Raw genomic sequence first — 113,219 nt, forward strand, 5'->3', positions numbered from 1 at the left:
GGCGGGCCGCGGACGATCGTGGGCGACTGCGTGTACTCGGCGGGGCGCGGGGAGGTACGGGAGACGTCGTGCGACGGCAAGGGCGAGGAGGCACCCGAATACCGGGTGACGAAGGCGGTCACATCCCGCCCCAAGTGCCCACCGTCGACGTCCCTCTACGTCGACCTGGGCGGGCCCAAGCCGGTGGGCTGCGCGAAGCGCGTCTGACGCACCGCTGCGCTGTGGGCAGTCGTTCCTCCCCCAGTGCCTTAAGGGCCTGGGAGGTGCCCCCAGCGGAACGACTGCCCACAAACCGGGCGGCCTACGGCCGCAGTGCCGGCTCTCGCCGGAGCTGCTGCCGGTCCAGCTTCGCGTCGTACGCGGCCAGCGGCTTCGCCTCGGCCGCCGTCGCGGCCGGAACCCCCGCCCACGCAAGGATCCGCGACGTCGCAACGTCGCGATCGGCCTCGCTCAGCCCCGCGACCCGCGCCCCGTGGTTGGCACCCGGCGCCGTGAAGACGTACGAGTCACGCGCCCCCTCCCCGAGCCGGAAGGGCTCGGCACCCCACGGGTCGTTCTCCCCGTACACGTACAGCATCCGCTGTGCGTTGTGCCGCACCCAGCTGTCCACGTCCCGCATCACCCACGGCTGGAACGTCATCGGAATGGACCGCGGAACGAAGTTCCGCGGCGGCTGGTACCCGTAGCGGGAGAGGTCCCCCAGCCAGGGCTGCTGGATCGTGGGCGCGCCGAGCTGGGTGCCCGCCTGGTAGTAGTACGGCGTGTACGGCTCGAGGCCCTGGTCGGTGTAGAACGACCAGCCTGAGATGGCGTCGACGTAGTCGAAGAGCTCCTGGTCCGTCGCGGTCGACGCGTCCGGCACGTCGGTGCACTCGGCCTCGAGGTGGTACTGCCAGAAGCCCCACACCAGGTCGAGGACGACGGCCTCGTACGCCTTGTCGAGGGAGCCGACGGTCGTGAACGTGAAGCCGTTCTCCTCGGCGTACGCGGCGTACTTCTCCTCCAGCGGCTCACGCCGGACGAGCGCCTCGCGCTGCACCGCGTTGAGCTTGTCGCGGCACTCCTCGGTGCCGACCGTCTCGAAGAACTCGTCGTATGCCGAGTCCTCCTTGTTCACCACGTCGTTGGGCGCGACGTACGCGACGACGCCGTCCATGTCGCGCGGATAGAACCGCTCGTAGTACGTGGCGGTCATGCCGCCCTTCGAGCCGCCGGTGGCCAGCCACTTCTGACCGTAGATCGGCTTCAGCGCCTTGAAGATGCGGTGCTGGTCGCTCGCGGCCTGCCAGATGTCGAGCGTGGACCAGTCGGCCGGGTCGGGACGGGACGGCGTGAAGAAGCGGTACTCCATCGACACCTGGTTGCCGTCGACGATGCGTGTCGGCTCGGAACGGCTGGGCGTGGTCGAGACGTGGTAGCCGGAGGTCGAGAAGACGGTCGGGCGGCTGGTGTCCTTGTGGAGCACCGTGATGCGCTGCTCGAAGGTGCCCTTGGACGGATGCCGGTGGTCGACCGGCTGGGTGTAGTCGAGGACGAAGTAGCGGTAGCCGGCGTACGGCTTCTCCTCTATCAGGCTTATGCCGGGAACGGCGAGAAGCCGGTCCTTGATGTCGGTGTCGGCGGCCGCCGGTTCTGCGGCGGTGGCCGCACCGGCCGTGCTCAGGGTGCCGATCAGCACCACGAGCGACAGCAGCCATCTGACTGCCTTGCGCATGCACCCTCCCCTGGTGGAACACAGATGTGCGCCGGAACTTAGCGGAGCAACTGCCCTTACACCAGGGGAGGTTGTGAACAGTGGGGAGAAAGAGGGATCGCGAAGGCCTCAGCAGAGGATCCAGCCCGAGCTCACCGAGCCCGAGCCGACTGCGCCCTTGATCCATACGCAACGGTGGCCGGCATGAACAGTGACCGGGCCCGCGTGATGGATGTAGCGCCCTTTGTCCCGCACCGGGCGGCTGCCGCGCGCCTGCACGCTGACGGACATCGACGTGCGCGTACCGGACCGCTCGGCGAAGGTCACGGCGCAGACGTAGCCGCGGCTCTTGTAGACGCGTACCTCACCGGTGGAGAACGGGAGAGTGCGGACCTTGCGGCCAGGACAGAAGGAGGCGGCTTCGGCGGTGCCGCTGCCCGGGCCCGCGAGGAGCAGCAGCGCCGCCGTCGTCAGTACGGCCGTACCGAGCATGCTGCGGCGCCGGAAACCCCGGCTTATGCCACCACTGTCCACTGCAGCCCCTCTCGTCACATCCGCACCACCGTACTGGTGAACGGACGCGCCGAGCGGGGCCCGTGGTTGCATTCACTCCGCCGTACGGACGCGCCGGAGGCCAGATGGCGAGCCGGAGGACGCGGCGAACCGGAAGACACGCGGCGAACCGGACACCAGGCGGCGAATCGGAGGCCACGCGGTGAACCGGAAGCCACGCGGCCTTACGTCGCCGTACCGACCTCCACGGTCTTCTCCGGCTCCCCGATGAAGGTCCGCCACAACTCCGCGTACCGCCCGCCCCGCGCGAGCAGTTCGTCGTGGGTACCGTCCTCGGCGACCCGGCCGTCGGCCATCACCACGACGCGGTCCGCGCGGGCGGCCGTGGTGAGCCGGTGGGCGACGACGAGCGTGGTGCGCTTGCCTGCCAGGCGATCGGTGGCCTGGTTGACCTGGGCCTCGGTGGCCAGGTCCAGGGAGGCCGTCGCCTCGTCGAGGAGCAGGATGTCCGGGTCGACGAGTTCGGCGCGGGCCAGCGCGATCAACTGGCGCTGTCCGGCGGAGAGATTGCGGCCGCGCTCGGAGACCTCGTGCAGATAGCCGCCGTCGAGCGTGGCGATCATGTCGTGCGCGCCGACAGCGCGGCCCGCCGCCTCCACCTCGGCGTCCGTGGCGTCCGGGCGGCCGTAGGCGATGGCGTCGCGGACGGTGCCGGAGAAGAGGTACGCCTCCTGCGGGACGACTCCGAGCCGGTGGCGGTAGCTGGTCAGATCGAGGGCGCGCAGGTCGGTGCCGTCCACCGTCACACGGCCGTCCGTCGGGTCGTAGAAGCGCGCGACGAGCTTGACGAGCGTCGACTTGCCCGCGCCGGTCTCGCCGACGAACGCGACGGTCTGTCCGGCCGGGATGTGCAGCGTGACGCCGCTGAGGGCGTCTTCGGCCTCCCCGTTTCCGTCGGCGGCCCCGTAGGCGAAGGTCACGTCCTGAAAGGCGATCTCGCCGCGCAGCGACAGCACTTCGAGCGGCTCGTCGGCGGCCTTCGTGGAGGTCGGCTCCTGCAGCAGCTCCTGGATGCGGCCGAGTGAGACGGTCGCCTGCTGGTAGCCGTCGAAGACCTGCGAGAGCTGTTGCACGGGCGCGAAGAACAGGTCGATGTAGAGGAGATACGCGACCAGGGCGCCGGTGGTGAGGGTGCCGGCGTCGACCCGCCCCGCGCCGACGATCAGCACTGCGGCCGCGGCGACGGACGACAGCATCTGCACGAAGGGGAAGTACACGGAGATCAGCCACTGGCCGCGGATCCGGGCCTGGCGGTAGCTGTCGCTGCGTTCCGCGAACCGCCGCCCGCCGGACCGCTCGCGCTGGAACGCCTGCACGATCCGCAGCCCGGCCACCGTCTCCTGGAGGTCGGCGTTGACCACCGAAACCCGCTCGCGCGCGAGTTCGTACGCCTTCACGCTCCGCCTGCGGAAGAAGTACGTGCCGACGATCAGCGGCGGCAGCGTCGCGAACACGACGAGCGCCAGCTCCAGGTCGATCACCAGGAGCGCGGCCATGATGCCGAAGAAGGTGACGACGGAGACGAAGGCGGTGACCAGGCCCGTCTGCAGGAACGTGGACAGCGCGTCCACGTCCGTGGTCATGCGGGTCATGATGCGGCCCGTCAGCTCGCGCTCGTAGTAGTCGAGTCCGAGCCGCTGCAGCTGAGCGAAGATCTTCAGGCGGAGGGCGTACAGGACGCGTTCGCCGGTGCGTCCGGTCATACGCGTCTCGCCGATCTGCGCCGCCCACTGGACGATCACGGTCACGAGGCCGAGACCGGCCGCCGCCCACACCGCGCCGAGCGCCATCCGTGTGACGCCCTCGTCGATGCCGTGCCGGATCAGCACCGGCAGCAGCAGACCCATGCCCGCGTCGACGGCGACCAGGAGCAGCGCGAACAGCAGCGGCCTGCCGAAGCCGCGCAGCAGCCTGCGCAGTCCGTACGACTTCTCGGGGGTGACCGCGCGGGCCTCGTCGATGTCGGGGGTTTCGGTGGCCGGGGGCAGCGCCTCGACCTGAGCGAGGAGTTCGGGGGTGGCGGGTGTACCGGACAGCGCGGTGTCCTGGGGCTCGCGGTCGCCGGTCCACAGCCTGGGGGTGATGCCGCGTTCCGCGTCGAACTCCGCGTCCAGTTCATCCCGGACCGTCGTGTCCTCGGGCTGCTCCGCGGGCAGGGCGTGGCCGGGCGAGACGCCGCCCAGCTCGTCCGGGTCTGTCAGCAGCCGCCGGTAGAGGGCCGAGCGCTCCTGCAGCTCCTCGTGCGTGCCGATGTCGGCGAGCCGGCCGCCGTCGAGCACGGCGATGCGGTCGGCGAGGCCGAGGGTTGAGCGGCGGTGGGCGATGAGCAGGGTGGTCCGGCCCTCCATCACGTGCGCCAGCGCCTCGTGGATCTCGTGCTCCACGCGCGCGTCGACCGCGGAGGTGGCGTCGTCGAGGACGAGGAGGCGCGGGTCGGTGAGGATGGCGCGGGCGAGCGCGATGCGCTGCCGCTGGCCGCCGGAGAGGGTGAGCCCCTGCTCCCCCACCTTCGTGTCGTAGGCGTCGGGGAGCTCGGAGACGAACCGGTCGGCCTGGGCGGCGCGGGCGGCGGCCTCGATCTCCTCCTGGGTCGCGTCGGGACGGCCGTACGCGATGTTGGCGCGCACCGTGTCGGAGAACAGGAAGCTGTCCTCCGGTACGAGGCCGATGGCGGCGCGCAGGGAGTCGAGGGTCAGTTCGCGTACGTCGCGGCCGCCGACAAGGACGGCGCCGTGCGTCACGTCGTAGAAGCGCGGCAGCAGCAGTGAGACGGTGGACTTGCCGGAGCCGGACGCGCCGACGACGGCGACGGTCTCGCCGGGCCTGATCTCGAACGACAACCCGTCGAGGACGGGCTTGCCGTCCGCGTACGCGAAGGACACGTCGTCGAACTCGACGGTCGCGGGTGCGTCGGCGGGCAGTTCCCTGGTGCCGTCCTCGAGGCTCGGCTCGGTGTCGATGAGTTCGAGGACGCGCTCCACGCCCGCCCGTGCCTGCTGGCCGACGGTGAGCACCATGGCGAGCATGCGGACGGGCCCGACGAGCTGGGCGAGATAGCTGGAGAAGGCCACGAACGTGCCGAGCGTGATCTGGCCGCGCACCGCCAGCCAGCCGCCGAGCGCCAGCATCGCGACCTGCCCGAGGGCCGGGACGGCCTGCAGGGCCGGGGTGTACTTGGAGTTGAGCCGGATGGTGCGCAGACGCCCCGCGAACAGCCGCCGGCTCACCTCGCGCAGCTTCCCGGTCTCCTGGTCCTCCTGTCCGAAGCCCTTGACGACCCGCACGCCGGAGACGGCCCCGTCGACGACGCCCGCGACGGCCCCGGCCTGCGCCTGCGCGTACCAGGTGGCGGGGTGCAGCCGGGAGCGGCTGCGCCTGGCGATGTACCAGAGGGCGGGGGCGACGGCGAGCGCGACGAGGGTGAGCGGCAGGGACAGCCACGCCATGATCCCCAGGGAGATCAGGAAGAGCAGGATGTTGCCGATCGTCATCGGCAGCATGAAGAGCAGGCTCTGGATGAGCTGGAGATCGCTGGTGGCCCGCCCGACGACCTGCCCGGTGGAGAGCTCGTCCTGCCGCCGCCCGTCGAGCCTGGTGATCGTCCCGTACATCTCGGTACGCAGGTCGTGCTGCACGTCGAGCGCAAGACGGCCGCCGTAGTAGCGGCGGATGTAGGTGAGGACGTAGACGAGGACGGCGGCCCCGACCAGCGCACCGGCCCAGACGCCCATGGACCGCGTCTTGTCCTCGATGACGTCGTCAATGATCACCTTGATGATCAGCGGTACGAGTGCCAGGACGGCCATACCGGCGAGCGACGAGCCGAGCGCCAGCACGACGTCCTTCGGGTACCGCCACGCATACCCGGCAAGCCGACGCGCCCAGCCGGGCTCCTGCCCCTGCCCGACCGCACCCTTGTCCGCTGCCACGCCGGCGCCTCCCGTTCGTCCTGTCCCGCCGGAAAGCCCCAACGCGTCTGACTGCGGATTTCATCCCGCCGCAACAATTCCGGCGCGGGATCGGGACCAAAGTCCTGGGCCGCCCCGGGCTGTGGTCCTACGCCTGCCTCGGTGCGAGTGCGCGGCGCCGTCCCCAGTGTTTCTGATGTCGCCCTTGGTACGCGCTTTCACCGGATCAGATGACTTCCAGTGGAAGCTCAGCAGGGACAAGAAGATCGCCCAAGGCATCGCCGAGAGCCCCGAGACCGAGCGCATGCGCGAGGAGATCCGGCTCGCGTTCGACCTCGGCCAAGCCGTCTACGACCGCCGCACCGCGCTCGGGATCTCCCAGACCGAGCTCGCGCGGCGCGCCGGTATGACCCAGCCGCAGGTCTCCAAGCTGGAGCTGGGCGGGACCGTGCCGACGCTGCCGCTGCTGGCCCGGCTCGCCAGGGCGCTGGATGCGGCGCTCTGCCTTGAACTCGACGGGGAGACCTCCGTCGTCGAGTTCAAAGCACACTCCGCTGCGTGACCCTCGGGGCGCAGTCCGCCCCGGGGGACCGTCCCGGCCTCGTCACAGATGCGTCGGCGCGAACATCCTCAGGAGCGCCGGGAGCACCACCACCGAAGGGCCGGGGGTCGACAAGGCCTTCGCCAAGTCGTCCGCGAGAGTGGCCGGTGTCGTGCGTATGCCCGGGACGCCGAACGACTCCGCCAGGGCCGCGTAGTCCGGGCGCGTCAGTTCGGTCCCCGTGGCCTCGCCGAAGGCGTCCGTCATGTACTCGCGCAGGATGCCGTAGCCGCCGTCGTCGATGATCAGCCACGTGACGTTCAGGTCGTACTGCCTGGCCGTGGCCAGTTCGGCGATGGAGTACAGCGCGCCGCCGTCGCCCGAGACTGCCAAGACCGGGCGCATGGGGTCGGCCACCGCGGCTCCGAGCGCCGCCGGGAAGGCGTAGCCCAGGCCGCCCGCGCCCTGCGCCGAGTGCATGGTGTTCGGCCGGCGGGCGTCGAACGCGGACCAGGCCCAGTACGACAGGATCGTCATGTCCCAGAAGGAGGGCGCCCCATCGGGCAGGGCGGCGCGCACCGCGGCGAGCGTCTGCTGCTCCAGGGTGAGGTCCTGGGACGCGATCCGGTCCCGGACCTTCGCCAGCACTGTGGCCACGCGCTCCGGCGCGGACGGGTCGTGGCGCTCCTCCACCGTCTCGAGGAGTGCCGACAGCGCCAGTCGCGCGTCGGCGTGGATGCCAAGGGCCGGGTGGTTGGACTCGAGCTTGCCGAGGTCGGCCTCAATCTGGATGACGCGGCCGCGGGGCTTGAACGTGTGGTAGTTCGAGGAGAGTTCACCCAGGCCCGAGCCCACCACCAGCAGGACGTCAGCGTCCTCCAGGATGTCGGTCGTGTGCCGGTCCTCCAGCCAGGACTGGAGCGAGAGCGGGTGTTCCCAGGGGAAGGCGCCCTTGCCGCCGAAGGTCGTCACCACCGGGGCCTGGATCTTCTCCGCGAGGGCGCGCAGCTTCCCGGACGCGTCGGCCCGTACGACACCGCCGCCCGCGATGATCACGGGACGCTCGGCGCTCGACAGCAGGTCGGCCGCCACCGCGGTCAGCTCGGGACGCGGCACCAGGTCGTGCGGCGTCGCGTCGACCGCCGTGACGACGGGCAGAGCCGTCTCGGCGAGCAGCACGTCCTGCGGGATCTCCACCCAGACGGGCCCGTGCGGGGCGGTCAGCGCGGACTCCCAGGCCTCGGCGATCGCCGAGGGGATCTGGGACTGCGTACGCACCGTGTGCACCGACTTCACGATCCCGCGGAACGACGCCTGCTGGTCGGGCAGCTCGTGCAGATAGCCGTGGCGGCCGCCGCCGAGCCCGGCGACCGGGATCTGGCTGCTGATCGCCAGCACGGGGGCGCTCGCCGAAGCCGCCTCCTGGAGCGCGGCCAGGGACGTCAGCGCGCCCGGACCCGTCGACAGCAGCAGCGGCGCCGCCTCGCCCGTGATCCGGCCGTACGCGTCGGCGGCGAAGCCCGCGTTGTTCTCGACGCGCAGCCCCACGTACTTCAGGGCGGAGCGGCGCAGCGCGTCGAACATGCCCAGCGCGTGCTGGCCGGGCAGCCCGAAGACGGTGGTGGCGCCGAGGCCCTGCAGGGTCTCGATGACGAGGTCACCGCCGTTGCGGCCCGCCGGAGGGTTGAGCGCGGCCTCGGTCTGGGCGGCCGTGGGCCGCAGCTCCAGGTCGTGGTCGTGGGTCACTTGGCCCCACCCTCCTGGCGGGCCTCCGCGATCTGCCGGGACATGATCGTCGTCAGCTCGTACGCGGTGTGCGACGCGGCGACGGCGGTGATCTCGGCGTGGTCGTAGGCGGGGGCGACCTCCACGACGTCCGCCGAGACCAGGTTGCAGGAGGCCAGCCCCCGCAGGATCTCCAGCAGCTCGCGCGAGGTCATGCCGCCGGCCTCGGGGGTGCCGGTGCCGGGGGCGTGCGCCGGGTCGAGGCAGTCGATGTCGATGGAGATGTAGAGCGGGCGGTCGCCTATGCGCTGGCGCAGCTGGTCGGCGACCTCGTCCGCGCCGCGCCGGTAGATGTCGGCGGACGTGACGATGCCGAAGCCCATCTTCTCGTCGTCGGTCAGGTCCTGCTTGCCGTACAGCGGACCGCGCGTGCCCACGTGCGAGAGCGCGGAGGTGTCGAGGATGCCCTCCTCCACGGCCCGGCGGAACGGCGTGCCGTGCGTGTACTCCGCGCCGAAGTACGTGTCCCACGTGTCGAGGTGGGCGTCGAAGTGCAGCAGCGCCACCGGGCCGTGCTTCTTCGCGACCGAGCGCAGCAGCGGCAGCGCGATGGTGTGGTCGCCGCCGAGCGTCATCATCCGCGCCCCGGTGCCGAGGATCTCGTCGGCCGCGGCCTCGATCGTCTCCACGGCCTCGTTGATGTTGAAGGGGTTGGCCGCGATGTCACCGGCGTCGGCGACCTGCGCGAGCGCGAAGGGCGACGCGTCCTGCGCCGGGTTGTACGGCCTCAGCAGGCGCGAGGCCTCCCGGATCGCGTTGCCGCCGAAGCGGGCGCCCGGCCGGTAGGAGACACCCGTGTCGAACGGCACGCCCACGACGGCCACATCGGCGGCCTCGACCTGGTCGATGCGCGGCAGCCGCGCGAAGGTCGCGGGCCCGGCGTACCGCGGCACACGGGAGGAGTCGACGGGGCCGCGGGGCTGGCCGTCGCCGCCGATTACCGGGTAGTCGGTGCTGTTCATCGGTCGAACTCCTCCAAGTGGTACGGACCCAGGGGTACGGATCCAGGTCGTGCGGATCCGGGTTTACGGATCTGCTTGGTCAAGTGTTGCGCGGCCCACTGACAGTCCCGGTCACGGGGACAGTCCCAACGGACAGTCCTGGTGAGGGGATGTACTGGTCAGGCTGCCGCGGCGCTCGGCGCGGCCGCCTCGGCCGCCTCCGACGCCTCGCCGCCCCGCCCCGCCAGCCGCTCGCGCCAGTGCGCAAGGACCGCCGCGTCCGTCGGCTTCGTGGCCAGGGACACCACGACGTACGCGGCGAGCGAGGACAGCAGGCCGTAGTACACGGGCTCGTTGGCGAGGATGCCGTACCCCCACATCAGCCCGATCACCGCGAGGCCGCCGACCACGACGGCCGCGAGCGCGCCCTGCACCGTGCCGCGCCGCCACAGCAGCCCGCCGAGGATCGGCACGAGCAGCCCGCCGACGAGCAGGTTGTACGCGACGGTGAGCGCCTCGACGACGTCGTTGAGGGCGATCGCGATGCAGACCACGGCGACACCCATGATCAGGATGAAGACGCGGTTGCCCTTCACCTCGTCGTGCTCCTCGCCCTTACGGGACACCGCGCCCCGCAGCCGCGACCAGATGTCGTTGTTGGCCACGGTCGCACAGGCGATCAGCGCACCGGAGGACGTGGACATCACGGCGGCGAGGGCGGCGGCCAGCACAAGGCCGCGCACACCCATGGGCAGCTCGTCCTTGACGATGGTCGCGAAGGCGTCGTCCGCGCTCTCCAGCTTGGGGTAGAGCACCTTGGCCGCCGTACCGATGACGGCACCGGCGAGCGCGTACGCGAGGCAGTACGTGCCCGCGACCGTGCCGCCCCACTTGGCGGTCTTGTCGCTGCGCGCGGTGAACACGCGCTGCCAGATGTCCTGCCCGATCAGCATGCCGAAGGTGTAGATCAGGACATACGTGAAGATCGTCTCGCCGCCGATGCCCAGCGGGTCGAAGTACTCGGTGGGCAGCTGGGCCTTCATCTCGCTGAAGCCACCGGCCTTGACGACCGCGATGGGCAGCAGCAGAAGCAGCACGCCGATGGTCTTCACGACGAACTGGACCATGTCCGTGAGCGTGATGGACCACATGCCGCCGAGCGTCGAGTACGCGACGACGATCGAGCCGCCGAGGATGATCGCAAGCGTCCGGTTCATGTCGAAGAGGACATCGAAGATCGTCGCGTAGGCGATCGTGGACGTCACCGCGAGCATGAGCGTGTACGCCCACATGACGACGCCGGAGATGACACCGGCCCGGCCGCCGTAGCGCAGGTCGAGCATCTCGGAGACGGTGTAGACCTTCAGCCGCGCGATACGGGCGGAGAAGAAGATCGAGAGGGCGAGCAGGCCGAGCCCGATGGTGAACACCATCCAGGCGCCGGAAAGACCGTACTGGTAGCCGAGACCGACGCCGCCGATGGTGGACGCGCCGCCGAGAACGATCGCGGCCATGGTGCCGGAGTACATGGTCGGGCCGAGCCGGCGGCCCGCCACCAGGAACTCGCTCTTGGACTTGGCGCGGCGCATGCCCCACCAGCCCATGGCCAGCATCCCGGCCAGATAGACCACGATCACTGTGTAGTCGACGGCCATGCGGCCCTCCTTCGCGCACCTCGGTGGCGTGTCGTGCAGATGGGGATGTGGTGGGCGGCGAGCGCACTCGGCTCGCGAACCCTGTGGCCGGCGACTGGTCGCGGGGACATCCGCCCGTACCCGCGGACGCCGACGGCACGACACTAGGTGGCCGGAATGCGACGCTGAAGTGTACGTTTCATCCATTCCTCCGGAACGAAATGGAGGGAACGTCCATCGTGCCGGACCCCGCCGCCCCACCGACCCCGCCCGTCCCGCTCGCCGCCCTGCTGGCCCGCGAGGACCTCGGGCTGCGCCAGATCGCCGGTCCCGCGCCCGCTGACGAGCCGACGATGATCCTCTGGGCCCACACCTCCGAGATGGCCGACCCCTATCCGTATCTGCTCGGCGGCGAGCTGCTGCTCACGGCGGGCGTGCACGCCACGGAGGCCGCGGGCACGGGGTCGTACTTCGACGACTACGTGTCGCGGATCGTCGAGGCGGGCGGCGCGGCGCTCGGCTTCGGTGTGGCGCCGGTGCACGACACCGTGCCGCGCGCCCTGATCGCGGCCTGCGACCGGTACGGGCTGCCGCTGATCGAGGTGCCTCCGCGGACGACGTTCAGTGCGGTCGCCCGCGCCGTGTGGGGCCTGATGGCCCAGGTGCGGCACGCGGAACTGCGCCGGGTGACCGAGGCCCAGCAGGGCCTCGCGGTCGCGGCGGCCCGACCCGACCCGGTACCGGCGGTTCTGCGCCAGTTGGCGCAGCGCCTCGGAGGCTGGGCCGTGCTGTTCGCCCCGGACGGCACGGAGGCGGCGACGGCGGGACGCCCGCCCGCCGGTGAGGCGCTGCACGCCCTGTCCAAGCTGGCTGGAGTGGTACGGCCGGCAGTCGATACCGGCACCGGCAAGGAGGCGTCGGGTCCCGGGGAGTCTCCCGGGAGACGAAGCCCCGGTGCGCGCCCGTCCTCGGCCGCCGACACCGCGTCCGGCACGCACCTCACCGCGTACGCGCTCGGCGGCGGCCAGGGCTTCACGCTCGGCATCGCCACGGACCGCCGCGAACCCGGCGACCACACGATCGCGGGCGTCGCCGTGGTCCTGCTCTCCCTGCTCACCGGGGAACACGAGAGCACCACGGGGGCCGCCCGCTCGACGGCGCTGGTCCGACTGCTGCTGGGCGCCGCAGCGGAGGAAGTGGCGCCGCTGCTCGGTGGCGAACGGTGGGTGGTGGTGCACGCACGACCGGACAGCGGCAGCAGTACGAACGGCCAAGGCGGCGGTACGAGCGGCCGACGCGGCGGTACGGAAGTCCCGTGCGGCGCTACCGAATGCGAACCCGGCGGCCGCGCAGCAGACACGGCAGCCGCGATCAGCACGATCGGCGCAGCGGGCGCGATGGCCGCACCGGGCGCGATCGGCACAGCCACAACGGGCACAGCCACAGCGGGCACAGCCACCGACCGCGCAGCCACCGACCCCGTCAGCACCGCAGCGCTGGGTGCCGCGCTCGGCACCGCACTCGTGGACGCCCACGACGACGTCGTACGGCTCCTCGTCCCCGCCGACCACCAGGTCACCGCGCAACCCGGCTGGACGCTCGGGGTGAGCGCGCCGTCCGGCGCACACGAACTCGCCGTCGCCGACGCGCAGGCAGCCAGGGCGCTGATCCGTGCCCTGGCCACCCGTACCGCGCTCGTGCCGCACAGCGACCGCTCAGGGCTCGCCGCGCTCGTCCCTCAGGACGAAGCCGACGCCCACGCGCGCGTGCTGCTCGCCCCGCTCACCGGCACCCCCCAGGGCCCCGCACTGACCGAGACGCTGCGCACCTGGCTCTCCCTGCACGGAAGCTGGGACCGCACAGCGGTCGCCCTCTCGGTCCACCGCAACACGGTCCGCCAGCGCATCGCCCGCTGCGCGGCACTGCTGGACAGGGACCTGGACGACCCGGACGTACGCATGGAGCTGTGGTTCGCGCTGCGGCAGACGGGCCAGAGCTGAGCTGGGCGCGGCCCGGACGTGAGGCGCGTCCCAGCGCTCGGGACATCGCCGCCGATCCGGCCCCTCGACGGCACAATGGGCCCCATGCCGATACCCGGGACACCCAGCCGCGCCGACCTCGTCGGCCACCTCGTCCGCACCCGTATAGCGGGCGACGTCGCCACTCCCCGCGAGAACAACCTCTCCCACTACCGCAAGCTCGCGAACGGCGACCGCCACTACTGGCTCGGCCTGGAGCTCGGCGACCGCTGGACCGACGAGCAGGACGTGCTCGCGGTGATGGCCGAGCGGTGCGGCGTCATCGACGACCCGCATCACCGGCACGGGCAGGACACCATCGACCCGGAGCTCACGGTCGACGCCCTGGAGCGCATGGCGGCGCGGCTGCGCAAGGCCGCCGTGGGCAAGCAGCGCGTACTGTTCGCGACCGGTCACCCTGGCGGCCTGCTCGACGTGCACCGCGCGACGGCCGACGCCCTGCGCGCCGCCGGGTGCGAGATCGTGGTGATCCCGGAGGGGCTGCAGGCGGACGGGGGCTATGTCTGGCAGTTCGCGGACGTCGCGGTGCTGGAGCGGGGTGCGACCCTCTGGCACACGCACTCCCCCGAACCGATGGCGGCGATCCTCGACGGCCTGGAGCAGGAGGGCCGCCCGCTGCCCGACCTGGTGGTCGCCGACCACGGCTGGGCGGGCTGCGCGGGCCAGCGCGGCCTCGACTCCGTCGGCTACGCGGACTGCAACGACCCGGCCCTGTTCATCGGCGAGGCCGAGGGCACCGTCCAGGTCACGGTCCCCTTGGACGACCATGTCACGAGCCCCCGCCACTACGACCCGATGACGGCGTACCTGCTGGCACAGGCGGGCCTGACCGAGACGACGTGAGCGACGCCGCGGAGCGGGGCACAGCCCCGCCCCCGCCGGGTCAGCTCGGCCTCGGCACCCGCATGACCCCTTCCTGAATCACCGAGATGGCCAGCCGCCCCTCCTGCGTGTAGATCCGGGCCTGCCCGAGCCCCCGCCCGCCGGACGACGACGGCGATTCCTGGTCGTACAGGAGCCATTCGTCGGCCCGGAACGGCCGGTGGAACCACATCGCGTGGTCGAGCGATGCTCCCACCACGTCGCCGACGGCCCACCCGCCACGCCCGTGCGCCAGCAGCACGGAGTCGAGCAGCGTCATGTCGGAGACATACGTGGCGAGGCAGATGTGCAACAGGGGATCGTCGTCGAGCTTGCCGTTGGTGCGGAACCAGACCTGGGAGCGCGGTGCACGCGGCTCGCCGTACCTGCCGTACGGCGGATCGTCGACGTAGCGCAGATCGACCGCGGCCCGGGCTTCCAGGAGCCTCTCCACGACCTTGGGGTCGAGGTTCCCGTACACGGGCAGCCGCTCCTCGGCCGTGGGCAGCGTGGCCGGGTCGGGCGCGGGCGGCATCGGCTCCTGGTGGTCGAGGCCGTCCTCGTACGTCTGGAAGGACGCGGACAGGCCGAAGATCGGCTGCCCGTGCTGGACCGCTACGACCCGTCGGGTGGTGAAGGAGCGGCCGTCGCGGAGGCGGTCGACGGTGTAGACGATGGGCGCGCCGGGGTCGCCGATGCGCAGGAAGTACGCGTGGAGGGAATGGGGGAGCCGGTCCTCGGGGACCGTCCGCCCTGCGGCGACGAGCGCCTGTGCCGCGACCTGTCCGCCGAAGACACGTGGGACGACGGCGGACCGGGACTGGCCGCGGAAGATGTTCTCTTCGATCCGCTCGAGGTCGAGCAGATCGAGGAGAGACTGAAGTGCCTGACTCATGCTGTGAGTCTCCCAGCCTCTTGTTACGCCGGGCCGCCGAATGTTACTCGCGAGTAGATATTGGGGTGAAGATCACCCGACGATCGCGTGTCATCCGTCACGCGGCGGTGACCTGGCCCTTCTACCGCCGTGAGAGACAGCTACGGGCGCCCATGCATGCCTTCATGCATGGGCGCCCGTCCCCGCGGTCGTTACAGACCCATGTCCTTCGCGATGATCGTCTTCATGATCTCGCTGGTGCCGCCGTAGATGCGGTTGACGCGGTTGTCCGCGTACAGGCGGGCGATCGGGTACTCGTTCATGTAGCCGTAGCCACCGTGCAGCTGAAGGCACTTGTCGATGACGCGGTGCGCGACCTCGGTGCAGAACAGCTTGGCGCTGGCGGCCTCGGCTGCGGTCAGCTCGCCCGCGTCGAGAGCCTCCAGGGCGCGGTCGGCGACGGCCTCGGCGGCGTCCACCTCGGCCTGGCAGGCGGCCAGCTCGAACTTGGTGTTCTGGAAGTGGGCGACCGGCTTGCCGAAGACGGTGCGCTCCTGCACGTACTGCTTCGCGAACCGGACGGCGGCCTTGGCCTGCGCGTACGCACCGAAGGCGATGCCCCAGCGCTCGGAGGGCAGGTTGGCGCCGAGGTAGTAGAAGCCCTTGTTCTCCTCGCCGAGCAGGTCCTCGACCGGCACCTTCACATCGACGAACGCCAGCTCGGCGGTGTCGGAGGTCTTCAGGCCGAGCTTGTCGAGCTTGCGGCCGACGGAGTAGCCCTCGGACTTGGTGTCCACGGCGAACAGGGATATGCCGTGGCGGCGGTCCTCGGCGGTCGGGGCGGCGGTGCGGGCGCAGACGATGACCTTGTCGGCGTGGACACCGCCGGTGATGAAGGTCTTGGCGCCGTTGAGGACGTAGTGCGTGCCGTCCTCGGAGAGCTTGGCGGTGGTCTTCATGCCCGCAAGGTCGGAGCCGGTGCCCGGCTCGGTCATCGCGATGGCCCACATCTCCTCGCCGGAGACGAACTTCGGCAGGAAGCGCTTCTTCTGCTCGTCGGTGGCGAGCATCTTGATGTACGGCAGGGCGAGCAGCACGTGCACGCCGGAGCCACCGAAGGAGACGCCCGCGCGCGCGGTCTCCTCGTACTGGATGGCCTCGAACTTGTGCGACTCCATGCCGGCGCCGCCGAACTCCTCCGGAACGTTGATGCCGAAGAGGCCCAGCTCGCCGAGCTTGTAGTAGAACTCGCGCGGCGCCTGGCCGGCGGCGAACCACTCGTCGTGGACCGGCACGACCTCGGCCTCGATGAAGGCACGCAGGGTCTCCCGGAACGCCTCGTGGTCCTCATTGAAAACGGTACGGCGCACGGACATGCTCCTTCGTTACGGCTCGCGACCATCGGTACCAGTGGACTGGCAAGCGGACACCACAACGGACTAAGCGCTTGCTCAGACAAAGGTTACCGGCCAGTCACCGCAGCCGTCCAGAGACCCACGTCACGTCAGGACAGGCCCTCCGCCCCTTCCCTGGCCGCCGCGAACGCCCCCCGCGCGAGCCGGTGCAGCAGATCCGCCGTGGCCGCGCGCCCGGGCAGCGCACCCGGACGGCTCAGATGCGGAGTCGAGTTCAGCAGCCCGAACACCGCGTGCACGGAGGCCCGCGCCGCCGGCTCGGCCAGGCCCGGATAGACCTTGCGGACGACCTCCACCCACAGCTCGACGTACTGCCGCTGCAGCTGCCGCACCAGCTTGCGGTCGCTCTCCCGGAGGCGGTCCAGCTCACGGTCGTGCAGGGTGATCAGAGGGCGGTCGTCGAGCGCGAAGTCGATGTGCCCCTCGATGAGGGAGTCGAGCAGCGCCTCGGGATCCCCGTCGGTCTCGGCGACCCGCCGCTTGCCGCCCGTCAGCAGTTGCCCGCTGATGCCCACGAGCAGCTCGGCGAGCATCGCGTCCTTGCCGGCGAAGTGGCGGTAGAGGCCGGGGCCGCTGATGCCGACGGCGGCCCCTATCTCGTCGACGCCGACACCGTGGAAGCCGCGCTCGGCGAAGAGCCGGGCGGCTTCCTTGAGGATCTGCTCACGCCGGGTGGGGGCGTCTGTTCTGGCGACCATGCATTAATTCTAGACAGGGAGGTTAGCGCTCGTTAACCTGAGGGAAGTGGGTTAACGGTCATTAACTTCGGCCATGCGGCCCCAGCAGCTTCACAGGCTGGGCTGCCGCTACGGCTGAGGGGCTTCATCGGTACGGGCAAGGGGGCTCGACGCGATGTACGAGGCACCGGAGCTGACGAGCGCGGCAGATCCCGCGTCGGAGGCCTGGCGGGTCAACGAGGCGGCGCACCGCGCCCTCGGCGAGGAGCTGCGCGCGCGGCTGGCAGAGGCGCGGCTCGGCGGGGGCGAGCGGGCCCGCGCCCGCCATGTGCAGCGCGGCAAGCTGCTGCCGCGCGACCGCGTGGACACGCTCCTCGACCCGGGTTCGCCGTTCCTGGAGCTGGCGCCGCTCGCGGCGTACGGGATGTACGGCGGGGACGCCCCCGCGGCAGGCGTCATCGCGGGGATCGGCAGGGTCTCGGGCCGCGAGTGCGTGATCGTCGCCAATGACGCAACGGTCAAGGGCGGCACGTACTACCCGATGACGGTGAAGAAGCACCTGCGCGCCCAGGAGGTGGCGCTGGAGAACCGCCTTCCGTGCGTCTATCTGGTCGACTCGGGCGGCGCCTTCCTGCCCATGCAGGACGAGGTCTTCCCGGACCGGGAGCACTTCGGGCGGATCTTCTACAACCAGGCGCGGATGTCGGGCGCCGGGATCCCGCAGGTCGCGGCCGTGCTCGGTTCGTGCACCGCGGGCGGCGCGTACGTACCCGCGATGAGCGACGAGGCCGTGATCGTCCGCAACCAGGGCACGATCTTCCTGGGTGGCCCGCCGCTGGTGAAGGCGGCGACGGGCGAGGTGGTCACCGCCGAGGAGCTGGGCGGCGGCGAGGTCCACTCGCGCGTGTCCGGTGTGACGGACCATCTGGCGGAGGACGACGCGCACGCGCTGCGGATCGTGCGGACCATCGTCTCGACCCTCCCCGCGCGCGGGGAGCTCCCCTGGCCGGTCGAGTCCGCCGTGGAGCCGAAGGTGGACCCGGCCGGGCTGTACGGGGCGGTGCCGGTGGACTCCCGCACTCCTTATGAAGTGCGCGAGGTCATCGCGCGCATGGTCGACGGCTCCCGCTTCGCCGAGTTCAAGGCGGAGTTCGGGCAGACGCTGGTGACGGGCTTCGCGCGGATCCACGGCCATCCGGTCGGGATCGTCGCCAACAACGGCATCCTGTTCTCCGAGTCCGCCCAGAAGGGCGCCCACTTCATCGAGCTGTGCGACCAGCGCGGCATCCCGCTGGTCTTCCTGCAGAACATCTCGGGCTTCATGGTCGGCCGGGACTACGAGGCGGGCGGCATCGCCAAGCACGGCGCCAAGATGGTCACGGCCGTGGCCTGTACGCGCGTCCCGAAGCTGACCGTGGTGATCGGCGGGTCGTACGGCGCGGGCAACTACTCGATGTGCGGGCGGGCGTATTCACCGCGCTTCCTGTGGATGTGGCCGGGCGCCAAGATCTCGGTGATGGGCGGCGAGCAGGCGGCCTCCGTGCTCGCGACCGTCAAGCGCGACCAGTTGGAGGCGCGCGGCGAGGAGTGGCCGGCCGGGGACGAGGAGTCCTTCAAGGCCCCGATCCGTGCGCAGTACGAGTCGCAGGGGAATGCCTACTACGCGACGGCGCGGCTGTGGGACGACGGCGTGATCGACCCGCTGGAGACCCGGCAGGTGCTGGGGCTCGCCCTGACCGCCTGCGCCAACGCCCCGCTTCCCGAGAGGGACTCGACCGCCGCCGGCTTCGGCGTCTTCCGGATGTGAGGGTGGGAATGTTCGACACGGTTCTTGTGGCCAACCGGGGCGAGATCGCCGTCCGCGTCATCCGCACGCTCCGGGCCCTCGGGGTGCGCTCGGTGGCCGTCTTCAGCGACGCGGACGCGGGCGCCCGGCATGTACGGGAGGCGGACACGGCGGTACGGATCGGTCCGCCGCCGTCGGCCGAGAGCTATCTGTCGGTCGAACGGCTGCTGGAAGCGGCGCACCGGACGGGGGCCCAGGCGGTGCACCCGGGATACGGGTTCCTCGCCGAGAACGCCGGCTTCGCGCGGGCCTGCGCGGACGCGGGTCTCGTCTTCATCGGGCCGCCCGCCTCCGCGATCGAGCTGATGGGCGACAAGATCCGCGCCAAGGAGACCGTGCGGGCCGCCGGGGTGCCGGTCGTGCCGGGCTCGTCCGGCAGCGGCCTCACCGACGCCCAGCTGGCCGAGGCCGCACGCGAGATCGGCATGCCGGTGCTGCTCAAGCCGTCGGCGGGCGGCGGCGGCAAGGGCATGCGGCTCACCCGTGTCGAATCCGCGCTGCTCGACGAGATCGCGGCCGCCCGCCGCGAGGCCCGCGCCTCCTTCGGTGACGACACGCTGCTCGTGGAGCGCTGGATCGACCGGCCCCGGCACATCGAGATCCAGGTCCTGGCGGACGGGCACGGCCATGTGATCCACCTCGGCGAGCGCGAGTGCTCCCTGCAGCGCCGCCACCAGAAGATCATCGAGGAGGCGCCCTCCGTCCTCCTGGACGAGAAGACCCGCGCGGCGATGGGCGAGGCGGCCGTCCAGGCGGCCCGCTCCTGCGGTTACCGGGGCGCGGGGACGGTCGAGTTCATCGTCCCGGGCGGGGATCCGTCGTCGTACTTCTTCATGGAGATGAACACGCGCCTCCAGGTCGAGCACCCGGTGACGGAGCTGACTGTGTCCCTTGGTCCGGCTGACGCCGGGGGCGGCCTGGACCTGGTCGAGTGGCAGCTGCGGATCGCGGCCGGCGAGCATCTGCCGTACGCACAGGAGGACATCAGGCTCGACGGTCACGCGGTTGAGGCCCGTATCTGCGCCGAGGACCCTTCGCGCGGTTTCCTGCCCTCCGGCGGCACGGTGCTCGCTCTGCACGAGCCCCAGGGCGATGGGGTGCGCACCGACTCCGGGCTCAGCGAGGGCGCGGAGGTCGGCAGCCTGTACGACCCGATGCTGTCGAAGGTCATCGCGCACGGACCCGACCGGGCGACGGCACTGCGCAGACTGCGGGCGGCCCTGGCCGGGACGGTCACCCTGGGCGTGCAGACGAACGCCGGGTTCCTGCGCCGGCTGCTGGCCCATCCGGCCGTCGTCGCGGGCGACCTGGACACCGGCCTGGTGGAGCGCGAGACGGACGCGCTCGTGGACCAGGCGGTGCCCGACGAGGTGTACGAGGCCGCGGCAGCCGGGCGCCAAGCTGCCCTGGAGCCGCAGGGCGAGGGCTGGACCGACCCGTTCTCGGTGCCGAACGGCTGGCGGCTCGGGGGCGAACCGGCCCCGGTCAGGCACTGGTTGCAGATCCCGGGCCTGGACCCCGTCGAGTACGTCGCCCGGGGCACCCACACCGTCGAGCCCGACCGCGTCACGGTCACCCTCGACGGCATCCGGCACACTTTCCACCGGGCGGGCGACTGGCTGGGCCGCGACGGGGACGCCTGGCACGTGCGCGACCACGACCCGGTGGCCGCCGCACTGACGGGCGCCGCCCTCTCGGGGGCCGACTCGCTCACTGCGCCCATGCCGGGGACGGTCACCGTGGTGAAGGTCGCCGTGGGCGACGAGGTGACCGCAGGTCAGAGCCTGCTGGTGGTCGAGGCGATGAAGATGGAGCACGTCATCTCCGCCCCGCACGCCGGAACGGTCAGGGAGCTGGACGTGGCGCCCGGCTCGACCGTCGCGATGGACCAGGTGCTGGCCGTGGTCGACCCGCACGAGCCGCCTGATCACGGCCCGTCGGCCGAGGGGGCGCCCTCAGCCGACCCGTCAGCCAGGGAGTCGTCCTCAGCCGGGCCCTCCGCCGAGGAGTCGTCCTCACCCGCGATTCCGCCCACAGCCAACGAGCCGTCGGCACCCGAGGCGTCATCGACACCCGGGCGGTCATCGACATCCGAGGAGGTGGCCTCATGACCGCAGCCGGACTGCCCATGGCCGTCCCGGCCCAGGACCTGCCCGCGCGGGTGCGGATCCACGAGGTCGGCGCGCGCGACGGGCTGCAGAACGAGAAGTCCGCCGTGCCCACCGAGATCAAGGCGGACTTCATCCGCCGCCTCGCGGACTCCGGCCTCACCACCATCGAGGCGACCAGCTTCGTGCACCCCACATGGGTGCCCCAACTGGCGGACGCCGAGCAGCTGTTCCCGCTCGTACGGGACCTGGAAGGCGTCGCCCTGCCCGTGCTCGTACCGAACGAGCGCGGCCTCGACCGGGCCCTCGCGCTCGGCGCCCGCCGTATCGCCGTCTTCGCCAGCGCCACCGAGTCCTTCGCCAAGGCCAATCTGAACCGGACGGTGGACGAGGCCCTCGCCATGTTCGAGCCGGTCGTGGCCCGCGCGAAGGAGCAGAAGATCCACGTCCGGGGCTACCTGTCGATGTGCTTCGGCGACCCGTGGGAGGGCCCGGTGCCCATCGCCCAAGTGGTCCGGGTCTGCCGCGCGCTGCTCGACATGGGCTGTGACGAACTGAGCCTCGGCGACACCATCGGCGTGGCCACCCCGGGACATGTACAGGCGCTGCTCGCCGCACTGAACGAGGCCGGCGTGCCCACGGACACGCTCGGCGTGCACTTCCACGACACCTACGGCCAGGCGCTCGCCAACACGCTGGCCTCGCTGCAGCACGGCGTCACCACCGTCGACGCCTCCGCGGGCGGCCTCGGCGGCTGCCCGTACGCGAAGAGCGCCACCGGGAACCTCGCCACCGAGGACCTCGTGTGGATGCTTCACGGCCTCGGCATCGAGACCGGGGTCGACCTCGGCCGTCTCACCGCCACCAGCGTGTGGATGGCCGCCCACCTCAGTCGGCCCAGCCCGTCCCGCACGGTCCGTGCCCTCTCCCACAAGGAGTCCTAGCCATGCTCAAGGAGTCCCAGCCATGACGATCGACCACCGGCTGTCGCCGGAACACGAGGAACTCCGCCGCACCGTCGAGGAGTTCGCGCACGACGTCGTCGCTCCGAAGATCGGCGACTTCTACGAGCGGCATGAGTTCCCGTACGAGATCGTGCGGGAGATGGGCCGCATGGGGCTCTTCGGTCTGCCGTTCCCCGAGGAGTACGGCGGGATGGGCGGCGATTATCTGGCGCTCGGGATCGCGCTCGAGGAGCTCGCCCGCGTCGATTCATCCATCGCCATCACCCTGGAGGCGGGCGTCTCGCTCGGCGCCATGCCCATCCACCGCTACGGCACCGAGGCCCAGAAACAGGAGTGGCTCCCCCGCCTCTGCTCAGGCGAGGTCCTGGGCGCCTTCGGCCTCACGGAACCGGACGGGGGATCGGACGCGGGAGCGACCCGCACGACGGCCCGCCTGGACAAGGCGACGGACGAATGGGTGATCAACGGCACCAAGTGCTTCATCACCAACTCGGGGACGGACATCACCGGCCTGGTCACGGTCACGGCCGTCACCGGCCACTCGGACGACGGCAAGCCGCTGATCTCGTCGATCATCGTGCCGTCGGGCACCCCGGGCTTCACGGTGGCGCCGCCGTACTCGAAGGTCGGCTGGAACGCATCGGACACCCGGGAGCTGGCGTTCGACGACGTACGCGTGCCTGCCGCGAATCTGCTGGGCGAACTCGGCCGCGGGTACGCCCAGTTCCTGCGGATCCTCGACGAGGGCCGCATCGCCATCTCGGCACTGGCGACGGGCCTGGCGCAGGGCTGCGTGGACGAGTCGATCAAGTACGCGAAGGAGCGCCACGCCTTCGGCCGCCCGATCGGCGACAACCAGGCCATCCAGTTCAAGATCGCCGACATGGAGATGAAGGCGCACACGGCCCGGCTCGCCTGGCGGGACGCGGCATCGCGCCTGATCAGCGGCGAACCGTTCAAGAAGGAGGCCGCGCTGGCCAAGCTCTACTCGTCGACGATCGCCGTGGACAACGCGCGCGAGGCGACCCAGATCCATGGTGGCTACGGCTTCATGAACGAGTATCCGGTGGCACGTATGTGGCGCGACTCCAAGATCCTGGAGATCGGCGAGGGGACGAGCGAGGTCCAGCGCATGCTGATCGCGCGGGAGCTGGGGCTGGCGGGCTGAGGTCAGCCCTCCGGCCCGATCCCCAGTTCGTACAGGAGCCGGAAGAACAGCTCCTCCGCGAAGTCGGCGTCCTCCACGGCGAAGACCTCGAGGAGGCCGGGCGGGTGGGGCGTGAGGCCCGCGTCCCTCGCCCAGGCGGCCGCAGCGCGCGCGGCCGCCTCCGGGCGCGGGAACTCGGCGTCGATCCTCGTCGTCGTCCTCGCAGTAGGCCTCGGCGGCCTCCCGCACGAGACAGGCCCGCCAGTGGCCGGCCCGCGCTGAGAAGCCCTCGACGAAGACGGTGTCGCTGTCCAGCACGAAGCCGGTCAGCGCCGGCGCCCCGGTCTCCTCGGCCAGTTCGGTGAGCAGGGCCGGGCCGTGGTCGGCGAGCTCGGGGCCGGGGTACTGGCCGACCTGCCAGCCGTCCGCCCGGTGCCAGTGCTCCTCGATGCCGTCGTGGCGTTCGGTCATCGCGCGCAGGCTGTCGAGCGGAGTGTCGCTGCGGGCCACGACGAAGGATCTCCAGAACCCCATGAGTCCTCCTTCGCCTACGCCCCGGCCGCGCGCCGGGCGAGCCGTTCGCGCGCCCAGGTGACCAACGGCGGCCAGTCGTCTTCGGCCTCGGCCTTGTCGATCAGGGCCGCGACCTCCGCGACCGGGTCGTCGTCGATGCGCAGCAGGATCTCGCTCATGCGCGCGTCCCCCAGCCGTACGAGCCCGTCGTTCGGGTTGGTGCGCGTCTCGTCCAGCAGCGCCCTGCGGTCCAGAAGCCGTACCATCCGCGGAACGGCCTCCTCCCTCAGGACACGGGCCAGTTCCCGCCCGCAGAGGTCACGCGTGTCCGGCTCGGCGAAGGCCCACCGACTGCGGTAGTGCCCCTCCTCGTCGGGCTGGTGGGCGACCTCGGGCGGCGGCATCACCGGGCAGGTCGCCAGGGTGCTGGCGGCAACCGCCGCGCTCACCGACACGGCGGCTCCCGCAGCGCCCGCCTCGACGGGTCCGACCGAACGGCCCCCCACCCCCTGGACATTCACTGAGGTTAGGCTAACCTACCCACGAACTTGTCCAGGCGGGCGACCGCCCCCGTCACGAAAGCAGCCCACCCATGCCCAACGCCCGTGCCTCCCACCTCTCCCGCCGCGGCATCCTCGCCGCGGGCGGCGCTCTCGGTCTCGGCGCCCTGCTGACCGCCTGCGGCGACACCGATGCGAAGAGCGGCGGCTCGGACGCTTCAGCGGAGGCCACGAAGTCCGGCCCCTGGACCTTCAAGGACGACCGCGGCGAGACCGTGAAGCTGGACAAGACCCCGGCGAACATCGTCGCCTTCACCGGTGTCGCCGCCGCCCTGTTCGACTACGGCATCGAGGTCAAGGGCGTCTTCGGCCCGACCAAGACCCAGGACGGCAAGGCCGATGTCCAGGCCGGCGACATGGACATCAGCAAGGTCACGGTTCTCGGCAACACCTGGGGCGAGTTCAACATCGAGAAGTACGCGGGTCTCTCCCCCGACGTGCTGATCTCCACGATGTTCGACGACGCGGGCACCCTCTGGTACGTCCCCGAGGAGTCCGCGTCCAAGATCCTCAAGCTCGCCCCGAGCGTCGGCATCTCCGTCTTCGACCGCCAGATGGACAAGCCGCTGCAGCGCATGTACGAGCTGGCCGAGTCGCTCGGCGCCGACGTGAAGTCCGACAAGGTCACCGCGGCGAAGAAGCGCTTCGAGGAGGCGGCCGCCCGGCTCCGCAAGGCCGCCAAGGCCCACCCCGACATCAAGGTGCTGGCCGGTTCCGCTAGCCAGGACATCTTCTATGTCTCCGGTTCGAACCTCTCCATCGACCTGGAGTACTTCAAGGCCCTCGGCGTGAACATCGTCGAGCCGTCAGCGAAGGCCCTGAAGGCCAGCGGCGGCTGGTTCGAGAACCTGAGCTGGGAGAACGTCGACAAGTACAAGGCCGACATCATCATCATGGACGACCGCTCGTCGGCCATCCAGCCGGCCGACATCACCGAGGCGACCTGGAAGAAGCTGCCCGCCGTCAAGGCCGGCCAGGTCATCGCCCGCACGCCCGAGCCGATCCTGTCCTACGACAAGTGCGCACCGATCCTCGAGAACCTCGCCGAGGCCATCGAGACGGCGAAGAAGGTCAGCTGACCCCGTCGCGACAGGCCGGCTGATCTGCCCGACAGGTTCAGCCGGCCCCGCCCGAAGGGTCGGCTGACGCGTTCGACCCGAGCAGCCCGACATACCTCAACAGCCCTCATCGACGCTCCAGGAGCCCGAGATGACGACAGCCGTGGCCGCCCCGTTCCGTTTCTTCGCACTTCACGTCGTACGGACGAGGCGGCTCGGCCCGTCCATGGTCCGTGTCACGTTCACCGGGCCCGAGGCACACGCCTTCGCCTCGGGCGGCCGCGACCAGAGCCTCTCGCTCTTCCTGCCGCACCCGGGCCAGGACGCGCCCGTCGTGCCGCTCGAGGCGGGCGACAACTGGTGGCACGCCTGGCGTGAACTCCCCGACGACGTACGGGCGGTGATGCGGTCGTACACGGTGCGCGCCCAGCGGCGCACCCCGGACGGCATCGACGAGATCGACATCGACTTCGCGCTGCACGGCGTGGAGCCGGGGGCCGCCACCCCGGCCGGTCCTGCCTCGCGCTGGGCTGCCGGCGCCCGGCCCGGTGACCGCGTCCTGGTACTCGGCCCGGCGATCGCCGACAACACGGCGGTACGTTTCCGCCCGCCCGCCGACACCGACCTCGTCGTGATGTGGGCGGACGAAACTGCCCTGCCCGCCGCCTCGGCCATCCTGGAGTCGCTGCCGCCCGGCACTCGGGCCCGCGTCTGGCTGGAGGTCCAGCACGCCGCGGAGCGCCTGGAGTTGAGCACCCTGGCCGACGCGGACATCACCTGGCTTGTGCGCGACGAGCGCGACAAGGGGGACGACGGCTCCGAGGGCGTCGAGGGGTCCCCCATGGCCCTCGGCGCCCTCCGGGCCGCCCAACTCCCCGACGCCACCGCCCCGTACGCCTGGATCGCGGGCGAGTCCGGGTGCGTCAAGGAACTGCGCCGCCATCTCGTACGCGAGCGGGAGATCGACCGCAGGCGCGTCACCTTCGTCGGCTACTGGCGCCGCGGTCTGACCGAGGAGCAACTGCGCGAGCAGGCGTGATCAGGCCTCAACGACCGCGTTAGGCGGGCGGATCCGGCTCAACAGCCGCGCAGGTGGGCGTGATGGAGCCGCAACCGCTACGCGCGCAGGCGTGATCAGGCGTCAACAACCATGCACGCAGGCGCAATCACGCCAAAACTCGCAATCCAGGCACAGGAAACACGCCATAAAGACACAGGTGGGGCGGGGTCGCAGGCCTGAGTTAGGTTAGGCTAACCTAAGTTCACGTCGCGACCCCGTCCCTCGTCCTGAGCCGTCCGGAGGACCCCCCATGCGCTCGCACCTGCTCAATGACACGACCGCGGAGCGGTACCGCCGCTCCGTGACCGAAGGAGTCGAGCGGGTGGCGGCGAAACTCGCCACCACCGATCGGCCGTTCACCGGCGTCACGGTCGACGCCCTCACTCCCCGTATCGAGAAGATCGACCTGGACCAGCCGCTGGGCGACACGACCGCGGCCCTCGACGAGCTCGAGGAGGTCTACCTCCGCGACGCCGTCTACTTCCACCACCCGCGCTATCTCGCGCACCTCAACTGCCCTGTCGTCATCCCGGCGGTGCTCGGCGAGGCCGTCCTGTCCGCCGTCAACTCGTCCCTCGACACCTGGGACCAGTCGGCCGGCGGCACCCTCATCGAGCGCAAGCTCATCGACTGGACCGCCGAGCGCATCGGCCTCGGCCCGGCCGCCGACGGCGTGTTCACCAGCGGCGGTACGCAGTCCAACCTCCAGGCGCTACTCCTGGCCCGCGAGGAGTCCAAGGGCGACGACACCGCGAGGCTCCGCATCTTCGCCTCCGAGGTCAGCCACTTCAGCGTCAAGAAGTCCGCGAAACTCCTCGGCCTGAGCGCCGACTCGGTCGTCTCCATCCCCTGCGACCAGAACAAGCGCATGCACACGCTCGCGCTCGCCCACGAGCTGGAGCGCTGCGTCCGCGAGGGCCTGGTCCCCATGGCGGTCGTCGCGACCGCGGGCACCACCGACTTCGGCTCGATCGACCCGCTGCCGGAGATCGCCGAGCTGTGCGCCCAGTACGGCACCTGGATGCACGTCGACGCCGCGTACGGCTGCGGGCTGCTGGTGTCGAGGGCCCGCCGTGATCTCCTCGACGGCATCGAGCGCGCCGACTCCGTCACCGTCGACTACCACAAGTCCTTCTTCCAGCCCGTGAGTTCGAGCGCGGTCCTGGTACGGGACGCGGCCACGCTGCGCCACGCCACGTACCACGCCGACTACCTCAACCCGCGCCGCATGGTGCAGGAACGAATCCCTAACCAGGTCGACAAGTCCCTCCAGACCACCCGCCGCTTCGACGCGCTCAAGCTCTGGATGACGCTGCGCGTGATGGGCGCCGACGGGATCGGCGAGCTCTTCGACGAGGTGTGCGACCTGGCCGCCGAGGGCTGGAAACTGCTGGCCGCCGACCCGCGCTTCGACGTCGTGGTCCAGCCGCAGCTCTCCACCCTCGTCTTCCGCTGCATCCCGGCCTCCGTCACCGACCCGGCGGAGATCGACCGCTGCAACCTGTACGCCCGCAAGGCGCTGTTCGCCTCCGGCGACGCGATCGTCGCGGGCACCAAGGTGGGCGGCCGCCACTACCTGAAGTTCACCCTGCTCAACCCCGAGACGACGGTCGCCGACATCGCGGCCGTCCTCGATCTGATCGCCGGCCACGCCGAGCAGTACCTGGGAGAGTCCCTTGACCGCGCTTCCTGAGCCCATCCCCCATCGCCTCAAGGGCATGGGAGGTACCCCCATCGTCCACGACTTCGTGGGGATCGGCCTCGGCCCCTTCAACCTCGGCCTGGCCTGCCTCACGGAGCCCATCGACGAGCTCGACGGCGTCTTCCTGGAGTCCAAGCCGCACTTCGAGTGGCACTCGGGGATGTTCCTCGACGGCGCCCACCTCCAGACGCCGTTCATGTCGGACCTGGTCACCCTCGCCGACCCGACCTCGCCCTACTCCTTCCTCAACTACCTGAAGGAATCGGGCCGTCTGTACTCGTTCTACATCCGCGAGAACTTCTACCCGCTGCGCGTCGAGTACGACGACTACTGCCGCTGGGCCGCCTCGAAGGTCTCCTCCATCCGCTTCAACACGACGGTGACCGAGGTCGCGTACGAGGACGACATCTACGTCGTACGGACGGCAGGAGGCGAGACGTACTACGGCCGCCGCCTCGTCCTGGGCACCGGCACCCCGCCCTACGTCCCGGAGTCCTGCCAGGGCCTGGGCGGCGACTTCATCCACAACTCCCGCTATGTGCAGAACAAGCAGGAGCTGCAGCGCAAGGAGTCGATCACGCTCGTCGGCAGCGGTCAGTCCGCCGCCGAGATCTACTACGACCTGCTGAGCGAGATAGACGTCCACGGCTACCGGCTGAACTGGGTCACCCGCTCCCCGCGCTTCTTCCCGCTGGAGTACACCAAGCTCACGCTGGAGATGACCTCGCCGGAGTACGTCGACTACTTCCACGCGCTCCCCGAGGAGACCCGCTACCGCCTCGAGAGCCAGCAGAAGGGCCTGTTCAAGGGCATCGACGGCGATCTCATCAACGAGATCTTCGACCTGCTGTACCAGAAGAACCTGGGCGGTCCGGTCCCGACCAGGCTCCTCACCAACTCGGCCCTGCACACGGCCGCGTACGAGGAGGGCACCTACACCCTCGGCCTGCGCCAGGAGGAGCAGGGCAAGGACTACGAGATCCGCACCGAGGGCCTGATCCTGGCGACCGGCTACAAGTACAGCACTCCGGCGTTCCTGGAGCCCGTGCGCGACCGCATCCGCTGGGACTCCCAGGGCCGCTTCGACGTCGCCCGCAACTACTCCATCGACACGACGGGCCGCGGGATCTTCCTGCAGAACGCGGGCGTGCACACCCACAGCATCACGAGCCCGGACCTCGGCATGGGCCCGTACCGCAACAGCTACATCATCAGCGAGCTGCTGGGCCGCGAGTACTACCCCGTCGAGAAGACCATCGCGTTCCAGGAGTTTGCCGTATGAGCGACACGAGCAGCACGAGCAGCACACACGACCTCGGGACCTTCGCCGTCCGGCCCCTGGACCCGCTGGCCGACGCCGAGCTGCTGCACTCCTGGGTCACCCACCCCAAGGCGGCCTTCTGGATGATGCAGGACGCGAAACTGCACGACGTCGAGCGTGAGTACATGGCCATCGCAGCCGCCGAGCACCACGACGCGTTCCTCGGACTGCACAACGGCGAGCCCGCGTTCCTGATGGAGCGCTACGACCCGGCGCACGTCGAGCTGGTCGGCCTGTACGAGCCGGAGCCCGGCGACGTCGGCATGCACTTCCTGGTCGCGCCGACGGACACGCCCGTGCACGGCTTCACCCGCGCCGTGATCACCGCGGTGATGGAGCACCTGTTCGCCGACCCGGCGACGGAGCGCGTCGTCGTCGAACCCGACGTACGCAACAAGGCCGTGCACGCCCTGAACGAGGCCGTCGGCTTTGAACCCGAACGCGAAATCGAGAAGCCCGAGAAGACGGCCCTGCTGAGCTTCTGCACACGCGCGCAGTTCGAGGCAGCGGTCGTACGAGAAGCAGCAATACGCGAGGCCGCACGAGCGGGCGCCCAGGCGTCCGCGACGGCGGACGCACAAGGAGTGGCCATATGACCCTGTCCGACGCCGTGACACACCTGTCCCCCGAGCGCTGGGCGCAGGCCAACCGCCTCCTGATCCGTAAAGCGCTCGCCGAGTTCGCCCACGAGCGGCTCTTCAGCCCGGAGTCGATCGGCGACGACCGGTACGTCGTCCGCAGCGACGACGGCACGGTCGAGTACCGCTTCACCGCCCGCCGTCTGCGCCTGGACCACTGGCAGGTCTTCCCGGAGTCGATCACCCGCCACCGGGACGGTACGGAACTCCCGTTGCACGCCCTGGAGTTCTTCATCGAGTTCAAGGAGTCGCTCGGGCTGAGCGACGCCATCCTGCCGGTCTATCTGGAGGAGATCTCCTCCACCCTCTCGGGCACCTGCTACAAGCTCACGAAGCCGGCCGTCCCCGCTGCCGAGCTGGCCCGCGCGGACTTCCAGGCCATCGAGACGGGCATGACCGAGGGCCATCCCTGTTTCGTCGCCAACAACGGCCGGCTCGGCTTCGGCGTGCACGAGTACCTCTCGTACGCGCCGGAGACCGCGAGCCCCGTACGGCTGGTGTGGCTCGCCGCCCACCGCTCCCGGGCCGCGTTCACGGCGGGCGTGGGCCTCGACTACGAGTCGTTCCTGCGGTCGGAGCTGGGCGAGGAGACGCTGAGGCGGTTCTCGGGGACGCTTGACGACCAGGGTCTCGACCCGGACGACTACCTCCTCATCCCTGTCCACCCCTGGCAGTGGTGGAACAAGCTGTCGGTGACCTTCGCCGCAGAGGTCGCCCAGCGCCACCTGGTGTGCCTGGGCGAGGGCGACGACGAGTACCTGGCCCAGCAGTCGATCCGTACGTTCTTCAACACGAGCGACCCGGCCAAGCACTACGTCAAAACGGCCCTGTCGGTCATCAACATGGGCTTCATGCGCGGGCTGTCGGCCGCGTACATGGAGGCGACACCGGCGATCAACGACTGGCTGGCGGGCCTCGTCGAGAACGACGAGGTGCTGAAGTCCACGGGCCTGTCGATCATCCGCGAGCGCGCCGCCGTCGGCTACCGGCACCTGGAGTACGAGGCCGCGACCGACCGCTATTCGCCGTACCGCAAGATGCTCGCCGCGCTGTGGCGCGAGAGCCCGGTGCCGTCCCTGCAGGAGGGCGAGCGGCTCGCGACCATGGCGTCGCTGCTGCACACCGACCGCGAGGGCGCGTCCTTCGCGGGCGCGCTGATCGAGCAGTCCGGCCTGACGCCCGCCGAGTGGCTGAAGCACTATCTGCGGGCCTACCTCACCCCGCTGCTGCACAGCTTCTACGCGTACGACCTGGTGTTCATGCCGCACGGCGAGAACGTGATCCTGGTCCTGAAGGACGGCGTCGTGCAGCGGGCGGTCTTCAAGGACATCGCCGAGGAGATCGCGGTCATGGACCCGGACGCGGTGCTGCCGCCCGTGGTCGAGCGGATCCGGGTCGAGGTCCCCGAGGACCTGAAGCTGCTGTCGATCTTCACCGACGTCTTCGACTGCTTCTTCCGCTTCCTGGCCGCGAACCTGGTCACGGAGGGCGTACTGGACGAGGACACCTTCTGGAGGGCCGTCGCCGACTGCGTACGGGACTACCAGGAGTCCAGGCCCGAATTGGCCGACAAGTTCCGGCAGTACGACATGTTCGCGCCCGAGTTCGGCCTGTCCTGCCTCAACCGGCTGCAGCTGCGCAACAACGAGCAGATGGTCGACCTGGCGGATCCGTCGGGCGCGCTCCAGTTGGCGGGCGACCTGAAAAACCCCATCGCGGCCCTCTGAAGGCCCGGTAGCGGGCCTCTGACGGCCCATGAGCGGGCGGGCGCCCCCGGAGTACGGTCCTCCGAGGGCGCCCGTCGAGGTATAGACCACTCGTCGCGGAGCCGGATGCGAGAATCGCCCTATGGCGGAAATCATCCAGCGCGACGGGACGTGGACCTTCGACGGAGAGACGCTGCGGCTGGTGCCGGGGAACGACAAGGGCGTCAGCCTCCTCCGTAGAACGCTGGGTGAACTCGCCGTCCCGCTGGAGGCGTTGGCGGGCATTTCGTTCTGGCAGGGCAAGAAGTCCGGGCGGCTCAGGCTGCGGCTGCGCGACGGCGCCGACCCTCTGCTGCAGGCGACGGGCGGCCGGCTCGTGGAGGCCTCAGATCCCTATCAGCTGACGGTCGAGTCCGACCGGTACGGCGTCGCCGAGTACTTCGTGGACGAGGTACGCCATGCGCTGATGCTCGAGCAGGTGCCGTCGGGTGCCGTCGGCTCGTATCTGCTGCCGGGCCCGTCCGTGCCGCTGTCGGTCTCCGCGGGCGACGGCACGGCGAGCTTCGACGGGGAGCATGTCCACCTGGAGTGGAACTGGAAGACGGAGGACGCCAAGTCCGCCGCGGGCCCTCGGGCGCTCGCGCTGGCCGATGTCGCGGCCGTGGAGTGGCACCCCGCGGTGGGCCTGGAGAACGGCTACCTCCGCTTCATCGTGAGGAACTCCCCCGCCGCCAAGACTCCACCCAAGTACGACCCGAATTCGGTGGAATTGTGGGGCTTCAAGAAGGACCCCTTGATGGCCCTGATCGCGGCTGCCGTACAGGCCCGCCTGCCCCACCCGGGCGCACCGGCCGCCGCGGCGGAGTCCACTCAGCAGCCGACGTCCGCGCCTGCCCCCGAATCGGCACCCGCTTCCGCACCTGCGCCCCCCGCCGGCGGAGGCGACGACCACGACGCCCTGCTGCGACGCCTGCGCGAGCTGGGCGAACTGCACCGGTCCGGGATCCTCACGGACGAGGAGTTCACCACGGCCAAGCAGGCCGTACTGCGGCGCATGTGACGAGGGATTGAGGTATACGTCACACATGTTTGGGGCGTTTACGCCACAGGTTCGACACGGTCCTGCCCGAAAGCGGGCAGGATTCTTGCGAATCACAGGGTCGTACCGCAGGATCAACGGGTGCACGACGAACTTGTAGATCATCTGACGCGCAGTACGCCGCTGAGCCGCGGCGAGGCCCTGCGGGTGATCCAGGACGTGCTCGCCTACTTCGACGAGACGATCGAGGAATTCGTCCGTCGCCGCCATCGCGAGCTCCAGGGTCAGGGCCTGGTGAACGCGGCGATCTTCGAACGGATCGAGGCGGACCTGAAATACCGAGCGGTCGCACCGCCCGAGCTCTCGCTCAGACAGCTGCGCCGCATCGTGTACGGCTGAGCCCTCGACGCTCGGCGTACACACACATCACGCATCAGGGACCAGGGACAAGGGGAACGAGGACACTTATGTGCGGAATTGTCGGATACATCGGCAAACGTGATGTCGCGCCGCTGCTGCTCGAGGGCCTGCAGCGCCTGGAGTACCGCGGCTACGACTCCGCTGGCGTCGTCATCACGGGCCCCAAGGCCTCCGGCCTGAAGATGATCAAGGCCAAGGGCCGGGTACGGGACCTGGAGGCCAAGGTTCCGGCCCGCTTCAAGGGCACCACCGGCATCGCCCACACTCGCTGGGCCACGCACGGCGCCCCGTCCGACGAGAACGCGCACCCCCACATGGACGCCGAGGGCAAGGTCGCCGTCGTCCACAACGGCATCATCGACAACGCCTCCGAGCTGCGCGCCAAGCTGACCGCCGACGGCGTGGAGTTCCTCTCCGAGACGGACACCGAGGTGGTCACGCACCTCATCGCCCGCTCCCAGGCCGAGAAGCTCGAGGACAAGGTCCGCGACGCCCTCCGCGTCATCGAGGGCACATACGGCATCGCGGTCCTGCACGCCGACTTCTCCGACCGCATCGTGGTGGCCCGCAACGGCTCCCCGGTCGTGCTCGGCATCGGCGAGAAGGAGATGTTCGTCGCATCGGACGTCGCCGCCCTCGTGGCCCACACCCGCCAGATCGTCACCCTCGACGACGGCGAGATGGCCACGCTGAAGGCCGACGACTTCCGTACGTACACCACCGAGGGCACCCGCACGACCGCCTCGCCGACCACCGTCGAGTGGGAGGCCGAGTCGTACGACATGGGCGGCCACGACACGTATATGCACAAGGAGATCCACGAGCAGGTCGACGCCGTGGACCGCGTGCTGCGCGGCCGCATCGACGACCGGTTCTCGACCGTGCACCTGGGCGGCCTCAACCTGGACGCCCGCGAGGCGCGCCAGATCCGCCGCGTGAAGATCCTCGGCTGCGGCACCTCGTACCACGCGGGCATGATCGGCGCCCAGATGATCGAGGAGCTGGCCCGCATCCCCGCCGACGCCGAGCCGGCCTCCGAGTTCCGCTACCGCAACGCGGTCGTCGACCCGGACACCCTGTACATCGCCGTCTCCCAGTCCGGTGAGACGTACGACGTGCTGGCCGCCGTGCAGGAGCTCAAGCGCAAGGGCGCCCGCGTCCTCGGCGTGGTGAACGTGGTCGGCTCCGCCATCGCCCGCGAGGCCGACGGCGGCATGTACGTGCACGCGGGCCCCGAGGTCTGCGTCGTGTCGACCAAGTGCTTCACCAACACCACGGTCGCCTTCGCGCTGCTCGCGCTGCACCTCGGCCGCACTCGCGACCTGTCGGTGTCCGACGGCAAGCGGATCATCGCCGGCCTGCGCAAGCTGCCCGCGCAGATCGCGGAGATCCTCGAGCAGGAGGACGAGATCAAGAAGCTGGCCGACGAGTACGCCGACGCCAAGTCGATGCTGTTCATCGGCCGCGTGCGCGGCTACCCGGTGGCCCGCGAGGCGTCGCTGAAGCTCAAGGAGGTCTCGTACATCCACGCCGAGGCCTACCCCGCCTCGGAGCTGAAGCACGGCCCGCTCGCGCTCATCGAGCCCGCGCTGCCGACCGTCGCGATCGTCCCGGACGACGACCTGCTGGAGAAGAACCGCGCCGCGCTGGAGGAGATCAAGGCCCGCAGCGGCCGTATCCTCGCCGTCGCGCACCAGGAGCAGGAGAAGGCCGACCGCACGATCGTGGTCCCGAAGAACGAGGACGAGCTGGACCCGATCCTCATGGGCATCCCGCTGCAACTCCTCGCGTACCACACGGCGCTGGCGCTCGGCCGCGACATCGACAAGCCGCGGAACCTCGCCAAGTCCGTCACGGTGGAGTAGTCACCGCGCCATATGTCTGACGGGCCGTACGCCCCTTCCGTGCGTACCCCGTGAAACGACCCCCTGTGTGTGCCACCAAGCACACAGGGGGTCGTTTCTTTGGGAGAGCCGGGGCTGCCCACACCCCGGCTGTGGCTGCCTCAGCCGGTGGCCGTCACCCCCCGGCCGGCAGCGCGCCGCGGAAGCGAGGTGGGCCAGTGGGCCAGGGCCGCCGTGGCCCCGTACCAGGACACCGCGCCTGCCACCACGGCGAACCAGCCGCCGGCCTTGGCCAGGGCGTCGTTGCCCGCGAAGCCCGCGAGGGCGAGAAGGACGAGGGAGACGAAGAACAGCCCGTACGTGCCCTGGGTGAGGACGCCGCCGCCCGCGGCGCCCAGCGTCAGGCTCAGCGCGACGAGGGCGAACAGAAGCATGAACAGCCCGGCTGCGTTGTCGGAGACCTGGCCGCCGGCCGTGACGCCCCAGGTGAACCAGAGGGCCCCGAGGGCCGAGAAGGCCGTGCCGGTGGTCGCGTCACGGTCGCGGAGGGCCAGCAGGCCCGCGACGAAGAGGGCGACGCCGCCCACGTAGGTGGCCAGGGACACGGCGTCGGACGGCGTCACGCCGTCGATCACATCGGCATGTCCGAGGCCGAAGGCCAACAGGGTGAGACCGAGGGCGAGATGGCCGAGAGTCGAGATGCTGCTTCCCGTAGAGACGTCGTTGTCCACAACGGGCTCCCTTCATGTGCAGTTGTGCTGCGTGACGCCGGCCCGTGCGGTGCGGGCCCGGCGACCGGTATGTACCCTTCACAAGGGCACAAATCACTTCTACGCATGAGTAGATTCGCCCGCGACCAAGCGGAAGTTGACCCCGCTCCCGCTCTATCTCACCTGGGACAACGGGAAGTTACGGAATGACGACGACGGGCCGCTGGGCGCGCTTCGCGAGCCGTCCCGCCACGGAGCCGAAGATGCGGCCGACGATGCCGTGCGTGGAGCCGACGACGATCGCGTCCGCCGCGTACTCGTGGCCCACCTCTTCGAGCTCGTGGCAGATGTCGCCGCCGCGCTCGACGAGGATCCAGGGCACCTCGGCGAGATAGTCCGCGCAGGCGAGCTCGAGGCCGAGCACCTCGGTGCGGTGATCCGGTACGTCCACGAAGACCGGGGGTTCACAGCCGGCCCAGACGGTGGTCGGCAGCCGGTTGGCGACATGCACGATGATCAGGCCCGAGCCGGAGCGGCGGGCCATACCGATCGCATACGCAAGTGCCCGCTCGCTCGAGGTCGAACCGTCGAAGCCGACGACGACGCCGTGCTTGAAGGCGGGATCGCAGGGGTGTCGTGTTTCCTCTGCCGCGAGGGGATCGGCCGTGTGATCGGCGACCTGCCTCTTGCGGTCCGCGGGATCGAAGAATTCGTGACCGGCCATGGGTGTCTCGGCGAAGGGAGTCCTCTTGGGAGGGTCGGCTGTCAAGGATGTGCGATGTGCGAGGCGGGACGGTGGTGGGCGCCGGAGCTGTGTCCGGGAATCATCTTCCCAACCCCATACCCCCAAGGGTACGGCGGCACTCCTCTCCTGCCCAGAGCACGCCGACCTCGCGACGGCGTTCCCCGGAGCATGCATGAGCAGCGCCCGTATGGCAATGGTTGCTGCCCCGTACAGCCGCTTGACCCATCACGTTGCGCCCACCCCGCGACGGCGGTCACGGGAACATGAGCGGTGACCCGAGTGATCTGAGGGACACCAGAGGCGCATCGCCCCCCTGGGGGCGCACCCCGGCGCTCCTCACACCGGCCAAAACACGCCGGTGAACCACCGGCACACCACCGGCACCCGCACCTCTTTTCGGCCAACTTCGCCCATCCCCGCCCCCCTTGACCGAACCGCCCCCCAACCCCCGTCCCACCAGGGCCGAAAGACCCCCGGAGGGGGCCCGCACCCTACGGGGACCAGCCACGGAGCCCACGCACACTTCCCTGGGCGCTCCCGGAATGCAACGCTTCGTGATCGAATGCTTCACGCCAAGTTGCCATGTCGACATAACGTCGGATGCAGAACTGGTCACGCCGGCACCACGGGACACAGTAGATTCGATCATGACTGTCTTACGGCGGGGGACTCGTGCAGGACCGAGGGGAAACGTGCAGGAGCGACAAGCCCGACACGAACAGGGAGCCGCGACCACCGAGGGGGGCTTAGCAGCATGAGCCACGACTCCACTGCCGCACCGGAGGGTGCAGCCCGGAAGCTCGCCGGGCGCCGCCGCAAGGAGATCGTCGCGGTGCTGCTGTTCAGTGGCGGACCCATCTTCGAGAGTTCCATTCCGCTTTCGGTGTTCGGTATCGACCGCCAGGACGCCGGAGTGCCCCGTTACCGCCTGCTGGTGTGCGCCGGCGAGGAGGGACCGCTGCGCACGACGGGGGGCCTGGAACTCACCGCACCGTACGGCCTGGAGGCGATAGCCCGGGCGGGCACCGTGGTCGTACCGGCCTGGAGGTCGATCACCTCGCCGCCCCCCGCGGACGCCCTGGAGGCGCTGCGCCGGGCCCATGAGGAGGGAGCCCGCATCGTCGGGCTGTGCACCGGCGCGTTCGTGCTGGCCGCCGCCGGCCTCCTGGACGGCCGTCCGGCGACGACGCACTGGATGTACGCGCCGACGCTGGCCAAGCGCTATCCGTCCGTCCACGTGGACCCGCGGGAGCTCTTCGTCGACGACGGCGACGTCCTCACCTCCGCAGGCACGGCGGCCGGCATCGACCTGTGCCTGCACATCGTGCGCACGGACCACGGCAACGAGGCCGCGGGCGCGCTGGCCCGCCGCCTGGTCGTACCGCCGCGCCGCAGCGGCGGCCAGGAGCGCTATCTCGACAGGTCTTTACCGGAGGAGATCGGCGCCGACCCGCTCGCCGAGGTCGTCGCCTGGGCGCTTGAGCACCTCCACGAGCAGTTCGACGTGGAGACCCTGGCCGCGCGCGCGTACATGAGCCGGCGGACCTTCGACCGCAGGTTCCGCTCGCTCACCGGGAGCGCTCCCCTGCAGTGGCTGATCACCCAGCGCGTGCTGCAGGCGCAGCGGCTGCTCGAGACCTCCGACTACTCGGTCGACGAGGTCGCGGGCCGCTGCGGCTTCCGTTCGCCCGTCGCGCTGCGCGGCCACTTCCGGCGCCAGCTCGGCTCGTCCCCGGCCGCCTACCGGGCCGCGTACCGCGCCCGCAGGCCGGGGGGCGAGAAGCCGGCGGACGCCGGGACGTCCGCGGCTCCGGAGACGTCGCTGCCGCCGCAGAACAGGCGCACCGCCGGGACGAACGGGCTGGGATCAGCCTCGTCGGCGCCAGCGGAGGCGGGCAAGCCCAGCTCGGATACGTACGCATCGGCCCGCCCGAGTCTGCCCGGCCCGCGGAGCGCGCCGTAGGGTAAGACACATGAACGATCGCATGGTGTGGATCGACTGCGAGATGACCGGGCTCTCGCTGGCGAACGACGCGCTCATCGAGGTGGCCGCCCTGGTAACCGACTCTGAGCTGAACGTGCTCGGCGAAGGGGTGGACATCGTGATCCGCCCGCCGGACGCGGCACTGGAGACAATGCCCGAGGTGGTGCGGCAGATGCACACCGCCTCGGGTCTCCTCGACGAGCTGGCGGGCGGTACGACGCTCGCCGACGCCGAGGAGCAGGTCCTGGCGTACGTACGTGAGCACGTCAAGGAGCCCGGGAAGGCCCCACTGTGCGGAAACTCGGTCGGCACCGACCGCGGATTCCTGCTGCGCGACATGCCGAAGGTGGAGGAGTACCTCCACTACCGGATCGTCGACGTGTCCTCGGTGAAGGAGCTGGCCCGCCGCTGGTACCCGCGGGCGTACTTCAACAGTCCCGAGAAGAACGGCAACCACCGGGCACTCGCCGACATCCGCGAGTCCATCGCCGAGCTGCGCTACTACCGCGAGGCGATCTTCGTATCCCAGCCGGGACCGGACTCGGAGACCGCGAAGACCATCGCGCTCAGGCACGTCCTGCCCGCCGAAGGGGCCCCTGCCGCACCCCGGCAGTAGGGCGCCGGGAAAGGCGGGCGCGAGCACCGCCCCGGACCCTGTACACTTTTTCTCGGCCGGTCGGGGAATCCTCACGGAGAACCGCCGGTCATGGTGGGTGTAGCTCAGCTGGTAGAGCACCTGGTTGTGGTCCAGGATGCCGCGGGTTCGAGTCCCGTCACTCACCCTGAATGATCAAGGCCCGGCCTGCGAGAGCAGGCCGGGCCTTCTTCGTGTGCGAGCTGCTGGGGCCCGTACTCAACCCGCGGTTCCCGGTTTGGTGCCCCACACATAGACGCGGTCGCCCGTCCGCAGCACGTTCCACAGGGCCTTCGCACCCCCGAGGGAGAGATTGACGCAGCCGGCCGACCCGCCGCCGTCGAAATCCGGACCGTGCCGGCCACGGGCGGCGGGGGCTGCGGGATACGGGTGTTCTCCGCGGTGACCTCGTGTCATGGTCGCCACGACGGCACACGCCAGGCCCCCGTTCCGCACCCTGGAAAGCACCTGGCTGAATCGATCGGTGAACGCGTGCATGGTGTCAGAACGGGAGCAGATCGCAGCGGCCGAGAAGGTACGCGTCCCGCGCCCCGGGAGTCCCGGCAGAGACACAGGGGGCACCGCTCACGCTGAACCATGCCGAGGGGCCGTACACGACAAGCGGCTGGGCCTCCTTCACCGGAGGCCCGACCTTGCTTCGCTCGTACACCAGCAGCGTGCCATTCGCGCCCGTGGCGTAGCAGTAGACGACGGCTCCGCCACCCTGATCTGCGTATTCAAGACATTCGCCATTTTCGAATCTGACGCGAACAGTCATGGCGAAAACCGTAGATCACCGAGATATCAGACACCGGCTGATCGTTTCTGCGTCAAAGGCGAACACATGATCAAGGACACACCCCCGCACGCCCGGGTGATCCGCCCGCCGTCCAAGACCCGGCGCGCCCCTCAGGACGAGGCCCGCTCCACGAGCCGTGTCGGCAGGACGACCTGCTGACGGTCCAGGCCCCGGGACGCGGCCGGGCGGCCGTCGGCGATCTCGGCGAGCAGGAGATCGATCATGGCCCGGCCCATCTCCTCGATCGGCTGCCGCACGCTCGTCAGCGGCGGATCCATATGGCGGGCGATCGCCGAGTCGTCGAAGCCGACAAGGGCAACGTCGTCGGGAATGCGACGACCGGCCTCGCGCAACACCTGCCGGGCGCCGGCCGCCATCACGTCGGAACCCGCGAACACCGCGTCCAGGCCGGGGCGCCGCCGCAAGAGCTCCGCCATGGCGCGGCGGCCGCCCTCCTCGGTGAAGTCACCCGCCACGATCAGGTCCTCGTACACCTCGTGGCCCGCGTCCCGCAGACCGCCCCGGTAGCCGTCGACACGGCGCTGCGCGCCGTAGACCTCCAGCCGGCCCGTTATGGTCCCGATCGTCGATCGGCCGCGCGCCAACAGGTGCTCCACGGCCGAGCGCGCGCCGGAGTAGTTGTCCGAGTCGACCGAGGGCAAGGTCTCATCTGCGGACCGCCGGCCGCTGATCACAGCCGGGATCTCCAGCTGCGCCAGCAGATCGGGCAGCGGGTCGTCTGCGTGCACGGAGACCAGCAGCACGCCGTCCACCCGGTGCGCGGCCAGATACTGGGCCAGCCGCCTGCGCTCCCGGTCACTGCCCGCGAAGATCAGCACCAGCTGCATCTCCGTCTCGGAGAGCTGCGAGCCGACACCGCGGAGCATGTCCGAGAAGTACGGCTCGGCGAAGAACCGGGTCTCGGGCTCGGGCACCACCATGGCGATGGCGTCGGTACGGTTGGCGGCGAGTGCGCGCGCCGCCGTGTTCGGTACGTAGCCGAGTTCCGCTACGGCGGCCTCGACCGCCTCGCGGGTCGCGTCGCTGACCCGTGGCGAACCGTTGATCACCCGGGAGACCGTGCCGCGGCCCACACCCGCGCGTGCGGCGACCTCTTCCAGCGTCGGCCGCCGGCCACCCCGGCTCCGTGCTCCGTACGCTGCCATTGCCCGCCTCCCGTTCACCGTGCCAGGTGAGGAATCTAACAGTCCGATCTACGACCGGGTCAGGTCCCATCTCCTGCGGGGACTTCAGCCCTCGATCCGCTCCTCGGTCCGCTCCTCAGCCCTGCCCGCGGTCCGTCCATCGCCGCCCAGCCGTCCAGTACCTAACAGCCCGATAACTGAAGGCATATCTCGCTGTCCGGTCCCTTGACACCCCCGCGCCGAGCCGCGACCCTTCAACACATCACCTGTGGGAGCGCTCCCACAGTACCTGACACCTACACATCCCGCACGTTCCCCGCCCGAGCCGCAGCGTGAACATACGGGCCCAACAGTGCAGTTGGCCGGGGGGTCGGCACGTCAGGCAACAGGAGGACGCAATGCGCACGAGTACCCGCCGGTCCCACCGGATGATGGCCCTCGCGGCCGTCGCCGCGCTGACTACGGGGCTGCTGGCCGGCTGTGCCGAGGACCCGGACGACGGTCCGTCGGACTCTTCCAGCGGCGGCGGCGACGCAAAGGGCAAGCTCACGCTCACCGTGGGCACCTTCGGCGAGTTCGGCTACAAGCAGGCCGGTCTGTACGACGAGTACATGAAGCTGCACCCGGACATCACCATCAAGGAGAACGTCACCACCCGCACCGATGTGTACTGGCCCAAAACGCTCACGCGCCTGCAGGCCGGTTCGGGTACCGACGACATCCAGGCGATCGAGGTCGGCAACATCACCGAGGCCGTGCAGACGCAGGCCGACAAGTTCGTCGACCTCGGCAAGGAGGTCGACAAGTCCCAGTGGGTCGACTGGAAGCTGGGGCAGGCCACCACCAAGGACGGCAAGACGATCGGGCTCGGCACCGACATCGGCCCGATGGCCATCTGCTACCGCAAGGACCTGTTCCAGAAGGCCGGCCTGGAGACGGACCGCACCAAACTCGCCGAGCTGTGGAAGGGCGACTGGTCCAAGTACGTCGCCCTCGGCAATGACTACATGAAGAAGGCGCCGAGCGGCACCAAGTTCGTGGACTCCGCCTCCTCCGTCTACAACGCGGCGCTCGGCGGCGCGACCGAGCGCTACTACGACAAGGACGGCAACGTCGTCTGGGACAAGTCCGAGGGCGTGAAGAAGGCCTGGGACGTCTCGATGGATGTGGCGACCAGCAACATGTCGGCGAAGCTGAAGCAGTTCGACAAGCCGTGGGAACAGGGCTTCGCCAACGCCAAGTTCGCGACGGTGGCCTGCCCCGCATGGATGATCGGCTACATCCAGGAGAAGTCCGGTACCTCCGGCAGCGGCAAGTGGGACGTAGCGGCGGCGCCGACCGCGTCCAACTGGGGCGGCTCGTTCATCGGCGTACCGACGGCGAGCAAGCACCAGAAGGAGGCCATCGCGCTCGCGAAGTGGCTGACCGCGCCCGAGCAGCAGGCGAAGGTCTTCGCCAAGCAGGCGACCTTCCCGTCGACCCCGTCGGCGTACGCGAACCTGAAGCCGCAGGCCGACACCACGGCGTACTTCTCCGGCGCGCCGATCACCCAGATCTTCTCCGACTCGGCGAAGACCATCCCGACGCAGTACTTCGGCGTCAAGGACCAGCCGATCAACACCGCCCTCACCGACGTGGGCATCCTGCAGGTCGAGCAGAAGGGCAAGACGCCTGACCAGGGCTGGGACGCGGCCACCAAGGAGATCAAGGACGTGCTCGGCCAGTGAGCAGCTCCAAGCAGGCTCTCGCGCATCCCGCGTCGAGCGCCGACGCCGCGCCCGGCAATCAGCCGGGCGCGGCTCGGGGCGCTCAGGGTCGCGGTACGCCGCCGGCCGGCACCGATTCCTGGCGCAGCCGGCTGTACCGCTGGGACATGAAGGCGTCGCCGTACGTCTTCATCGCCCCCTTCTTCATCTTCTTCGGGGCGTTCTCGCTCGTCCCGCTGCTGTACACGGCCTGGTACTCGCTGCACAACGTGCAGCTGTCCGCGCTGGACAACCAGACCTGGGCGGGCCTGGACAACTACACGAACCTGCTGTCCTCGGACTTCTTCTGGAACTCCCTGTGGGTCACCTTCGTCATCGGCGTGATCTCGACCGTGCCGCAGCTGATGATGGCGATCTGGCTCGCACACCTGCTCAACTACCGGCTGCGCGGCTCCGTCGTCTGGCGGGTCGTGATGCTCACCCCGTACGCCACCTCGGTGGCGGCGGCGACGCTGGTGTTCGTGCTGCTGTACTCCTGGGACGGCGGCATGATCAACTGGCTGCTCGACTTCGTCGGGATCGACGCGGTCAACTGGCGTGAGTCCGACTGGGGTTCGAGGTTCGCCGTCTCCACGATCGTGATCTGGCGGTGGACCGGCTACAACGCGCTGATCTACCTCGCGGCGATGCAGGCGATCCCCGCCGACCTCTACGAGTCGGCTGCCCTCGACGGCGCGGGCCGCTGGCAGCAGTTCCGCCACGTGACGATCCCGATGCTGCGGCCGACGATCCTGTTCACGGTGGTCGTCTCCACCATCGGCGCGACGCAGCTGTTCGGTGAGCCGCTGCTGTTCGGCGGGGTCAGCGGCTCGAAGGGCGGCTCCGAGCACCAGTACCAGACGCTCGGCCTGTACATGTACGACCAGGGCTGGATCATCGGCAACCTCGGCAAGGCGTCCGCGATCGCCTGGTCGATGTTCCTGATCCTGCTGATCGTCGCCGCGATCAACATGCTGGTCTCCCGCCGTCTGAGGAAGTCCCAATGACCACTAGTGAACTGACGCCACCTCAGGCGAAGGTGAAGGGTGACCGGGGTTCCCGGCGGCCCCGGGTGATGGGCGCGGGCAAGCAGCTGCACGCGGGTCCGGTCACCTATGTCGTCCTGATCGTCTTCGCACTGGTCTCGCTGGCTCCGCTGGTGTGGACGGCCATCGCGGCCTCGCGCACCAACCAGCGGCTCGCCGAGACACCGCCGCCGCTGTGGTTCGGCGGGAACCTGTTCAAGAACCTGGAGACCGCGTGGAGCGAGGCCGGTCTCGGCACCGCGATGTTCAACACCACGTTCGTCGCCGCGACCATCACCGTCGGTACGGTCCTGTTCTCCACGCTCGCGGGGTTCGCCTTCGCCAAGCTGCGGTTCCGGTTCTCCAGCGTGCTGCTGCTGCTGACCATCGGCACGATGATGGTCCCGCCGCAGCTGGCCGTCGTGCCGCTGTACCTGTGGATGAGCGACCTGGGCTGGTCCAACCAGCTGCAGACGGTGATCCTGCCCACCCTGGTCAGCGCCTTCGGCACGTTCTTCATGCGGCAGTACCTGGTGCAGGCGCTGCCCACCGAGCTGATCGAGGCGGCGCGCGTCGACGGTGCGAGCAGTCTGCGCATCGTGTGGCACGTGGTCTTCCCGGCAGCGCGGCCGGCAATGGCAGTGCTGGGGCTGCTGACCTTCGTGATGGCCTGGAACGACTTCCTCTGGCCGATCATCGCCCTGAACCAGCAGAACCCCACCGTGCAGGTCGCCCTCATGCAGCTCGGCACCGGCTACATTCCCGACCAGTCGGTGATCATGGCGGGCGCGCTGCTCGGCACGCTGCCGCTGCTGATCGCCTTCCTCCTGTTCGGCAAGCAGATCGTCGGCGGAATCATGCAGGGCGCCATCAAGGGCTGACGTCCGTGCGGGCCGTGCCACGTGCGGGGCCGCCCTCGTCCGGCGGCCTCCGCACGGCCGGTCCGTGCGGACCGCGTCCGTTCAGACGGCCGTAGAGCGGTGCCGTACGGCACGGATGTCCGCGCCGTACGTAGGTGCCGGGTCACCGTAGCCCCGGCACCTCCACCTGCCCGGGTCTCTGCCTGCCTCCTGCCCCCGTTCACGCCGCCACCCCCCTGACTCCCGCCCCGCCACCCCCCGATTCCCCTTCCCCATCCCTTCGGTCCCCTCCTCCATCCCTTCCGTCCGGTCTTCCACGACCTTCCCATGGGAGCGCTTCCATGTCTGAACCCCTGACCTTCCCGCCCGCCTTCCTCTGGGGAGCCGCCACCTCGGCGTACCAGATCGAAGGAGCGGTGCGGGAAGACGGCCGCACCCCCTCGATCTGGGACACCTTCTGCCGCACACCCGGCAGGGTGAACGGCGGCGACACCGGCGATATCGCCGTCGACCACTACCACCGCTACCGCGACGACGTCGCCCTCATGGCGGACCTCGGCCTCACCGCGTACCGCTTCTCGGTGTCGTGGCCGCGTGTCCAGCCGACCGGCCGCGGCCCCGCCGTCCAGCGCGGCCTGGACTTCTACCGGCGCCTCGTCGACGAGCTGCTCGCACACGGCATCAAGCCGGCCGTCACCCTCTACCACTGGGACCTCCCGCAGGAGCTCGAGGACGCGGGCGGCTGGCCGGAGCGCGAGACGGCGTACCGTTTCGCCGAATACGCGGCGATCGTGGGCGAAGCCCTCGGCGACCGCGTCGAACAGTGGATCACCCTCAACGAGCCGTGGTGCAGTGCCTTCCTGGGCTACGGCTCCGGGGTGCACGCCCCCGGCCGCACGGACCCCGCGGCCGCCCTGCGCGCCGCCCACCACCTCAACCTCGCCCACGGCCTGGGCACCACGGCCCTGCGCGGCGTGATGCCCGCCCGCAACAGCGTCGCGGTGAGCCTCAACTCCTCGGTGCTCAGGGCGGTCTCGGACGCGCCCGAGGACCTGGACGCCAAGCGGCGCATCGACAACCTCGCCAACGGGATCTTCCACGGCCCGATGCTGCACGGCGCCTACCCCGAGACGCTGTTCGCCGACACGGCCCGGGTCACCGACTGGTCGTTCGTCCAGCAGGGCGACCTCGCCGCCATCCACCAGCCGCTGGACGCGCTGGGCCTCAACTACTACACGCCCACCCTGGTCTCGGCCGCCGAGAACGCCCCCGCGGGGCCGCGCGCGGACGGCCACGGCACCAGCGACGCCTCCCCCTGGCCGGCCGCCGACGACGTGGCGTTCCACCAGACCCCCGGCGACCGCACGGAGATGGGCTGGACCATCGACCCCACCGGCCTGCACGAGCTGATCATGCGCTACTCCCACGAGGCACCGGGCCTGGCGCTGTACATCACCGAGAACGGCGCGGCCTACGACGACAAGCCGGACCCCGACGGCCGCGTCCACGACCCGGAGCGCATCGCCTATCTGCAGGGCCACCTCTCGGCCGTACGGCAGGCGATCACCGACGGCGCCGACGTCCGCGGCTACTACCTCTGGTCCCTGATGGACAACTTCGAGTGGGCGTACGGCTACGAGAAGCGGTTCGGCGCGGTGTACGTGGACTACGCGACGCTGGCCCGTACGCCGAAGTCGAGCGCCCGGTGGTACGGGGAGGTGGCGAGGACGGGGGCGCTGCCGTCGGCGGAGACGGGCGGCGAGTAGTAGCCGGGGCCCGGCAGCGCGGTGCGGCGTCCCTCCGGGGGCGCCGCGCGACCGGGGAAACGGCCGAGGAACAAAGGGCACGCCTGAGGAACAAAGGGCCCGCCTGAGGAACAAAAGGGCACTGCTGAGGAACACAAGGCACGGCTGAGGACAGGCGAAGATCCTCAGCGGAAGACGGACGGCGGCGGCGCAGGTGATGCGACGGCGCTCGCGTCCGTCACCACCGCCGCTCCCCCGGTGAAATCGGCGAGTGCCCGCCCGCGCTCGACCCGACCAGGGTGTGGATCACTCGCGGCGCGCCGGGTCAGTTCGGCGATCGGCAGGGGCAGGCCGGAGGCGACGAGGACGGCGTTTCCGAAGCGCTTGCCGCGGAGCACGGTCGGGTCGGCGACGAGGGCGAGCTCGGGGAAGACGGCCGCGGCCGTCGCGATCTGGCCGCGCAGATGGGCGAGCGGCGGCCCGTCGGCGAGGTTGGCGGCGTACCAGCCGCCCGGTCCGAGGACCCTGCGTACGTCGTGCAGGAACTCGGTGCTGGTGAGATGCGCGGGGGTGCGGGCGCCGCTGAACACATCCGCGATCACCACGTCGGCCCAGCCGTCGGGGATCTTGGCGAGCGCGGCGCGGGCGTCGGCGGAGCGCACCCGTATGCGGGCGCCGGGATCCAACGGGAGCTCGCGACGGACGAGTTGTACGAGGGCCGCGTCACGCTCGGCGATCTGCTGGGTGGAGCGGGGGCGGGTGGCGGCGACGTACCGGGCGAGGGTGAAGGCGCCTCCGCCGAGATGCACGGCCTGCACCGGCTTTCCCGGCGGCGCGACGAGATCGATGACGTGGCCGAGCCTGCGCTGGTACTCGAAGGAGAGATACGCGGGATCGTCGAGATCGACGTGCGACTGCGGGGCGCCGTCGACGAGCAGCGTCCAGGCGCGCACACGGTCCCGGTCGGGTATCAGCTCGGCGAGCCCGCCGTCGACCTCCGCCACGACGGCCGCCACAGCGTCCCGCCGGCCCCTCGCCTTTTTCTCTTTCGGCCGCGCCACCTGCTCATTATCGGGTGCCTGGGGAGAGGTGGCCTCGCGTGGGGGCACGCGCCTGGTGCCGCGGAGCGGCACCAGGGGCGGGCGGGTGGGAAACCACCGCGGAGCGGCGAAGAAAACAGCCGCGGAGCGGCAGGGAGCCCGGTGCCGCGGTGCGACACGAAAAACCGCCGTGGAGCGGCGAAGAAAACACGCCCCAGCCAGCGCGAGCGTTCAGCGGCAGTTGTCCGCGGCAGCGATCATGCGCGCCGCCTCATCCAGCGCCTCACGGAGCACGTCCGGGTCGGTGACCTGCGCGGTGACCTCCGCGTCGGCCGGATGCACCGAGTCGGCCGGCTGAGCCGCGGCGGGCGGAAGCAGCCAGCGCGTGCCCTCGATGGGCGGTACGGGCGCGGTGCCGATGCCGCGGCCGAAGGTCTGGGTGCAGGCGCTGCCGGGGACGTCCCAGGCGTCGGCGGTGCCGGGCGGCACAAGGAAACCGAGTACGTCGCAGCCCCCGTCGTGCAGAACGGGACCGACGGCCTCCAAGGGACCGCGCCGGAGGATGTCGACCGCCTCGAGGCCCTGGCGGGCCGGCACGGTGACCAGGTCGCAGGTGTCCTCGTCCCATGCCTTCAGGTCCTGGGAGGGGCCCCCGGGCAGGTCTCGGCAGAGGTCCCCTGGCAGGTCCTGGGAGAAGCTCCCGGGCTCCATTCCGCGCGCCGGTGCGCTGCCCTCCGGAGTCGGCCGGTGCTGCGCGGTCGACAGCGACGGACACAGTGCGTGTGCGTTGTTCTCCATTCCCGCCTCCAACACGGAACCCCTCCACGCTCGAGTCGCTCGGTTCGGCACCACGCGGCCCTTCCGGGACCGCGTAGCTCCCTCTCCGCATCGTCCAACGTCCGTCCCGCGTCAACGGCTACGGCATGACACCGCCGCAAAGGATGGCAGTTCATGGCAGATCCCGTACGAGTTATCCGGTTTGTGGTCAAACCCTGCGTGGCGGTGCCGTCACAAGGGGTACCTTCTTGCCCCGCCGGAACAGGGGCAGCAGACGTACGGCCCGGGAGTACAACTCCCCCCGGAGTCCGGCTCGATGCGCATGAGAGGGCCCGGACATGGAGTCGTCACCGACGACCTCGTCGTCACCGTCCCGCCGACGGGATCTCCAACCGAATCTCGCCTTCCGGGAGCTGCGCGGACAGCGCTCGCCCGGCGAGTTCGCGGCCGCGGTCCGGCGGGCCGCTCGCGAGATCGGCGAGCGCGTCAGCTGTGACGCGCGGTACATCGGGCGAGTCGAGGCAGGCGAGATCCGCTGCCCCAACTACGCCTACGAGCGCGTGTTCCTGCACATGTTCCCCGGCCGCTCGCTCACGGACCTGGGCTTCGTCCCTCGTTCCGAGGTACGCGGCCGAGGGCGGGCCCGGCCGGAAGCGGCGCAGCCGCCCCTCACGGCCGAGCACCGCGGGAGCCGGCACCAAGGGCTCCTGCCCCACGAGATCCCGCACCAGGAAATCCCGCACCACGAGACCGAGAACCACAAGGAGAGCGACGTGCAGCGTCGCGCGTTCATGACGGGCGGTACGGCCACGGTGGCCGCCGCCTCCTTCGCGCCCTTAGGGCTCACCAGGGACGGCGGTGCCGCCGCCACGGCAGCCGGCCGGCCCGTTCGCAGGGTCGGCCACGCCGAGGCCAACGCGGTCGAGGAGGCCGTACGCAAGATCCGGCTGCTCGACGACCGGCATGGGGCCGACGGCCTCTACCGCCGTGCCGCGGCGCCGCTGCGCGCCGCCTACGCCCTGCTCGACGCGGGCACCGCCCGGCAGGCGACCGCCCAGCGGCTGCAGGCGGGCGCGGGCGAACTCGCCATCTCGGTCGGCTGGTTGGCGCACGACTCCGGGCGCTTCGACGACGCACGCTCGCACTACGCGGAGGCGCTGGCGACCGCGCGGATGTCCGGGGATGCGGCCCTGGAGGCGCATGCCTTCTGCAACACGGCGTTCCTCGCCCGTGACGCGGGCCGGCCGCGCGAGGCGGTGCGCGCCGCGCAGGCGGCGCAGCGCGTGGCCCGCAATCTGGCGTCGCCGCGGCTGCTGTCGCTGCTCGCGCTGCGCGAGGCGGGAGGCTGGTCGGGGCTCGGCGACCGCTCCGGCTGCGAGCGGTCGCTCAGCCGCGCCCAGGCCCTGTTCGACTGCGGCCCCTCGAACGCCGACCCGGAGTGGATGAGCTTCTACGGTGCGGCCGAACTGGAAGGGCTCGAGGCGCAGTGCTGGTCGGCCCTGGGCGACTGGGCCCGCGCGGCCCGCCATGCACGCCGCGCGACCGCGTTGCAGGACCCGCACTTCACGCGCAACACCGCGCTGTACACGGCGGAGCTGGCCGACGACCTCGCGCGGGCCGGCCATCCGGACGAGGCGTCGGCGGCGGGTTTGCGCGTACTGGACCTGCTGAACGAGGTCCAGTCGTCGCGCGTCCTGTCGATGCTGGCGATGACGGCTCGTGTGCTGGCCCCGCATCGCAGGGCGCCGGGCGTCTCGACGTTCCTGGAGCGCCATCGCGAGCTGTCGCGCTCAGCGTGACGTCCCAGAGGTCCCGGGTTCCGGCGGGTGGCCGGAAGCCCGGGGCCTGGCCGTGTCCGGGAGCCCGGGGCCGGCCGTGTCCGGGAGTCCGGTCGCTAACCAGCGAGGGCCAGATGTCCGTTGTCGTTCCACGACTCGATCGCCGGCTCCCCGTATGCCCACCCCAGCACGGACAGCGACGTCGGGTTGAGCCGGATGCGGGCCGCGAAGGCGAGGTCGAGGCCGAGCCAGCGCGCTCCGATGGACCGCAGGATGTGCCCGTGCGCGAAGACGAGCACATCACGGTCGGCCGACCTCGCCCATGCGACGACCTCGTCCGCGCGGGCGGTCATCTCCGCGAGTGTCTCGCCCTCGGGCACCCCGTCGCGCCAGATCAGCCAGCCGGGCCTGATCGCCTGTATCTCGGCGGGCGTCATCCCCTCGTACGCGCCGTAGTCCCACTCCAGAAGCGTGTCCCAGGTGGTGGCGCGCTCACCGAAGCCGGCCAGTTCGCAGGTCTCACGCGCGCGTGCCAGCGGGCTCGTGCGTACCTCGGCTTCCGGGAGCCCGTCGAGCGGCGCGCGGTGCAGACGTTCGCCGAGAAGCTTGGCGCCGCGCCGGCCCTCTTCGAGGAGCGGGATGTCCGTCCTGCCGGTGTGCTTTCCGGCCAGTGACCATTCCGTCTGTCCGTGCCGGGCCAGCAGGATGCGCGGTGCCATGGAGGGCCTTTCCAAGAGGCGAACAGGGCAGGGCGGGGCGGATGAGCTGACTTTTCGGGACAGGGTCCACCCGCCCCTCCATCATCGCGCACAGGTACGAATCGTCGCGCCCGGGTCCGGATCCAACGGGCCCGGTCCGGATCACCTCACCGACCTCCGCGCCTGCCTCCGCGCAAGGCGCGCACTGGTTCGGCGAGCAACCCCGCAACGGATCTCTGCGTCTTGAAGATCGGAAGTGGTCGGCTGACATCGTCCGCATACGCGGTTCACATACACCGTAAAGTGGGCGGGCCTCAGCGGGCCGCTGGAGGCGGGGAGGGAGACCATCGGATGGCGCAGACCGACGCACCAGGTGAGGGGACGCCTGGCGCGAGCCGGCCACGCTGGTGGACCGAACTGCCCGTGATCGTGGTGCTGTACGCCCTGTACTCGGCGGGCCGCCTGCTCGCCCGCGGTGACGTGTCGACCGCCGTCGACCACGGCCTCGCGATCCTCCGTGTCGAGAAGACCCTGCACCTCAACGCCGAGCACCCGCTGAACCGGCTGTTCACCGCCGAGCCCTGGATCGGCATACCCGCGGACTTCTGGTACGCGTCGCTGCACTATCTGGTCACGCCCGCGATCCTGGTGTGGATCTTCCGCTCCCGCGCGGTCCACTACCGCGCCGCCCGCACCTGGCTGATGACCTCCACGCTCATCGGACTCGTCGGCTTCACGCTGCTGCCGACCTGCCCGCCACGGCTGCTCGCTGCGGGCCACGGCTTTGTCGACACGATGGCCCAGTACAGCGACTACGGCTGGTGGGCCGGCGAGGCGAGCGCGCCGCGCGGCCTGGGCGGCATGACCAACCAGTACGCGGCGATGCCGAGCCTGCACGTCGGGTGGGCGCTGTGGTGCGGCGTGATGCTGTGGCGGTACGGCGGCAACCGGCTCACCAGGGTGGCCGCGGTGGCGTATCCGCTCATCACCACCGTCGTGGTGATGGGCACCGCGAACCACTACTTCCTCGACGCGGTCGCGGGAGCGGCCGTGATGGGGGCCGGACTTCTGCTCGCCCAGCCCGTGATGCGGCTCGCGGACCTCGCGTGGACCCGGCTGGGGGCGCTCCGCGAGCCGGTCGGGCCGGCTCTCCCGGGCGCCTCCCGGGCCGGGGGTTCCTCAGCCTCTCTGGCCGCAGGTTCCTCGATTGTCAGTGCCGGATGCCAGACTTCGGCGGGTGAGCGAATTCCCGGACAGCGCAGACCCGGACAGCGCAGGCCCAGCACCGGGCCGAGTGCCAGCCCCGCAGACGCGGGGGACGGCGCTCCGGCACCGGCTCGCTGAGCTGCGCGGCCCCGCCCGGCCGCCGCAGCCGCTCGACGCGCGCGCCCTGGCCGCGCTCGCGGCCAATCCCGGCTGCAGGCGGCGCGCGCTGCTGGACGGCGCGGGGGTGGACAAGGCGGCGCTGGCGAGCGCCCTCGGCTCCCCTTTCTCCTTCGGGCAGTCGCAGTTCGCGTTCATCCGGGGCAATGCCTTCGAGGCGCGCGTCAAGGCCGACGGGGGCGCCGTGCTGCTGCGCCTCGTGCACGAGCGGCTGGACTCCTCCGCCGAGCCGCCCGAGCCGGGCGGCACCCGCACGCCGGATCTGTCGGCGGCGGGGCCGGAGGGGCGCGCGGCGCGTACGTCACTGGCGCTGCGCGAGGCGACCGCCGCCGGAGCGTGGAGCCTGCTCGACCACCCGATGCTCGCGCTGGACGTCGCGGGCTCCCCCGCGTTCCTGGAGCCGGACGCGGTGGTGGTCCACCCCGACGGCAGCTGGACGGTCGTGGAGATCAAGTCGTTCCCCGTGATCGACGGTTCGGCGGACGCGGCGAAGGTCGGGGCGGCCGCCCGGCAGTCCGGCGTGTACGTGCTGGCGCTGGAGCAGGTCGCCGGGCGCATGGACCCCGTGCCGCCCGTGCGCCACCGCGTCCTGCTGGTCTGCCCCAAGGACTTCTCGAACCTGCCGACCGCGTCCGCCGTCGACGTCCGCAAGCAGCTGTCGGTGACCCGCCGCCAGCTGGCCCGGCTCACCCGCATCGAGGACATCGCGGAGGCCCTGCCCGAGGGCACGACCTTCGACGTGGAGCGGCCCGCCGACGACCTGCGGTCGGCGGTCGAATGCGTCCCCGCGGCGTACGCACCGGAGTGCCTGTCCGCCTGCGAGCTGGCCTTCCACTGCCGCGACCGCGCCCGCGCGGAGGGCGCCGTGACGGCCCTGGGCCGCTCGGTCCGCGGCGAACTCGGTGCCCTGACCACGGCCGACACCGTGCTCACGGCGGCCCACGGCACGACCGGGGACCCGGCGGATCCGACAGTGACGGCACTCCGCAGAGCGGCCGCCCTGCGCGCGGAGGCCCTGGGGGGCGCCCCGTGCTGACGCCACTCGCCCGTGCGCCCGGCACCGCCCCGACGCCCGGCCCCGGACCGCTGCCGTGCCTCAGCCCCGAACGCACCCGAGGGCACGTGGCGGGATGTGCGCCCGCTGGGGGTACCTCCCATGCCCTCAAGGCACTGGGGGAGGCCGGCGCACAACCCGAGCACCCCGCTCTGACGACGGCTCCGGGCCGGACCGAGTACGCACATGCCCGCACGGCCCCGCCCCTGAGCGGGCCGCAGGCGCGAACCGGGCCCCCATCGGACGGAACCGCCCGGGAGACGGCGACCTCAACGGCCGCAGCCGCCCGGCAGACGGCGGCCCCGTCCCTGAACCGGCCGCAGGGGCGGACGGCGATCCCGGCGGCGCAAGGTGCATCACACGCGGCGATTCCGCAGGACAGCACCCCGCGTCAGACGGCACCCCAGCCCGCCCGAGGCGCCCGGCCGGCGCCGCCCCGCGGCAAGGAGGCCCCGTGTCGCTGATCTCCACCCTCGCCCGGCTGGAAGCCCTCAGCACCGGACGTGCGCAGCCCGCTGCCACCTTCCGGCATCGGCATCTGTCCGAGCGTCCGCTCGTCTTCGTGCCGCTCACCACCGCCGGCGAGGCGGGTGCCCCGCTGGGTGCGCTCGTCGGCACCGAGCGCGACGCGCCGCGCCTGCTCGTCGTGCCCCAGCCGCGCGACCGCGACCTGCGATTCGCCTTCCTCGCCGAGCTCGCCGACGTCGTCCTGCCCTGTATCGACGAGTACGCGGAAGGGGTCGAGGCCGCCGAGCGCACCCAGACCGACCCGGAGACCGGCAAGCGCGTCAAGGTCGAGGTCGACCTGTGCACGGACGCACCGCAGATGATCGTGCCGAGCCGGGCCGGCGTCGAGTTCGTACGGCTGCTCGGGCGCTCCATGCGCTTCCGGCGTACCGCCGAGCAGGACCCCGAGACGCCGTACCCGGCCCCGGCCCGCGTACCGCTGCTCGGCCGCTGGCTGACGCACTTCGCGGAGCGCGCACGCGTACCGGGCTCTTCGTTGCTGCCCGCCATGACCGAGCTGCTGTCCCGGCACTGGGCGACCGGGCAGAGCAGCCTGGAGGACCAGCACCTCGGTGCGCTGCTCGCCTGGATCGACCCGCCCGACGGCGAGTCCGGCGCCGAGGCCGCTCTGCGGGCCGAGCTGGCGCGGGACGCCCAGGGACAGCTGGTGTGCCCGCCCGCGGGCCCAGCCACCGACCCGGCGTTCGACAACCGGCTGCTGGCCCCGGCAATGGAGCGCTACGACCGCGCGCGTACCGCCCTGGCCGCCGCCGAGGACGGCATCGAGGCGGACGTCCGACTCGGCGAACTCACTGCCGCCGAGCAGCAGATCCGTGCCCTGGTCGAGAGCCGGACACGGCCCACCTGGGAATCCGTGTGGCGCGGCATCGACCTCCTGCGGGCCCTGCCCGAAGCCTCGCATGTCGCCGACCGCTGGACCCGCGACCGCTGGTCCTTCACCAGCCACCGGGACCGGGTCGCCGCAGGTGAGCCGCCTCAGCCGCGGCGTGACGACGCCGTCACCGCCGCGAACAAACTCGCCTCGCGCGAGCGCGAACAGGCCCGGCTGGACGCGCAGGAGGCGCTCGACGACCCACTGGTGATGGCCGGGCGACGGCTCGCCGGCGAGGCCTTCGCCGGCGAGGTGACGGATGTCGTCATGGCGTACAGCGAGAGCAAGCGGCCCAGCCCACGGCCTCTCGTCACCGTCCGCACCGACGACCGCCCGCACCTCGGCGAGCGCACCAAGGTCTACCGCTCGCTGGACGGCAAGCCACAGACCGCCGAGTTCGTCGGATACGACGAGGGCGTCGACGGAGAGAGCGGCGCCGGAGAGTGCGCCGGCCAAGGCGGCGGAGGGGTGACGCTCGTGCTGCGCCTACTCGACAAGATGGGGCGGGGCAGGGAGCCCGAGCCTGGTTCGGTGCCCGAGAAGGGCGACCGGCTGTGCTTCACGCTGTTCGAGCACGATCAGCGTGGCGGCCCCACGCTGCCGGACCCGGAGGAGACGCCGTGGACGCACGGCGGCCCGCCGGGTGAGGGTGCAGCCATCGCGGAGGTTCCGGATCCGATGACCGAGGAGGATGTCCTGTGACCGCCGACGCCCGCCCCTCCCTGGGGCCTGGGGCCGACTCTCACCCCGGTCACGCCACCCGCGAAAACCAGGCCACCCCGGAAAACCTGGCCACCCGGGACGGCCGCACCGCCCCGGACGGCCGCACCGCCCCGGACGGCCTGGCCTCCCCGGACGGCTTCGACGCCCCGTACGCCCCGTATGGCCTGCACGCCACGCGACCCGAGACCTCCGATCCCGCCGCCGCGGCCACCCGGGCCACCGACGCGATCCTGCGGGACACGATGCACGGTGCGCACCGCGGGGTCGTCGTGGACTCTCCGCCGGGTGCCGGGAAGTCCACCCTCGTGGTGCGGGCGGCGCGTGAACTGGCTGCCGCCGGGCGCCCGTTGATGGTCGTCGCCCAGACCAACGCCCAGGTCGACGACCTGGTGCTGCGGCTCGCCGAGAAGGACCCGGACCTCCCTGTGGGGCGGCTGCACAGCAGCGACGCGGATCCGTACGACAAGGCCCTCGACGGCCTGGCGAACGTGCGCAAGTCCGCCAAGGCCGCCGACCTCGCCGGGCTCGACGTGGTCATCTCGACCGCCGCCAAGTGGGCGCACGTCAAGGGCGTCGAGCCATGGCGGTACGCGATCGTGGACGAGGCGTACCAGATGCGTTCCGACGCACTGCTCGCCGTGGCCGGGCTGTTCGAGCGGGCCCTGTTCGTGGGCGATCCGGGGCAGTTGGATCCGTTCGCGATCGTCGGGGCCGAGCAGTGGGCCGGTCTGTCGTACGACCCTTCGGCGTCCGCCGTGACGACGCTGCTCGCCCACAACCCCCAGCTGCCGCAGCACCGGCTGCCCGTGTCATGGCGGCTGCCCGCGTCGGCGGCGCCGCTGGTGTCGGACGCCTTCTATCCGTACACGCGGTTCCGCAGCGGCACCGGACACGGTGACCGGCGGCTCAGCTTCGCGGTGGCGTCGGACGGTTCGGGTCCTGACCGGGTCATCGACGAGGCCGCCGAAGCGGGGTGGGGGCTGCTGGAGCTTCCTGCTCGGCATACGCCGCGTACGGACCCCGAGGCCGTACGGGCGGTGGCGCGGGTCGTGCGGCGGCTGCTGGACCGCGGGGGTGCGGCCGTCTCCGAGCAGTCGCCGGACCCGGTGCCGCTCACGGCCGACCGCATCGCGGTCGGCACGGCGCACCGCGACCAGGCCGCGGCAGTGCGCTCGGCGCTCGCGGATCTGGGGGTCGCGGATGTCACGGTGGACACGGCGAACCGGCTGCAGGGGCGGGAGTTCGACGTGACCGTCGTGCTACATCCGCTGTCGGGGCGGCCGGATGCGACGGCGTTCCACCTGGAGACGGGCCGGCTGTGCGTGCTGGCCTCCCGGCATCGGCATGCGTGCATCGTGGTGTGCCGGGCGGGAGTCGCCGAGCTGCTCGACGATCATCCGTCGACCGAGCCGGTGCAGTTGGGCGTGACGGTGAAGTTCCCGGACGGCTGGGAAGCGATGATGTCCACCTGGGACCACTGGTCCGAGCACCGGGTGTCGTGGACCCCCTGAATCGCCGGACGGAGTCCGGCGCGCCGCCGGACCGGCGTCCTGGGCCGGGGGCCTACTTGCGCGGCACGGGACAATGGAACGTGGCCCCCAAGGGCCACGGAACCGTACGAGGAGGAGAACCATGGCGGAGCCCGAGCGGCCCCGTACCGAGCCGCGGCTGCGCCCCGCGCCGCTGCTCTTCGAGCCTGCGGAGGTGGCCGCCGACCCGGAGCACTTCTTCGACCTGGAGTCGATCGAGGATCCGCGGGAGCTGCTGTCCCGAGCCACCGAGCTGACCCTCGCCTTCCGGGCCGCGACGGACCGAGCCGTCGAGTACCAGGCGATAGCCGCCGCACAGCTCGCGGATCCGCGCCGCTTCGACCGCCTGACGCCCGCCGACATCGCCGCCCGCGCCGAGTGGACGGAGGACTACGCGAAGAAGATGGTCGAGTACGGGCGCGATCTGCTGCGCGGGACCGACGGCGAGGCCTGAGCCGCTCGCGAGCGCCCGAGAGGCCTGAGCCGCCAGCCGCCAGCCGCCCGAGGACCCGCGATTGCTCGAGAGGCAAAAGGCCGGAGCACGATCTTCCGGCATATGCCCGAGGGCAGGGTACTCGCTCCGTTCCGCCGGCGGACCGGTTTCCCGCAACTCACAGAAGCGTCACGCTCACTGCCGGTACACACACATGCCATGAGCAGCAACCAGCTTCCTGTGGCCTTGTCCGTCCACGCCTTGTCCGCCCACGAGCAGTTCGACGTCTCGGACATCACATCCGAGGGGGCGTCCTGGCTCGCCTCAGCAGGCAGCGATCCGCACAGCACACTCGCGTTATGGCACAAGCGCCCCGAGGCTCCGATCGTGCTGCCCTGCGGTGACGCGTTCGACGTCGTCAACGTCCCCGCGATCTTCGGCCGCCGCATGCTGGACCGGTTGTGGGACGAGGGCCCGGGATCGGGGCCCATCGCCGCGTACCGCGGACGCATGCTGCTGTTCGCCGCGCCGGGGACCGCCCAGCGGCTGCCCTCGCTGCTGGCCTGGGAGGAATGGGCCGGCCGGTGCCGCGGCGTCCCGCCGCTGCTGTGCCACGGCCGCGGTGACGCCGTCACCGTGCCGCCGCTGGTGCGCGGGCCGTCCGCCTCGGCCCGGCTCGACTGCCGCTGGCTCGTCGCGCCCGACACCCGGAACCCCTGGCTCCCCGGGCCGGAGGTCCTTCTCTGGGCCGGTGTGCGCGCGGCCCGCGACACCGCGGAGCGGCCCGGAGGAGCCCAGGCGAGGGCGGTGGCGGGCGACGGCCGGGACCCTGCGACGGCCCCGCGGATATCGATTTTTCCTCCCGCCGACCAGGGTGCTAAGGTCTACGACGTCAGCAGGCGCCGCTAGCTCAGTTGGTTAGAGCAGCTGACTCTTAATCAGCGGGTCCGGGGTTCGAGTCCCTGGCGGCGCACGATGGCGATGGCGAGGCGTGTTCGCAGAAAGCGCGAACCTCCTCGCCATCGTTGTTTCTGCGCGGCTTCGCCGCGCGTTGTGGGGGCTCCGCCACCCACACCCCCCTGCCTCGGGCACCCCCCTCCCTCGGGCACCCCCCTTGGGCCGGGTCGGGCACCCCCTTGGCCTGGGTCGGGCACCCTCGGCCGGAGTCGAAGCGGCCCCAAGTCCGACCACCCTCACCCCGTCGTGATCTTCACTGTCCATGCTCCCGACGGTGTCCGGTCCTCCGCCTCCACCCGCACCGTCGCGCCCGGCACCGTGAACGTCTCCCCCAGGCGCACCGGCGCATCCGCCAACTGCGGATACACCGAGTCGCCCCAGCACGACTCCGAGTGCGGATGGGCGTCCACGACCTCGATCGGGCCGCCACCGGACGCCGTCCCGCTGCGGACGCGGTACGCGAGGATGCCCTCGGTGCAGCTCACCTCGTCGTTCCCGGCCGGGCCGCGGGCCTCGAAGGCAAGCGCGCTGGTACGGCCGGTGCGGACCACCGCCAGTTTGGTGCCGCCTCCGGAGCCGAACGGCTGACCGGCCAGCGCTCCGCCGGGTTCGGGACCTTCCGCGAGCGGCTCCAGCGTCAGCCGTGTGGTGCCGAGCCCCTGCACGCACGCGACCTGCCTCGGCTGAAGCCAGCCGAGCTTCCACTTGTGCCAGCCGAAGAGGTCCGGGGCGAGCCCGAACTGGCTGCCCATGACGTCCCAGTCGCCGACGTAGGTGTCCCAGTCGCCCTTGCCGTCGGACGGACGGTGGTAGAGATCCGGCAGGTCGAAGACGTGTCCCGTCTCATGAGCGAGCACGTTGCGGTCCGGCGGATGCCGCTCGAAGACCGTCACCACACGCCTGATGTCCGCGCCGTCGGCCTCGATCGGGCGCTCGAAGTTGACCACCTTGGTGGCGTCCGAGTCGACACCCGGCGCATCCGGGTCCGCGACGAGGTACACGATGTCGTACTTGCGGAAGTCGACCCGCGGATTGGCGGCGTTGATCGCGTCCCGGAGATAGGCGCTGCGCCGCGACGCGTTCCAGTCGCGCTTTATGGCGTACGAGGTGGAGGCGTGCGGCATCTCGATCCACGCGGGCTGCGGGTGCGGGCGCAGCGTGAACTTGCCGTACGAGGCGTGCGTGAAGAAGCGGCTGGTGGCGGGGAAGTAGTCGGCCGCCAGTGCCGCAGGGGTGACGCGGGGTCTGGAGTCCGGAAAGGAGAGGAAGACCATCACCGCGTCGAGGGTGCCGGTCGGCCGCGGATAGGCCGAGTTCCAGGTGTCCACGCCCTCCGAGTGGTGTGCCGCCGTGCGCTCCAGGGCGCACAGCCCGCCCAGGGGTTCGGCGGACACAGGGCCGGCCACCAGCGAGGTGGCGGCAAGGGCGGTCAGCGAGGTGAGGGCGGCCGTGGTGCTGCGCAGTCGGGTCCGATCGCCCCCGCGCCGGAGGACCCGGGGGCCCGCGACGGCAGCCGCTGATGTCGCAGCCCCCGGGAGGCGCAGTAGCCCCCTGAGGGGGAGCTGACGCGGCAAGTCGACCTCCGGGTGGGGAATTCGGGAGACCCCACCCAGACTGTGTGTGTTTGTTGATGTTCGCCCTGTTTATCTGCACCACTCGGGTGAGCGCTCCGACACCCCGGATTTTCACGCAATGTCACAAGCGGTCGTCCGCCGAAGAAACCCTGGCCGGACCTGGGCAGAAGCGGTCTGGCGTCGTGCGGGGGTGCGGCGTATCGCCGCATCGCGGCTGGAACGGGCCGGAGGCCAGCCTCTATGATCGGCACGATTTCCTGCGCGGACCGGGGCTTGGGCGGTCCTCCCCCATCAGCGACCGCCTTCACCCCACAGCCGGAACGGCTTGGGGACGCCCCGCGGCCCTGACCGAGAACGACTGCACTGCGGGAGCGAGCGGTGAGCGGAACGTCCGAAGGGCCGGCGCCCGCGGAGGATCTCGGGCGCCCGGCCGTCACGGAGCGTGACGCAGAGGCCGACCGCCCGCACTCCTCTCGCCCCTCATCTGCGCAGGCCGCCTTCGCCGCCGCTCCGCTCGCCATGGCCGTCGTCGACCGCAAGGGATTCGTCCGCTCCGCCAACGAAGCGCTCGCCGCCCTGTTCGGCGGGGACCCCGGGGCACTGGCCGGGCAGGCGGCCGAGGAACTGGTGGACCTGGCGTCCGACACCCGCACCTGGCACGCGTATCGCGATGTCCTGCGCGGCCGGCAGGCCAGGTTGCGCTGCACCCGCCGCCTCAAACATCCCGACGGGCACTCGGTATGGGTCCAGATCACCGTCGCCCCGCTGCCGGACGCCGACGGCGGGGGTGCGGTGCTGCTCTCGGTCCGGGACATCAGCGTCCGCCGCGAACTCCAGGCGCGGCTGCGCCATCTGCAGATGCACGACCCGGTGACCCGGCTGCCCAACCGGACCCTCTTCTTCGAGCGCCTTTCGGGTGCTCTGGACCCGGGGCCGTACGAGGAGGGCGGCGCCGGGCGGATCGGGCTGTGCTATCTCGACCTCGACGGGTTCAAGGCGGTCAACGACACGCTCGGCCACCGGGTCGGCGACCGGCTGCTGGCGGCCGTCGCGGAACGCCTCACGCGCTGCGCCGACGAGGCCGGTTACGCGCGGGCCGCCACACCCCTCGTCGCCAGGCTCGGCGGCGACGAGTTCGCGCTGCTGGTGGAGGACTCGACCGGCACGGAACAACTCGCCGACCTGGCCGAGTCGGTGCTGAAGGCCGTGCAGGAACCGTTCGACCTGTCGGGGCAGCGGCTGTCCGTGTCGGCGTCCATCGGCGTAGTCGAGCGGCGAACGTCGGAGACCACCGCAACGGGGCTGATGCAGGCCGCGGACACCACGCTGTACTGGGCCAAGGCGGACGGCAAGGCGCGCTGGACGCTCTTCGACCCCGAGCGCAACGCCCACCGGATGACCCGCCAGGCGCTGTCCTCCACGCTGCGTCCCGCCGTCGACCGGGGTGAATTCGCCCTGGAGTACCAGCCGTTGGTGGGCATGGAGGACGGGGAGCTGCACGGGGTCGAGGCGCTGGTGCGCTGGCATCACCCGCAGTTCGGAACGTTGACGCCGAATCGGTTCATCGGACTGGCGGAGGAGGACGGCTCGATCGTCCAGCTCGGCCGCTGGGTGCTGCGCACCGCCTGCCGCCAGGCCCGGCGGTGGCAGCTGGAGCACCCGGGTGTGCCGCCGGTCTTCGTGAGCGTCAACGTGGCGGTGCGCCAGGTCTGGGACTCCGACCTGGTCGCCGATGTCGGGGACATCCTCGCGGAGACGGGCCTGGCTCCGCGTCTGCTGCAGCTGGAGCTCACCGAGTCCGCCGTGATGGGCTCCGCGGGACGGCCGCTGCAGGCCCTCCAGGCCCTGAGCGACATGGGCGTGCGGATCGCCATCGACGACTTCGGCACCGGGTACTCGAACCTCGCGTATCTCAGCCGACTGCCCGTGTCCGTGCTCAAGCTGGACGGGTCCTTCGTACGGGGATTCCGGTACGACGACGGCACGCATCCCAACCCCGCCGACGAGGTCATCGTCGAGGCCCTGGTGCAGCTGGCCCATCGGCTGGGGCTGACGGTCACCGCGGAGTGCGTGGAGACCTCCGGTCAGGCGACTCGGCTGCGGCGTATCGGGTGCGATACGGGGCAGGGGTGGCTGTACTCGCGGCCGGTGGCGCCGGATCGCATCTCGGAGCTGCTGGCCGGCGCCGGCGCGTAATAGCCCCCGCGCGCCTCAGGCGCGCGGCATCCCGTACGCGTCCGCGATCAGCTCGTACGAACGCACCCGCACATCCCCGCCGTGCGCGTTCGCCGTGATCATCAGTTCGTCGGCGCCGGTGCGCTTCTGGAGGTCGTCCAGGCCGGTGCGGACCTGATCGGCGGTGCCGTGGACGACGTTCGCGTTCCAGCTGTCGATGAAGTCGCGTTCGAGGGAGCTGAAGGCGTACGCCTCCGCCTCCTCCGGGGTCGGGACCAGGCCGGGGCGGCCGGTACGCAGCCGGACCATGTTCAGGGCCGCGGCGAGCACCTGGCGGCGGGCCTCCTTCTCGTCGTCCGTGGCCAGCGCCGAGACGCCGATCAGGGCGTACGGGGCGTCCAGGACCTCGGAGGGCTGGAACGACTCGCGGTACAGGTCGAGCGCCGGCAGCGTGTTCTGAGCCGAGAAGTGGTGCGCGAAGGCGAAAGGCAGGCCGAGGACGCCGGCCAGCCGCGCGCTGAAGCCCGAGGAGCCGAGCAGCCAGATCGGGGGCCGGTGCGGGGACTGCACGCCGCCGGGCGACGTGGCCTGTACCGGGCCCGGAACGGCGTGGATGCGGGCGTACCGGTGGCCGTCCGGGAAGTCGTCGTCCAGGAAACGGGTCAGCTCGGCGAGTTGCTGGGGGAAGTCGTCGGCACCCTCGGGGAGCCGGTCCGAGCGGCGCAGGGCTGCGGCCGTCGCGCCGTCCGTACCGGGCGCGCGGCCCAGGCCCAGGTCGATACGGCCCGGGGCCATCGCCTCCAGGGTGCCGAACTGCTCGGCGATGACGAGGGGCGCGTGGTTCGGGAGCATGACGCCGCCCGAGCCCAGGCGGACACGGTCCGTGTGGGCCGCCAGGTGGGCGAGGATCACGGCGGGCGAGGACGAGGCGACGCCGGGCATCGAGTGGTGCTCGGCCACCCAGTAGCGGTGGAATCCGCGGGTCTCCGCGAGGCGGGACAGGTCGACGCTGGTGCGGAGGGCGTCGGTGGCGGTGCGGCCCGCGCCGACGGTGACCAGGTCCAGCACGGACAGCGGCACCGGGGCCGTGCCCTGGGCCTTTCCGCGGATATCGTCTCGGGCCTCGTTGGGGTCGTCCGCTGCCACGGTGGGTCCTTCCTGTCCGTACGTCGCGTGGGGCGGGTCGTACTAACAGGAGGGGAGCTCCGGTTATTCCCTGGCCCCGGCGCTACCCCCTCACCTGCACGATCGGTTCCTTCGTGAACAGTGCGCCGAGCGCCGGAGCGTTCACGCGGCGGGAGACCAGGCGCAGGGCCTCCCAGACCGTGACCTGGTTGGCGGTGAGGACCGGCTTGCCGAGTTCCTCTTCCAGGTCGCGGATGTGAGCTGCCGTGTGCAGGGCCGTGTCGGGGAGCAGGACGGCCTCCGCGTCCGGATGGTCGCCGGTCCGGGCCAGCTCCCGGACCTCGTCGCGGCCCCACGTGCCGACCTCGGCCGCCGTGATGATGCCGCTGCCGCGCACCGAGACGACCTCGGTGCCGGCGTCCTTCAGGAACGCGGCGAAGTGTGCGGCCACATCGTCCGGGTACGTCGCCGCGACCGCGACGCGTCCCGCACCCACCTCCGGTACGGCATGGGCGAACGCGAACGACGTGCTGGACGCGGGAAGGCCCGCCGCCATCGCCAGCGACCGCACCTGTTCCTGGGCGCCCTCCCAGCCGCGGACGAAGCTGCCGCTGGTGCACGCCCACACCACCGCCTCGGCGCCGGACAGTCGCAGCTCCTCCACCCCGGCCGCGAGCCGCTCCGGCGACCCCATCTCCAGCAGGGCGTCGACGCGGTGAGCGTCCTCGCCGATGTCCGTGTGGATCACCGCGAGCCGGATGTCGCTGCCCAGCAGCTGCTCGATGCGCGGGTAGTCGTCCTCGGCGGAGTGGCCCGGGTACAGGAATCCGAGTGCGGTCACGTCCAGCCTCCTTCGCTGGGAAGCCCCCTGGCGTCAGGGCAAGGGGGGAGGTCCGTCGGGCAGAGCAGGGGGGTCGAGCTGAGCCGCGCCCGGCCTCGCGCCGGGATCGATCAGCGCCTGGTACGGCCCCACGGCACGCGTACCCAGACGACGCAGGGCCGACCACATCGTCACCTGGTTGGCCGAGATCACCGGTATCCGCAGCTCGGCCTCCAGCTGGGGGATCACGTCGTACGTCGGAAGATTCGTACAGCTGATGAAGAGCGCGTCCGCCGCTCCCCGTACAGCATGCCTCGCCATGGCGACCACGTCGCGGTAGGGCACCTTCCAGATGTGCCGGGTCAGGCCCAGGCAGGCCCGGCCCGTCACCTGCACGCCCGCCTCGGCCAGATACTCCTCCAGAGCCCTGGTCACCGACACCGTGTACGGGGTGACCAGCGCGATGCGCCGGGCCTGAAGCTCGTCCAGCGCCTCGAGCAGCGCACCCGATGTGGTCAGCGCGGGGAGCTCCTCCTCGGCCGTGGCGCGTGTCATCGCCTCGCACATGGCGCGCTCACCCGCGATGCCGCCCACGAAGCTGCCCGACGTGCAGGCGTAGGCGAGGACCTCCGGCTCGGCGGCGCTCAGCGCCCGGACCGCCTCCCCCAGCGTCTCGTGCTCGCTGACCAGCCGCGCCAGGTCGAGACTGACCTCGACGGGCACGTACGGCGTACGGGTGAGATGCAGCGACACGTCGTCGGGGACCCATCGCCACAGCTCGCGGTCGAGCGCGAAGTCGAAGGGTGCGACGACGCCGACACCGCGTTGCGGGCGGGGGCCGCCCAGGAAGGAGACGTCCATAACCAGGCCCCTGTTCACTGAAGGTGAGCAGTTGTGCTGAGGAAGGGCCGGCCGTCGGCCGGAAGGAGGAGCGGGAGCCGGCTCATGCCGGGACGTCGGGACTGAGGATCCGTGCCGGGGAGCCGGTACACGGGGTGCAGGACCGGACAGCCGGCGCCGGGCCTGTGTTGACGAAGGTAGGTTCGGGTGCCAGCGTGGTCAATCCGCACATCTCCCACGACCCCGGCCACGGCCCCATGACCGGCAATCCATCCAGAGAAGCGGACCGGCATTGCGAAACGGTTTCCCCCCGATGTCCGAAGTAACCCTTCTTGTCCTGGACGCGGAGCCACCGCCGCGGCTGGGACGGCTGACCGGACGGGCCCGCGTCATTCATGCCGACGAGGCATCACTGGCCAAGCAACTTCCGGACGCCGACGTGCTGTTGGTGTGGGACTTCACCTCGCACGCGGTACGCCGCGCCTGGCCCGGCGACGGGCCGCGGCCGCGCTGGGTGCACACCGCGAGCGCGGGCGTGGACCATGTGCTCTGCCCGGAACTCGTCGCGTCCGACACCGTCGTGACGAACGCGCGCGGCATCTTCGACCAGCCGATCGCCGAGTACGTGGCCGCTCTCGTCCTGGCCATGGCCAAGGATCTCCCGCGGACGTGGGACCTGCAACGGGAGCGCGAGTGGCGCCACCGTGAAACACAGCGGGTGGCGGGCACGCGCGCGTGCGTGGTCGGTTCCGGCCCGATCGGGCGGGCGATCGAGAGGACGCTGAAGGCGCTGGGCGTGATGACGGCCCTGGTGGGCCGCACTCCGCGGACCGGTATCCACGGCCCGGAGGACCTGGACCGGCTGATCGCGCGCGCCGACTGGGTGGTGTGCGCGGCACCGCTCACGGACGAGACACGCGGCATGTTCGACGAGCGGCGGTTCGGCGTGATGCAGCCCTCTGCGCGGTTCATCAACGTGGGCCGTGGGGCACTCGTCGTCGAGAAGGACCTGGCCCAGGCGCTGTCGAAGCGGTGGCTCGCGGGCGCCGCGCTCGATGTCTTCGAACACGAGCCGCTGCCGCCCGACAACCCGCTGTGGGACGCCCCCGGGCTGCTCGTATCGCCGCACATGAGCGGCGACACGATCGGCTGGCGGGACGACCTCGGAACTCAGTTCGTCGAGCTGTTCGAGCGGTGGGAGGCGGGGAGGCCTCTGCTGAACGTGGTGGACAAGAAACGTGGGTATGTACCGGGGCGTTGATCAAGCCTTCTGTCCGTCGTCACGCACTCCGTCCATCGTTACGCACTGCCCATCGCCGCCCGTCGCCACCGACCCTGGGAGAGCGCATGACCGAGCTCACCGACCTGACCGCGGCACAGCTCGTCGACGGCTACCGCAAGGGGGAGTTCAGCCCCGTCGACGCCACGCGCGCGGCACTGCGGCGCATCGAGGAGACGGAGCCCGCGGTCAACGCCTTCGTACGTGTGGACGCGGACGACGCGCTCGCGCGGGCCGAGGAGTCCACGCGGCGCTGGGTGCGCGGCGAACCGGCCGGTCTCGTGGACGGCGTACCGGTCTCCGTGAAGGACATCCTGCTGCTGCGCGGCGGCCCCACGCTGCGCGGATCGCGGACGGTTCGCCCCGAGGGCGTCTGGGACGAGGACGCCCCGTCGGTGGCGCGGCTGCGGGAGCACGGCGCGGTCTTCCTGGGCAAGACGACGACGCCCGAGTTCGGCTGGAAGGGCGTCACGGACTCGCCGCTGTCCGGCGTGACCCGCAATCCGTACGACACCTCGCGCACCGCGGGCGGCTCCAGCGGCGGCAGCGCGGCGGCCGTGGCGCTCGGCGCGGGGCCGCTGTCGCTGGGCACGGACGGGGGCGGCAGTGTCCGTATCCCCGCGGCGTTCTGCGGGATCTTCGCGCTGAAGCCGACGTACGGGCGGGTGCCGCTGTATCCCGCGAGCGCCTTCGGGACGCTGTCACACGTCGGGCCGATGACCCGCGACGCGGCGGACGCGGCGCTGATGATGGATGTGATCAGTGGTCCCGACTGGCGCGACTGGTCGCAGCTGGGACAGGCCCCGGGCAGTTTCCAGGACACGCTCGGCGGCGGGGTGCGCGGGCTGCGCGTCGCGTACTCGCCTTCGCTCGGCGGCCAGGTCGCGGTGCAGCCGGCCGTCGCGGCCGCGGTCCGGCGAGCGGTGGCACGGCTCGCGGAGCTGGGGGCGTACGTCGAGGAGACCGACCCCGACTTCACCGAGCCGGTGGAGGCTTTCCACACCCTGTGGTTCAGCGGGGCCGCGCGGGTCGCCCAGAAACTGCACGCCGCCCAACGGGAGTTGCTGGACCCGGGGCTGCAGGAGATCTGCAGGTACGGGGCCGGGTACAGCGCGCTCGACTATCTGGCGGCCGTGGACGTGCGGATGGACCTCGGGCGGCGGATGGGGCACTTCCACGAGACGTACGACCTGCTGGTCACCCCGACGTTGCCGCTGACCGCTTTCGAGGCGGGCGTCGAGGTGCCGGCCCGGTCCGGCCACCGCCGCTGGACCGGGTGGACGCCCTTCACCTATCCCTTCAACCTGACGCAGCAGCCTGCGGCGTCCGTGCCGGTGGGCCTGGACGGTTCCGGGCTGCCGGTGGGGCTGCAGATCGTGGCTGCGCGGCACGAGGACGCAGTGGTTCTGCGGGCGGCGCATGCGCTGTACGAGGCGGGCGCCGCCGGGGTGGCGCCGCCCGCCCTGTAGGAGCTAAGCGGTGCCGGGGAAGTGCGGGTGCGTTCCCGCGTCGTCCGGTGCGTGCTCTCGGCGTGCCGGACGAAGGCCCTCGTAGCGGAGCTACTTGGGCCTTTGGCCGGTGCGGCGAGTGGGGGCACCTCCCACGCCCTTAAGGCAGTGGGGGAGCGTGCCGGGCGGCGTGGGGGCGTGCCTGAACTTCCCCGGGGCCGCTTAGAGCCGGCGGAACGACAGCGTCTCCCCCAGCGCTCCCCCGCGCCACAAGTCGTTGCACGCCTCCGCCATCCGGTCCAGGCCCTCCACCACCTGCCCCCACACGATCCCCGGCACCCACCCCACATCGCCGTTGAGCAACAGGTTGTTGCGCTCGTAGAACAGCGCCAGGTCGACGACCGTCGTGCCGGCCCGGACATCGGCGCCGGGCTCGTATCCGTAGGCCTGAGTGCCCAGTTCGGTACCGGAGAAGGAGAAGTAGCAGAGGTCGCCGGGGATGGGGGTCACTGTCGGGTTCTCGAGTGGGGGTTCCTGGGCGGCGAAGGCCGGGAAGAGGGCATAGATCTCGTTCCGGGCGTACTTCGCGTGATAGACGTCGCCGCCGAGCGGCAGCGCGTCCCACACCGCCGCGCACGTGACCGGGGCTCGGTCGTCGAGCAGCTTCGCCGTGCAGCGAACTCCCCGTTTCTCGAGGGAGACTTCGATGAAGCGATCCGTGCGGTCCACCAATCGTTCCGTGCGATTCACGCCATTCGTGCGATCCGTCATGAACCCATCGTCCCCATGAGGTCAAGACCGCTTCTCACGGCACGCACATGTCCTGGTCAAAGATCACGGGCGCAAACTCGTCCGAATACTTCGCATGTTCTCGGGTAGCCGCGCGCCCATGGCTCCGACAAGACGAGACCGACAAGAACAACGTGGTGTGGGGCGACGCGCCCTGCTCGCGGGTACCGCCGCGCTCGGCGCCGCGGCCGCCGTGGGAGGCGCCGCGGGCTGCAGCCGGGTGCAGGAGGGAGACTCGCTGGAGCGGCTCCGCTCGCAGGGCACGGTGCGGCTCGGCATCGCGGGCGAGATCCCGTTCGGATACATCGGCAAGGACGGTGAGTTCACCGGCGAGGCGCCGGAACTGGCCAAAGTGATCTTCAAGCGGCTCGGCATCGACAGCGTCCAGCCCGTCGCCACCGAGTTCGGCTCCCTCATACCGGGCCTCAACTCGCAGCAGTTCGATGTCGTCTCGGCCGGGATGTACATCAACAAGGAGCGCTGCCAGCAGGTCATCTTCTCCGACCCCGAGTACCAGATGCTCGACGCGTTCATCGTGCGCAAGGGGAATCCGAAGAACCTGCACTCGTACGAGGATGTGGTCAAGGCCAAGGCCAGGTTCGCGACCGGCACCGGCTATGCCGAGATCGGGTACGCGACCGCCGCGGGCTACCCCGAGAAGGACATCATCATCCTGCAGGACCAGGTGGCCGGGCTGAACGCCGTCGAGTCGGGCCGCGCCGACGTCTTCGCGGGCACCGCGCTCACCGTCCGGGAAGTGGTCAAGAAGAGCCGCAGGGCAGAGGCCACCGAGGCCTTCGCCCCGCTCGTCGACGGCAAGAAGAAGATCGACGGCGGCGGCTTCGCCTTCCGTCCCGTGGACACCGAGCTGCGCGACGCCTTCAACCAGGAGATCCACAAGATGAAGGCGAGCGGTGAACTCTTCCGCATCCTGCGGCCCTTCGGATTCACCGAGAAGGAAATGACCAAGATGACGGCGAAGGAGCTCTGCGCCGTATGACCACCGGACTGTGGCAACACTGGGTCCTTCCGGGCATCTGGATCACGATCCAACTGACCCTCTACAGCGCGGCACTGGCCACCGTCGTCGCCTTCGCCGTCGGCGCGGCCCGCACCCACCGGTCGAGGTTCGTCCGGTTCCTCGCGGGCTTCTACACCGAGGTCTTCCGCGGCACGTCGGCCCTGGTGCTGATGTTCTGGATGTTCTTCGTGCTGCCGCCGCTCGCGGGCTGGCAGCTGGTCCCGATGTGGGCGGCCGTCCTCGCCCTCGGCCTGTCGTACGGTGCGTACGGCGCGGAGGTCGTACGCGGGGCGCTCAACGCGGTGGCACCGGCTCAGCGCGAGGCGGGGGTCGCGCTCAGCTTCACCCCGTGGCAGCGGATGCGGCTGATCATGCTGCCGCAGGCCGTGCCCGAGATGATCCCGCCGTTCAGCAATCTGCTGATCGAGCTACTCAAGGGCACCGCGCTGGTGTCCCTGCTGGGCGTCGGGGACGTGTCCTTCGCCGCCTATCTGGTGCGCCTGGCCACCCTGGAGAGCGCGCAGATCTACACGATCTCGCTCGTCATCTACTTCGTACTCGCCTTCGTCCTCACCCGAGGCATGCGGGCGCTGGAGCGCAAAGCCAAGGCCGGGATCGGACAGACCCCGCCGAAGAAGATCCTCATCACGCAGAAGCTCGGGCTGCGCCAGCAGACCGAGATGTCGCGTGACTGGTCCAGCACCGGAGGTGCCTCATGAACTGGGACTGGTCGGCCGTCGCCGATTTCATGCCGGCGTTCTGGGACGGTGTCCTCACCACCCTCCAGGCCCTGGTGCTCGGCTCGCTCATCTCCTTCACCCTGGGCCTGGTCTGGGCGATCGCCTTCCGCGCTCCGGCGCGCTTCATACGGTGGCCCGTGGGGCTGATCACCGAGTTCATCCGCAACACGCCACTGCTGGTGCAGCTGTTCTTCCTGTTCTTCGTGCTGCCTGAGTGGGGAATCCAGTTCTCCGCGCTGACCACCGGCATCGTCGCGATCGGTCTGCACTACTCGACGTACACCGCGCAGGTCTACCGCGCAGGCATCGAGGCGGTGCCGGTCGGCCAGTGGGAGGCGGCGACCGCGCTCAGCCTCCCGGGGCGCCGCACCTGGTTCGCGGTGATCCTGCCGCAGGCCTTCCGCCGGGTGGTCCCCGCGCTCGGCAACTACGTGATCTCGATGCTGAAGGACACGCCTTTGCTCATGTCGATCGGCGTGCTGGAGATGCTCCAGCAGGCTCGGCTGCAGGGCGCCTCGACCTTCCAGTACACCGAGCCGCTGACCGTCGTCGGCCTCGCTTTCATCGTCATCGCCTACCCGGCTTCTCTTCTCCTCCGAGCCCTGGAGCGACGCCTTGTCCGCTGACACGAACCCCATAGAGAACGACCTTGCCAACCCGCCGGTGGACGGCAGCGAGCTGATCCGCTTCGACAAGGTCACCAAGCGCTTCGGCGCCAACACCGTCCTCGACGAGCTCGACTTCTCCGTCGCCTCCGGCAAGCACGTCACGCTGATCGGCCCGTCCGGCTCCGGCAAGACGACGATCCTGCGGCTGCTGATGACCCTGACCCGCCCGGACGAGGGCACGATCAAGGTCAACGGCGACTACCTCACGCACGAGGACAAGAACGGCAGGCTGGTCCCGGCCGGCGAGAAGCACATCCGCGAGGTCCGCAAGAACATCGGGATGGTCTTCCAGCAGTTCAACCTCTTCCCGAACATGAAGGTGCTCCGCAACATCACCGAGGCGCCGGTCACCGTCCTCGGCCTGTCGAAGGACGAGGCGGAGGAGCGCGCCCGCGAGCTGCTCGACATGGTCGGCCTCGCCGACCGCTGCGACGCGTACCCGACACAGCTGTCCGGCGGACAGCAGCAGCGCGTCGCGATAGCCCGCGCGCTCGCGATGCGCCCGCAGGTGCTGCTGCTCGACGAGGTGACCTCGGCCCTCGACCCGGAACTGGTAGCCGGAGTCCTGGACGTCCTGCGCGATATCGCCCGCACCACGGACATCACCATGCTCTGCGTCACCCACGAGATGAACTTCGCTCGGGACATTTCCGACCAGGTATTGATGTTCGACTCCGGCCGTGTCATCGAATCCGGGACCCCCGAAAAGATCTTCGGTGATCCTGAGCAGGAGAGGACGAGGGAATTTCTCAGCGCCGTCCTGTGAGATCTCGGTGATCATCAACGGCAACCCCCGAGGCCGGAGCGCCGGGTCATGACTCTGGCATATGCCAGCGTGGCGCGTTCCTGCTGAGAGGCATGGAACGCGCCACGCATCTCATCAACAACCGGTCCACGAGGGCCGGTTGGCGGCTATCGTGGTACGGAGCCCAGCTGTCCGGAACAGGCCCATAGCAGGGGGAACGCCGTGGCGCTGAAGCACGAACCGACCGTGCCGCCCCACTCGGTGCAGCACACCTTGCGTCTACTGGAGATCATCTCCCGGCGCGGTACCGGCGTGTCCCACGCCGAGCTCGCACGGGACACGGGGCTGCCCGCCGAGCGACTTGCACCTCTGCTGCGAATACTGTGCCGCGAGGGGTACATCGAGCGGATGACGGACGGCGCGTACAACGCGGGCGACGCCCTGACCAGGCTGAGCTCCGCACAGGGCCGTGACCAGGCCCTGCGTGACAAGCTCCAGGACACCCTGGACAGGCTGCGCGACTCGGTGGGCGCCGCGGTCTATTTCAGCCGGTACGTCGACGGGGAGATCCGTGTCACACAGTGCGCGGACAGTCCCCGCACGCCCAAGGTCAACGAGTGGGTGGACTTCCGCTCCGCCGCGCACGCCAGCGCGATCGGCAAGTCCCTGCTCGGCCAGCTCGACCTGAACGGCCGCCGCGATCACCTCTCCCGCCACAAGATGGCGCGGCTCACGTCGCGGACGATCACCAACGAGCGTGTCCTGCTCAACAGGCTCGACTCCCAGCCGCCCACGGTGCCGGTGCTCGACCTGCAGGAATACGCGGTGGGTACGGTCTGCGCGGCCGTCCCGGTCACGGCCGGCTCGGCCGTCGGCTGCCTCGCCCTCTCCCTCCCGATCGAGCACGCGTACCGGCTGCGCCAGGCCGCGGACACACTCAACCGGGAGGCGGCACCGGTGGTGCTGTCGTTGGCGATCTAGTGCCCCGGCAGGCAACGTTTGCCCGTCGCGACGGGGCGAACGTTGCCTGTTGGGGCACTAGCTGCCGTCGGTCTGTTGGCGCCGGGGTTGCGGGGCTCCGGAGACGGGGGATCTTGCGCCGGCCGCCGTGGTCATGAGCACCCCTCGGGACCAGGTAGTATTTTCTTTGTCAGCAGGCGCCGCTAGCTCAGTTGGTTAGAGCAGCTGACTCTTAATCAGCGGGTCCGGGGTTCGAGTCCCTGGCGGCGCACTAGCGATTAGGTCGCTGACCTGGGCGTTCTCGGTTTCCGAGGGCGCCCTTTCGCGTTTCTTGATCGTGGGTGGGGCTGGGATCGGACCAGGCCCGCAACCAGCCGGACATGCCCTCGGCGGGGACGAAGACGTTGCTGGCAAAGGTGAGCGGCAGAACCAGGATGGTCATCAGGCCCTGCACGGAACCCGGGTCTTGGCCACCATCCCGAGCCACACCGACATCCAGGCGCTGACACGGCTGTCAGGCGCGCTGACAGGAGGTACGAAGGCTGTCAGGAGACAGGGAAATCACAGGTCAAGACGGTCAGGCCCGGCAGGGCGTGATCTTCACGGTCCACGCCCCGGAGGGCGACCGGCCCACCACCTGGATCCAGGTCCGCTCACCCGGCACCTTGAACGTCTCGCCGACCCGTACCGGAGCGTCCGCGAGCGGCGGGTACACCGACTCGTCCCAGCAGGCCCTGTTTCATCCGACGTTCGTCCCTCCACGCCCATCCGCCCGCTGACGCTCCTTCGGCTGCCGGACACCGTGCCGTCACGCGGGGCGGGAACGCTCCTGGCGTCCCCTTGCCCCGCCTCACACCCGTCCGCCGCGCAGCGCGCCGGCGCGACACCGAAGGACGACGTGCCCTGTGTCCCCGCTCCAGCTCGACGAGCTTCCACGAACGCAGTGCGCCCCCGACTCTTCCCCCTCCGTGGCACGCCGGGTCCGCCGGGCGCTGTGTCTGCTCCCGCTCCTGCTGATCGGGGTATGGACGGCGGCCCATTGGCGCGTGGTGCACGACGGCGCCGCTCGGCTGACCTCTGCCGATCCCAGGTGGCTGCTGACCGGGGCCGTCTTCACCTGCCTGTGCTGGGCGGCCGCCTCGTGCATCCGGCAGGGAGCCGTCCCGGAACGGCTTCCGCCGGGGCTTCTGCTGGCGTCACAGTTCGCCGCGGGGGCTGCCAACCACGTACTTCCGGCGGGCCTCGGCGCCCATGCCGTCACCCTGCGCTTTCTGCAGGGCCGCGGCATACCCCTCGCGCGGGCCACCGCCTCGCTCGCCTTGTACTCACTGGTCAAACCGATCGCAGGGATGCTGCTGATCCTCACGCTCCTTGCCGCCTTCCCGGGCGCGTTGCGCCTTGGTGAGCTCATCCCGGGCGAGCGGGCGTTGCTCCTGGCCATCGGGTGCCTGATCGCCGGCCTCGCCGGGGCAGCCCTGCTCGTCACGGCCATACGTCCGCTGCGCCGCCTGATCCTCGGATTCGTACGCACAGCCCTGACCGACGCGCGGCTCCTGCACACCCGGCCCAGGCGCATCCTCGCCCTGTGGGGTGGTGCGGCCGCCTTTCCCCTGCTCCAGGCGAGCGTGGTCGCCTCGGTCGGGGCCTCGCTCGGCCTGCCGCTGCCGTGGGCGCATGTGGCCCTCGCGTATCTCGCCGCCAGCGCCGCGGCCGGGGCCATACCCACGCCAGGCGGCATCGGCTCGGTGGATGCGGCGCTGGTGCTCACCCTCTCCGCGTTCGGCGCGCCGGTGGCCCTGGCGACGGCGACCGTCATCGGCTACCGCGTCCTGACGGTCTGGCTGCCCCTGCTGCCGGGCGCACTCGTGCTCACTGCCCTCGTGCGCGGCAAGGTGTTGTGACCCGCACGAGCTGCTCCAGACACACGTAGGGGAGCCTCCGCAGGTCGCGGTGATCTTGGCGGGTGGGCGGTGGAAGCCGCGCTCAACGGTCTCCAGCACACCAGGCCTCGGCGGGCGCTCCTTGCGCGCGGTTCGTTTCGCAGTTGTTCACGTATGTGCGACAGCCTGGTACGTCGGTGCGATTACGTCAGCTGAATGAGAGTGGCGTAGGGTATCGACGCATTTAACTGCCCGATCTGGTACGCGTGTTGATGTTGACGGGCAGCCTGCGGAGCGTCGGCGTGTGTGTCCGTACTGGCTGATCGAGAGGACTCCGATGCCTGAACCGACCTATGCAGCGCGCCCGGCCGCCGGTCAGCCGGCGGCCGCGGCCCCGAAACGGAAGAGGCACGGCAGGCCTCCGGCCCAGGAACCAGCACCGGATTCCGCCACGCGTTCCCGTTTCCTTCGCCTGGCCGTCCTCCCTGTGGCCGCCCTCGCGGTGGTCTCCATTGCCGTCGTCGTCATCGTCCTGCTCATGCAGGAGGGCACCGCCGACGCCGCCACCTGGGGCGTTCTGGCCGCCGCCGCGGTTCTCGGCTGCAGCTGTGTGGCCGGCGCCGTAGTCGCGGCGAATGCCGAGGCCCGAGGGACGTCGCGCCGGTACGCGGCCCTGCAGCGCCTTGCTGCCGGGGGCCAGGCGGACCTGCAGGAGATGCTGCACCGCCTGGCGCGCGGAGAGCGGATCGAACAGCCTGCGTTCGCTCGTCCCGGCCCGCTCGAGGCGGGACCTCTCGACCGCCTCGCTCACGAGATCGCTCTCCTGAGGTCGCACGCCACCGCGGCTCTCATACAGGTGGCGCAGCCCGCCGTGCCCACCTCGGAGGGCGAAGGAAGGGAGAGGGCCGAGGTATTCGCCAATCTGGCCCGACGGCTGCAGTCTCTGGTGCATCGCGCGATCGGGGAGATCGACGACCTCGAGCACGAGGTCGAGGACCCCGAGCTGCTCAAGCGCCTCTTCCAGGTCGATCACCTGCTGACGCGGAACCGGCGCTATGCGGAGAATCTCGCGGTGCTCGGAGGCGCCGTCTCACGCCGCCAGTGGAGCAGCCCGGTGAGTCTCATGGAGGTACTCAGGTCCTCGATCGCCGAGGTCGAGCAGTACTCCCGGGTCAAGCTCGTGCCGGAGATCGAGGGAACCCTCCACGGCCACGCCGTCGCCGACGTCATTCACCTGCTGGCCGAACTGGTCGAGAACGCCACGGTGTTCTCCAAGCCGCACACGAACGTGCTGCTCAGTTCCCAAAGGGTCGCCGCCGGGCTGGCCGTGGAGGTCGAGGACCGTGGCCTCGGCATGCCGCCCGAGGACCAGGGGCGGGTCAACGCGCTGCTCGCCAACCCCAACGACGTCGACGTCAGCAGGCTGCTCGCCGACGGCCGTATCGGCCTGTTCGTGGTCGCCGAGCTGGCCCGTCGGCATGGCATCGCGGTGCAGCTGCGACGGAACATCTACGGCGGCGTCCAGGCCGTTGTCGTCATCCCGCACCGGCTCCTCGGTGATGAGGATGAACCTGTCGCGCCGCGTCCTGCGACAGTTGACATGCCCCGGCACACCACGGCGGTCCCCGCCCAGCGTTCTGCCGTCCAGGCGGCACCCGCGGCCCAGCCTTTGGCCGCTCCCCCAGCGGTTGCGCAGCCGCTGCCCGAGGTCCGGCGTGTGACCATGTCGCCGCACGTACCGCAGCACCAGCCCCGGACCGCCGAGGCGGCCCCGCCGCGCGACTACGGTTCCGCGCACCACGTCGACGCCCAGGACGGGCGACCGGAGCTGCCGAGGCGCAACGCGCAGCAGCACCTGGTCCCGCAGCTCATGGACACCCCCGGCACTCGTACGCCGGGGGGCGAGGACGACGTGGAGCCCAGCATGCGCAACTGGACTGCTTTCACGGGGGGCTTCAATCGTGCCGAGGGCGCGGACGAGAGTCCGTCCGACGGCTCCCGCTAGCCGCAGGCTCCGTCACTAACAGGAGAAGAACGTCACCAATGAGCGATATCCGTACCGCGGGCCAGGAAGATCTCGACTGGCTCCTCCAGAACTTGATCAATACGGTGCCCGGCACCCGGCACGCCTTGCTGTTGTCCTCTGACGGGCTGAAGAAGGCCGCTGTGGGCCTCCACGACGACGATGCGGACAGCCTGGCTGCCATCGCGTCCGGACTTTCGTCGCTCGGCAAGGGCGTCGCAGGCCGGTTCGGGGGCGGCGGCGAGGTGCGGCAGGTCATCGTGGAGGTCAGCACGGCACTGCTGTTCGTATGCTCAGCGGGCTCCGGCGCGGTCCTGGCTGTGCTCGCCGGGACGGAGACTCACGCCGACACGTTGGGGTACGAGATGGCGATGCTGATCAAGAAAGCCCGCAAGCACCTTGCCACGCCCGCCCGTCGACCGGCGAACGTGTCGTTCGATGCCGGGTTCTGAGGACGCGGACGCGCGGGACGGCATGTGGCTGGACGCAGAGGCCGGCCGTCTGGTCCGGCCCTACACCGTCAGCGGCGGCCGAACCCGCCCCAAGGCGCACTTTGATCTTCTCACCCTCGTGATGGCCACCGGCAGCAGGCCGAAGTCCTATCTCGGCCCCGACCATGACCAGATCCTCGACCTGTGCCGTGCCGAGCCCGTCTCGGTGGCCGAGTTGGCCGCCCACATCGGGCAGCCTGCCGTCATCACGAAAGTCCTTGTCAGCGACCTCGCTGAGCACAAGGCGCTCATCACGCGGGCGCCCCATGCCATCGAGGCGGCAATCCCAACCGACCGAGAGACCCTGGAGGCGGTGCTGCGTGGCCTTCGCAAGCGGCTCTGACCCCTTCCCCACAGCCCTCAAGATCCTTATCGCGGGCGGCTTCGGGGTGGGTAAGACCACCTTTGTCGGAGCGGTCAGCGAGATCACCCCGCTGAGCACCGAGGAGCTGCTGACCACGGTCAGCGCGGCGACCGACAGCCTGGAGGGCGTCGAGGACAAGTCGACCACCACGGTGGCGATGGACTTCGGCCGCATCACCCTCGACAAAGCGGTCCTCTACCTGTTCGGCACACCGGGCCAGGAGCGGTTCTGGTTCATGTGGGACGAGCTGTCGAACGGGGCCCTCGGCGCCGTGGTGCTCGCCGACACCCGCAGGCTCGACCACTGCTTCGCCGCCGTCGACTACTTCGAGCGCCGCTCCATACCTTTCGTCGTGGCGGTCAACGAGTGGGACAACGCCTACCGCTACAGCCCCGACGAGGTTCGCGCCGCGCTCGACCTCAGGGGAGACGTGCCCATCGTGATGTGCGACGCCCGGATCTCCAGCTCGGGCACCCGCGTGCTGGTGGAACTCGTACAGCACGTGCTCAGCAGCTCCGTTCCCGCGCCGCCGGCGGCGGAGCCCCACTTGCAGTGACCCCAGCTCAGCTCATCGCAGCGCAGCCGAATACCGCAGTCGAACGGAGTTCCCATGTCCACTCCTGAGCCCTACGCCCCATATGACCCGAGCAACCGGCTCGCCACCCCCCAGGACCCCCACGCTGCCGCACGCGTCGCCAGGCTGCGGGAGATCGGAATCGGTGACGCCCCCATCCCGGAGTTCGACGAATTCGCCAAGAGCCTGGCCCATATAACGGGCGCTCCCTACGCCATGGTCAACTTCATCGACGACAACCGCCAGTACTTCGCCGGGCTCTACACCCAGGAGCCCGACCAGACGGGCGTGGAGCTCCCTCAACACGCCGAACCGGGCCGGGAGATGCCGAAGGATCACGGCTGGTGCCCGCACGTCGTCACGCGCCGCAAGGCGATGCCACTGGGTGACGTCTGCGCCTATCCGAGGTTCGCGGGCAATCCGGTCATCGACAAACTGGGTATCCGCGCGTATTTGGGTACGCCCCTGATCGACACTCGCACCGGCATCACGCTCGGCACGATCTGCGTGGTGGACACCGAGACTCGGGACTGGGGGCAGGAGGGTGTGGAGACGATCAAGGGTATGGCGGAGCAACTGGTTCGCCGGATTCACGACATCGAGGACGGCCGGCCCTGAGCAGGCGTGGGCGCGCCTCTGCGAGGGCGCCTGATCCATATGGGGAGCCGCGGGCACGGCGCTGTGTCCGTGGCTCCCTTGCGTTTCAGATCGGGTGGCCGGCTGTCGCCGGGCTGTGTCTCAGACCGGGTGGCCGACTGTCGCCAGCTGCTCCTCCTGGCGGTGCTCCGTCGGCACGGTCCGCACGAGGTCGGCCAGGCGCTCGGACCACTGCCCCTTGCTGGTGCCGAGGGCCAGTTCGCCCAGGCGCAGGAGCTGGACGTCGCTCGTGCCGGCCGGCGCGTAGATGTGTTGCGCGTCGCGCAGATAGCGCTCTATGGGCCGGTTGGTGAACAAGCCCGCCGCGGCATGGATCTCCATGGCGTCGTTGGCCGACTCGACGGCGTACTCATGGTTGAGGAGTTTGGCGTTCATGAGTTCCGCGTCGCAGGGCAGCCCGCGGTCCAGCGAGTGCACGGCGTGGTAGGCCGCCAGTCGGGCCGTCATGAGCCGGGACTGTATTCTGCCCAGCTTGAGCTTGATGTTGCCGAGCTCGCCGAGCGGTTTGCCGTACCTCTCGCGCTCGATGCAGAAGGCGGTCGTCTCCTCGAGGATGGCTTGGTGTATGCCCAGACTGACCGCGGTGAGGTTGGGGCGCCCGTAGAGGATCGACGAACTGTAGGCGACTTCGAGGCCTTGACCTTCCCTGCCGAGCAGGTTCGCCGCCGGCACCCGGCAGTTGTCGAATCTCAGCTCCCCGAACGAGAAGCCGTGAAGTCCCATGGCGGGCTGGTGCTCGGCGAGCGAGAAGCCGGGCCGGTGGGCCTCGACAAGGAAGGCCGAGAGTCCCCTCGATCCGGGGCCTGTACGGACGACGACGCCGTGCAGGTCTCCGACATGGGAGTTTCCGACGAAGACCTTGCGGCCGTTGAGGATGTAGTCATCGCCGTCACGGACCGCCGTGCTGGCCATGCCCAGGACGTGGCCGCCTGATTCCGGCTCGGTGACCGCGATCGTGGGAAGGCAGTCACCCGCGGCGATGCGCGGCAGCCAGGTCTGCCGCTGCTGCTCGTTTCCGAAGTGGATGATCTTGGCTGTGCCCAGCTGCGATGCCTGGACCATTGCGCCCATCGCCCCGCTGACGCGGGACACTTCTTCGATGATGATGGTCTTGGCCAGGTGTCCGGCGCCCATTCCGCCGTACGCCATGTCGATGGTCGCGCCGATCAGGCCCTGACGGGCTATCAGCCGAGACAACTGGTGGGCGACGACACGCTTGGCTTCCATGTCCTCGATACGGGGGCGGACTTCGCGTTCGGCGAAGTCGCGCACACGCTGTCGTAGATCCTCGTGTCTCTGGGTTGTGAAGTAGCGTTCCACGACAAGCCCTTCTCCGCGTCTCCCCGCGTCCGGTGGAACGGGGGGTTGTCCGTCGGGCAGTGGTTCCCCGTCCCCCAGGCTGCCGACGTGAACATGGTCCACAAGTCGACCCATCGCAGCCAAGATCATTTATAGTCTTTGGCTGAAACCTTACGTGTTGCATTTTGATCCTAACTGTGCGATGCAGTACGCATCTTGCCCAAATACTGATACGTGGCGGGTGGAGCTGCGGGAGTGCGAGAAGAGAGGGCTCCACGCGCCAATGGCCTGCCCACCAGGCACTTGCCAGCTGGGGAGGCAACTGCGAGGCACTGGAAACCGGCCACTGCGGCCTGTCCTGTCCAGCACGCATGTTTGACCGGGGCGATTGTCGTATTTCGGCCGTACCGGGAAGGGCGCTCAGGTGCACGTGCGAGGGCGTGCGCACGGTTCCGCGCCCCCTTGTCTTCGGGGGCTTCCCGTCCCGAGTGATGGGGCCCCGGCGGGAACCGGAGCGGCCGGGGATTCTCCCGGAGCGTCACCTCGCCGGAAGTGGCGTCAGCTCGCCAGCAGTACCGTGAAGAGAGCCGTGTCCAGGCCCCGGAACGCCTCGTGCCATGGGCTGTCGGTCACGGTGTTCCGGAGGAGCCGCGCGGCCCTCACCTCGACCTTCTCTCTGTCCTCGCCCGGCATAACCGCCGCGAGAGCGCCGACCGAGTGCAGGAGCATGACCAGGAGCAGCGTCGGCTCATCCTCCTTCTGGCCCTGGATGACCGCGTCACGGACGCGCCGCACGGCTTCCCTCTTGTACGCGTGATCGACGAGCGGCCAGGCGTGGGTGCGGACGAGGCCGAGGAGCCGTCCCTCCTCCTGCCGTAGCAACCCACGGTCGACCAGGCGCTGCAGCAGCGGCGGCCAGCAGTCGTGGCCGATCGTCTCGGCCACCCAGTCCAGCCTCGTCTGCTCGGCCACGAGGGTCTGGAGAGCCTTGTCGAGCACCGGGTCCCCGGTGGGCGCACTGTCACGTACGACGGGCCGGACGTCCGGTAACGCGTGTGCGGGGGACTCGACGACGATCCGGTCGGCCCGCACCAGGTCGAGCAGGATCGCGCTGCCCACCGCACGGCGTCGGCGCCCCAGGTCGACGGTGCTCCGGCCGGACTCGTTGAGGAGCAGCAGAGCCAGATCCTCGGTCAGAGTGGACATACACGCTCTTCTTTCTGTTCACGGTGCGTGACGGTGTCCCCGCCGGGTTCGCGCAGGATTGGTCTGGAGGCACCACCCACCCGGCGACATAGACTCGTCATCACCGGTACGCGTCAAGTCATCGCTAGCAGGAAGAAACCCTCCCGTGGCCAACGCACTGCAGGAATTGGTGAAGAGCCGACTGGAACAGCGGGGCTGGTCCTACGGCGACGTGGCCCGGCGCGGCGGCATCCCGCGTTCCACCGTCCATCACCTGGCAACTGTCGAGCGCGTGGCCCGTATGCCGCAACAGGCCACCCTGGAGGGCCTGGCCAGAGGGCTGGAGCTGCCCCTGGACTCCGTCCGCAGGGCCGCCGCCGAGGCCTGCGGGATCCATCTGTACTTCGAAGAGCCGGCCGGCACCGCCGCCGCCGACCCCGAGGTCGCCACCCTCATCGCCAGCGTCCAGCGACTGTCCGTGGCCGACCGCCGGCACGTCACGGCGCTCGTCGAATCCCTGCTGCGCAGCAACCCCGACCCGGACCTGGACCCCGACCTCGGCCCTGACGCCGACTCCGGCCCCGACTCGGGCGCCGGCTGACCGCTCACCGATCCCTCAGGGTCCGCAGCCAGCCGATCACTGCACTCACCGTCTGGTAGTCGAGCTCGGCGATCCGGGCGACGGCATCGGTGTCGGTCAACCGTACGGGGATGCATGCGGCGTCCAGCGCACAGTGCAGCATCACCTGATGTGCCTGCGTTGCCGGCAGGTCCTCCCCCACGCGCATATAGGGGCGCAGGAACGCGGCGATGGGCAGCGGAGGCGTCGGAAAGGCCGGGAATTCCATGATCGTGCTCCGATCACTCTCTCGCTCGGGTACGAAGCCTCGAAGGAACTCGGACTCAGGGCGCGTCAGCCGCCCGCCCGGAGTCACCTGAGACGCCGTGGATACCGGCCCGGCGCATCAGGAGTTGCACCGTTCCGTGGCTGACCGTGATGCCGTATCTCAGCGTCAGTTCCTCGTGAATACGTCGATATCCATAGGTGGCGCCCGAGGCAGTGTGGATGGCGGTGATGACTTCGGTGAGCCAGGAGTGACGGAAGGACCGTGCGGAGGGAGGGCGCGAGCGCCAGGTGAAGTAGCCGGACTCGGTCACCCCCAGGACCCTGGTGGCGATCCGCACGGGCAGCCCGTCCTGGGCCATCACGTGTACTGCCTCGAATCGCCTTTTGGGGACACGGCATCGCACAGCAGGTCGGTCGCGCGTCGCAGGACGGCGAGCTCGGTCTCCAGCTCGGTGATGCGTTTGCGTGCGGCGTTGAGTTCGGCCCCGGCATGCGGGATGGACCGTCCTCTCCGGAGGTGTGGCAGATATCTGCGTCGCCACTGGTAGATCGTCCGCTCTTTGAGGCCGAGATCGACGGCCACCTTCTTCACGGGCTCACCCACGGCGAGCAGGTCGAGGGCCTGGCGGCGCACCTCGGGTGGGTAACGCATGGATGTTCATCCCTCCGGAGGACTGGAGACGAGGTCCATCTCCCGGCTCGGGGGAAGGGCTCCCCGGGCCGGGAGATGGTGAGGGTAGGTACGGAGCCCGATGGCGGCTAGTCGACGTGACGCCGCAGGGTGACGGTGGGCCGGAAGTTCTCCAGCGGGTCCACTGCCGCACCACGGGGTGCTGCTGCCAGCGCCTCCCTGAGAAGCCTCACGACCTCGGCGGCGAGGGCATCGGCGCGGCCCTTGACGACATCGATCGACTCGCGGCTCCGCTCCAGCTCGCCCAGCCGCCCTTCCAGCACGGCCAGTTCGCTCCTGGTCGCACGGCTCAGGCTGAACGAGTACGGGGTGGAGACGACGAACTGATAGGCGCCGGCGAAGGTCTGGCAGCCCTCGCAGTGGTCGTTGACGGCGCGGCTGGTGTTGGTGGCGTTGAGGCGCGCGAGGGTGCTGGTCGTGGTGACGACCTGGAAGGACAGGGCGACCGAGCGGCAGGGGTTGTCGAGCGTGCAGCCGACGGAGCGGGCGACCGCCTTGTTGCGCGCACCGACGCCGATGACCGGTCCGAGCTCACGGATCGCGAACTCGTCGTCATAGTCGATGCGATGCCTGGGGTTCGCCTTCGCGTGTGCTTCGTCCACTGCGATGCCAACACGGGAGACGGTCGCCTGGGTGGATGTCGCACCGGCCGGGTTCGCGGCGGCGAAACCGGCCATGCAGGCGGTGGCCAGGATGCCAAGACGCGCTGCTCTCCGGCCGGCTTCGCTGGTTCGTGGCTTTCGGTGGGTCGTCACTGACTGCTCCTTTGCGGACGTGCTGGAAGGATCTCGGGGTTCATGGCGTGGGGGGCTCTTGGCCGGCCGTGGTGCTCGGCGACTCGGAGGGAGTCACCGAGGGCGAAGGGGAATCGGACGGCGTGGCGCTCGGCGTGCCCGAAGGGCTGGCACTGGCCGACGGCGACGGGGACGGCGACGCCGAGGTGCGGCTGCTGCTCGGCGTCGGACTCGTCTGCCCGGAGCTCGGAACGGCCCTCCGGGAGCTCGCGGACGGGGAGCTGCTCGCGGTGGTGGTCTCGCCGGAAGGGCTGATGTCCGGGGTGGGCGCGACCGGGCCCGCCATGGGCGGCGAGCTGGTGAGGACGGACGGGCCCGAAAGGGCAGGGCCGGGCGGCTCTTCGGCGGAGGCCGATGGCGTCGGGCGGACCGTGGGAACCCCGGGCTGCAGGATGGGGGTGATGGGCGCCTGCGGCGGCAGCGGCTCGGGGGTCACGCCGCCCAGCCACGCGGCGCAGAGTGCGCCGGCTCCCGCCAGCACGCCACCGCAGATGGCCAGGCGCAGCCGGGGCTTGCCCTCCGTGGTGCGGACGGTGTACCTCACGAGCCGCCCACCCAGCCGTACGGTGAGATACGCCGCGCCGGCCAGGGGGCAGACGAGCATGAAGCTTCCGATGACACCGACGAGTCCGACGGTGATCTGACCGTCGACGAGGGCCAGCCATGTCCCGCCCAGCTGCTCCGTCAGTGAGCGCAGGCTGGTGATGAGCAACCGCGGGAGGTTCCACAGGACATAGACCAGCTCGGCGATGATCAGCGGCACCATGGTCAGCACCCAGCCGGTCACGATGGTCCGCGCGGGACGCTTGAGATCGGCCACCTCCGGAGGCACCGGACGGCCCGGCAGCATGCTCTTGAGGATGGGTTTGATCTTGCCGAAGAGATCGGGGATTCCCGCGAGGTCTCCGAGGATGTAGTAGCCGTCCAGCCGGACCACCGGCAGCAGCTGCTCGAGGATCTCGAAGTGCACCAGGTAGATCGCGGCGAGAAAGAAGGACTGGCCGGTGACGAAGTAGGCGCAGGCGAGGCCCAGTACGAAGACGACGTTGAAGTAGACCCCGCCGAGATCGGTCCGGATCCGGCCGGCCCTCCCGATGCGGTAGACGTCGGTGACCTCGGTGTACATCGACGGCCAGATCAGGTAGATACCGCACCCGATGCTGCCCGGTCGGGCGCCACCGTATCTGCACGCCGAGGCGTGACCGAACTCGTGGAAGACCAGCGATGCCACGATCAGCACGAAGACGGCCAGCATCAGCACCGGCTGCTCCAGCACCTGCAGCACCGGTTTCATGGCTCCGTGCACGGCGAACAGCCAGAAGTCGAAACCGATGGCTGCCGCCAGCACCAGGACCACGACGAGTGGCCGGTGCAGCCATGCCAGGGCCTTTGCGATACGGGCGACCTGCCGCTCGCGGAAGATCACCCGGTGGCCTTTGAGGGTCAGGAGGAGGTCGGAGGTGGGGCCGGCGACGTGGTCGCCCTCCTGGCCGAAGGGAACGGTGACGCCGAGCGGCTGGAGCTTGTGCTCGATGAGATATTCGACGTTGTCCGCGCTGACTTCGCGCCCGAAGCGCCCGCTGACCCGGTGCGAGATGGTCTCGGTGTTCCGTTCACCGTCGATGGCTTCGGCCACCAGGTAGAGCAACCGGGACAGCTGGACCACCTGTCCGTCCCCCCGGCGGACCAGATATTTGGGCTCTGTGAATCCGGATCCCTGGTATTGGCCGAGCAGTTGAAGTCCTGCGCCGAGCCGTGGAACGGGAAACAGTATCTCCGGGTATTCATACGAGGTGAACGTTTCGTCCGCGTCGCAGGCCGCCGCCCCCACGGGACCGGGGTGAACCTTTTGGCTGTCGGTCACCGTCCTGCTCTTCCTCCCTGGTGTGCGGGCCGCGCCCCCAAGAACACGGCCCGCACACGTCCGGGCGTTGTTACTGGTTGATGGTGATGCTCTGGTTGGCCTCGGAGGCCGCGATGGCGTCCGGCGAGTCCACGTTGGCCGCGAGCGACTCGTTGTGAGCGTCGACGTAGGCGATGCGCTCGGTCACGTTGGTCCTCGTGGTGAAGTTGAACCGGAGCCGGCCCAGGGCCTTGCGGCCGGGCAGCAGTTCGGCGTCGGCCTCGGCGTTGAGCTGGTCGATGTTCATGGCGGAGCCTTTCTTGGGTCGAAGCGCCTGTTACTGGCTGATGTTGATGGTCTGGTTGGCCTCGGAGGCCGCGATGGCGTCCGGCGAGTTCACGTTGGCCGCGAGCGACTCGTTGTGGGCCTGGACGTAGGCGAGGCGCTCGTCGACGTTGGTGGTCGAGAAGAAGTTGAACCGGAGCCGGCCCAGGGCCTCGCGGCCGGGCAGCAGTTCGGCGGAGGCCTCGGCGTTGAGCTGATCGATGTTCACGGTGGAGCCTTTCTTGGGACGAAGCGTCTGTTACTGGCTGACGCTGATGGACTGGTTGGCCTCGGAGGCCGCGATGGCGTCCGGGGAGCAGAAGTTGGCCGCGAGCGACTCGTTGTGGGCGCCGACGTAGGCGACGTGGCGGGTCACATCGGTGGTCTCGACCAAGCTGAACCGGAGCCGGCCCAGGGCCTTGCGGCCGGGCAGCAGCTCCGCGGCCTCGTGGTCCAGCTCTTGCATGCCGAGCATGGAGGGTCCTTTGCACGAAGGGCATGGACGGACGGAACCGAATCCCAAAAGCGTCCATCCATGCCGGACGATCTGTCTGACGAGGTTGGACAGTAGACCCGTCCAATCACGTTGGACAAGCGATTCGGGCATCTTGCTCCCCGCCCGGATTCGCCGGGCAACGGCGAAAACAGCAGGTGGGAGGGGTGATGGGCGGGCCCGCATCGGACGCCGGCCCGCCTGAGGCCTCACCTGATTGGCCCAATCCGGCCCGCTCCAGCAAGCGGTTCAAGAGCCCTCGATGGCTATTCTCTCGTCGCCCGAGGCGGGTGAACCGCCCGAAACCTCCGCGAGAGGGGTGCACGTGCTTGTCGTTCCAGGAGCCTCCGCAACCGCCGTCGTCCGCGACAGAACGGGAGAGCCGGTGGTGCTGCTCTCCGGCGAACTCCCCGCAGCCCTCACCCCGTCCGGCCTCGACGAGCTGCTGCACCTGGCCGCCGCAGTACTCGACGGAGAGGAGTTGGAGCTCTTCCGGAAGTGCCTGGCGGCGCTGCGCTGCGGGGAGAAACTCGAGGAACGCCGTATCGAGGTGAGCGGAGCCGTGCTGACCATTTATCGCAGCTGACGCGCAAAGAGACTGCGCGGAACACGGTGCGGAATATCGTTCGACACCCGGAATTTCCGCAGGCCGAACTCCTCCGAATGACATCGGGTGCGAATTCTTCAACGCATTACGCGGTGCACCTTCGCGACCTTTTCTGCATTTCACCCCAGATGCGCAACAACGCCACGACACACCGGAGTTGAATCACCTTGGCGAGTGTTTCCCGGCGCCGTTTCCGCAATACCTGAAACCCCCTTGAAGCAAAGCTCAGGGCATGTTTTCGCTACTTCTCGACCAGGAGTCGGCCGTAACCCGATAAGCCCCGTCCGACCCGATTGAGCGAATGAATGGAGCGGGGAGTTCCGAGTAATGTCCGACGCGCCATCAGAAATCCATCGACACAAGGAGAAATCTGGTGAGAAATCTGGCGCGCGCCGCTGCGACGGCGGCCCTGACCGTGACCGCGGTCATCATCCCGCTGACGGGCACGGCCACGGCCTCCCCGGCTCAGTCCCCCCGGGCCGTGCACACCGTCCACGACTTCGACGACCGGTGTGACGACTTCGGGCACCACCGCTACCGGCACGGCAGTTGGGACCGCCACTGGAGCCGGTGGTCCGATGACTGCCGCTACCGCTGGGACCGCCGCGGCCACAGGTCGTACTGGCACAACGACCACTGGAGGAACCGCAACCACACGGACTGCTCGTGGAATTACGGCCGCCGCTACTGATCCGATCTGATCCGCTCTGATCCGGTCGGAACATGACATGGGCTCCCGGGAGCAATTCCCGGGAGCCCATCTCTCTGTTGTCCGCGGATCAACTCCTGTAGACGGTCAGTACAGCCCCGCTCACCTCGATGCGGCGTTCCTCGAGTTTCTCTCCGCAGCGCAGGGCCGCTAGGCACTTCCGGAAGAGCTCTAACTCGTCCGCGTTGAGCACGGCGGCCGCGAGATTCAGCAGGTCGTTCACGCTGGACGGGGTGAGGGCCGAGGGGAGTTCGCCGGAGAGCAGCACCACCGGCTCTCCCGTCCTGTCACGGACGACGGCGGTCGCAATCGCTCCTGGAACGACAAGCACGTACACCCCCCTCTCACGGAGGCTTCGGGCGGCTCACCCGCCCCCGCGAGGAGAGGATAGCCCCAATCGAACCATTTCTTGTCCGATCTGATACTTCGCCATGACACGCTTGATCAGATACGGCATGGGCAGCGCCGACCTGAAATACACCGATCTCAATGGGCTTTTGATGGCGAGAGGGAGCCAAGAGCGTCGGTCCCCAAATCAGTTGACTCGGTCCATCCGCAGTAGTCGCCCACCGTCAATCGTTCTAGAGGGAACCGTGACCGTGGTTCCTGCGCAGCAGGGATTCGATGAGCGCGGTGACGTGCCGGCGGTCGGCCACGGACAGTCGCTGGACGCTGGCGATGAGAGTGGCGACCTCGGGGTCGGCGGCGGCGGTGCCGGCCGGCTCCTCGAAGTACAGATGGATCCCGCAGGCCTCGGCGGCGGCCCTGCGGACGGAGTCCAGGGGCAGCTCCAGCCCTCTGGCCAGGCCCTCCAGGGTGGCCTGTTGCGGCATACGGGCCACGCGTTCCACCGTCGCCAGGTGATGCACAGTGGAACGCGGGATGCCGCCGCGCCGGGCGACGTCGCCGTAGGACCAGCCCTGCTGCTCCAGCCGGCTCTTCACCAATTCCTGCAGTGCGTTGGCCACGAGGTGGATTCTTCCTTCCGGTGAGTCGGTTGGCCAAATCTCTCGCAAATGGCTTGCAGTCAGGCGCGAGAAGAGCTAGTGTCCAATTTTCTCGGACAGTTTGTCCAAGCATATTGGACAGGACTCTCTGTGCCACCTTCTGCTGCTGCACTCACCAGGGCCCCCCTCGGGATGCGGTCGACATCCACTAGGGCTCGCCGAACTTCGCAGCACAACCCATCGGTTCAACGCTCCCCGTTGTGGCGCGTCACGCCCGCACTGATCGTATCGGCGACTCCATACACTCTCACCCCAAACGGAATCCGATATCCCGGTCGCAGCCGGCGCTCACGATGAGAACCGGGGAGACGGGGGGCGTTCCCGTCTCCCCGGTCTGTCCGGGTGCGGCTGCGGTTACTGCAGGCCGCTGTTGATGGCGCTCACCAGCTCGCCGCTGGCGGTGTCACCGCTGAACTCCCAGAAGAACGCGCCGCCCAGGCCCTGGTTCTTGGCCCAGGTCATCTTTCCGGCGATCGTCGACGGGGTGTCGTAGCTCCACCAGTTGCTGCCGCAGTGCGCGTAGGCCGTACCGGCGATCGTGCCGGTGGCCGGGCAGGACGTCTTGAGGACCTTGTAGTCCTCGATGCCCTGCTCGTACGTCCCTGCCGCCGGCCCGGTCGCGGTGCCGCCCGGAGCGGACTGCGTGACGCCCGTCCAGCCGCGGCCGTAGAAGCCGATGCCCAGCAGCAGCTTGCCCGCAGGGACGCCCTTGCCCTTGAGCTTCTGGATCGCCGCGTCCGAGTTGAAGCCGGCCGTCGGGATGCCGGAGTAGCTGGTGAGCGGGGAGTGCGGGGCCGTCGGACCCTGCGCCGCCCAGGCGCCGAAGTAGTCGTACGTCATCACGTTGTACCAGTCGATGTACTGCGCGGCACCGCCGTAGTCCGCGGCGTCGATCTTGCCGCCGGACGAGCCGTCGGCGGTGATCGCGGCGGTGACCAGCTTGCTGGTGCCGAACTTGCCGCGCAGCGCCGACATCAGGTTCTTGAAGGCCGCGGCGCCGCTCGTGTCACAGGTCAGACCGCAGGCGTTCGGGTACTCCCAGTCGATGTCGATGCCGTCGAACACGTCTGCCCAGCGCGGGTCGTTGAGCACGTTGTAGCAGGACTCGGCGAAGGCGGCCGGGTTCTGCGCGGCCTGGCCGAAGCCGCCGGAGTAGGTCCAGCCGCCGAAGGAGTACAGCACCTTGATGTTCGGGTACTTGGCCTTGAGCTTCCGCAGCTGGTTGAAGTTGCCGCGCAGCGGCTGGTCCCAGGTGTCGGCGACGCCGTCGACACTCTGGTCGGCGGTGTAGGCCTTGTCGTACGCGGCATAGGTGTCGTCGACGACGCACTGGCCGTTCTTCACGTTGCCGAACGCGTAGTTGATGTGTGTGATCTTGCTGGCGGAACCGGACGTGACCAGGTTCTTCACGTGGTAGTTGCGGCCGTAGACACCCCACTCGGTGAAGTACCCGAGCTTGACCTTGCTGCCGGGGCTGGGGGTCGGGTCGGTGGAGCCGCCGGTGGTGCGTACCGCGGCGGAGCTGCTGACCGGGCCGGTCTGGTCGGCGCTGTCGCGGGCCTGCACGGCGTACGAGTAGTCGGTTCCGGCGGTCAGACCGGTGTCCGAGTACGAGGTTCCGGTGACCGTCGCGACCTTGGTGCCGTCACGTAGGACGTCGTAGTTCTTGATGCCGTTGTCGTCGGTGGCCGCGGTCCAGGAGAGCTTGACCGAGGTGTTCGTGATGTCGGATGAGGTGGGGGTGCCGGGCGCGGAGGGCGGGTTGTCACCGGGGACGCTTCCGCCGTCGCAGGATGCGCCGTTGAGCTTGCAGCCGCTCGGCGAGCCGGAACCGGCGCCGTTGAAGCCGAAGGAGACGGAGGCTCCGGGGGCGAGCGTGCCGTTGTAGGACTTGTTCTTGGCGGTCCAGTGGGTGCCGGAGCCGGTGACGTCGGCCTCCCACGCGGAGGTCACCGAGGTGCCGGAGGGGAAGTCCCACTCGACGGTCCAGGAACTGATGCTCGTGGTGCCGGTGTTCTTGATCGTCCACTTGCCTTCGAAGCCCGTGCCCCAGTCCTGGGTCTTGGCGTACGTGGCCGTGGCGGATGTCGCGGCTTCGGCGGGGGTCGCCAGGCCGACCAGCGCTGCGAACGGGAGCAACAGGGTGGTCAGCCCTGCCACGGCTCTGTCTCTGAAGCGCATCCTGCGCCTCCTCGGGGTGAGGTCCGGTCGTACATGGGGGTGGAACCAGGCCTGCGCCGCCCGTGAGCACGCACGCTTGAGAAACATGCGCGCCCGGGTAGACCGCGCATGTTCATGACATGCTCACCGCAGTGCCGCGAGAATAGAAAGGTCTGGACCAGAGGTCAATAGGTCTGGACCAGTTGAGCTTTCATTCGAACCAGCCCCAACTCTCGGGCGATTGCACCAACTTGTGCCTGTGCCTGCCTGTACCGCTACGTGCGGGACACCGAGCCCGTACCTCTACGTGCGGGACACCGAGCCCCGGCAGGCGAACGGCCGGGTATGGGCGGCCTGGTTCGCCGCGGCGCCCCGACCGGAAGCAGGCGAACAAAGCGGCGACCGCACGGGAAGACCCAGACCAGGAGGCCCCCTGCTTTCCGCGCCCGCTCAGCTCGTACCCGCCGGAGCAGTCGCGGCCGGCTCCGCCGCAGGCCGGTGGCCCTGGCTGTCGGCCGCCGGGTCCGGGCGGCGCATCAGTACCAGTACGATCACGCCGCCCAGCAGCCCGGCGCATCCGGCGAGCAGGAGGGCGTCCTGCAGACCCGAGGCGAAGGCAGCGTGCACCTCATGGGCGACGGAGGCCCGCTCCTGGGGTGCGGCGCCGGCGATCACGCTCTGGGCCCGGCCGCCGCTCACCGCGCCGGCCGCGCGCTCGGCGTCGGGCAGGGCGTGCCCGTCGCGCAGCACCCGGAGCAGACCCGCCTGGAAGACGGCGCCGAGCAGGGCGATTCCCAGCGCATTGCCCAGCTGCCGGCCCGTGTTCAGGGCTCCACCGGCCATACCGGCGCGCTGCCACGCCACCTGGGCCATCGCGGCTGACGCCATCACCGGGGTGGACATGCCGACGCCGATACCGGTGACGACGAGGCCGGGCAGCAGCACGATCCATGTCGAGTCCGCATTCACGAACGACTGCAGCAGCGCACCCACGCCGACGAGCAGCAGCCCGCCACCGATGGTCAGACGCGGCGAAACCCCGTGCAGGAACCGCCCGGTGAGCGCGGAGACGACGAACGCGGCCACGCTCATCGGCACCACGGCAAGACCGGCGGCCACGGGCCCCATACCGCGTACGGACTGCAGCCACAGCGACAAGTACGCCAGGCAGGAGTACGCGGCAAGGGCGAGCAGGACTCCGCCGATCATGATCGCCGTGAAGGACCGGCTGCGGAACAGCGAGAGATCGAGCATCGGATGGGCCGTGCGCAGCTCGATCAGGACGAAGACGACGGCGGCCACGGCGCTCACCGCGAGCGGCCCGAGCGTCGCCCCGTCGCCCCAGCCGGCGTCGCCGGCCCGGATCAGCCCGTACGTCAGCGCCCCGGCGGCCAGCGTGAAGGCGGCCATGCCCGGTACGTCGATGCGGGCGGCACTCGGATCGCGGGACTCCTTGATGGCGCGCACGGTGACGAGCACCGCGACGACGGTGATCGGCAGATTGACGTAGAAGATCCACCGCCAGCTGAGGTGTTCGGTCAGCAGCCCGCCGAGCACCGGTCCCGCGGCGGCCGCGGCACCGTTGACCGCACCCCACACGCCGAAGGCGACACCCCTGTCGCGGCCCTGGTAGGCGCCGCTGAGCAGGGCCATGGTGGTGGCGAACATGGCGGCCCCGCCGACGCCTTGGACGACGCGGAACGCGATGAGCGCGTCCGGTCCCGTCGCCAGCGCGCAGGCCAGCGAGGCCGCGGCGAACAGCACGAGCCCGCCCAGATACACCGCCCGCCGGCCGACGCGGTCCGCCAGCGAGCCCGCGCCGAGGAGCAGGGCCGCCAGGGCGAGGGCGTAGCCGTCCATCACCCACTGAAGATCGGCGAATGTCGTGTCCAGTGCGGCGGCCATGTCGGGCAGGGCGACGGTCACGATCGTGATGTCGACGAGCAGCATGAACGCGCCCAAGCACACCGCGGTCAGCGGCAGCCACTTGCGCATCGGAAACCTCCGCGGTCCTCGCTCCGGCACCGTCCACCCCGGATGAGCGAGGAACCACGCACCCGCGGACGGCTCCCTCCCATGAAGCCCCCGAGGTCGCCGGATTTCCGTGCAGCAGGGCGTGAAATGGTGAAAAAACTACAAAAACAGGTCTCTTCGGGTGATGCGCCCGCGGCTCGCCGAGAGGGACGGCTCCGCACACGCCGCACAGCCGCACAGCCGCACACGGCATGCATGGCATGCACGGCGAGTACGACGAGCAGGGCGCGCGCGGAACCTACCGGTGAGTGGTGCAGGAGAGCCCGGAGCAGAATCCCTGACCAGGCCTCAGGCCTCAGGCCTCAGGCCTCAGGCCTCAGAACTGAACGTCCGAGCAGGCGTAGAACGCGTTCGCCGTGTCGGCGATCGTCCAGACCGCGAGGATGACGTGGTGCCCGGTCTTGCCCGACGGGAGCGTGCCGGAGTGGGAGAGGGTCGCGGGCGGCTGACCGCTGTAGGGCACGGTCAGGAAGGGCGTGGCCTCGAGGGCCGACCGGGTCAGCGGCTGACTGTCGTTCCAGCCGTTCTTGGTGATGAAGTACTTGAAGTCGGTCGTGGAGTGCCGTGCCGTGAACTGCCAGCGGAAGGTGTAGCTCTGTCCGCCCGTGACCCGGGTCGTCGGCCAGGCTCCGCCCGAAGGGGTCTTCGGGCTGTCCAGCGCGGCGAAGTTGGTGTGGTTGGCGGAGCAGATCTGCCCGTCCGCGGGACCGGCAGCCGGGAAGCCCTTGGGCCCCTCGACGCTCTGCGGTTCGTACTGGATGGCGCCGCAGCCGGTCACGGTGCCGTTGGCGCAGAGTTTCTGCCGGCTTATGGGGAGGTCGGTGTAGCCGTGGCTGCTGGCGCCACCGGTCGAGAGCACAAGGGCCCCGGCCGTGGTGAGGCCCAGCAGGGCCGCGTATGTCTTCTTGCGTCGCATGATGCCGCTCCTCGAGAACGTGGGGGAGTTCATTGAGCACGCGTGCACCGCGGGACCCAGGCATGACAGAGGATCAGACCGGGCAGGTCCGCTGGGAGTTCAGGTCTAGACCAAGCTCAGATTATGAGCGGCACTTGAACATGTCCATACCAATTGCAGGGGAGGGTTCGACGGCATCGGCACGGGCGGGCTGTTTCAGCCCGCCCGGGGGCATCTCCTGGGGCACCCCCAGCGTTAGCTGGGGAGTTTGAGGACGAGCCCGTCTGTGCGATCGGAGGTCTGGGGGCGAAGCCCCAGCGCCGTCGTCCCTTACGCCCCGTCGCTCGCCCGCCCCGTGTAGAACGCCACCGTCAGGTCCTTCACCAGCGCCTTGCGTTCGTAGTCGTCCAGTTCGACGAGGCCGCGGGTGGTCAGCCGGGACACGGTGTCCTCGACCGAGTCGACGACCGAGGTGAGCACCGTGTCCCGGTGCAGCGCGTCGAGCGCCGCGATCCGGCGGCGCTGCATCACGGCTGCCACCTCCGGGGCGTACTCGATCCGGACCGGCTGCACCGAGAACACCTCGATGCCGACGGGTTCGGCGTCCGCCGCCACCTGCCGGGTCAGCGCGTCGGCGACGGCCTCCGTGTCGCGCAGCGTGGGGACGTTCTCGAGGAGGCGCCCGCCACCGGTGCCCGGGAACGGCGCGTCGGCCGGGCGCTGGGACGCCACCCGCGTCAGCGCCGCCTCGACGCAGTCGCGCAGATATTCCTGGTGGTCGTCGACAGCCAGCACAGCGCGCGCTGTGTCCTTCACCCGCCACACGACGAGCACGACGACGCGCAGCGCGACCCCGTTGGCGTCGACCGCGGGCATCGGCTCGCTGCGCCAGTGCCGCAGCCGTACGTCGACACGCCGCCGCAGCAGAAGCGGGTTGACCCAGAGCAGACCGGTGCGCCGGACGGTCCCCCGGTAGCGGCCGAAGAGCGTCAGCGCCCAGGCCCGTCCGACCTGACCGCGCGTCAGCCCGCCGAAGCCGAACATCGCGAGCGCACCGGATCCGGCGAGCGTCGCCCACTGCGCCGCCCCGAGCCCCGACCCCGCGTACCCCGACAGCCCGACCGCCCGCGCCACCAGATCGGGCAGCACGCCCGACCACCACAGCGACGCGACGCCGCCCGCCGCACCCACGACCCCGGCGAGCACGCCGGCGGTCCCGGGCAGCGACCGCCCCGGCCACTCGATGAACTCCGGGTCGTCCGCGGACGCCGGACGAAGCCCTGCCCGCAATCCCGGCCGCGCCGGAACCCGCCCCGCGCCCCGCGCCGCGGCCCGGCGTACGGCACGGGGATACGGCTGCGGCGGAGCGCCGCCCGTCTGCGGACCACCGGTCTTCGCAAAACCGGCCGGCTGCGTCATGCCCGGTCGCGGACCGCCGCCGCCCACGACGGCGGACCCCAGCGGTACGCGCACTCCGCCCGGCCCCACGCCCGCTGCCGCTCCCACGCCCGCGGCCACCCCGGCATCGTCACGGAACAGCATGTGCACGGGGATCTCGGTCGTGGACTCGTTCTGGATGAGCCTCGGCGGCCGGGCCCCGGGCTCCGGAGTCCCCTCGGGCCGGGGGGACTCCGATGTGGTCGTACTCATCCGTGCCTCCGTCGTCAGAAGAGCCGTGGTGATCAGAGCCGTCGCTTGATGAGTGGGCTTCGGCAGGGACCGCGACGGCATGCTCAGTACCGCCGCGTCATGAGAAGCACCGCCACGCGGGTGCAGGCCGCCGCGTCAGGTGCGGGACCGCCGGGCAGGTGCAGGACCGCCGGGCAGGTGCAGGGCCGCCGCGTCATGAGAAGAGCCGTCGCCAGGTCTCGGGTCCCGGGTAGCCGTCGGCGGCCGCGCCGCGCCAGCCCTGGGCCCGCTGGAACGCCTCGACGTTGCGCCGGTCACTCTCGCCCCAACGGGGCCCCGGCCCTTTCGTGTAGTACTTGCCGAACCCCTTCTTCACCAGCTGCCGGCCCAGCTCGGTGACGTACTTGTTGGACTGCCCCGGCCGGAAGTACGCCTTGCCGGGGAACGCCGGCACCTTGCTTCCCGCCCCCGTACCGGTCCCGCCCGTGCCGTTACCGCCCGTACCCGTGCCGCTTCCGCCCTTGCCCGGCGTCCCGCCCGAACCGGCCGCCCTCGGAATGTCCCGGCCCTTCCCGTTGACCAGGTAGTCCCAGGTCCTCGGCCCCGGAATCCCGTCGGCGCCGCTCCCCTTCCACCCCTGCGCCAGCTGGAAGGCCTGGGTCGCCCTGCGGTCCGCCTCGGTCCAGCGCGGACCCGGACCGGAGGTGTAGAAGCGGCCGCCGCCGCGTGCGACGAGCATCTGGCCCAACTTCGTTACGTATTTGTTGTTCGCGCCGGGCCCGAAGTACGAGGCGCCCGGAAAGGGGGTCGCGGCGGACCCGCCGGAGCCGCCGCCCGTCTCCGTCTTCAGACCCTTGTAGCGATAGGGCACATAGCTTCCCGAATGGCTCCAATAGGCGTAAGGGGTCGACTTCCTCCGGGTGTTCGGGCGGACCTGCTCGTACGCGATGTATTGCGTGTGCGTGTAGTCCGTCCAGCCGCCGAAAACGGTGACGTGTGACCCCTTCACCGGGTCGGCGGGATTGTGGAAGAGAAGGATGTCGCCGGGCTGGAGCTGCTCCTTGCCGATACGCACCGCGTATCCGCCGAGGCTGCCCGTCCATTCGTTGGTGCCGAGATTCCAGGCCATCGAGACAAAGCCCGAGCAGTCCTGCCGGTACCCGTCCGCCCAGAACTTCGCCATGCTGTACGGCACCTTCGCGGCGACCCATTGCTTGGCCCTGTTGATGATCTCCGCCCGGGTCGTCGCTGCCGCCGCCGGCTCCCGTTCTTCCTTGGGGCGGTTGCCCCCGTAAAGCGGCGCCCTGCTGCCCTGCGGGGTGTCGGGCTCGTCGGAAGCCGGGGCGCCGGGCCGCTCCGGGCGCAGGTCGGCGGCGACGGCCGCGACCGGCTGACTCGCGCCGAGCATGGTTCCCGCTGCGGCCGCCAGCACCAGGGCACGCCGTGCGCCATGGGCCGCGGGATGCCCGCCGAGGCGGACCGGCAGGGAATGCGGCGCGACACGCCGCCAGTGAACACAGCCGGGGCAGTCGCAGCCGCTCGCGGGCTCGAATTCCTCGAATACCGGAGCCGCCATGAGATTTCCCTCACACCCCTGAAAGAAATGTCCGCGCATCTGCACGATCGTCAGTTTCTCAACTGTCCGAAGATGTCGCATGTTGACGGTCCGAATGATGGAGCGGGCCACCTCGGGGTAGGCCGGCCGTGCCTTCTTCGGGATTCCATCGGCCCGGCGTGGCCAGGAGCACCCGTCGGCCTCGGGTAGAGTTCTCCGGGTCAGCAGGCGCCGCTAGCTCAGTTGGTTAGAGCAGCTGACTCTTAATCAGCGGGTCCGGGGTTCGAGTCCCTGGCGGCGCACAGACAGAAGGCCCCTCGCGAAAGCGGGGGGCCTTTGCGCTGCCCGCGCGGGGTGACCGTTCCCGTTGTGCCACCCCGTTCCGCCGGGGGCGGAACAGGGTGGCGCAGCACCACGACGGCGGGGCAGTCGCGCACCATCCTGGACAAACGTTCCTGCAGCCCGAACACCGGCACGGCCGGATTAGCCAGAAGTGCTCTTGCGATCATGATGAACGGCGTAGAACCCTGACATGTGAGCTATTGGCTCCTATGAGACAGCAGGTGCGGGGCAGTTGGAGGCTCGACGCCGGTTGCCCGGGGAGGGCGGGGAGAGGGGCCCCGTTCACGAGCCGATGCCGAGGGGGGCATCATGCAACCGGAAGGGCGCTGTTCCGTGTCTCAGGTGACGGTGGCCTGCCACTGATGCGTCCAGGAAGGTCGAGGGGGACCGGAGCGGGCGTTCGGAACAACGAACACGCGGTGACTCGCGTGTGGGGGGATGACTCATGACGTCGACGCCAACGGGCGCCCGGCAGCAGTTCGACCCGTCCCAGACGACTCAGCTGAGGATGGTCTCGCAACGCACGGGTGGCTTCCTCCGGCTCAAGAAAACTCTTCCGAGATACGACTACGAGCACTACAGCCGACTCGCCGGCCCCCTTACTCAACCCGATCCGACCAAGCCGTACAAGGTGCGGTACCGATCTTTGCTCTCGCAGGAGCCGCACCGCATCCGTGCGGCCCTGATGCTGGGCGCGGCTCCGCTGCTCTCCCTGGTCCTGCTCGCCTGGCTGCTGCAGCCCCAGCACTGGACCGAAAGGGACTATCCGGCGTACGACTTCCTGCCGGCCCTCGACGTCGTCATGCTCGTCGCGATCGGCCTGATCGAGTTCTTCCGCGTCATGAACGTCGTGTCGAACGCGCACGCGACCCTCGTCGCCCGCGATCCGATTCCGGTGGTGCCCGAGACCGGCACCCGCGTCGCCTTCCTCACCTCGTTCGTGCCCGGCAAGGAGCCGCTCGAGATGGTGACGAAGACGCTGGAGGCCGCGGTCAAGCTGCGCCACCGCGGACTGCTGCACATCTGGCTCCTCGACGAGGGCGACGACCCGGAGGTGAAGGCCGTCTGCGAGCGTCTGGGCGTGCACCACTTCTCCCGCAAGGGCATAGCCAAGTGGAACCAGGCGAAGGGCCCGCACCGCGCCAAGACCAAGCACGGCAACTACAACGCCTGGCTCGACGCCCACGGCGACGACTACGACTACTTCGCCTCCGTCGACACCGACCACGTGCCGCTGCCGAACTACCTGGAGCGGATGCTCGGCTTCTTCCGCGACCCGGACGTCGGCTTCGTCATCGGCCCGCAGGTGTACGGCAACTACGACAACTTCGTCACCAAGGCCGCCGAGTCGCAGCAGTTCCTCTTCCACGCGCTGATCCAGCGCGCCGGCAACCGCTACGGCTCGCCGATGTTCGTCGGCACCTCCAACGCCGTACGGATCAAGGCGCTCAAGCAGATCGGCGGTCTGTACGACTCGATCACCGAGGACATGGCGACGGGCTTCGAGATCCACCGCCACAAGAACCCGGCCACGGGCAAGAAGTGGAGGTCGGTCTACACCCCGGACGTGCTCGCGGTCGGTGAGGGTCCCAGCGCCTGGACGGACTTCTTCACCCAGCAGATGCGCTGGTCGCGAGGGACGTACGAGACGATCCTCAAACAGTACTGGAAGGGCTGGTTCTCGCTGCCGCCGAGCAAGCTCTTCAACTACACCATGATGATCATCTTCTACCCGATGTCGGCCCTCAACTGGATCCTCGCCGCGCTGAGTTGCGCGCTGTTCCTCGGCCTGGGCGCCTCCGGTGTGAACATCGACCCGACGATCTGGCTGATGCTCTACGGCAACGCCTCCGCTCTGCAGATCGGTCTCTACGTCTGGAACCGCCGCCACAACGTCTCGCCGCACGAGCCGGAGGGCTCCGGCGGTGTGGCCGGCATGGTCATGTCCGCCCTGTCGGCGCCGCTCTACGCGAAGGCGCTGATCGATGCCGTACTGCGCCGCAAGAGCAAGTTCGTGGTCACCCCCAAGGGCGACTCGGCGAGCCCGGACCGGTGGTTCGGGACCTTCCGGTACCACTGGTACTTCATCCTGATCTTCGGCGCCTCGATGGCCGCCGGCTTCTACTACGGCAACTCGCACCCCGCGATGATCATCTGGGCGTCGTTCGCGATGCTGATCACCGCCACGCCGATCTTCGCCTGGCGCTGGCAGATGCGCCAGGAGAAGAAGAAGCGGGCCACGGCACCAGAGCCGGGTGCCGCCGAGTCCCCCGAAGCCCTGGCACCGGGCGCCGCGGCCCCGCACGGTCCGCATGCGCCGCAGCAGAAGCCGAGCTGGGCCGCCGCCGACCGGGCGCCCGGCCCCGACCGTCAGGCCGCCGGCCCGGACCAGCCGGAGGCCCCGGACCAGACCATGCAGATCGCCCTTGGGGGACGTAAGAAGTGAAAGACCATTCCAGCCGCCGCCGTGCCCGCCGCATCGCGATAGGCACGGCGGTGGTTCTTGCTCTGGCCGGCATGAACGGACCGGCTCTCTACCGGTTCGGGTCGGAGGAGTACCACCAGTACAAGATCAACAGACCTGAGTACAAAGCCGAGAACGGCCACTGGGAGATCGTCGATTTCCCGGAGGAGTACCGGCAGAACACTATTCACGCGGCGCTGCTGCACACCGGCAAGGTCCTTCTGGTCGCCGGTTCCGGGAACAACCAGAAGAACTTCGACGCGAAGAAGTTCGACACCCGGCTCTGGGACCCGGTGAAGAAGACCATCAAGAAGATCCCCACCCCCACCGACCTGTTCTGTACCGGCCACACCCAGCTCGCCAACGGCAATCTGCTGATCGCGGGCGGCACCAAGCGGTACGAGAAGCTGGAGGGCGATGTCACCAAGGCCGGCGGCCTGATGATCGTCCACAACGAGAACCCCGACAAGCCGATCACGCTGCCGGCGGGCACCAGGTTCACCGGCAAGAAGAACGGCAAGACGTTCGTCTCCAAGGACCCGATCCTCGTCCCGCGGGCCAAGAAGGTCTTCGACAAGAAGACCGGCAAGTTCCTGCGCAACGACCCGGGCCTCGGCCGTATCTATGTCGAGGCGCAGAAGAGCGGCCGCAAGTACGAGACGGGCACCCAGGACAACTACCGCGTGCAGGGCCTGACCGGCGCCGACGCCCGCAACACCTACGGCATCGCACAGAAACTCGCCCTGGACAAGAAGGACTTCCAGGGAATCAAGGACGCCTACGAATTCGACCCGGTCGCCGAGAAGTACATCAAGGTCGACCCGATGAACGAGGCGCGCTGGTATCCGACGCTGACCACGCTGAGCGACGGCAAGATCCTCAGCCTCTCCGGCCTGGACGAGATCGGTCAGCTGGTGCCGGGCAAGAACGAGATCTACGACCCGAAGACGAAGAAGTGGACGTACACCAAGGACGTCCGGCAGTTCCCGACGTATCCGGCGATCTCGCTGATGCAGAACGGAAAGCTCTTCTACTCGGGAGCGAACGCCGGCTACGGCCCGGACGACGTCGGCCGTGACCCCGGCATCTGGGACCTGAAGACGAACAAGTTCAGCAAGGTCCCTGGCATGAGCGACAAGAAGCTGCTGGAGACCGCCGGCACGGTGCTGCTGCCGCCCGCACAGGACGAGAAGTACATGGTGATCGGCGGCGGCGGGGTCGGCGAGTCCAAGAAGTCCAGCAAGAAGACGCGCATCATCGACCTGCTGGCCGACGAGCCGAAGTTCGTGGACGGTCCCGAGCTGGAGAAGGGCACCCGCTACCCGCAGTCCTCGATCCTGCCCGACGACACCGTGCTCGTCTCCGGCGGTTCCGAGGACTACCGCGGGCGCGGCGACTCCAACATCCTCCAGGCACGGATCTACGACGCGAAGGCCAACAGCCTCCGGCGGGTCGCCGACCCGCTGGTCGGCCGCAACTACCACTCCGGCTCGCTGCTGCTGCCCGACGGCCGCGTGATGTTCTTCGGCTCGGACTCGCTCTACGCCGACAAGGCCAACACCAAGCCGGGCACCTTCGAGCAGCGCATCGAGATCTACACGCCGCCGTATCTCTACCAGGGCTCGCAGCCGACGCTGGGCGGCGGCCCGAAGACCGTCAAGCGCGGCGAGTCGGCGACCTTCACCACGAAGCACTCGGCGTCCATCAAGACGGCACGGCTGATCCGGCCGAGCGCCTCCACACACGTCACCGACGTCGACCAGCGCTCCATCGCGCTGGATCTGAAGAAGACGTCGGAGGGCGTGACGGTCACCATTCCGAAGAACCGCAATCTCGTCGAATCCGGGTGGTACATGCTGTTCGTGACGGACGACCAGGGGACGCCGAGCAAGGCGCAGTGGGTCAGGGTGCCGTAGCGCCGTTGTAGTTGGCCGAGCAGATCCCCGCGCCCCTCTTGGGGCGCGGGGACTGTCGCTATTCGGAGGCCTCGGCCAGCTTCAGTGCGTAGTCAGCCCACCATTGCCCCGCCTTCGGGCCGCCCTTGCAGGTGCCGTCGGACTCGCCGGGACGCTTGACCCACAGATACGCGTCGACAAGGTCGTCGCCCGTCTTGGTCGTGGGTGCCTCGCCGAGCGCGCGGCCCGGCGGGTTGCACCAGCGCTCGTCCGCTGCGCCCTCCGTGTACGGGCCGTTGCCGTTGCGGCTGGTGTCGATCACGAACGGCTTGTTGCCGACCTTCGCGGACAGCTCCTTGCCGTACGCGATGCTGTCCTGGGTCGTGTAGAAGTTGGAGACGTTCACCGAGAAGCCGTCGGCCTGCCCGACGCCCGCCCACGTCAACGGCTCGAAGATCTGGTCCGGCTTGCCCCAGCCCGCGTTGCCCGCGTCCAGGTACACCTTGGTGTTCTTGAGCGCCTTGAGCTTCTCGATGGCGCCCTTGAGGAGGTCGTAGCGCTCCTCGTGGAACTCGTCGGGTGTGCAGCCGTCGACCAGGTGCAGCACCGCGTCCGGCTCCAGGATCACCGTGGTGCTGCGGTCGCCGATGCCCTTGGCGACCCCGTCGATCCAGGCGCGGTACGCGTTGCCGTCGGCGGCGCCGCCCCCCGAGTAGTTGCCGCAGTCGCGGTGCGGAATGTTGTAGAGGACGAGGATCGCGTCCCGGTCGGCCTTCTCGGCGGCCTCGGTGAAACCGCGCGCCTCCTGCTCAGGGTTCTCCGGGCCGATCCACTCACCGGTGGGCTGCTCCGCTATTTTGCGGATCTGATCGGCCTCATCTTCCTTGCCGGCCTTCGCATATGTCGCCACCTGCTTGGCGGCATTGCCGTTCGGATTGACCCAGTACGGATCCTCGCTTTTCGGCTGCTGCGCGATCGGCGACTTCGCCGGTTCCTTGTTCGGCTCCTCGTCACCGGAGGAGAAGCACCCCGCCAGCAGCAGTGCCGCCCCCGCCACCGCCGCCGACGCCTTCACCCCCCTGACCCTGAGCCGCGTTCCGCGGGCGTCCGGCGAACTCCCAGAAGTCCCCCGGAAAATGCCTGCATTGCGGTACATCCACTCCCCCTTGGGTGCACAGTCTGGCTTTCAATCCTGACATAGGTGGTCCACCCCCCACGAGATCACTCCGGCATCGTCGGAGAGCTGTTACGGGTTCACGGCCGCTGGTACCGCGCCTGGGCGGGGTACCCGCATGTGCCGGTGTGACGTAGGCGCGGTTGACAGTGTCCCTGCGCGACTGGGACTCTCCGGGACGACAAGTCCATACATCGAGGCGACGGTTGACAGGAACCCGGTGCGACTCCGGGACGGTCCCGCCACTGTGACCGCGCGCATCCCGCGCGCGGAAGTCAGGAACTGACCCGTCGTCCTCCTGCCATGGGGCGTGGAAACCCCAGAAGGAGGCCCACCGGTATGTCCCTGCACACCGCACCGACCACCGACACCACCGCGGTCACGTCCGCGGCGACGAGCACCCGCGACTGGCTCATCGCATCCGCCGCGGCAATCGTCGCCCTGATCGCGCTCTACGCGGTCTTCATGGACCACGGCACCGTGATCGCGGCGACCGGCGACTATCTGCACGAGTTCGCGCACGACGGCCGGCACCTCTTCGGCGCTCCCTGCCACTGATCGGCCGTACGCACCATGTCCACTCCTGTACTTCCCCTGCTCGGGCGCGGGCTGGCGGCAGGAGGGGCGGCGGGCCTTGCGGCCGGCCTCTTCTCCCTGCTGGCAGCCGAACCCCTGATGGACCGCGCGATCCGCGCCGAAGAGGCACGCTCGGCTCACTCGCATGACGGCGCCACCGCAGTGCAGCACCACGAGGAGCTCTTCTCGCGCTCCACGCAGCACGCGGGCCTCGTCGTCACCGCGGTCATCGCCGGGCTCGCGCTCGGCGTCCTCTTCGCCATCGCCTACGCCTTGGTGCACCGCCGCACTCCGCAGGCTGAGCCGTGGCGGCGCGCACTGGTCTTCTCCGCGGCCGCCTTCCTGGCGGTGTCGCTGCTGCCCGGCCTGCGCTACCCGGCGAACCCGCCGGGCGTCGGAGACTCCGGCACGGTCGGCGACCGCCAGGCGCTGTGGCTGGCGTCGATCGTGGTCAGTGTGCTCGGCATGCTGCTGGCCTGGCAGGTGTCGGTACGGCTGTCCGGCCGCCCGGCGCCGGTCCGCCACACAGCGGTCGTGCTCACCGTGATCGCCGTCCTCGCGGCGACGTTCGCCCTCCCGGGCAACCCGGACGACGTCCCCGTCGACGCGACACTCCTGTGGAACTTCCGCGTACTGTCCCTGGCGTCGCACGCGGTGCTGTGGGGCGTGTTCGGGGCGGTGTTCGGAGCACTGGGGCTGCGAGCGGCGGCTCATACCGCTACTGCGGCTGGCGGTCGCCCCGATACCGCTGTGGTCACTCCGTCGGGTTGACCGACGCACAACGGCTGTCCGCGTACCTCAAGGCCCACGGCCGGTCAGGTACGCGGACACCACCACGTTCGCCGTATACGTACGCCGAGCCTCATCGAACGTACCCCCACACGTGATGAGCCGAAGCTCCGCCCGCCCGGCCTCATGCACGCCGTACGCCTGCCGCGCATCGAACCGTTCACGCGTGAGGACCTGCACATCGTCCACCGTGAACTCGGCGACCGTCCCGTCGTCCCGGCTCACCCGGACCTTGTCCCCCGGCCGCAGCGCACTGAGGTCGAAGAAGACCGCGGGCCGCGACTCGGTGTCGACGTGGCCGACGAACACCGCGGCACCGGCCGCTCCGGGCTGCGTACCGTTCGCGTACCAGGCCACGGCCCCGGCCTGTTCGTAGGACGGCGCCTCGACCGCCCCGTCCGGGCCGACCCCACGGGCCACCACCGGCGCCTGCACCCGTATCGCCGGCACATCGACGCGCACCGGCTTCGCAGCAGGCAGCGGCCCCAGTGCCTTCGGGAGTTCGACACCGAGCGGCCGCCCGACCGCCGCCGCGTCACCCGTGGTCGGCGCCGACAGGCCGCTGGGCACGTCGGTGATCTCACGGCCCCACAGCCACAGTCCCAGCAGGAGCACCACCCAGGCGACTCCCGTGAACAGGCGGCCGGTGCCGGAGGAAGAACGCTCTTCGCCCGACATGGCGTCCCCGCCCTAGTCCGAGCGGCGGCGCCGGACGCTGCGGACCGCCACGACAACCGCCGCGACGGCGGCGAGCACCAGGCCGACCACCGCCTGCACCTTTCCGGGCCCAGCGGCTTCCTCGGTGTCCGTTTGGGCGGCCGCGAGCTGGGCCGCGGCACCGCCGCCGCCGGCGTGGACCGGCGCGGTCGGAGACGGCGGGGCGCTGGGGGCCTTCGTCGCCGCGGAGCGCTCCGCCACCGTGACAGAGCCCTTGGCCTTGTCGTCGCGTCCGTCGCAGGCGATCGTGATCTCGTACGTACCGGCGGTCACCGTCGACCTGATCGTGGTCTCGCCGTAGAGCAGGGTGCCGTCGCCGCTCGCGACGCCTTCCCGCACGGTCAGCTCGGTGTCCGCGACGAACACGGCCGAGCGGGCGACGGCCGTCTTGCCCGTGCAGCCCCGCGCCTGCAGCTCGATGTCACTTCCGGGCACCGGGCCCGCCGGGCTCACGGAGACACCCGCGGCCGAGTCGTCTGCGTGTGCCGGATGCGCCGTCCCGGCCGCTATCGGCATCGCAGCGGCAGCGACCACCGCCCCGGTACAGAGAGTGAGTCGCAGTGAGCCCATGGTGAACCTCCTGTAACAGAAGGTTCCCCTGTGCGCGCCCGCGGCGCATCCGCAGCGGGTACACGACTGCGCCGAACGAGGGGTTACGGGACGGCATCGTCCGGGGCCCGCCGCGCGTAAGCCCCGCTCACAGAACAGCGCTGCCGGACCGGCGCGACGACGCGTTCGCGCAGGGCCGACCGTCGCTCCAGCACGGTTAGGATCGTGCGAGTCGCGTCACCTCTAGAGCCCCACGTACGGCAGGAGAATGGCCCCATGGCAGAGCGCAAGCCGATCGAGTCCTGGCTGACCGACATGGATGGGGTACTGATCCACGAAGGGATACCGATCCCCGGCGCCGACGAGTTCCTCAAGCGGCTGAAGGAGTCGGGGAAACCTTTCCTCGTTCTGACCAACAACTCGATCTACACCCCCCGCGACCTGCACGCACGCCTCACCCGCATGGGCCTCGACGTGCCGGTGGAGAACATCTGGACCTCGGCCCTGGCGACGGCGCAGTTCCTCGACGACCAGCGGCCGGGCGGTACCGCCTACGTCATCGGTGAGGCCGGACTGACGACCGCCCTGCACGACATCGGCTATGTGCTGACGGACACCGAGCCCGACTTCGTGATCCTGGGCGAGACCCGGACGTACTCGTTCGAGGCGATGACCAAGGCCGTCCGGCTGATCAACAACGGCGCGCGATTCATCGCCACCAACCCCGACGAGACGGGGCCCTCGGCCGAGGGCGCGCTTCCCGCCACGGGGGCTGTCGCGGCGCTGATCACCGCGGCGACCGGCAAGAAGCCGTACTTCGTCGGCAAGCCGAACCCCCTGATGATGCGCGCGGGGCTCAACGCGATCGGGGCCCACTCGGAGACCTCGGCCATGATCGGCGACCGGATGGACACGGATGTGCTGGCGGGTCTCGAGGCCGGCATGCGGACCTTCCTCGTGATGACCGGGGTGACCCGGCCGGACGAGGTGGACCGTTATCCGTACCGGCCCTCGGAGGCCGTGGACTCGATCGCGGATCTGATCGACCTCGTGTGATCGCGGCGCGCGGCGAGTCCGCGGCGGCGAAGAAGGCCCTCCCCCCGGCCCTCCCGTATCGCGGGAGGGCCTTCTCGCTGGCCGGGCGTGCGTGCGTGCGGGTCACACGAGCACGGGAGGTCCGGCCGTGGTTCAGCGCCTGCCCATGTGGTTCAGCGCCTGCCCATCCGGATGTGGCGGACGGTGAGCACGAGTGCGGCACCGCCGACGAGGAGGGCGCCCGCGGTGAGGCCGAGGCCGATCAGGGTGTGCTGACGCCGTCCCGTCCCGGCCAGCTCGTCGTCCTTGCCCTTCTCCTTCTGCTCTCGGGCGGGGGGCGATGCGTCCGGGGTGGCCGTGCCGGGACTGGGTTCGGGGCCGGTGCTGAGGCTGGGGCTCGGGCTGGGTGTGTCGGTGGGGGCAGGGGCGATGGTGAACGGATAGTCGTTGGACTCGCCCACCCAGTCGCCGTCGTCGTCCCGGCGCTGGACGACCGCGGCGTTGGCGACGACGCTGCCGGGCTGGGCGTCCTCGGTGAAGGACAGGCGGACCCTGACGGTGACGGTCGCGCCGGGGGCGACGGTGAATCCGCCGAAGTCCTCGCCGAATACGCCGACGTTCTCGTCCTGGTCGGTACGTTCGAAGGTGACGGGCCGCAGCCGCGTACTGTCCTCGAACTCCAGCCGTACCTGCTGGGGCTGGAGCGACCGCCGCTCGTCGACGAGGACGACCACGGGGTGGATGTTGCCGCAGGCCTCGCCTGTGGTGTTGGTGAGGTCGATCAGCCATTCCTGACGGCCGCCGCCCGCCTGATAGGTGGCGGGCCCGCCGTGGACACGGGTACCGATCGGGAAGTCGCCGCTGGTCGCCGTGGCGCAGGTGGGCTGCAGGGCAGAGGAGGAGTCGGCGGGGGCGGCCATCGGCGGGGCAGCCATCGCTCGGGCCGCGGCCGCGGGAGCGCCCAACGCGGGCGCGGCCGTCGCGGGAGCGGCGGAGGTAGGGGCGGCGGAGGTGGGCGCGGCGGAGGTGGGCGCGGCGGAGGTGGGCGCGGCGGAGGTGGGCGCGATGGCGGGCGTGAACATGACCACGGTCGCGGCGATGGCAGCGGTGGCGGCACTGCGGCCGAACGCGAGGGACGTGCACAGTCGCATGGAGGGCCTTTGCTGATCGCGGGACGAGCAACGGCTGGAGTCCTGCCATTCGACCGCGGCCCGTGCACCGACACAGCCCACCAGGGCCGATCGGCCGCCAAAGTCCGCCCGATCAGCCGGAAACCAGACAAAAGCGATATCCCCCAGACACCAGAGTGGGGCGACGCGCCGCGCCCGCTGTGGGCAGTCGTTCCGCTGGGGCGATGGGGGTCCCTCCCATGCCCTTAAGGCAATGGGGGAGGGTGGGCACAGCACCACGACGGCGAGCCACTGCGGCAACTTCCCCGGCGTGAGCGGCAGTGGCCGCCAGGTGTGGTGCCTGGGCGCCGCCACCCCCGGGCGCCGGCGCACGGCCGCCCAAGGTACCGGCCACAGCCACCCCGGCCCCCAGTGCTTTAGTGGAGGACATGAATCGCACCACCTCCCCCCTCCGCGTCGGCCTCATCGGCTACGGTCTCGCGGGCTCCGTCTTCCACGCCCCGCTGATCGCCGCCACCGAGGGCCTCGCCCTCGACACGGTCGTCACCTCCAACCCGGACCGGCAGAAGCAGGCCGCGGCCGCCTTCCCCGAGGCACGCCTCGCGGACACGGCCGACGAGCTGTGGGCCCGCGCCGGCGAGCTCGATCTGATCGTGATCGCCTCGCCGAACAAGACGCACGTCCCCCTCGCGACTGCCGCTCTCGAGGCGGGCCTGCCGGTAGTCGTGGACAAGCCGGTCGCCGGTACGGCGGCCGAGGCGCGCGAGCTCGCCGCGCTCGCCGAGGGCCGCGGTCTGCTGCTGTCCGTCTTCCAGAACCGTCGCTGGGACAACGACTTCCGTACGCTCCAGCAGCTCCTGACCGACGGCGAACTCGGCGACGTATGGCGCTTCGAGTCCCGCTTCGAGCGGTGGCGGCCGCACCCCAAGGGCGGCTGGCGCGAGTCCGGTGACCCCGAAGAGATCGGAGGTCTGCTGTACGACCTGGGCAGCCATGTCGTCGACCAGGCCCTGGTGCTCTTCGGCCCTGCGGTGCAGGTCTACGCCGAGTCGGACGTGCGGCGGCCGGGCGCGGAGACCGACGACGACACGTTCATCGCGATCACGCACGCGAACGGCGTGCGGTCGCACCTGTACGTGTCCGCCACCGCGGCCCAGCTCGGCCCCCGCTTCCGGGTCCTGGGCTCCTCGGCCGGCTACGTCAAGTACGGGCTCGACCCCCAGGAGGCCGCCCTGCGCGAGGGCAAGCGCCCCGCAACGGAGGCCGAGTGGGGCGCCGAACCCCAGTCGCTATGGGGCCGCATCGGCTCCGGCGAGTCCCCGCTGACCGGCGGCGGCCGCCCCGTACCGACGCTGAACGGGGACTACCCGGCGTACTACGCGGCAGTGGCCGCCGCCCTGCGCGGCGAGGGCCCCAATCCGGTGACCGCGCACGAGGCCGCCGCGGCCCTCGACCTCCTGGAGGCGGCGCGCCGCTCGGCCCGCGACGGTGTGGCGGTGACCCTGTGACCAACGCGAGCAATCCGGGCAATCCGGGCAATTCCAGTAAGAGCAACGGCGTCCCGGACATCGCCGAGCTGGAGGACCAGGAACGCCGTCTGGTGCTGAAGCAGTTCACCCACGACGACGCGTGGGCCCTCGGCTCGCTCCTGGTGGAACTGGCCCGCTCCAGGAACGCGCCGGTCGCGATCGACATCCGCCGCGGCGGCCAGCAGCTCTTCCACGCCGCGCTGCCGGGCTCGACCCCCGACAACGACGCCTGGATCGACCGCAAGCGCCGCGTCGTGGAGCGCTACGGCTGCTCCTCCTACCTGGTCGGCTCCCGCTTCCGCGCCAAGGGCACGACCTTCGAGGACTCCTCCCGCCTCGACCCCGACGTGTACGCGGCCCACGGCGGCGCCTTCCCGATCATCGTCGAAGGCGCAGGGGTAATCGGCACGGTGGTGGTCTCAGGCCTGCCGCAGATCGAGGACCACGCGATGGTGGTGGAGGCGCTGGAACGGTTCCTGGCCTGACCGGGTGGGGACGCCTGCGGGAACGCGGTGCTGGGAGCGCCCCGGCATCAAGAAGTGCCCGCAGCCGTCCCGGCGTCGGCGGCGCCGCCCTGCTGCTCCCGCGGGAACTCGTTCGTGGCCAGCTTGATGCCGACGGGCGTGTCGGTGAGATCGATCTCGTCACCGAAGTCGAACGTCAGGTCGGCACGGTACCTACCGTCCTTGGGCCGCGTGTGGACATGGCACTCGCCGGTGTACGGGTCGGCGATCACGTACACCGGCACGCCGGCGGCGGCGTACGTCTCGAGCTTCGGGCCGTAGTCGTTGGCCGCGGTGTCCTTGGAGATCACCTCGGCCACGAACTCGACGTCCTGGTAGCGCCAGCGGCCCTTCGCATCCTTGCGGGCACCCTCCTTGAACGCGGCGACGTCGGACGCGAAGCCGTTGAGGTGGCCGGGGAAGTCGATACGGACGTCGGAGGCTGTGCGCTGCCGGGGGTAGCGGGTCCGCAGCTGCTCGACGATGTCCAGGATGATCTCCCAGTGTGTCTGGCGTTGCGGCGACATGTAGATGACCCCCTGGACGATCTCAACCTTGAATCCCTCGGGGGTCGGCTCAAGCCACTCGAACATCATGTCGAGAGTGCGCTCGTCGCTCTGCTCGGCCATCGTGGTCCTGTCGTCGAGAACCGTCACTGTGCCGCTCCTCCCCGCTGCCGCGGGGTCGCGGCCAGCCGCACAGAACAACGATACGCTCAGCACACCGGTTACGCCGGAGGTCGGCCATCCGTTCCCCTTGCCGCCAGCGCCGATGCGCCTACGCGTCCTTGAACTCCTGCCGCTGCCGCCCCAGCCCCTCGATCTCCAGCTCCACCACATCCCCCGCCCGAAGGAACGGCTTCGGCTCGGGCATCCCGAGCGCCACCCCCGCCGGCGTACCCGTGTTGATGACGTCACCCGGGTACAGCGTCATGAACTGGCTGACGTACCGGACGACTTCGGCGACCGGGAAGATCTGGTCGGACGTGTTCCCGTCCTGCTTCAGCTCACCGTTCACCCAGAGCCGCAGACCGAGCGCCTGCGGATCCGGCACCTCGTCCGCGGTCACCAGCCAGGGACCCAGCGGATTGAACGTCTCGCAGTTCTTGCCCTTGTCCCAGGTGCCGCCGCGCTCGATCTGGAACTCGCGCTCGGACACGTCGTGCGCCACCGCGTACCCCGCGACGTGCGCGAGGGCCTCCTCGTCCGACTCCAGATAGCGGGCGGTTCGCCCGATGACGACCGCCAGTTCGACCTCCCAGTCGGTCTTCACCGAGCCGCGCGGCACCAGCACGGTGTCGTACGGCCCGACGACCGTGTCGGCAGCCTTGAAGAAGACGACCGGCTCGGCGGGCGGCTCGGCACCGGTCTCGGCCGCGTGGTCGTGGTAGTTCAGCCCGATGCACACGATCTTGCCGAGGCGCCCGAGGGGCGGCCCGACCCTCAGTCCCGCGGCGTCGAGCACGGGCAGCTCGCCGGACTCGGCCGCGGACCGGACACGGCCGAGCGCTGTCTCGTCGGCCAGCAGTTCACCGTCGATGTCCTTGACGATCCCCGACAGATCCCGCAGGGTCCCGTCGGCATCGAGCAGAGCGGGGCGCTCCGCCCCCGCCGTACCGACACGCAGCAGCTTCATGCTCGTCCATCTCCCTTGAATTGCGGCCAGCTCGGCCAACGGACGGTGCCGCGCACAGTGAATCGCGCGCCTGCAGCCATCGGAGGACTGGTTGATCCTCCAATCTCCGCGTGCAGTCCGCAATACCCGGTTCACGTACTGGACCGCAACGCCTTCCCCGCGGCCCCGCCCGCTGCCCCATTCGCCGTCCCCGGCATGTCCCGGTACAGAACGGCCCGCTCGACCGCACTCCAGGTCGTGCTGGTCACCACGTACAACGCGGCCGCCAACGGCACCACCGCCACGGTGAACAGGGTCAGGAACGACATCAGCGGCATGACCTTGGTCATCGCGCCCATACCCGGGATCTGCTGTCCCGCCTGCTGCCCGTCACCCCCGGCGGCCGGCATCGGCGCACCCGCCACCGCCATCTGCCGCTTGTTCCGCCGGTAGTTGAACGTGGCCACCGCCGCGACGATCACGAAGAGCCCGACGTACACCAGGCCTTGCCCACCGAACATCCCGCCGTGCCCCAGCGCGTCCGCCCACCGGTCCCCGAGGGGTGCGGCGAGGAGCGCGTGGCCGAGCAGTGCGTTCGGTTCGCCGCCGATCGTCCGGTTGGAGAACAGGTGGTAGAGGAGGAAGAAGGCGGGCAGTTGGAACAGGCTCGGCAGACAGCCGGAGAGCGGCGACACCTTCTCCGCGGTATGCAGCTCGATGATCGCCTTCTGGAGCTTCTCGGGGTTCTTTCCGTGCTTCTTGCGGAGTTCGGCGATGCGCGGCTGGAGTTCGGCGCGCGCTCGCTGCCCGCGCGCGGCGGCCCGCGACAGGGGGTGGACGAGGAGTCGTACGAACGCCGTGAACAGGACGATCGCGGCGGCGGCCGCCGAGCCGTGGAACAGCGGATGGAGCAGGTCGGCGAGATGTTCGACGAGATCGGCGAAGACCGAGAAAACGGACATGCGGGAGCCCTCCGAGGGTCTCATCGTGCTGGGAACGGCCGGTACGGCCAGGGAGCCGGTACGGCCGGAAGGATGAGATGCCGGCATGACGACCACGTTTGCGATGCGAAGGTGTGCCCGAAGCGCCCCGAAAGCCCCGCCCCGATGGAGCTGTTGGAGCTGTACGGGTGCGGGGGCGGGTGCGGGTACAGGTCCCGCGGGTGCAGATCCCGCGAAGGCAGATCCCGCGGGTGCAGATCCCGCGAGTGCAGATCCCGCGAATGCAGGTCCCTTACGCGTACGCGGCCGTCAGAAGGGAACGGCCAGGTGCCCTGGGGCGAGGGCGCCCCGATGCGTCGGGGTCCCGCTGCGGCAGGAATGCCGTGCGGTGCTCACGGTCGCGGATGGCCGTCCGTACCCGATGGGGCGGCACGGCGGGCGCGCAGCGCGAGGCGATGAGGGAGCACGCGGCGAAGGCGGAGCCGGCCGCGGCGGTGGCGGCGAGCGCGACGGCGGCCGTGAGGCTGCCGGTGTCGGCCAGCACCGTCTCGACGAGGAGGAAGAGCAGCAGGGCGGCCGGACGAAGAGTCGACCAACTTCCGATCATGTGCGGTGCTCCTCCTCTCCCTCTCACCGTGCGTGTGCCGTACACGAGCATGCACACGCTTTCCCGCCGTTATACCGGATCCATCCCTGGTCCGGATCCATCCCTAGTACAGGATCCGTCCGGAGTCGGAGCCGTCCCAACCGGCTCACCGCGGCCGCATGGCCTGCAGTTTTCCCCACACCACAAGCCGGTATTTGGACGTGTACTCGGGAGTGCAGGTGGTGAGCGTGAGGTAGTAGCCGGGTTCGCGGTATCCGTACCCGCTCCTGACCTGGCTGCGCGGCACGCTCGCGATCACGCTGCCGTCGCGGGGCGAGGTCTGCGGCAGGGTCTTGTCGACGACGTACGTGTAGACGGCCGTCTTCGTCTCGACGCGCATTTCGTCGCCGCGCTCGAGTCGGTTGATGTAGCGGAACGGCTCGCCGTGCGTGTTGCGGTGCCCGGCGAGGGCGAAGTTCCCGGCGCGGCCGGGCTGGGCGGTGCCGGGGTAGTGGCCCGCGTACCCCTTGTTGAGGACGCCCGCCTTGCTGATCCCCTCGGCCACGGGGACGCGGAGGCCGAGGCGGGGAATGGCGAGGACGGCGTAGGCCTGGTCCCAGCGGGGTGCTGTCGAGCGGCGCGTACTCGTACCGGCACCGGCACCTGCGGACTGCGAGGGCTGCCCCGCGCCGGCGGACGCGCCGTCGTCTTCCTGCTCGCCCTCCTGCTCACCGTCGCCGACCGGTGGCTCCGCGCCGCCGTCCTCACCACCCTGCGTACCGCCGCTCCCCCAGTCCCGCTCCAGGGCCTGCACCGTGCGGTCCGCGGCCTTCTGCGCCTGCCGGTTGGTCCACCACAGTTGATGTACGACGAGGAGGAGCAGGACGAGCCCGACGGTGACGGCGACTTCGGCACCGGTCCAGAGCGCCCGGACGGCCGCCGCACGCCGACGGACCTGCCCCTGCACCACCACCGGAACCCGCGCCCGCCACCGCACCCGCACGGCCTCTCCCTCCGCCGGCCCGCACGATAAGGGCTGGGCCTTCAAGTGACCAGTGCCACGTAGGGAAGGGCTGGGAAGACGTCGGACCGCGGGTGA

104 protein-coding genes, 4 tRNA genes, 1 pseudogene and 1 riboswitch (1 of these 110 only partly in view) are annotated in these 113,219 nt (G+C 70.1%); of the genes and pseudogenes, 59 read left to right on the forward strand and 50 right to left on the reverse strand.

All coding sequences use genetic code 11. From position 1 onward, the window contains the following. Positions 1–207, forward strand: partial view of a hypothetical protein gene (locus ACSMXV_RS16305; protein ID WP_473178324.1) — the 3' end only. The gene continues 429 nt to the left of window position 1, outside the view; the window shows 207 of its 636 coding nt (coding positions 430–636); its start codon lies off the left edge, out of view; it ends in the stop codon at positions 205–207. A gap of 94 nt (positions 208–301) precedes the next feature. Here the strand turns inward: ACSMXV_RS16305 and ACSMXV_RS16310 are convergent, their stop codons facing one another. From ACSMXV_RS16310 to ACSMXV_RS16320, 3 genes are all read right to left on the reverse strand, one after another. Next, on the reverse strand, positions 302–1,714 hold the full coding sequence (locus ACSMXV_RS16310; RefSeq protein ID WP_473178325.1) for an aminopeptidase: 1,413 nt from the start codon (positions 1,712–1,714) through the stop codon (positions 302–304). 108 nt (positions 1,715–1,822) lie between these two features. After that, on the reverse strand, positions 1,823–2,185 hold the full coding sequence (locus ACSMXV_RS16315; RefSeq protein ID WP_473178326.1) for a hypothetical protein: 363 nt from the start codon (positions 2,183–2,185) through the stop codon (positions 1,823–1,825). A 245-nt stretch (positions 2,186–2,430) separates the two neighbouring features. Further along, positions 2,431–6,195: an ABC transporter ATP-binding protein gene (locus ACSMXV_RS16320; RefSeq protein WP_473178327.1), complete on the reverse strand. Its 3,765-nt coding sequence runs from the start codon at positions 6,193–6,195 to the stop codon at positions 2,431–2,433. Positions 6,196–6,370: 175 nt separating this feature from the next. Here ACSMXV_RS16320 and ACSMXV_RS16325 point away from each other — a divergent pair, with 175 nt between their 5' ends. Continuing rightward, positions 6,371–6,736 carry a helix-turn-helix domain-containing protein gene (locus tag ACSMXV_RS16325; protein WP_473178328.1) on the forward strand — a complete coding sequence of 122 codons (366 nt, stop codon included), beginning with the start codon at positions 6,371–6,373 and terminating at the stop codon, positions 6,734–6,736. A 42-nt stretch (positions 6,737–6,778) separates the two neighbouring features. On the opposite strand, the gene ACSMXV_RS16330 is transcribed toward ACSMXV_RS16325, so the two are convergent. The 3 genes from ACSMXV_RS16330 to ACSMXV_RS16340 all read right to left on the reverse strand — a co-directional run bounded on the left by ACSMXV_RS16330 (position 6,779) and on the right by ACSMXV_RS16340 (position 11,096). After that, entirely contained in the window at positions 6,779–8,461 is a 1,683-nt protein-coding gene (locus ACSMXV_RS16330) for a thiamine pyrophosphate-binding protein (protein WP_473178329.1), read from the reverse strand. Beyond that, positions 8,458–9,462: an agmatinase gene (gene speB, locus ACSMXV_RS16335; protein ID WP_473178330.1), complete on the reverse strand. Its 1,005-nt coding sequence runs from the start codon at positions 9,460–9,462 to the stop codon at positions 8,458–8,460. Before speB ends, ACSMXV_RS16330 begins: the two co-directional genes overlap by 4 nt. A gap of 158 nt (positions 9,463–9,620) precedes the next feature. Further along, on the reverse strand, positions 9,621–11,096 hold the full coding sequence (locus ACSMXV_RS16340) for a sodium:solute symporter family protein (protein WP_473178331.1): 1,476 nt from the start codon (positions 11,094–11,096) through the stop codon (positions 9,621–9,623). Between the two features lie 200 nt (positions 11,097–11,296). Here ACSMXV_RS16340 and ACSMXV_RS16345 point away from each other — a divergent pair, with 200 nt between their 5' ends. Next, positions 11,297–13,075: a PucR family transcriptional regulator gene (locus ACSMXV_RS16345; protein ID WP_473178332.1), complete on the forward strand. Its 1,779-nt coding sequence runs from the start codon at positions 11,297–11,299 to the stop codon at positions 13,073–13,075. An 84-nt stretch (positions 13,076–13,159) separates the two neighbouring features. After that, a complete protein-coding gene (locus ACSMXV_RS16350; RefSeq protein WP_473178333.1) occupies positions 13,160–13,957 on the forward strand; it encodes a phosphatase in 798 nt (265 codons plus the stop codon). A gap of 40 nt (positions 13,958–13,997) precedes the next feature. On the opposite strand, the gene tesB is transcribed toward ACSMXV_RS16350, so the two are convergent. The 3 genes from tesB to ACSMXV_RS16365 all read right to left on the reverse strand — a co-directional run bounded on the left by tesB (position 13,998) and on the right by ACSMXV_RS16365 (position 16,962). Next, entirely contained in the window at positions 13,998–14,870 is an 873-nt protein-coding gene (tesB, locus tag ACSMXV_RS16355; protein ID WP_473178334.1) for an acyl-CoA thioesterase II, read from the reverse strand. A gap of 191 nt (positions 14,871–15,061) precedes the next feature. Further along, entirely contained in the window at positions 15,062–16,219 is a 1,158-nt protein-coding gene (locus tag ACSMXV_RS16360) for an acyl-CoA dehydrogenase family protein (RefSeq protein ID WP_181862615.1), read from the reverse strand. Between the two features lie 134 nt (positions 16,220–16,353). Next, positions 16,354–16,962: an SACE_7040 family transcriptional regulator gene (locus tag ACSMXV_RS16365; RefSeq protein WP_473178335.1), complete on the reverse strand. Its 609-nt coding sequence runs from the start codon at positions 16,960–16,962 to the stop codon at positions 16,354–16,356. Positions 16,963–17,116: 154 nt separating this feature from the next. On the opposite strand from ACSMXV_RS16365, the gene ACSMXV_RS16370 reads away from it, so the two are divergent. The 5 genes from ACSMXV_RS16370 to ACSMXV_RS16390 all read left to right on the forward strand — a co-directional run bounded on the left by ACSMXV_RS16370 (position 17,117) and on the right by ACSMXV_RS16390 (position 23,289). Further along, complete coding sequence (locus ACSMXV_RS16370; RefSeq protein WP_473178336.1) at positions 17,117–18,748, forward strand: carboxyl transferase domain-containing protein; 1,632 nt, start codon at positions 17,117–17,119, stop codon at positions 18,746–18,748. Between the two features lie 8 nt (positions 18,749–18,756). Beyond that, entirely contained in the window at positions 18,757–20,898 is a 2,142-nt protein-coding gene (locus ACSMXV_RS16375) for an acetyl/propionyl/methylcrotonyl-CoA carboxylase subunit alpha (protein ID WP_473178337.1), read from the forward strand. Beyond that, positions 20,895–21,839, forward strand: coding sequence for a hydroxymethylglutaryl-CoA lyase (locus tag ACSMXV_RS16380; RefSeq protein ID WP_473178338.1), 945 nt, complete (start codon positions 20,895–20,897; stop codon positions 21,837–21,839). The genes ACSMXV_RS16375 and ACSMXV_RS16380 overlap by 4 nt, the downstream gene beginning before the upstream one ends. 28 nt (positions 21,840–21,867) lie before the next feature. Beyond that, positions 21,868–23,028: an acyl-CoA dehydrogenase family protein gene (locus tag ACSMXV_RS16385; RefSeq protein WP_473178966.1), complete on the forward strand. Its 1,161-nt coding sequence runs from the start codon at positions 21,868–21,870 to the stop codon at positions 23,026–23,028. Between the two features lie 111 nt (positions 23,029–23,139). Beyond that, entirely contained in the window at positions 23,140–23,289 is a 150-nt protein-coding gene (locus ACSMXV_RS16390) for a hypothetical protein (protein ID WP_473178339.1), read from the forward strand. A gap of 266 nt (positions 23,290–23,555) precedes the next feature. On the opposite strand, the gene ACSMXV_RS16395 is transcribed toward ACSMXV_RS16390, so the two are convergent. Further along, positions 23,556–24,041, reverse strand: coding sequence for a hypothetical protein (locus tag ACSMXV_RS16395; RefSeq protein ID WP_473178340.1), 486 nt, complete (start codon positions 24,039–24,041; stop codon positions 23,556–23,558). A gap of 71 nt (positions 24,042–24,112) precedes the next feature. Here ACSMXV_RS16395 and ACSMXV_RS16400 point away from each other — a divergent pair, with 71 nt between their 5' ends. The 9 genes from ACSMXV_RS16400 (at position 24,113) to glmS (ending at position 34,889) form a co-directional block, all read left to right on the forward strand. Continuing rightward, positions 24,113–25,159 carry an ABC transporter substrate-binding protein gene (locus ACSMXV_RS16400; protein WP_473178341.1) on the forward strand — a complete coding sequence of 349 codons (1,047 nt, stop codon included), beginning with the start codon at positions 24,113–24,115 and terminating at the stop codon, positions 25,157–25,159. Between the two features lie 130 nt (positions 25,160–25,289). Next, positions 25,290–26,177, forward strand: a complete 888-nt coding sequence (locus ACSMXV_RS16405) for a siderophore-interacting protein (RefSeq protein WP_473178342.1) — start codon at positions 25,290–25,292, stop codon at positions 26,175–26,177. A gap of 271 nt (positions 26,178–26,448) precedes the next feature. Continuing rightward, the gene (gene desA, locus ACSMXV_RS16410) at positions 26,449–27,891 is read left to right on the forward strand and encodes a lysine decarboxylase DesA (RefSeq protein WP_473178343.1); all 1,443 of its coding nucleotides are present in this window, start codon (positions 26,449–26,451) and stop codon (positions 27,889–27,891) included. Positions 27,892–27,916: 25 nt separating this feature from the next. Beyond that, the gene (locus ACSMXV_RS16415) at positions 27,917–29,182 is read left to right on the forward strand and encodes a lysine N(6)-hydroxylase/L-ornithine N(5)-oxygenase family protein (protein ID WP_473178344.1); all 1,266 of its coding nucleotides are present in this window, start codon (positions 27,917–27,919) and stop codon (positions 29,180–29,182) included. Next, positions 29,179–29,817 (forward strand): GNAT family N-acetyltransferase, encoded by a 639-nt coding sequence (locus tag ACSMXV_RS16420; protein WP_473178345.1) that lies wholly within the window; start codon positions 29,179–29,181, stop codon positions 29,815–29,817. The genes ACSMXV_RS16415 and ACSMXV_RS16420 overlap by 4 nt, the downstream gene beginning before the upstream one ends. Then, entirely contained in the window at positions 29,814–31,586 is a 1,773-nt protein-coding gene (locus ACSMXV_RS16425) for an IucA/IucC family protein (RefSeq protein ID WP_473178346.1), read from the forward strand. Before ACSMXV_RS16420 ends, ACSMXV_RS16425 begins: the two co-directional genes overlap by 4 nt. Before the next feature lie 121 nt (positions 31,587–31,707). After that, positions 31,708–32,625: a DUF4429 domain-containing protein gene (locus ACSMXV_RS16430; RefSeq protein WP_473178347.1), complete on the forward strand. Its 918-nt coding sequence runs from the start codon at positions 31,708–31,710 to the stop codon at positions 32,623–32,625. Between the two features lie 120 nt (positions 32,626–32,745). Continuing rightward, on the forward strand, positions 32,746–33,003 hold the full coding sequence (locus ACSMXV_RS16435; RefSeq protein WP_473178348.1) for a hypothetical protein: 258 nt from the start codon (positions 32,746–32,748) through the stop codon (positions 33,001–33,003). A 68-nt stretch (positions 33,004–33,071) separates the two neighbouring features. Then, positions 33,072–34,889 (forward strand): glutamine--fructose-6-phosphate transaminase (isomerizing), encoded by a 1,818-nt coding sequence (gene glmS / locus ACSMXV_RS16440; RefSeq protein WP_181862606.1) that lies wholly within the window; start codon positions 33,072–33,074, stop codon positions 34,887–34,889. A 140-nt stretch (positions 34,890–35,029) separates the two neighbouring features. On the opposite strand, the gene ACSMXV_RS16445 is transcribed toward glmS, so the two are convergent. Together ACSMXV_RS16445 and ACSMXV_RS16450 are read right to left on the reverse strand one after the other, a co-directional pair. Continuing rightward, on the reverse strand, positions 35,030–35,599 hold the full coding sequence (locus tag ACSMXV_RS16445) for a GPR1/FUN34/YaaH family transporter (protein ID WP_473178349.1): 570 nt from the start codon (positions 35,597–35,599) through the stop codon (positions 35,030–35,032). 178 nt (positions 35,600–35,777) lie between these two features. Then, complete coding sequence (locus ACSMXV_RS16450; protein WP_181660724.1) at positions 35,778–36,302, reverse strand: universal stress protein; 525 nt, start codon at positions 36,300–36,302, stop codon at positions 35,778–35,780. Positions 36,303–37,077: 775 nt separating this feature from the next. On the opposite strand from ACSMXV_RS16450, the gene ACSMXV_RS16455 reads away from it, so the two are divergent. The 3 genes from ACSMXV_RS16455 (at position 37,078) to ACSMXV_RS16465 (ending at position 39,089) form a co-directional block, all read left to right on the forward strand. Next, positions 37,078–38,286, forward strand: a complete 1,209-nt coding sequence (locus ACSMXV_RS16455) for a helix-turn-helix domain-containing protein (RefSeq protein ID WP_473178350.1) — start codon at positions 37,078–37,080, stop codon at positions 38,284–38,286. A 10-nt stretch (positions 38,287–38,296) separates the two neighbouring features. After that, on the forward strand, positions 38,297–38,923 hold the full coding sequence (gene orn, locus ACSMXV_RS16460; RefSeq protein ID WP_473178351.1) for an oligoribonuclease: 627 nt from the start codon (positions 38,297–38,299) through the stop codon (positions 38,921–38,923). A 93-nt stretch (positions 38,924–39,016) separates the two neighbouring features. Further along, positions 39,017–39,089 (forward strand) — tRNA-His (locus ACSMXV_RS16465). Positions 39,090–39,160: 71 nt separating this feature from the next. Here ACSMXV_RS16465 and ACSMXV_RS16470 read toward each other — a convergent pair. The 3 genes from ACSMXV_RS16470 to ACSMXV_RS16480 all read right to left on the reverse strand — a co-directional run bounded on the left by ACSMXV_RS16470 (position 39,161) and on the right by ACSMXV_RS16480 (position 40,906). Further along, positions 39,161–39,358: a L,D-transpeptidase family protein gene (locus ACSMXV_RS16470; RefSeq protein ID WP_473178352.1), complete on the reverse strand. Its 198-nt coding sequence runs from the start codon at positions 39,356–39,358 to the stop codon at positions 39,161–39,163. Between the two features lie 85 nt (positions 39,359–39,443). After that, on the reverse strand, positions 39,444–39,719 hold the full coding sequence (locus tag ACSMXV_RS16475; protein WP_473178353.1) for a hypothetical protein: 276 nt from the start codon (positions 39,717–39,719) through the stop codon (positions 39,444–39,446). Positions 39,720–39,850: 131 nt separating this feature from the next. Continuing rightward, the gene (locus tag ACSMXV_RS16480; RefSeq protein WP_473178354.1) at positions 39,851–40,906 is read right to left on the reverse strand and encodes a LacI family DNA-binding transcriptional regulator; all 1,056 of its coding nucleotides are present in this window, start codon (positions 40,904–40,906) and stop codon (positions 39,851–39,853) included. Positions 40,907–41,283: 377 nt separating this feature from the next. On the opposite strand from ACSMXV_RS16480, the gene ACSMXV_RS16485 reads away from it, so the two are divergent. The 4 genes from ACSMXV_RS16485 (at position 41,284) to ACSMXV_RS16500 (ending at position 46,281) form a co-directional block, all read left to right on the forward strand. Beyond that, entirely contained in the window at positions 41,284–42,612 is a 1,329-nt protein-coding gene (locus ACSMXV_RS16485) for an ABC transporter substrate-binding protein (RefSeq protein ID WP_473178355.1), read from the forward strand. Then, entirely contained in the window at positions 42,609–43,637 is a 1,029-nt protein-coding gene (locus tag ACSMXV_RS16490) for a carbohydrate ABC transporter permease (protein WP_181862601.1), read from the forward strand. The genes ACSMXV_RS16485 and ACSMXV_RS16490 overlap by 4 nt, the downstream gene beginning before the upstream one ends. Then, the gene (locus ACSMXV_RS16495; protein WP_473178356.1) at positions 43,634–44,536 is read left to right on the forward strand and encodes a carbohydrate ABC transporter permease; all 903 of its coding nucleotides are present in this window, start codon (positions 43,634–43,636) and stop codon (positions 44,534–44,536) included. The genes ACSMXV_RS16490 and ACSMXV_RS16495 overlap by 4 nt, the downstream gene beginning before the upstream one ends. A 320-nt stretch (positions 44,537–44,856) precedes the next feature. Further along, on the forward strand, positions 44,857–46,281 hold the full coding sequence (locus ACSMXV_RS16500; protein ID WP_473178357.1) for a GH1 family beta-glucosidase: 1,425 nt from the start codon (positions 44,857–44,859) through the stop codon (positions 46,279–46,281). Between the two features lie 164 nt (positions 46,282–46,445). Here the strand turns inward: ACSMXV_RS16500 and ACSMXV_RS16505 are convergent, their stop codons facing one another. Together ACSMXV_RS16505 and ACSMXV_RS16510 are read right to left on the reverse strand one after the other, a co-directional pair. Continuing rightward, complete coding sequence (locus tag ACSMXV_RS16505; RefSeq protein ID WP_473178358.1) at positions 46,446–47,321, reverse strand: spermidine synthase; 876 nt, start codon at positions 47,319–47,321, stop codon at positions 46,446–46,448. 210 nt (positions 47,322–47,531) lie between these two features. Continuing rightward, positions 47,532–48,098, reverse strand: coding sequence for a hypothetical protein (locus ACSMXV_RS16510; protein WP_473178359.1), 567 nt, complete (start codon positions 48,096–48,098; stop codon positions 47,532–47,534). A 317-nt stretch (positions 48,099–48,415) separates the two neighbouring features. Between ACSMXV_RS16510 and ACSMXV_RS16515 the strand changes: the two genes are divergently transcribed. Next, positions 48,416–49,876 carry a hypothetical protein gene (locus tag ACSMXV_RS16515; RefSeq protein ID WP_473178360.1) on the forward strand — a complete coding sequence of 487 codons (1,461 nt, stop codon included), beginning with the start codon at positions 48,416–48,418 and terminating at the stop codon, positions 49,874–49,876. Between the two features lie 95 nt (positions 49,877–49,971). Here ACSMXV_RS16515 and ACSMXV_RS16520 read toward each other — a convergent pair whose 3' ends face one another. After that, positions 49,972–50,574 (reverse strand): histidine phosphatase family protein, encoded by a 603-nt coding sequence (locus ACSMXV_RS16520; protein ID WP_473178361.1) that lies wholly within the window; start codon positions 50,572–50,574, stop codon positions 49,972–49,974. Between the two features lie 330 nt (positions 50,575–50,904). Here ACSMXV_RS16520 and ACSMXV_RS16525 point away from each other — a divergent pair, with 330 nt between their 5' ends. The 7 genes from ACSMXV_RS16525 (at position 50,905) to ACSMXV_RS16555 (ending at position 58,047) form a co-directional block, all read left to right on the forward strand. Then, positions 50,905–51,897, forward strand: a complete 993-nt coding sequence (locus ACSMXV_RS16525) for a phosphatase PAP2 family protein (protein WP_473178362.1) — start codon at positions 50,905–50,907, stop codon at positions 51,895–51,897. After that, the gene (locus ACSMXV_RS16530; RefSeq protein ID WP_473178363.1) at positions 51,848–52,972 is read left to right on the forward strand and encodes a hypothetical protein; all 1,125 of its coding nucleotides are present in this window, start codon (positions 51,848–51,850) and stop codon (positions 52,970–52,972) included. The genes ACSMXV_RS16525 and ACSMXV_RS16530 overlap by 50 nt, the downstream gene beginning before the upstream one ends. Positions 52,973–53,444: 472 nt before the next feature. Beyond that, complete coding sequence (locus tag ACSMXV_RS16535; protein ID WP_473178364.1) at positions 53,445–55,091, forward strand: hypothetical protein; 1,647 nt, start codon at positions 53,445–53,447, stop codon at positions 55,089–55,091. Between the two features lie 185 nt (positions 55,092–55,276). Beyond that, complete coding sequence (locus tag ACSMXV_RS16540; RefSeq protein ID WP_473178967.1) at positions 55,277–56,623, forward strand: AAA domain-containing protein; 1,347 nt, start codon at positions 55,277–55,279, stop codon at positions 56,621–56,623. Positions 56,624–56,744: 121 nt separating this feature from the next. Continuing rightward, positions 56,745–57,095, forward strand: a complete 351-nt coding sequence (locus tag ACSMXV_RS16545) for a hypothetical protein (RefSeq protein WP_473178365.1) — start codon at positions 56,745–56,747, stop codon at positions 57,093–57,095. Between the two features lie 198 nt (positions 57,096–57,293). Continuing rightward, entirely contained in the window at positions 57,294–57,983 is a 690-nt protein-coding gene (locus ACSMXV_RS16550; RefSeq protein WP_473178366.1) for a bifunctional DNA primase/polymerase, read from the forward strand. Continuing rightward, a tRNA-Lys gene (locus ACSMXV_RS16555) sits at positions 57,974–58,047 on the forward strand. The genes ACSMXV_RS16550 and ACSMXV_RS16555 overlap by 10 nt, the downstream gene beginning before the upstream one ends. Before the next feature lie 220 nt (positions 58,048–58,267). On the opposite strand, the gene ACSMXV_RS16560 is transcribed toward ACSMXV_RS16555, so the two are convergent. Further along, positions 58,268–59,605: a M6 family metalloprotease domain-containing protein gene (locus tag ACSMXV_RS16560; RefSeq protein ID WP_473178367.1), complete on the reverse strand. Its 1,338-nt coding sequence runs from the start codon at positions 59,603–59,605 to the stop codon at positions 58,268–58,270. A gap of 378 nt (positions 59,606–59,983) precedes the next feature. On the opposite strand from ACSMXV_RS16560, the gene ACSMXV_RS16565 reads away from it, so the two are divergent. Then, positions 59,984–61,801 (forward strand): putative bifunctional diguanylate cyclase/phosphodiesterase, encoded by a 1,818-nt coding sequence (locus tag ACSMXV_RS16565; RefSeq protein WP_473178368.1) that lies wholly within the window; start codon positions 59,984–59,986, stop codon positions 61,799–61,801. 15 nt (positions 61,802–61,816) lie between these two features. Here ACSMXV_RS16565 and ACSMXV_RS16570 read toward each other — a convergent pair whose 3' ends face one another. The 3 genes from ACSMXV_RS16570 to ACSMXV_RS16580 form a co-directional block, all read right to left on the reverse strand. Then, positions 61,817–62,926, reverse strand: coding sequence for an LLM class flavin-dependent oxidoreductase (locus tag ACSMXV_RS16570; protein ID WP_473178369.1), 1,110 nt, complete (start codon positions 62,924–62,926; stop codon positions 61,817–61,819). 82 nt (positions 62,927–63,008) lie between these two features. Next, positions 63,009–63,746 (reverse strand): maleate cis-trans isomerase family protein, encoded by a 738-nt coding sequence (locus ACSMXV_RS16575; RefSeq protein ID WP_473178370.1) that lies wholly within the window; start codon positions 63,744–63,746, stop codon positions 63,009–63,011. Positions 63,747–63,779: 33 nt separating this feature from the next. Then, positions 63,780–64,586, reverse strand: a complete 807-nt coding sequence (locus tag ACSMXV_RS16580; RefSeq protein WP_473178371.1) for a maleate cis-trans isomerase family protein — start codon at positions 64,584–64,586, stop codon at positions 63,780–63,782. Positions 64,587–64,878: 292 nt separating this feature from the next. Between ACSMXV_RS16580 and ACSMXV_RS16585 the strand changes: the two genes are divergently transcribed. Both ACSMXV_RS16585 and ACSMXV_RS16590 read left to right on the forward strand, forming a co-directional pair. After that, positions 64,879–65,826 carry a D-2-hydroxyacid dehydrogenase gene (locus ACSMXV_RS16585; protein ID WP_473178372.1) on the forward strand — a complete coding sequence of 316 codons (948 nt, stop codon included), beginning with the start codon at positions 64,879–64,881 and terminating at the stop codon, positions 65,824–65,826. An 86-nt stretch (positions 65,827–65,912) separates the two neighbouring features. Then, positions 65,913–67,313 (forward strand): amidase, encoded by a 1,401-nt coding sequence (locus tag ACSMXV_RS16590; protein WP_473178373.1) that lies wholly within the window; start codon positions 65,913–65,915, stop codon positions 67,311–67,313. A gap of 201 nt (positions 67,314–67,514) precedes the next feature. Here the strand turns inward: ACSMXV_RS16590 and ACSMXV_RS16595 are convergent, their stop codons facing one another. Then, positions 67,515–68,063 (reverse strand): DUF3830 family protein, encoded by a 549-nt coding sequence (locus ACSMXV_RS16595; RefSeq protein ID WP_181660701.1) that lies wholly within the window; start codon positions 68,061–68,063, stop codon positions 67,515–67,517. 118 nt (positions 68,064–68,181) lie between these two features. Here ACSMXV_RS16595 and ehuB point away from each other — a divergent pair, with 118 nt between their 5' ends. The 6 genes from ehuB to ACSMXV_RS16625 all read left to right on the forward strand — a co-directional run bounded on the left by ehuB (position 68,182) and on the right by ACSMXV_RS16625 (position 72,486). After that, positions 68,182–69,081 (forward strand): ectoine/hydroxyectoine ABC transporter substrate-binding protein EhuB, encoded by a 900-nt coding sequence (ehuB, locus tag ACSMXV_RS16600; RefSeq protein ID WP_473178374.1) that lies wholly within the window; start codon positions 68,182–68,184, stop codon positions 69,079–69,081. Then, positions 69,078–69,821 carry an ectoine/hydroxyectoine ABC transporter permease subunit EhuC gene (ehuC, locus tag ACSMXV_RS16605; protein ID WP_473178375.1) on the forward strand — a complete coding sequence of 248 codons (744 nt, stop codon included), beginning with the start codon at positions 69,078–69,080 and terminating at the stop codon, positions 69,819–69,821. The genes ehuB and ehuC overlap by 4 nt, the downstream gene beginning before the upstream one ends. Next, positions 69,818–70,468, forward strand: coding sequence for an ectoine/hydroxyectoine ABC transporter permease subunit EhuD (gene ehuD, locus ACSMXV_RS16610; protein ID WP_473178376.1), 651 nt, complete (start codon positions 69,818–69,820; stop codon positions 70,466–70,468). Before ehuC ends, ehuD begins: the two co-directional genes overlap by 4 nt. Next, positions 70,458–71,276 (forward strand): ectoine/hydroxyectoine ABC transporter ATP-binding protein EhuA, encoded by an 819-nt coding sequence (ehuA, locus tag ACSMXV_RS16615; RefSeq protein ID WP_473178377.1) that lies wholly within the window; start codon positions 70,458–70,460, stop codon positions 71,274–71,276. Before ehuD ends, ehuA begins: the two co-directional genes overlap by 11 nt. Positions 71,277–71,477: 201 nt before the next feature. Beyond that, complete coding sequence (locus ACSMXV_RS16620; RefSeq protein WP_473178378.1) at positions 71,478–72,236, forward strand: IclR family transcriptional regulator; 759 nt, start codon at positions 71,478–71,480, stop codon at positions 72,234–72,236. Between the two features lie 176 nt (positions 72,237–72,412). Next, positions 72,413–72,486, forward strand: a tRNA-Lys gene (locus ACSMXV_RS16625). 306 nt (positions 72,487–72,792) lie between these two features. Here ACSMXV_RS16625 and ACSMXV_RS16630 read toward each other — a convergent pair. Then, a pseudogene (locus tag ACSMXV_RS16630) lies at positions 72,793–72,948 on the reverse strand (M6 family metalloprotease domain-containing protein); the annotation flags it as partial. A gap of 235 nt (positions 72,949–73,183) precedes the next feature. Between ACSMXV_RS16630 and ACSMXV_RS16635 the strand changes: the two are divergent. From ACSMXV_RS16635 to ACSMXV_RS16660, 6 genes are all read left to right on the forward strand, one after another. Further along, the gene (locus tag ACSMXV_RS16635; protein ID WP_473178379.1) at positions 73,184–74,116 is read left to right on the forward strand and encodes a lysylphosphatidylglycerol synthase transmembrane domain-containing protein; all 933 of its coding nucleotides are present in this window, start codon (positions 73,184–73,186) and stop codon (positions 74,114–74,116) included. A 466-nt stretch (positions 74,117–74,582) separates the two neighbouring features. Beyond that, positions 74,583–76,100, forward strand: coding sequence for a sensor histidine kinase (locus ACSMXV_RS16640; RefSeq protein WP_473178380.1), 1,518 nt, complete (start codon positions 74,583–74,585; stop codon positions 76,098–76,100). Positions 76,101–76,138: 38 nt separating this feature from the next. Continuing rightward, positions 76,139–76,570, forward strand: a complete 432-nt coding sequence (locus tag ACSMXV_RS16645; RefSeq protein ID WP_473178381.1) for a roadblock/LC7 domain-containing protein — start codon at positions 76,139–76,141, stop codon at positions 76,568–76,570. Beyond that, positions 76,557–76,952, forward strand: a complete 396-nt coding sequence (locus ACSMXV_RS16650) for a DUF742 domain-containing protein (protein ID WP_473178382.1) — start codon at positions 76,557–76,559, stop codon at positions 76,950–76,952. The genes ACSMXV_RS16645 and ACSMXV_RS16650 overlap by 14 nt, the downstream gene beginning before the upstream one ends. After that, complete coding sequence (locus ACSMXV_RS16655; RefSeq protein WP_473178383.1) at positions 76,930–77,529, forward strand: GTP-binding protein; 600 nt, start codon at positions 76,930–76,932, stop codon at positions 77,527–77,529. The genes ACSMXV_RS16650 and ACSMXV_RS16655 overlap by 23 nt, the downstream gene beginning before the upstream one ends. A 54-nt stretch (positions 77,530–77,583) precedes the next feature. Further along, positions 77,584–78,165: a GAF domain-containing protein gene (locus ACSMXV_RS16660; RefSeq protein WP_473178384.1), complete on the forward strand. Its 582-nt coding sequence runs from the start codon at positions 77,584–77,586 to the stop codon at positions 78,163–78,165. Between the two features lie 120 nt (positions 78,166–78,285). On the opposite strand, the gene ACSMXV_RS16665 is transcribed toward ACSMXV_RS16660, so the two are convergent. Together ACSMXV_RS16665 and ACSMXV_RS16670 are read right to left on the reverse strand one after the other, a co-directional pair. Then, positions 78,286–79,524: an acyl-CoA dehydrogenase family protein gene (locus tag ACSMXV_RS16665; protein WP_473178385.1), complete on the reverse strand. Its 1,239-nt coding sequence runs from the start codon at positions 79,522–79,524 to the stop codon at positions 78,286–78,288. 537 nt (positions 79,525–80,061) lie between these two features. Beyond that, the gene (locus ACSMXV_RS16670) at positions 80,062–80,709 is read right to left on the reverse strand and encodes a GOLPH3/VPS74 family protein (RefSeq protein WP_473178386.1); all 648 of its coding nucleotides are present in this window, start codon (positions 80,707–80,709) and stop codon (positions 80,062–80,064) included. A gap of 145 nt (positions 80,710–80,854) precedes the next feature. Here ACSMXV_RS16670 and ACSMXV_RS16675 point away from each other — a divergent pair, with 145 nt between their 5' ends. Beyond that, positions 80,855–81,289 (forward strand): helix-turn-helix domain-containing protein, encoded by a 435-nt coding sequence (locus ACSMXV_RS16675; protein ID WP_473178387.1) that lies wholly within the window; start codon positions 80,855–80,857, stop codon positions 81,287–81,289. Positions 81,290–81,293: 4 nt separating this feature from the next. Here the strand turns inward: ACSMXV_RS16675 and ACSMXV_RS16680 are convergent, their stop codons facing one another. The 8 genes from ACSMXV_RS16680 to ACSMXV_RS16715 form a co-directional block, all read right to left on the reverse strand. Further along, positions 81,294–81,536, reverse strand: coding sequence for a hypothetical protein (locus ACSMXV_RS16680; RefSeq protein WP_473178388.1), 243 nt, complete (start codon positions 81,534–81,536; stop codon positions 81,294–81,296). Positions 81,537–81,591: 55 nt separating this feature from the next. Beyond that, on the reverse strand, positions 81,592–81,894 hold the full coding sequence (locus tag ACSMXV_RS16685) for an IS3 family transposase (protein ID WP_473178389.1): 303 nt from the start codon (positions 81,892–81,894) through the stop codon (positions 81,592–81,594). After that, complete coding sequence (locus ACSMXV_RS16690; protein WP_473178390.1) at positions 81,894–82,187, reverse strand: transposase; 294 nt, start codon at positions 82,185–82,187, stop codon at positions 81,894–81,896. Before ACSMXV_RS16690 ends, ACSMXV_RS16685 begins: the two co-directional genes overlap by 1 nt. A 107-nt stretch (positions 82,188–82,294) precedes the next feature. Beyond that, the gene (locus ACSMXV_RS16695) at positions 82,295–82,981 is read right to left on the reverse strand and encodes a hypothetical protein (protein ID WP_473178391.1); all 687 of its coding nucleotides are present in this window, start codon (positions 82,979–82,981) and stop codon (positions 82,295–82,297) included. A gap of 40 nt (positions 82,982–83,021) precedes the next feature. Beyond that, a complete protein-coding gene (locus ACSMXV_RS16700; RefSeq protein WP_473178392.1) occupies positions 83,022–84,884 on the reverse strand; it encodes a M50 family metallopeptidase in 1,863 nt (620 codons plus the stop codon). A 70-nt stretch (positions 84,885–84,954) separates the two neighbouring features. Continuing rightward, complete coding sequence (locus ACSMXV_RS16705) at positions 84,955–85,170, reverse strand: hypothetical protein (RefSeq protein WP_473178393.1); 216 nt, start codon at positions 85,168–85,170, stop codon at positions 84,955–84,957. A 30-nt stretch (positions 85,171–85,200) separates the two neighbouring features. Further along, on the reverse strand, positions 85,201–85,416 hold the full coding sequence (locus ACSMXV_RS16710) for a hypothetical protein (protein WP_473178394.1): 216 nt from the start codon (positions 85,414–85,416) through the stop codon (positions 85,201–85,203). A 30-nt stretch (positions 85,417–85,446) separates the two neighbouring features. Next, positions 85,447–85,653, reverse strand: coding sequence for a hypothetical protein (locus tag ACSMXV_RS16715; protein WP_473178968.1), 207 nt, complete (start codon positions 85,651–85,653; stop codon positions 85,447–85,449). 352 nt (positions 85,654–86,005) lie between these two features. Between ACSMXV_RS16715 and ACSMXV_RS16720 the strand changes: the two genes are divergently transcribed. After that, entirely contained in the window at positions 86,006–86,266 is a 261-nt protein-coding gene (locus tag ACSMXV_RS16720) for a hypothetical protein (RefSeq protein ID WP_473178395.1), read from the forward strand. Positions 86,267–86,660: 394 nt separating this feature from the next. Next, positions 86,661–86,978, forward strand: coding sequence for a hypothetical protein (locus ACSMXV_RS16725; protein ID WP_473178396.1), 318 nt, complete (start codon positions 86,661–86,663; stop codon positions 86,976–86,978). An 88-nt stretch (positions 86,979–87,066) separates the two neighbouring features. On the opposite strand, the gene ACSMXV_RS16730 is transcribed toward ACSMXV_RS16725, so the two are convergent. From ACSMXV_RS16730 to ACSMXV_RS16760, 7 genes are all read right to left on the reverse strand, one after another. After that, a complete protein-coding gene (locus ACSMXV_RS16730) occupies positions 87,067–87,327 on the reverse strand; it encodes a hypothetical protein (RefSeq protein WP_473178397.1) in 261 nt (86 codons plus the stop codon). Positions 87,328–87,577: 250 nt separating this feature from the next. After that, positions 87,578–87,964: a helix-turn-helix domain-containing protein gene (locus ACSMXV_RS16735; RefSeq protein WP_473178398.1), complete on the reverse strand. Its 387-nt coding sequence runs from the start codon at positions 87,962–87,964 to the stop codon at positions 87,578–87,580. Positions 87,965–88,357: 393 nt separating this feature from the next. Further along, a complete protein-coding gene (locus ACSMXV_RS16740; RefSeq protein ID WP_473178399.1) occupies positions 88,358–90,184 on the reverse strand; it encodes a glycosyl hydrolase family 18 protein in 1,827 nt (608 codons plus the stop codon). A gap of 429 nt (positions 90,185–90,613) precedes the next feature. Continuing rightward, the gene (locus tag ACSMXV_RS16745) at positions 90,614–92,158 is read right to left on the reverse strand and encodes an MFS transporter (RefSeq protein WP_473178400.1); all 1,545 of its coding nucleotides are present in this window, start codon (positions 92,156–92,158) and stop codon (positions 90,614–90,616) included. 355 nt (positions 92,159–92,513) lie between these two features. Further along, the gene (locus ACSMXV_RS16750; protein ID WP_473178401.1) at positions 92,514–93,113 is read right to left on the reverse strand and encodes a lytic polysaccharide monooxygenase auxiliary activity family 9 protein; all 600 of its coding nucleotides are present in this window, start codon (positions 93,111–93,113) and stop codon (positions 92,514–92,516) included. 309 nt (positions 93,114–93,422) lie between these two features. Next, positions 93,423–94,742 carry an SPFH domain-containing protein gene (locus tag ACSMXV_RS16755; protein ID WP_473178402.1) on the reverse strand — a complete coding sequence of 440 codons (1,320 nt, stop codon included), beginning with the start codon at positions 94,740–94,742 and terminating at the stop codon, positions 93,423–93,425. A 193-nt stretch (positions 94,743–94,935) separates the two neighbouring features. Next, the gene (locus ACSMXV_RS16760) at positions 94,936–96,297 is read right to left on the reverse strand and encodes a peptidoglycan-binding protein (RefSeq protein WP_473178403.1); all 1,362 of its coding nucleotides are present in this window, start codon (positions 96,295–96,297) and stop codon (positions 94,936–94,938) included. A gap of 207 nt (positions 96,298–96,504) precedes the next feature. Between ACSMXV_RS16760 and ACSMXV_RS16765 the strand changes: the two genes are divergently transcribed. The 3 genes from ACSMXV_RS16765 (at position 96,505) to glxA (ending at position 100,998) form a co-directional block, all read left to right on the forward strand. Continuing rightward, positions 96,505–96,578, forward strand: a tRNA-Lys gene (locus ACSMXV_RS16765). A 485-nt stretch (positions 96,579–97,063) separates the two neighbouring features. Continuing rightward, the gene (locus ACSMXV_RS16770; protein WP_473178404.1) at positions 97,064–99,064 is read left to right on the forward strand and encodes a glycosyltransferase family 2 protein; all 2,001 of its coding nucleotides are present in this window, start codon (positions 97,064–97,066) and stop codon (positions 99,062–99,064) included. Beyond that, positions 99,061–100,998 (forward strand): radical copper oxidase GlxA, encoded by a 1,938-nt coding sequence (gene glxA / locus ACSMXV_RS16775; RefSeq protein ID WP_473178405.1) that lies wholly within the window; start codon positions 99,061–99,063, stop codon positions 100,996–100,998. The genes ACSMXV_RS16770 and glxA overlap by 4 nt, the downstream gene beginning before the upstream one ends. Before the next feature lie 58 nt (positions 100,999–101,056). On the opposite strand, the gene ACSMXV_RS16780 is transcribed toward glxA, so the two are convergent. After that, positions 101,057–102,133 (reverse strand): glycoside hydrolase family 6 protein, encoded by a 1,077-nt coding sequence (locus ACSMXV_RS16780; RefSeq protein WP_473178406.1) that lies wholly within the window; start codon positions 102,131–102,133, stop codon positions 101,057–101,059. A 184-nt stretch (positions 102,134–102,317) separates the two neighbouring features. After that, positions 102,318–102,456: riboswitch (cobalamin riboswitch) on the forward strand. 34 nt (positions 102,457–102,490) lie between these two features. On the opposite strand from ACSMXV_RS16780, the gene ACSMXV_RS16785 reads away from it, so the two are divergent. Together ACSMXV_RS16785 and ACSMXV_RS16790 are read left to right on the forward strand one after the other, a co-directional pair. After that, positions 102,491–102,709 (forward strand): CbtB domain-containing protein, encoded by a 219-nt coding sequence (locus ACSMXV_RS16785; protein ID WP_181660680.1) that lies wholly within the window; start codon positions 102,491–102,493, stop codon positions 102,707–102,709. Positions 102,710–102,724: 15 nt separating this feature from the next. After that, positions 102,725–103,498 carry a CbtA family protein gene (locus ACSMXV_RS16790; RefSeq protein WP_473178407.1) on the forward strand — a complete coding sequence of 258 codons (774 nt, stop codon included), beginning with the start codon at positions 102,725–102,727 and terminating at the stop codon, positions 103,496–103,498. 27 nt (positions 103,499–103,525) lie between these two features. Here ACSMXV_RS16790 and ACSMXV_RS16795 read toward each other — a convergent pair whose 3' ends face one another. Next, a complete protein-coding gene (locus tag ACSMXV_RS16795; protein WP_473178408.1) occupies positions 103,526–104,194 on the reverse strand; it encodes a class F sortase in 669 nt (222 codons plus the stop codon). 12 nt (positions 104,195–104,206) lie between these two features. Continuing rightward, a complete protein-coding gene (locus tag ACSMXV_RS16800; RefSeq protein WP_473178409.1) occupies positions 104,207–104,803 on the reverse strand; it encodes a hypothetical protein in 597 nt (198 codons plus the stop codon). A 255-nt stretch (positions 104,804–105,058) separates the two neighbouring features. On the opposite strand from ACSMXV_RS16800, the gene ACSMXV_RS16805 reads away from it, so the two are divergent. Then, positions 105,059–105,838, forward strand: coding sequence for an HAD-IIA family hydrolase (locus tag ACSMXV_RS16805; RefSeq protein WP_473178410.1), 780 nt, complete (start codon positions 105,059–105,061; stop codon positions 105,836–105,838). Between the two features lie 152 nt (positions 105,839–105,990). On the opposite strand, the gene ACSMXV_RS16810 is transcribed toward ACSMXV_RS16805, so the two are convergent. Beyond that, positions 105,991–106,968 (reverse strand): hypothetical protein, encoded by a 978-nt coding sequence (locus tag ACSMXV_RS16810; protein WP_473178411.1) that lies wholly within the window; start codon positions 106,966–106,968, stop codon positions 105,991–105,993. 407 nt (positions 106,969–107,375) lie between these two features. On the opposite strand from ACSMXV_RS16810, the gene ACSMXV_RS16815 reads away from it, so the two are divergent. Beyond that, positions 107,376–108,455, forward strand: a complete 1,080-nt coding sequence (locus ACSMXV_RS16815) for a Gfo/Idh/MocA family oxidoreductase (RefSeq protein ID WP_473178412.1) — start codon at positions 107,376–107,378, stop codon at positions 108,453–108,455. Continuing rightward, positions 108,452–108,961, forward strand: coding sequence for a heme-degrading domain-containing protein (locus tag ACSMXV_RS16820; protein WP_473178413.1), 510 nt, complete (start codon positions 108,452–108,454; stop codon positions 108,959–108,961). Before ACSMXV_RS16815 ends, ACSMXV_RS16820 begins: the two co-directional genes overlap by 4 nt. Before the next feature lie 47 nt (positions 108,962–109,008). On the opposite strand, the gene ACSMXV_RS16825 is transcribed toward ACSMXV_RS16820, so the two are convergent. The 5 genes from ACSMXV_RS16825 to ACSMXV_RS16845 form a co-directional block, all read right to left on the reverse strand. Then, positions 109,009–109,635, reverse strand: a complete 627-nt coding sequence (locus ACSMXV_RS16825) for a Uma2 family endonuclease (protein ID WP_473178414.1) — start codon at positions 109,633–109,635, stop codon at positions 109,009–109,011. Between the two features lie 121 nt (positions 109,636–109,756). Further along, entirely contained in the window at positions 109,757–110,614 is an 858-nt protein-coding gene (locus ACSMXV_RS16830; RefSeq protein ID WP_473178415.1) for a fumarylacetoacetate hydrolase family protein, read from the reverse strand. Positions 110,615–110,745: 131 nt separating this feature from the next. Further along, the gene (locus ACSMXV_RS16835) at positions 110,746–111,555 is read right to left on the reverse strand and encodes a YidC/Oxa1 family membrane protein insertase (protein WP_473178416.1); all 810 of its coding nucleotides are present in this window, start codon (positions 111,553–111,555) and stop codon (positions 110,746–110,748) included. A 271-nt stretch (positions 111,556–111,826) separates the two neighbouring features. Beyond that, positions 111,827–112,141: a DUF6412 domain-containing protein gene (locus tag ACSMXV_RS16840; RefSeq protein WP_473178417.1), complete on the reverse strand. Its 315-nt coding sequence runs from the start codon at positions 112,139–112,141 to the stop codon at positions 111,827–111,829. Positions 112,142–112,286: 145 nt separating this feature from the next. Further along, on the reverse strand, positions 112,287–113,117 hold the full coding sequence (locus tag ACSMXV_RS16845; protein WP_473178969.1) for a class E sortase: 831 nt from the start codon (positions 113,115–113,117) through the stop codon (positions 112,287–112,289). Between the last annotated feature and the right edge of the window lie 102 nt (positions 113,118–113,219).

Source organism: Streptomyces sp. DSM 42067, from assembly GCF_055792885.1.

Coding starts and splice junctions, on each gene's coding strand:
- ACSMXV_RS16645 (WP_473178381.1), top strand. CDS start 76,139: ATGAGCGATATCCGTACCGCGGGCCAGGAAGATCTCGACTGGCTCCTC.
- ACSMXV_RS16755 (WP_473178402.1), bottom strand. CDS start 94,742: ATGAGTACGACCACATCGGAGTCCCCCCGGCCCGAGGGGACTCCGGAG.
- ACSMXV_RS16500 (WP_473178357.1), top strand. CDS start 44,857: ATGTCTGAACCCCTGACCTTCCCGCCCGCCTTCCTCTGGGGAGCCGCC.
- glmS (WP_181862606.1), top strand. CDS start 33,072: ATGTGCGGAATTGTCGGATACATCGGCAAACGTGATGTCGCGCCGCTG.
- ACSMXV_RS16830 (WP_473178415.1), bottom strand. CDS start 110,614: ATGAAGCTGCTGCGTGTCGGTACGGCGGGGGCGGAGCGCCCCGCTCTG.
- ACSMXV_RS16310 (WP_473178325.1), bottom strand. CDS start 1,714: ATGCGCAAGGCAGTCAGATGGCTGCTGTCGCTCGTGGTGCTGATCGGC.
- ACSMXV_RS16590 (WP_473178373.1), top strand. CDS start 65,913: ATGACCGAGCTCACCGACCTGACCGCGGCACAGCTCGTCGACGGCTAC.
- ACSMXV_RS16325 (WP_473178328.1), top strand. CDS start 6,371: ATGTCGCCCTTGGTACGCGCTTTCACCGGATCAGATGACTTCCAGTGG.
- ACSMXV_RS16660 (WP_473178384.1), top strand. CDS start 77,584: ATGTCCACTCCTGAGCCCTACGCCCCATATGACCCGAGCAACCGGCTC.
- ACSMXV_RS16480 (WP_473178354.1), bottom strand. CDS start 40,906: ATGGCAGCGTACGGAGCACGGAGCCGGGGTGGCCGGCGGCCGACGCTG.
- ACSMXV_RS16510 (WP_473178359.1), bottom strand. CDS start 48,098: ATGGAGAACAACGCACACGCACTGTGTCCGTCGCTGTCGACCGCGCAG.
- ACSMXV_RS16405 (WP_473178342.1), top strand. CDS start 25,290: ATGACGACAGCCGTGGCCGCCCCGTTCCGTTTCTTCGCACTTCACGTC.
- ACSMXV_RS16425 (WP_473178346.1), top strand. CDS start 29,814: ATGACCCTGTCCGACGCCGTGACACACCTGTCCCCCGAGCGCTGGGCG.
- ACSMXV_RS16750 (WP_473178401.1), bottom strand. CDS start 93,113: ATGCGACGCAAGAAGACATACGCGGCCCTGCTGGGCCTCACCACGGCC.
- ACSMXV_RS16595 (WP_181660701.1), bottom strand. CDS start 68,063: ATGACGGATCGCACGAATGGCGTGAATCGCACGGAACGATTGGTGGAC.
- ACSMXV_RS16760 (WP_473178403.1), bottom strand. CDS start 96,297: ATGGCGGCTCCGGTATTCGAGGAATTCGAGCCCGCGAGCGGCTGCGAC.
- ACSMXV_RS16420 (WP_473178345.1), top strand. CDS start 29,179: ATGAGCGACACGAGCAGCACGAGCAGCACACACGACCTCGGGACCTTC.
- ACSMXV_RS16815 (WP_473178412.1), top strand. CDS start 107,376: ATGAATCGCACCACCTCCCCCCTCCGCGTCGGCCTCATCGGCTACGGT.
- ACSMXV_RS16450 (WP_181660724.1), bottom strand. CDS start 36,302: ATGGCCGGTCACGAATTCTTCGATCCCGCGGACCGCAAGAGGCAGGTC.
- ACSMXV_RS16580 (WP_473178371.1), bottom strand. CDS start 64,586: ATGGACGTCTCCTTCCTGGGCGGCCCCCGCCCGCAACGCGGTGTCGGC.
- ACSMXV_RS16840 (WP_473178417.1), bottom strand. CDS start 112,141: ATGATCGGAAGTTGGTCGACTCTTCGTCCGGCCGCCCTGCTGCTCTTC.
- ACSMXV_RS16365 (WP_473178335.1), bottom strand. CDS start 16,962: ATGGTCGCCAGAACAGACGCCCCCACCCGGCGTGAGCAGATCCTCAAG.
- ACSMXV_RS16515 (WP_473178360.1), top strand. CDS start 48,416: ATGGAGTCGTCACCGACGACCTCGTCGTCACCGTCCCGCCGACGGGAT.
- ACSMXV_RS16415 (WP_473178344.1), top strand. CDS start 27,917: ATGGGAGGTACCCCCATCGTCCACGACTTCGTGGGGATCGGCCTCGGC.
- desA (WP_473178343.1), top strand. CDS start 26,449: ATGCGCTCGCACCTGCTCAATGACACGACCGCGGAGCGGTACCGCCGC.
- ACSMXV_RS16740 (WP_473178399.1), bottom strand. CDS start 90,184: ATGCGCTTCAGAGACAGAGCCGTGGCAGGGCTGACCACCCTGTTGCTC.
- ACSMXV_RS16430 (WP_473178347.1), top strand. CDS start 31,708: ATGGCGGAAATCATCCAGCGCGACGGGACGTGGACCTTCGACGGAGAG.
- ACSMXV_RS16690 (WP_473178390.1), bottom strand. CDS start 82,187: ATGCGTTACCCACCCGAGGTGCGCCGCCAGGCCCTCGACCTGCTCGCC.
- ACSMXV_RS16495 (WP_473178356.1), top strand. CDS start 43,634: ATGACCACTAGTGAACTGACGCCACCTCAGGCGAAGGTGAAGGGTGAC.
- ACSMXV_RS16470 (WP_473178352.1), bottom strand. CDS start 39,358: ATGACACGAGGTCACCGCGGAGAACACCCGTATCCCGCAGCCCCCGCC.
- ACSMXV_RS16770 (WP_473178404.1), top strand. CDS start 97,064: ATGACGTCGACGCCAACGGGCGCCCGGCAGCAGTTCGACCCGTCCCAG.
- speB (WP_473178330.1), bottom strand. CDS start 9,462: ATGAACAGCACCGACTACCCGGTAATCGGCGGCGACGGCCAGCCCCGC.
- ACSMXV_RS16810 (WP_473178411.1), bottom strand. CDS start 106,968: ATGCGACTGTGCACGTCCCTCGCGTTCGGCCGCAGTGCCGCCACCGCT.
- ACSMXV_RS16650 (WP_473178382.1), top strand. CDS start 76,557: ATGCCGGGTTCTGAGGACGCGGACGCGCGGGACGGCATGTGGCTGGAC.
- ACSMXV_RS16375 (WP_473178337.1), top strand. CDS start 18,757: ATGTTCGACACGGTTCTTGTGGCCAACCGGGGCGAGATCGCCGTCCGC.
- tesB (WP_473178334.1), bottom strand. CDS start 14,870: ATGAGTCAGGCACTTCAGTCTCTCCTCGATCTGCTCGACCTCGAGCGG.
- ACSMXV_RS16370 (WP_473178336.1), top strand. CDS start 17,117: ATGTACGAGGCACCGGAGCTGACGAGCGCGGCAGATCCCGCGTCGGAG.
- ACSMXV_RS16800 (WP_473178409.1), bottom strand. CDS start 104,803: ATGGGCTCACTGCGACTCACTCTCTGTACCGGGGCGGTGGTCGCTGCC.
- ACSMXV_RS16680 (WP_473178388.1), bottom strand. CDS start 81,536: ATGGAATTCCCGGCCTTTCCGACGCCTCCGCTGCCCATCGCCGCGTTC.
- ACSMXV_RS16315 (WP_473178326.1), bottom strand. CDS start 2,185: ATGCTCGGTACGGCCGTACTGACGACGGCGGCGCTGCTGCTCCTCGCG.
- ACSMXV_RS16670 (WP_473178386.1), bottom strand. CDS start 80,709: ATGTCCACTCTGACCGAGGATCTGGCTCTGCTGCTCCTCAACGAGTCC.
- ACSMXV_RS16545 (WP_473178365.1), top strand. CDS start 56,745: ATGGCGGAGCCCGAGCGGCCCCGTACCGAGCCGCGGCTGCGCCCCGCG.
- ACSMXV_RS16400 (WP_473178341.1), top strand. CDS start 24,113: ATGCCCAACGCCCGTGCCTCCCACCTCTCCCGCCGCGGCATCCTCGCC.
- ACSMXV_RS16705 (WP_473178393.1), bottom strand. CDS start 85,170: ATGAACATCGACCAGCTCAACGCCGAGGCCGACGCCGAACTGCTGCCC.
- ACSMXV_RS16585 (WP_473178372.1), top strand. CDS start 64,879: ATGTCCGAAGTAACCCTTCTTGTCCTGGACGCGGAGCCACCGCCGCGG.
- ACSMXV_RS16795 (WP_473178408.1), bottom strand. CDS start 104,194: ATGTCGGGCGAAGAGCGTTCTTCCTCCGGCACCGGCCGCCTGTTCACG.
- ACSMXV_RS16715 (WP_473178968.1), bottom strand. CDS start 85,653: ATGCAAGAGCTGGACCACGAGGCCGCGGAGCTGCTGCCCGGCCGCAAG.
- ACSMXV_RS16835 (WP_473178416.1), bottom strand. CDS start 111,555: ATGTCCGTTTTCTCGGTCTTCGCCGATCTCGTCGAACATCTCGCCGAC.
- ACSMXV_RS16345 (WP_473178332.1), top strand. CDS start 11,297: ATGGAGGGAACGTCCATCGTGCCGGACCCCGCCGCCCCACCGACCCCG.
- ACSMXV_RS16805 (WP_473178410.1), top strand. CDS start 105,059: ATGGCAGAGCGCAAGCCGATCGAGTCCTGGCTGACCGACATGGATGGG.
- ACSMXV_RS16475 (WP_473178353.1), bottom strand. CDS start 39,719: ATGACTGTTCGCGTCAGATTCGAAAATGGCGAATGTCTTGAATACGCA.
- ACSMXV_RS16525 (WP_473178362.1), top strand. CDS start 50,905: ATGGCGCAGACCGACGCACCAGGTGAGGGGACGCCTGGCGCGAGCCGG.
- orn (WP_473178351.1), top strand. CDS start 38,297: ATGAACGATCGCATGGTGTGGATCGACTGCGAGATGACCGGGCTCTCG.
- ACSMXV_RS16485 (WP_473178355.1), top strand. CDS start 41,284: ATGCGCACGAGTACCCGCCGGTCCCACCGGATGATGGCCCTCGCGGCC.
- ehuD (WP_473178376.1), top strand. CDS start 69,818: ATGAACTGGGACTGGTCGGCCGTCGCCGATTTCATGCCGGCGTTCTGG.
- ACSMXV_RS16380 (WP_473178338.1), top strand. CDS start 20,895: ATGACCGCAGCCGGACTGCCCATGGCCGTCCCGGCCCAGGACCTGCCC.
- ACSMXV_RS16790 (WP_473178407.1), top strand. CDS start 102,725: ATGTCCACTCCTGTACTTCCCCTGCTCGGGCGCGGGCTGGCGGCAGGA.
- ehuC (WP_473178375.1), top strand. CDS start 69,078: ATGACCACCGGACTGTGGCAACACTGGGTCCTTCCGGGCATCTGGATC.
- ACSMXV_RS16455 (WP_473178350.1), top strand. CDS start 37,078: ATGAGCCACGACTCCACTGCCGCACCGGAGGGTGCAGCCCGGAAGCTC.
- ACSMXV_RS16520 (WP_473178361.1), bottom strand. CDS start 50,574: ATGGCACCGCGCATCCTGCTGGCCCGGCACGGACAGACGGAATGGTCA.
- ACSMXV_RS16745 (WP_473178400.1), bottom strand. CDS start 92,158: ATGCGCAAGTGGCTGCCGCTGACCGCGGTGTGCTTGGGCGCGTTCATG.
- ACSMXV_RS16340 (WP_473178331.1), bottom strand. CDS start 11,096: ATGGCCGTCGACTACACAGTGATCGTGGTCTATCTGGCCGGGATGCTG.
- ACSMXV_RS16350 (WP_473178333.1), top strand. CDS start 13,160: ATGCCGATACCCGGGACACCCAGCCGCGCCGACCTCGTCGGCCACCTC.
- ehuB (WP_473178374.1), top strand. CDS start 68,182: ATGGCTCCGACAAGACGAGACCGACAAGAACAACGTGGTGTGGGGCGA.
- ACSMXV_RS16685 (WP_473178389.1), bottom strand. CDS start 81,894: ATGGCCCAGGACGGGCTGCCCGTGCGGATCGCCACCAGGGTCCTGGGG.
- ACSMXV_RS16550 (WP_473178366.1), top strand. CDS start 57,294: ATGAGCAGCAACCAGCTTCCTGTGGCCTTGTCCGTCCACGCCTTGTCC.
- ACSMXV_RS16780 (WP_473178406.1), bottom strand. CDS start 102,133: ATGTACCGCAATGCAGGCATTTTCCGGGGGACTTCTGGGAGTTCGCCG.
- ACSMXV_RS16785 (WP_181660680.1), top strand. CDS start 102,491: ATGTCCCTGCACACCGCACCGACCACCGACACCACCGCGGTCACGTCC.